At 64.2% G+C, this 115343-nt stretch carries 102 protein-coding genes and 4 tRNA genes (2 of these 106 cut by a window edge); 53 read left to right on the top strand and 53 right to left on the bottom strand.

Annotation, left to right across the window (positions count from 1 at the left end; all coding sequences use genetic code 11):
* Positions 1 to 380, top strand: the 3' portion of a protein-coding gene (locus FB466_RS03645; RefSeq protein WP_170206005.1) for a response regulator. 301 nt of this gene lie to the left of the window's left edge; 380 of the gene's 681 nt are visible here — the last part of the coding sequence; its start codon lies beyond the left edge, outside the window; the stop codon is at positions 378 to 380.
* A gap of 43 nt (positions 381 to 423) precedes the next feature.
* Here the strand turns inward: FB466_RS03645 and FB466_RS03640 are convergent, their stop codons facing one another.
* The 7 genes from FB466_RS03640 to FB466_RS03610 form a co-directional block, all read right to left on the bottom strand.
* Complete coding sequence (locus tag FB466_RS03640) at positions 424 to 1314, bottom strand: LysR family substrate-binding domain-containing protein (protein ID WP_170206004.1); 891 nt, start codon at positions 1312 to 1314, stop codon at positions 424 to 426.
* A gap of 426 nt (positions 1315 to 1740) precedes the next feature.
* Complete coding sequence (locus FB466_RS03635) at positions 1741 to 3945, bottom strand: FtsX-like permease family protein (RefSeq protein ID WP_141915920.1); 2205 nt, start codon at positions 3943 to 3945, stop codon at positions 1741 to 1743.
* Positions 3942 to 4694 carry an ABC transporter ATP-binding protein gene (locus FB466_RS03630; protein ID WP_141915918.1) on the bottom strand — a complete coding sequence of 251 codons (753 nt, stop codon included), beginning with the start codon at positions 4692 to 4694 and terminating at the stop codon, positions 3942 to 3944. The genes FB466_RS03635 and FB466_RS03630 overlap by 4 nt, the downstream gene beginning before the upstream one ends.
* Complete coding sequence (locus FB466_RS03625) at positions 4691 to 5218, bottom strand: PadR family transcriptional regulator (protein ID WP_141915917.1); 528 nt, start codon at positions 5216 to 5218, stop codon at positions 4691 to 4693. Before FB466_RS03625 ends, FB466_RS03630 begins: the two co-directional genes overlap by 4 nt.
* A gap of 173 nt (positions 5219 to 5391) precedes the next feature.
* Entirely contained in the window at positions 5392 to 7296 is a 1905-nt protein-coding gene (gene phoA / locus FB466_RS03620; RefSeq protein ID WP_246054512.1) for an alkaline phosphatase, read from the bottom strand.
* Positions 7297 to 7630: 334 nt separating this feature from the next.
* Positions 7631 to 8722, bottom strand: a complete 1092-nt coding sequence (locus tag FB466_RS03615; protein WP_141915914.1) for a CU044_5270 family protein — start codon at positions 8720 to 8722, stop codon at positions 7631 to 7633.
* Entirely contained in the window at positions 8688 to 9281 is a 594-nt protein-coding gene (locus FB466_RS03610) for an RNA polymerase sigma factor (protein ID WP_141915912.1), read from the bottom strand. The genes FB466_RS03615 and FB466_RS03610 overlap by 35 nt, the downstream gene beginning before the upstream one ends.
* A gap of 230 nt (positions 9282 to 9511) precedes the next feature.
* Between FB466_RS03610 and FB466_RS03605 the strand changes: the two genes are divergently transcribed.
* From FB466_RS03605 to FB466_RS03565, 9 genes are all read left to right on the top strand, one after another.
* Positions 9512 to 10387 (top strand): hypothetical protein, encoded by an 876-nt coding sequence (locus tag FB466_RS03605; RefSeq protein WP_141915910.1) that lies wholly within the window; start codon positions 9512 to 9514, stop codon positions 10385 to 10387.
* 38 nt (positions 10388 to 10425) lie between these two features.
* Positions 10426 to 12285: a bifunctional 3'-5' exonuclease/DNA polymerase gene (locus tag FB466_RS03600; protein ID WP_246054511.1), complete on the top strand. Its 1860-nt coding sequence runs from the start codon at positions 10426 to 10428 to the stop codon at positions 12283 to 12285.
* Positions 12286 to 12323: 38 nt separating this feature from the next.
* On the top strand, positions 12324 to 13244 hold the full coding sequence (locus FB466_RS03595; RefSeq protein WP_141915909.1) for a hypothetical protein: 921 nt from the start codon (positions 12324 to 12326) through the stop codon (positions 13242 to 13244).
* Between the two features lie 3 nt (positions 13245 to 13247).
* Complete coding sequence (locus FB466_RS03590) at positions 13248 to 14498, top strand: ABC transporter permease family protein (RefSeq protein ID WP_141915907.1); 1251 nt, start codon at positions 13248 to 13250, stop codon at positions 14496 to 14498.
* 31 nt (positions 14499 to 14529) lie between these two features.
* On the top strand, positions 14530 to 15186 hold the full coding sequence (locus tag FB466_RS03585) for an ABC transporter ATP-binding protein (protein ID WP_141915905.1): 657 nt from the start codon (positions 14530 to 14532) through the stop codon (positions 15184 to 15186).
* 99 nt (positions 15187 to 15285) lie between these two features.
* A complete protein-coding gene (locus tag FB466_RS03580) occupies positions 15286 to 15687 on the top strand; it encodes a hypothetical protein (RefSeq protein ID WP_141915904.1) in 402 nt (133 codons plus the stop codon).
* A gap of 91 nt (positions 15688 to 15778) precedes the next feature.
* A complete protein-coding gene (locus FB466_RS03575) occupies positions 15779 to 16135 on the top strand; it encodes a GntR family transcriptional regulator (RefSeq protein WP_141915902.1) in 357 nt (118 codons plus the stop codon).
* Positions 16132 to 17028, top strand: coding sequence for an ABC transporter ATP-binding protein (locus FB466_RS03570; RefSeq protein ID WP_141915901.1), 897 nt, complete (start codon positions 16132 to 16134; stop codon positions 17026 to 17028). Before FB466_RS03575 ends, FB466_RS03570 begins: the two co-directional genes overlap by 4 nt.
* A complete protein-coding gene (locus tag FB466_RS03565) occupies positions 17025 to 17804 on the top strand; it encodes an ABC transporter permease (RefSeq protein WP_141915899.1) in 780 nt (259 codons plus the stop codon). The genes FB466_RS03570 and FB466_RS03565 overlap by 4 nt, the downstream gene beginning before the upstream one ends.
* Before the next feature lie 55 nt (positions 17805 to 17859).
* Here FB466_RS03565 and FB466_RS03560 read toward each other — a convergent pair whose 3' ends face one another.
* From FB466_RS03560 to FB466_RS03550, 3 genes are all read right to left on the bottom strand, one after another.
* Positions 17860 to 18192, bottom strand: coding sequence for an SHOCT domain-containing protein (locus FB466_RS03560; protein WP_141915897.1), 333 nt, complete (start codon positions 18190 to 18192; stop codon positions 17860 to 17862).
* A 122-nt stretch (positions 18193 to 18314) separates the two neighbouring features.
* Positions 18315 to 18986: a response regulator transcription factor gene (locus tag FB466_RS03555; protein WP_141915896.1), complete on the bottom strand. Its 672-nt coding sequence runs from the start codon at positions 18984 to 18986 to the stop codon at positions 18315 to 18317.
* Positions 18983 to 20260, bottom strand: coding sequence for a sensor histidine kinase (locus FB466_RS03550; protein ID WP_141915894.1), 1278 nt, complete (start codon positions 20258 to 20260; stop codon positions 18983 to 18985). Before FB466_RS03550 ends, FB466_RS03555 begins: the two co-directional genes overlap by 4 nt.
* 124 nt (positions 20261 to 20384) lie before the next feature.
* Here FB466_RS03550 and FB466_RS03545 point away from each other — a divergent pair, with 124 nt between their 5' ends.
* Entirely contained in the window at positions 20385 to 21167 is a 783-nt protein-coding gene (locus tag FB466_RS03545; protein WP_141915892.1) for a class I SAM-dependent methyltransferase, read from the top strand.
* A gap of 358 nt (positions 21168 to 21525) precedes the next feature.
* Here FB466_RS03545 and FB466_RS03540 read toward each other — a convergent pair whose 3' ends face one another.
* Positions 21526 to 22125, bottom strand: a complete 600-nt coding sequence (locus FB466_RS03540) for a TetR/AcrR family transcriptional regulator (RefSeq protein ID WP_141915891.1) — start codon at positions 22123 to 22125, stop codon at positions 21526 to 21528.
* 87 nt (positions 22126 to 22212) lie between these two features.
* Entirely contained in the window at positions 22213 to 22917 is a 705-nt protein-coding gene (locus FB466_RS03535; RefSeq protein ID WP_141915889.1) for a TetR/AcrR family transcriptional regulator, read from the bottom strand.
* A 134-nt stretch (positions 22918 to 23051) separates the two neighbouring features.
* Between FB466_RS03535 and FB466_RS03530 the strand changes: the two genes are divergently transcribed.
* The 6 genes from FB466_RS03530 to FB466_RS03505 all read left to right on the top strand — a co-directional run bounded on the left by FB466_RS03530 (position 23052) and on the right by FB466_RS03505 (position 44466).
* Positions 23052 to 23975: an NAD-dependent epimerase/dehydratase family protein gene (locus FB466_RS03530; protein WP_141915887.1), complete on the top strand. Its 924-nt coding sequence runs from the start codon at positions 23052 to 23054 to the stop codon at positions 23973 to 23975.
* A gap of 261 nt (positions 23976 to 24236) precedes the next feature.
* A complete protein-coding gene (locus FB466_RS03525) occupies positions 24237 to 24698 on the top strand; it encodes a DUF1801 domain-containing protein (RefSeq protein WP_141915886.1) in 462 nt (153 codons plus the stop codon).
* Positions 24699 to 25231: 533 nt separating this feature from the next.
* A complete protein-coding gene (locus FB466_RS03520; protein WP_170206003.1) occupies positions 25232 to 34081 on the top strand; it encodes an Ig-like domain-containing protein in 8850 nt (2949 codons plus the stop codon).
* A 193-nt stretch (positions 34082 to 34274) separates the two neighbouring features.
* Complete coding sequence (locus tag FB466_RS03515) at positions 34275 to 36209, top strand: sigma-70 family RNA polymerase sigma factor (protein WP_141915883.1); 1935 nt, start codon at positions 34275 to 34277, stop codon at positions 36207 to 36209.
* A gap of 341 nt (positions 36210 to 36550) precedes the next feature.
* Positions 36551 to 42397, top strand: a complete 5847-nt coding sequence (locus tag FB466_RS03510; protein WP_141915881.1) for an Ig-like domain-containing protein — start codon at positions 36551 to 36553, stop codon at positions 42395 to 42397.
* A gap of 155 nt (positions 42398 to 42552) precedes the next feature.
* Positions 42553 to 44466, top strand: a complete 1914-nt coding sequence (locus tag FB466_RS03505; protein ID WP_141915880.1) for a sigma-70 family RNA polymerase sigma factor — start codon at positions 42553 to 42555, stop codon at positions 44464 to 44466.
* On the opposite strand, the gene FB466_RS03500 is transcribed toward FB466_RS03505, so the two are convergent.
* Genes FB466_RS03500 through FB466_RS03485 form a run of 4 tightly spaced genes read right to left on the bottom strand, consistent with a single transcriptional unit; the run spans position 44463 to position 48338 of the window.
* Positions 44463 to 45152 carry a response regulator gene (locus tag FB466_RS03500; protein ID WP_246054510.1) on the bottom strand — a complete coding sequence of 230 codons (690 nt, stop codon included), beginning with the start codon at positions 45150 to 45152 and terminating at the stop codon, positions 44463 to 44465. The two genes, FB466_RS03505 and FB466_RS03500, sit on opposite strands and share 4 nt — an antisense overlap.
* Positions 45149 to 46393, bottom strand: coding sequence for a sensor histidine kinase (locus tag FB466_RS03495; RefSeq protein WP_141915878.1), 1245 nt, complete (start codon positions 46391 to 46393; stop codon positions 45149 to 45151). The genes FB466_RS03500 and FB466_RS03495 overlap by 4 nt, the downstream gene beginning before the upstream one ends.
* A 53-nt stretch (positions 46394 to 46446) precedes the next feature.
* Complete coding sequence (locus tag FB466_RS03490; protein WP_141915876.1) at positions 46447 to 47322, bottom strand: ABC transporter permease; 876 nt, start codon at positions 47320 to 47322, stop codon at positions 46447 to 46449.
* Positions 47319 to 48338, bottom strand: a complete 1020-nt coding sequence (locus tag FB466_RS03485) for an ABC transporter ATP-binding protein (RefSeq protein WP_141915874.1) — start codon at positions 48336 to 48338, stop codon at positions 47319 to 47321. The genes FB466_RS03490 and FB466_RS03485 overlap by 4 nt, the downstream gene beginning before the upstream one ends.
* Before the next feature lie 281 nt (positions 48339 to 48619).
* Between FB466_RS03485 and FB466_RS03480 the strand changes: the two genes are divergently transcribed.
* Positions 48620 to 49021 (top strand): nuclear transport factor 2 family protein, encoded by a 402-nt coding sequence (locus FB466_RS03480; protein WP_141915872.1) that lies wholly within the window; start codon positions 48620 to 48622, stop codon positions 49019 to 49021.
* Between the two features lie 94 nt (positions 49022 to 49115).
* Here FB466_RS03480 and FB466_RS03475 read toward each other — a convergent pair whose 3' ends face one another.
* The 4 genes from FB466_RS03475 to FB466_RS03465 all read right to left on the bottom strand — a co-directional run bounded on the left by FB466_RS03475 (position 49116) and on the right by FB466_RS03465 (position 52425).
* Positions 49116 to 49727: a hypothetical protein gene (locus FB466_RS03475; RefSeq protein ID WP_141915870.1), complete on the bottom strand. Its 612-nt coding sequence runs from the start codon at positions 49725 to 49727 to the stop codon at positions 49116 to 49118.
* The gene (locus FB466_RS03470; protein ID WP_170206002.1) at positions 49717 to 51276 is read right to left on the bottom strand and encodes an alpha/beta hydrolase; all 1560 of its coding nucleotides are present in this window, start codon (positions 51274 to 51276) and stop codon (positions 49717 to 49719) included. Before FB466_RS03470 ends, FB466_RS03475 begins: the two co-directional genes overlap by 11 nt.
* 37 nt (positions 51277 to 51313) lie before the next feature.
* The gene (locus FB466_RS13395; protein ID WP_170206001.1) at positions 51314 to 51769 is read right to left on the bottom strand and encodes a hypothetical protein; all 456 of its coding nucleotides are present in this window, start codon (positions 51767 to 51769) and stop codon (positions 51314 to 51316) included.
* A 248-nt stretch (positions 51770 to 52017) separates the two neighbouring features.
* Positions 52018 to 52425 (bottom strand): hypothetical protein, encoded by a 408-nt coding sequence (locus FB466_RS03465; RefSeq protein WP_141915867.1) that lies wholly within the window; start codon positions 52423 to 52425, stop codon positions 52018 to 52020.
* A gap of 241 nt (positions 52426 to 52666) precedes the next feature.
* Here FB466_RS03465 and FB466_RS03460 point away from each other — a divergent pair, with 241 nt between their 5' ends.
* Entirely contained in the window at positions 52667 to 54244 is a 1578-nt protein-coding gene (locus FB466_RS03460; RefSeq protein WP_141915866.1) for an SIR2 family protein, read from the top strand.
* Here the strand turns inward: FB466_RS03460 and FB466_RS03455 are convergent.
* A complete protein-coding gene (locus FB466_RS03455; RefSeq protein WP_141915864.1) occupies positions 54241 to 54441 on the bottom strand; it encodes a hypothetical protein in 201 nt (66 codons plus the stop codon). The two genes, FB466_RS03460 and FB466_RS03455, sit on opposite strands and share 4 nt — an antisense overlap.
* Before the next feature lie 83 nt (positions 54442 to 54524).
* Positions 54525 to 54695 carry a hypothetical protein gene (locus tag FB466_RS13390; protein ID WP_170206000.1) on the bottom strand — a complete coding sequence of 57 codons (171 nt, stop codon included), beginning with the start codon at positions 54693 to 54695 and terminating at the stop codon, positions 54525 to 54527.
* 77 nt (positions 54696 to 54772) lie between these two features.
* Here FB466_RS13390 and FB466_RS03450 point away from each other — a divergent pair, with 77 nt between their 5' ends.
* A complete protein-coding gene (locus FB466_RS03450; RefSeq protein ID WP_141915863.1) occupies positions 54773 to 55480 on the top strand; it encodes a winged helix-turn-helix domain-containing protein in 708 nt (235 codons plus the stop codon).
* On the opposite strand, the gene FB466_RS03445 is transcribed toward FB466_RS03450, so the two are convergent.
* From FB466_RS03445 to FB466_RS03425, 5 genes are all read right to left on the bottom strand, one after another.
* On the bottom strand, positions 55477 to 56052 hold the full coding sequence (locus FB466_RS03445; protein WP_170205999.1) for a GNAT family N-acetyltransferase: 576 nt from the start codon (positions 56050 to 56052) through the stop codon (positions 55477 to 55479). The genes FB466_RS03450 and FB466_RS03445 overlap by 4 nt on opposite strands.
* A 98-nt stretch (positions 56053 to 56150) precedes the next feature.
* On the bottom strand, positions 56151 to 56633 hold the full coding sequence (locus FB466_RS03440; RefSeq protein WP_141915859.1) for an aromatic ring-opening dioxygenase LigA: 483 nt from the start codon (positions 56631 to 56633) through the stop codon (positions 56151 to 56153).
* A 392-nt stretch (positions 56634 to 57025) separates the two neighbouring features.
* Positions 57026 to 57098, bottom strand: a tRNA-Phe gene (locus FB466_RS03435).
* Positions 57099 to 57160: 62 nt separating this feature from the next.
* Positions 57161 to 57237: transfer RNA gene (locus FB466_RS03430), tRNA-Asp, on the bottom strand.
* Positions 57238 to 57265: 28 nt separating this feature from the next.
* Positions 57266 to 57341 (bottom strand) — tRNA-Glu (locus FB466_RS03425).
* A 311-nt stretch (positions 57342 to 57652) separates the two neighbouring features.
* On the opposite strand from FB466_RS03425, the gene FB466_RS03420 reads away from it, so the two are divergent.
* A complete protein-coding gene (locus FB466_RS03420; RefSeq protein WP_141915857.1) occupies positions 57653 to 59005 on the top strand; it encodes a M23 family metallopeptidase in 1353 nt (450 codons plus the stop codon).
* Positions 59006 to 59115: 110 nt separating this feature from the next.
* Here the strand turns inward: FB466_RS03420 and ppa are convergent, their stop codons facing one another.
* Positions 59116 to 59610, bottom strand: a complete 495-nt coding sequence (ppa, locus tag FB466_RS03415) for an inorganic diphosphatase (RefSeq protein WP_141915856.1) — start codon at positions 59608 to 59610, stop codon at positions 59116 to 59118.
* A gap of 136 nt (positions 59611 to 59746) precedes the next feature.
* Here ppa and tilS point away from each other — a divergent pair, with 136 nt between their 5' ends.
* From tilS to FB466_RS03305, 22 genes are all read left to right on the top strand, one after another.
* Entirely contained in the window at positions 59747 to 60835 is a 1089-nt protein-coding gene (tilS, locus tag FB466_RS03410; RefSeq protein WP_141915854.1) for a tRNA lysidine(34) synthetase TilS, read from the top strand.
* A 54-nt stretch (positions 60836 to 60889) separates the two neighbouring features.
* Positions 60890 to 61441: a hypoxanthine phosphoribosyltransferase gene (gene hpt / locus FB466_RS03405; protein ID WP_141915852.1), complete on the top strand. Its 552-nt coding sequence runs from the start codon at positions 60890 to 60892 to the stop codon at positions 61439 to 61441.
* A gap of 146 nt (positions 61442 to 61587) precedes the next feature.
* On the top strand, positions 61588 to 63618 hold the full coding sequence (gene ftsH / locus FB466_RS03400) for an ATP-dependent zinc metalloprotease FtsH (protein WP_246054509.1): 2031 nt from the start codon (positions 61588 to 61590) through the stop codon (positions 63616 to 63618).
* Between the two features lie 7 nt (positions 63619 to 63625).
* Positions 63626 to 64204: a GTP cyclohydrolase I gene (gene folE, locus FB466_RS03395; RefSeq protein ID WP_246054508.1), complete on the top strand. Its 579-nt coding sequence runs from the start codon at positions 63626 to 63628 to the stop codon at positions 64202 to 64204.
* Positions 64201 to 65013: a dihydropteroate synthase gene (folP, locus tag FB466_RS03390; protein WP_141915848.1), complete on the top strand. Its 813-nt coding sequence runs from the start codon at positions 64201 to 64203 to the stop codon at positions 65011 to 65013. Before folE ends, folP begins: the two co-directional genes overlap by 4 nt.
* Positions 64997 to 65374 carry a dihydroneopterin aldolase gene (folB, locus tag FB466_RS03385; protein WP_141915846.1) on the top strand — a complete coding sequence of 126 codons (378 nt, stop codon included), beginning with the start codon at positions 64997 to 64999 and terminating at the stop codon, positions 65372 to 65374. Before folP ends, folB begins: the two co-directional genes overlap by 17 nt.
* Positions 65371 to 65862: a 2-amino-4-hydroxy-6-hydroxymethyldihydropteridine diphosphokinase gene (gene folK, locus FB466_RS03380; RefSeq protein WP_141915845.1), complete on the top strand. Its 492-nt coding sequence runs from the start codon at positions 65371 to 65373 to the stop codon at positions 65860 to 65862. Before folB ends, folK begins: the two co-directional genes overlap by 4 nt.
* On the top strand, positions 65859 to 66338 hold the full coding sequence (locus FB466_RS03375; protein WP_170205998.1) for a DUF3180 domain-containing protein: 480 nt from the start codon (positions 65859 to 65861) through the stop codon (positions 66336 to 66338). The genes folK and FB466_RS03375 overlap by 4 nt, the downstream gene beginning before the upstream one ends.
* Positions 66339 to 66374: 36 nt before the next feature.
* Entirely contained in the window at positions 66375 to 66905 is a 531-nt protein-coding gene (locus FB466_RS03370) for a PH domain-containing protein (RefSeq protein WP_141915841.1), read from the top strand.
* Positions 66902 to 68635: a PH domain-containing protein gene (locus FB466_RS03365; protein ID WP_141915839.1), complete on the top strand. Its 1734-nt coding sequence runs from the start codon at positions 66902 to 66904 to the stop codon at positions 68633 to 68635. The genes FB466_RS03370 and FB466_RS03365 overlap by 4 nt, the downstream gene beginning before the upstream one ends.
* Positions 68616 to 69413 (top strand): DUF2520 domain-containing protein, encoded by a 798-nt coding sequence (locus FB466_RS03360; protein ID WP_141915838.1) that lies wholly within the window; start codon positions 68616 to 68618, stop codon positions 69411 to 69413. The genes FB466_RS03365 and FB466_RS03360 overlap by 20 nt, the downstream gene beginning before the upstream one ends.
* 220 nt (positions 69414 to 69633) lie before the next feature.
* The gene (locus FB466_RS03355) at positions 69634 to 71295 is read left to right on the top strand and encodes a TIGR04028 family ABC transporter substrate-binding protein (protein WP_246054506.1); all 1662 of its coding nucleotides are present in this window, start codon (positions 69634 to 69636) and stop codon (positions 71293 to 71295) included.
* 7 nt (positions 71296 to 71302) lie between these two features.
* Positions 71303 to 72244, top strand: coding sequence for an ABC transporter permease (locus FB466_RS03350; RefSeq protein WP_141915836.1), 942 nt, complete (start codon positions 71303 to 71305; stop codon positions 72242 to 72244).
* Entirely contained in the window at positions 72241 to 73089 is an 849-nt protein-coding gene (locus tag FB466_RS03345; protein WP_141915834.1) for an ABC transporter permease, read from the top strand. The genes FB466_RS03350 and FB466_RS03345 overlap by 4 nt, the downstream gene beginning before the upstream one ends.
* A gap of 5 nt (positions 73090 to 73094) precedes the next feature.
* Positions 73095 to 74849, top strand: a complete 1755-nt coding sequence (locus FB466_RS03340) for a dipeptide ABC transporter ATP-binding protein (protein WP_141915832.1) — start codon at positions 73095 to 73097, stop codon at positions 74847 to 74849.
* Between the two features lie 11 nt (positions 74850 to 74860).
* Complete coding sequence (locus tag FB466_RS03335; protein ID WP_141915831.1) at positions 74861 to 75886, top strand: putative FMN-dependent luciferase-like monooxygenase; 1026 nt, start codon at positions 74861 to 74863, stop codon at positions 75884 to 75886.
* A gap of 43 nt (positions 75887 to 75929) precedes the next feature.
* Complete coding sequence (locus tag FB466_RS13695; RefSeq protein ID WP_141915829.1) at positions 75930 to 76556, top strand: CMD domain protein; 627 nt, start codon at positions 75930 to 75932, stop codon at positions 76554 to 76556.
* Positions 76553 to 77161: an alkylhydroperoxidase domain protein gene (locus FB466_RS13690; protein ID WP_170205997.1), complete on the top strand. Its 609-nt coding sequence runs from the start codon at positions 76553 to 76555 to the stop codon at positions 77159 to 77161. Before FB466_RS13695 ends, FB466_RS13690 begins: the two co-directional genes overlap by 4 nt.
* A 128-nt stretch (positions 77162 to 77289) precedes the next feature.
* On the top strand, positions 77290 to 78819 hold the full coding sequence (gene lysS, locus FB466_RS03320) for a lysine--tRNA ligase (protein ID WP_141915828.1): 1530 nt from the start codon (positions 77290 to 77292) through the stop codon (positions 78817 to 78819).
* Between the two features lie 31 nt (positions 78820 to 78850).
* The gene (locus FB466_RS03315; RefSeq protein ID WP_141915826.1) at positions 78851 to 79087 is read left to right on the top strand and encodes a hypothetical protein; all 237 of its coding nucleotides are present in this window, start codon (positions 78851 to 78853) and stop codon (positions 79085 to 79087) included.
* 39 nt (positions 79088 to 79126) lie between these two features.
* A complete protein-coding gene (gene cls, locus FB466_RS03310) occupies positions 79127 to 80611 on the top strand; it encodes a cardiolipin synthase (RefSeq protein ID WP_425460888.1) in 1485 nt (494 codons plus the stop codon).
* A gap of 125 nt (positions 80612 to 80736) precedes the next feature.
* Positions 80737 to 81246, top strand: a complete 510-nt coding sequence (locus FB466_RS03305; RefSeq protein WP_141915824.1) for a hypothetical protein — start codon at positions 80737 to 80739, stop codon at positions 81244 to 81246.
* Positions 81247 to 81260: 14 nt separating this feature from the next.
* Here the strand turns inward: FB466_RS03305 and FB466_RS03300 are convergent, their stop codons facing one another.
* Positions 81261 to 82265 carry a pirin family protein gene (locus tag FB466_RS03300; protein ID WP_141915822.1) on the bottom strand — a complete coding sequence of 335 codons (1005 nt, stop codon included), beginning with the start codon at positions 82263 to 82265 and terminating at the stop codon, positions 81261 to 81263.
* A gap of 338 nt (positions 82266 to 82603) precedes the next feature.
* Here FB466_RS03300 and FB466_RS03295 point away from each other — a divergent pair, with 338 nt between their 5' ends.
* The 3 genes from FB466_RS03295 to FB466_RS03285 all read left to right on the top strand — a co-directional run bounded on the left by FB466_RS03295 (position 82604) and on the right by FB466_RS03285 (position 86415).
* The gene (locus FB466_RS03295; RefSeq protein WP_141915820.1) at positions 82604 to 85132 is read left to right on the top strand and encodes an ATP-dependent Clp protease ATP-binding subunit; all 2529 of its coding nucleotides are present in this window, start codon (positions 82604 to 82606) and stop codon (positions 85130 to 85132) included.
* A gap of 95 nt (positions 85133 to 85227) precedes the next feature.
* On the top strand, positions 85228 to 85752 hold the full coding sequence (locus tag FB466_RS03290; protein WP_141915819.1) for an amino-acid N-acetyltransferase: 525 nt from the start codon (positions 85228 to 85230) through the stop codon (positions 85750 to 85752).
* 60 nt (positions 85753 to 85812) lie between these two features.
* Positions 85813 to 86415, top strand: a complete 603-nt coding sequence (locus tag FB466_RS03285; protein WP_141915817.1) for a hypothetical protein — start codon at positions 85813 to 85815, stop codon at positions 86413 to 86415.
* Between the two features lie 148 nt (positions 86416 to 86563).
* On the opposite strand, the gene FB466_RS03280 is transcribed toward FB466_RS03285, so the two are convergent.
* Positions 86564 to 88168: a deoxyguanosinetriphosphate triphosphohydrolase family protein gene (locus tag FB466_RS03280; RefSeq protein ID WP_141915816.1), complete on the bottom strand. Its 1605-nt coding sequence runs from the start codon at positions 88166 to 88168 to the stop codon at positions 86564 to 86566.
* Positions 88169 to 88475: 307 nt separating this feature from the next.
* Between FB466_RS03280 and FB466_RS03275 the strand changes: the two genes are divergently transcribed.
* Together FB466_RS03275 and FB466_RS03270 are read left to right on the top strand one after the other, a co-directional pair.
* Positions 88476 to 89698, top strand: a protein-coding gene (locus tag FB466_RS03275; RefSeq protein WP_141915814.1) for an IS3 family transposase whose coding sequence is annotated in 2 segments (ribosomal slippage) — positions 88476 to 88761 and positions 88761 to 89698 — 1224 coding nt in all. Because the reading frame shifts where the segments join, the coding sequence is not laid out codon by codon here.
* Between the two features lie 665 nt (positions 89699 to 90363).
* Positions 90364 to 91860, top strand: coding sequence for a hypothetical protein (locus FB466_RS03270; protein ID WP_141915812.1), 1497 nt, complete (start codon positions 90364 to 90366; stop codon positions 91858 to 91860).
* A gap of 651 nt (positions 91861 to 92511) precedes the next feature.
* Here the strand turns inward: FB466_RS03270 and FB466_RS03265 are convergent.
* Positions 92512 to 92602: transfer RNA gene (locus FB466_RS03265), tRNA-Ser, on the bottom strand.
* Positions 92603 to 92754: 152 nt separating this feature from the next.
* Between FB466_RS03265 and FB466_RS03260 the strand changes: the two genes are divergently transcribed.
* From FB466_RS03260 to FB466_RS03245, 4 genes are all read left to right on the top strand, one after another.
* Positions 92755 to 93798: an LLM class flavin-dependent oxidoreductase gene (locus FB466_RS03260; protein WP_141915811.1), complete on the top strand. Its 1044-nt coding sequence runs from the start codon at positions 92755 to 92757 to the stop codon at positions 93796 to 93798.
* Positions 93799 to 93877: 79 nt separating this feature from the next.
* Entirely contained in the window at positions 93878 to 95266 is a 1389-nt protein-coding gene (gene radA / locus FB466_RS03255; protein WP_141915809.1) for a DNA repair protein RadA, read from the top strand.
* A gap of 171 nt (positions 95267 to 95437) precedes the next feature.
* Positions 95438 to 96868, top strand: a complete 1431-nt coding sequence (locus tag FB466_RS03250) for a malate:quinone oxidoreductase (RefSeq protein ID WP_246054545.1) — start codon at positions 95438 to 95440, stop codon at positions 96866 to 96868.
* 48 nt (positions 96869 to 96916) lie between these two features.
* Positions 96917 to 97564 (top strand): thymidine kinase, encoded by a 648-nt coding sequence (locus tag FB466_RS03245; protein WP_141915806.1) that lies wholly within the window; start codon positions 96917 to 96919, stop codon positions 97562 to 97564.
* A 682-nt stretch (positions 97565 to 98246) separates the two neighbouring features.
* Here the strand turns inward: FB466_RS03245 and FB466_RS03240 are convergent.
* Positions 98247 to 98447 (bottom strand): hypothetical protein, encoded by a 201-nt coding sequence (locus tag FB466_RS03240; protein ID WP_141915804.1) that lies wholly within the window; start codon positions 98445 to 98447, stop codon positions 98247 to 98249.
* Between the two features lie 447 nt (positions 98448 to 98894).
* Between FB466_RS03240 and FB466_RS03235 the strand changes: the two genes are divergently transcribed.
* Entirely contained in the window at positions 98895 to 100082 is a 1188-nt protein-coding gene (locus FB466_RS03235; RefSeq protein WP_141915803.1) for a Fic family protein, read from the top strand.
* A gap of 56 nt (positions 100083 to 100138) precedes the next feature.
* Here FB466_RS03235 and FB466_RS03230 read toward each other — a convergent pair whose 3' ends face one another.
* The 21 genes from FB466_RS03230 to FB466_RS03125 all read right to left on the bottom strand — a co-directional run.
* Positions 100139 to 100447 carry a hypothetical protein gene (locus tag FB466_RS03230; protein WP_141915801.1) on the bottom strand — a complete coding sequence of 103 codons (309 nt, stop codon included), beginning with the start codon at positions 100445 to 100447 and terminating at the stop codon, positions 100139 to 100141.
* An 8-nt stretch (positions 100448 to 100455) separates the two neighbouring features.
* Positions 100456 to 100770 (bottom strand): hypothetical protein, encoded by a 315-nt coding sequence (locus FB466_RS03225; RefSeq protein ID WP_141915799.1) that lies wholly within the window; start codon positions 100768 to 100770, stop codon positions 100456 to 100458.
* A 13-nt stretch (positions 100771 to 100783) separates the two neighbouring features.
* Entirely contained in the window at positions 100784 to 101578 is a 795-nt protein-coding gene (locus FB466_RS03220; RefSeq protein ID WP_141915798.1) for a peptidoglycan recognition protein family protein, read from the bottom strand.
* 19 nt (positions 101579 to 101597) lie between these two features.
* Positions 101598 to 102326 (bottom strand): hypothetical protein, encoded by a 729-nt coding sequence (locus FB466_RS13385; RefSeq protein WP_170205952.1) that lies wholly within the window; start codon positions 102324 to 102326, stop codon positions 101598 to 101600.
* 11 nt (positions 102327 to 102337) lie between these two features.
* A complete protein-coding gene (locus FB466_RS03205; RefSeq protein WP_141915793.1) occupies positions 102338 to 103393 on the bottom strand; it encodes a hypothetical protein in 1056 nt (351 codons plus the stop codon).
* A 9-nt stretch (positions 103394 to 103402) separates the two neighbouring features.
* Positions 103403 to 103954, bottom strand: a complete 552-nt coding sequence (locus FB466_RS03200) for a hypothetical protein (protein ID WP_141915791.1) — start codon at positions 103952 to 103954, stop codon at positions 103403 to 103405.
* Complete coding sequence (locus FB466_RS03195; protein WP_141915789.1) at positions 103947 to 105077, bottom strand: hypothetical protein; 1131 nt, start codon at positions 105075 to 105077, stop codon at positions 103947 to 103949. Before FB466_RS03195 ends, FB466_RS03200 begins: the two co-directional genes overlap by 8 nt.
* Complete coding sequence (locus tag FB466_RS03190; protein ID WP_141915787.1) at positions 105074 to 105925, bottom strand: hypothetical protein; 852 nt, start codon at positions 105923 to 105925, stop codon at positions 105074 to 105076. The genes FB466_RS03195 and FB466_RS03190 overlap by 4 nt, the downstream gene beginning before the upstream one ends.
* Entirely contained in the window at positions 105922 to 108837 is a 2916-nt protein-coding gene (locus tag FB466_RS03185) for a tape measure protein (protein ID WP_141915786.1), read from the bottom strand. Before FB466_RS03185 ends, FB466_RS03190 begins: the two co-directional genes overlap by 4 nt.
* A gap of 32 nt (positions 108838 to 108869) precedes the next feature.
* Positions 108870 to 109253 (bottom strand): hypothetical protein, encoded by a 384-nt coding sequence (locus FB466_RS03180; protein WP_141915784.1) that lies wholly within the window; start codon positions 109251 to 109253, stop codon positions 108870 to 108872.
* Between the two features lie 23 nt (positions 109254 to 109276).
* Entirely contained in the window at positions 109277 to 109624 is a 348-nt protein-coding gene (locus FB466_RS03175) for a hypothetical protein (protein WP_141915783.1), read from the bottom strand.
* A 90-nt stretch (positions 109625 to 109714) separates the two neighbouring features.
* A complete protein-coding gene (locus tag FB466_RS03170) occupies positions 109715 to 110518 on the bottom strand; it encodes a phage tail tube protein (RefSeq protein ID WP_141915781.1) in 804 nt (267 codons plus the stop codon).
* A gap of 69 nt (positions 110519 to 110587) precedes the next feature.
* Positions 110588 to 110974 (bottom strand): hypothetical protein, encoded by a 387-nt coding sequence (locus FB466_RS03165; protein WP_141915780.1) that lies wholly within the window; start codon positions 110972 to 110974, stop codon positions 110588 to 110590.
* Positions 110971 to 111246, bottom strand: a complete 276-nt coding sequence (locus FB466_RS03160; RefSeq protein WP_141915778.1) for a hypothetical protein — start codon at positions 111244 to 111246, stop codon at positions 110971 to 110973. The genes FB466_RS03165 and FB466_RS03160 overlap by 4 nt, the downstream gene beginning before the upstream one ends.
* 3 nt (positions 111247 to 111249) lie before the next feature.
* Positions 111250 to 111573 carry a phage head completion protein gene (locus FB466_RS03155; protein ID WP_141915776.1) on the bottom strand — a complete coding sequence of 108 codons (324 nt, stop codon included), beginning with the start codon at positions 111571 to 111573 and terminating at the stop codon, positions 111250 to 111252.
* Positions 111570 to 112139, bottom strand: coding sequence for a hypothetical protein (locus FB466_RS03150; RefSeq protein WP_141915775.1), 570 nt, complete (start codon positions 112137 to 112139; stop codon positions 111570 to 111572). The genes FB466_RS03155 and FB466_RS03150 overlap by 4 nt, the downstream gene beginning before the upstream one ends.
* A 17-nt stretch (positions 112140 to 112156) precedes the next feature.
* Complete coding sequence (locus FB466_RS13380) at positions 112157 to 112378, bottom strand: hypothetical protein (RefSeq protein ID WP_170205995.1); 222 nt, start codon at positions 112376 to 112378, stop codon at positions 112157 to 112159.
* Between the two features lie 2 nt (positions 112379 to 112380).
* Positions 112381 to 113202, bottom strand: coding sequence for a phage major capsid protein (locus tag FB466_RS03140; protein WP_141915773.1), 822 nt, complete (start codon positions 113200 to 113202; stop codon positions 112381 to 112383).
* A 15-nt stretch (positions 113203 to 113217) separates the two neighbouring features.
* Entirely contained in the window at positions 113218 to 113823 is a 606-nt protein-coding gene (locus tag FB466_RS03135) for a hypothetical protein (RefSeq protein ID WP_141915772.1), read from the bottom strand.
* 72 nt (positions 113824 to 113895) lie between these two features.
* Positions 113896 to 114708, bottom strand: a complete 813-nt coding sequence (locus tag FB466_RS03130) for a hypothetical protein (RefSeq protein ID WP_141915770.1) — start codon at positions 114706 to 114708, stop codon at positions 113896 to 113898.
* Positions 114709 to 114711: 3 nt separating this feature from the next.
* On the bottom strand, positions 114712 to 115343 hold the end of the coding sequence (locus FB466_RS03125) for a phage portal protein (RefSeq protein ID WP_141915769.1). It continues 901 nt past the right edge of the window; only the last 632 of its 1533 coding nucleotides appear in the window; its start codon lies beyond the right edge, outside the window; its stop codon occupies positions 114712 to 114714.

The following is a 115343-nucleotide window of genomic DNA, read 5'->3' as shown; positions in this document are numbered from 1 at the left end:
GTGCGGGGGCGAGCGGGTTTTTATTGAAGGATGCCAAACCTGTTGACCTGCTGAGTGCGATCCGTGCCGTGAAGGCGGGGGATGCGGCTGTGGCCCCGCGCGTGACGCGCCGCATGATCGAGCTTTTCGGCAGCCAGTTGCCCGGGCCGGAGGCTGCCGCCGATACCGGGGCCGCCGCGGCCCGCCTCGCGGTGCTCACCGAGCGTGAGCGTGAGGTGCTCGTGGCGATGGCCGAGGGTCTGAATAACACCGAGATCGCGGGCACTCTGTTCCTGTCGGAGTCCACCGTGAAGACGCATGTGGGCCGGGTGCTGCTCAAACTGGAGTTGCGCGACCGGGTGCACGCCGTGATTCTTGCGCACGAACTGGGGATCGTGTAGCCGGGTGCGGGGCTGGGGCGGTGCCGTTTCGACGGCGCGGTGACTAGCGCCGCCCGCGTTTCTGCGAGCGGCCGTTTGAGGTGCGCGGTTGGCGCGGGCTGACGTGGGTGCCTGGCTTCTTCTTCGGGGTTTGCTGCGCCCGCTTTTTCTGCGTGGCCGCCTGGGCCTCGGCGGCGGCCCGCTCCGCGGCGGCCCGCTCCGCGGCGGCGCGCGCCTCGGCCTCCGCATTGCCGCGTGAGCTGCGGGCTGAGCGGCCGCGCACCACGCCGATGAAGTCCTCGATCATCGGGTCGTCGTCCTCCTCTCGCCAGGCCAGGCCAACGCGGGTATCCGCCACCCCCACGAGCGGGCGGGCAATGACATCTTTACGCGAGTGCAGGCGTGCGATTGAGTGCGGCACGACGAGCAGGCCGAGGCCTGCGGCGACGAGCTCGATGGTGTCCTCGATGGTGCCGGGGCCGTACCCGCCGGTGTGCGGGGTGATGGTGGGTGCGGGCCAGTCGGCGAGGGCATCCGGGTTGGGCAGCAGGGGGAGGCCCACCAGGTCGGCGACCGTCACCTCGGCAAGCGCCTCGACCGGGTGCTCACGCGGGGCCAGCACCACGGCCTTCTCCTCGTACAGGGGGATGACGTGGAGATCGTGGGTGTCGGCGGGGAGGCGGATGATGCTCAGCCGGGCCCGGCCATCCCGCAGCACCTCCACCTGCTCGGCGCTGTCGGTGCGGAACGAGCCCAGCCGCAGCCGGGGGTAGCGCTCGTGCCACACGCGGAACCACTTGGTGGGTACCACGCCGCGCGCAAACGCGACGGTGAGCGCGGGCGGCTCGGCTGGTTCTGGGTCATTGACGTCGAGAGTGTCGGCTGCGGTCCGCTCGGGCGTATCGGTGCCGTCGTCGGATAGGCCGGGGGCTTCGGGATGTTCGGCGTCGGTCACGATGGTCCTTGATGGGTCGGCGGCGTGGTACCGGGGTGTCGGGCTCCGCGCCGCGGGGGCTGCGGAGTGCCCAGACTAACAGTCGCGGCGTATCCGCTGGTGTGCGGGCCGGTAGCTCAGCATCCTGTGATCCCGCGCACAGCCAAATACACGGGAGATCGCCTAGCCTCAGGGTACTGGCCCCGATCCGGCCCACCCCCCTGGGCTGGATCGGGGCCAGTCCATCGTGTGCGGGGTGTGCCGCCGCTCGACGGGCACGGCCACGGGCGCGATCCGTCGGGGCGCGTGATCCCGCAGCATCCTCTGATCTGGCGCATAGCATATGCCTAGCTAGTGCCCCTACAGTCTTAATCACTAGCCCTCCTCACCCCGGGCGCTGCCGGGGGAGGAGGGCAGTCCACTGTGTGGGGTGCCGCCTCCGCCCGACTACTCGAAGCGGGTCACCGAGACCGCCGTGTGCGCCCGCGCCGTGCGGAACGTGGCGAGTACCGCGGTGAGGGCGAGCAGCAGGCTCACCCCCAACACGATGTAGGCCGAGGGCTCGGGCCAGGAGAGCACCCGCTTGCCGTAGGTCAGCGTGGTGATGAGCGACCACGCAACCCCCACGCCGAGCAGAATGCTGCCGCCCACCACGGTGAGGAACGGGAGCGCCGCTTCGCCCAGGATGATCCGGCGCAGGGTGGGCACGGGCATCCCCATCAGGCGCAGCAGGCCGAGCGAGCGCCGCCGGTCGAGGATACTCGCCGTCGTCGATACCGCGAGCGACACGGTCGAGATGAGTGTCGCGATGAGCACGCCGAGGTGGGCCATAGTGGTAAACCCCCGCATCAGGGTCGCGACGCTGCCGCCCTGATTCTCCGCCACGGAGGCGGGCGCGCCCATCAGGGTGATCTGCCCGGTCTCCGCGGTGGTGCGGGCGCGTTCCTGGGCGGCGACGGTGCCGTCGGTCAGGATGAGCATCACCCAGGGTTCGAGGTCGTCCGGGTTCACCGTCGGTGCCTCGGTGACCCGGGGCGGTGCCTCCCCCGCGCTGCGGACATTGATGTAGGAGTTGTCGATGGACACGTACCCCGCTGCGCCGCTGGGGAGGAGACCGAGGGTGGCGGCATCCGAGCCACTCAGGATGACCCCCTCCCAGTTGGTCAGGGAGTAGGCCAGGGCCACACCCCGCACGCCCTCCGTTGCCGTGAGGAGTGCCCGGCTCTCGTCGAAGTCTGTCGCGGCCGTCGAGTCCAGGCCGGCGAGTAGGGTGCCCGCGGGGAGGGCGTTCTCTTCGCCCCCGCCGGGGGAGCCGGGGCCAACCGAGGCGTCAACCGAGGCGTCAACCGAGGTGACCGCCGCGGTGAAGACGGTGACCACAAACAGTGCGATGAGCAGGCCGCTGACCGCCCGAAACGTTGCCCGCGGCGTGGCGGTGATGCGCGCGAGCGCGATCACGCCGGCGGCACCGCGCGCGCGGCGCGCAGCCACCCGGCTCACCCGGTAGGTGAGGTACGGCCCCGCGAGAACCAGCCCCACGGCGGTAAGAATAAAACCGCCGATCAGGAGCGTGCTAAACAGGGGAACCTGGATATCTGCGAGGGTACAGACGGTGACCCCGAGCATCCCGAGGAACCCCACCGTCAGCGGCACGAGCGCGACGACCCGTGGCCGTCGCTCGCGCTGTTGCCGGGTCACTCCGAGTGGACCCACCCCCGCGCGGTAGGTGCGGTACCCGGCGGTCAGGCTCGTGGCGAGCACGGTGAGCGTGACGGCGGCGATCACGGCGACGGGCGGGACGGCGAGGTCGGCGACAAAAAATGTGCCCTCGTTGATGGGCAGCAGCGCGGCGAGGGGCCGCACCAGCCAGGCCAGGAGCACGCCGAGGAGCGCGCCCGTGAGGCTGGTGAGGGCGGTCTCGCCCATCGCGATCCGGGCCACCACCCCCGGCGTGGCCCCGAGGAGCCGCAGGGTGGCAAAGCGTTCCCTGCGCTCGGCGGCCCCCAGGTCGGTCACGATGCCCACGAGGAGGAGGACGGGGAGCAGGATGGCGATGCCGCCCACGACGGCGAGGGTCTGGTAGGTCGCTCTGCCACCAAACGACAGGGTGGGGAAATCGCTGATGGCGAAGGTCATCACCGCGCCGGTCATCCGTGCCGCGGGCTGCCCGGTGACAACCACGAGGGAGTCGGGGCTGGCGAGCGCCGTGTCCGAGATGAGGCCGATGCGGGTGCCGAAGCGCTCGCCCAGCTGGTTCGCTGGGACGGAGTCAATCAGTTCCGCCAGTGCCGGTGAGGCGTAGTAGGTGCCGGCCGCGGGCGGGCGAGAAATCCCGGGAACCGTGACGGTGGAGTCTGAGGTGGCCGCGATATCCAGGCGGGTGATGACGGTGCCGTCGAAGCGTTCGGTGGGGGAGGAGACGAGTACCGTGTCTCGGGTGGGCGCGGGTGTACTCCCCACGGCGACGGGGTCTCCGGCCACGGCGAGGGCGGTCCAGGATGATCGTTCTTCCCGGTCCTGTAACCCGTTGAAGGCGCCCCACAGCAGGAGGAATAGCGTGACCCCGATGCCGACCCCCGCCGCAATCCCGACGAGCCGCAGCCGGGCCCCGCGGGTGCCCGCCGCCACGAGACGGGTCAGTGCGAGACTCATGAGCCGGCCACGGAGGCGGAGAGCGCGAAACCGGCGGTGACCCGGCCATCCCGCACGATGATCTCACGGTCGGCGTAGGATGCCGTGCGCGCGTCATGGGTGATGATGAGGACGGTGGTACCCGTCTCCCGGGCCACATCGGTGAGAAGTACCATCACGTTTTCGGCGGCGAGCGAGTCGAGCGACCCGGTGGGTTCGTCGGCGAAGAGCACGCGCGGACCCGTGACGAGCGCCCGTGCGATGGCGACGCGCTGCGCCTGCCCGCCCGAGAGCTCGGTGGGCCGCTGGTTGGCCTGCTCGGCCAGCCCCAGACGGCCCAGCCAGGTGCGGGCCTGGCGGAGGGCATCCTTGCGTCGCATCCCGCCGAGGAGGAGGGGGATGCTCACATTGTCGATAGCCGAGAGGTCGGGTAGTAGCTGGCCAAACTGGAAAACGAAGCCAAAGTCGGTGAGTCGTAGGCGTGCTCGCGCGGTCTCGTCGAGGGCACAGATCTCCACGGTCTCGGCGGGGGTTGAGCCGTAGGAGACCGTGCCAGCGTCGGGCACGATGACACCGGCGAGGGCGTGCAGCAGGGTGGATTTGCCGGAACCGGAGGGGCCCATCACGGCGATGACCTCGCCCGTGTTGATGTCGAGGTCAACCCCGCGCAGAGCCTCGGTGTGGCCGAAGGTTACGCGGAGGCCGCGGGCGGAGAGGAGCACCGCGGTGTGCGGTGTGGGGACGGTGGTTGTGGCGATGGCGGTGCTCACGCCGCTCTCACCTGCTCGCGCAATTCGTTCAGACGGGCAGCGGTGAGGTCGATCCAGCGCAGGTCGGCCTCGATGTGGAACAGGGCGTGATCGCACATCAGCACGTTCATCAGGGTGGCGCCGCGTTTGGCGGCCGTGAGTTCGCGCATCCGGCTCATGTGTTCGGCGCGCTGCACGTCGAGCAGGCGCTCGGCGTCGTCGCCGAGCAGCAGGGCGATGACGGTTTTGGCAAAGAGGTTGCTTTGCAGGGTGGCTGCGGGGATATCCGGGGTGAACATCCACTCAACTAGCCGACTGCGACCGGCCTCTGTGACCTCGTAACGTTTGCGGTCGGGGCCTGCTCCGCTCTCCTCGCCCAGGGTGAGGATGAGCCCGTTTTTGATGAGGCGAGCCAGGGTGGCATACACCTGGCCGAAGGCGAGGGGCTTCTGCGCCCCGAAGTAGCGGTCGTAGCTGTGCTTGAGGTCGTAGCCGTGGCTGGGCCGGGTGCCCAGTAGGCCGAGGAGGGTGAGGGTGTTGTCCATAGAACCCACTATACACTGCGAGTATACGTAGTGTGTATAGGGAAAATTTCCCTAGATCTCAGGGAAATAGTGTGACGGGTGCGGTGATAAAAGTGTGGCGGATGCTCGCTGACGAGCATCCGCCACACCGGTCACAACCGCGAGCGCGCTAGTACACCCAGAACTGAACCGTCTCAAGCGCGCGGGATTGGCCTGTTGTGTCGGCGCCGGTACAGTGCAGTACCCCCGGCCAGCAGAGCGAGCGCGGCCGCCCCGAGGATCGGGAACACCGCTGCCCCGGTTGAGGCGAGAGCGCCATTCACCGCGGAGGCTAAGCCGCCCGCGTTGCCCGTCGCGCCGCCCGTGCCGGTGGCCCCGCCCGGCAGCGGCTGGCCATCGGCCGTGACCGTGAACCGGGCCGTAACGATTGTGCCGGTCTGCGAACCGGTGAGGGTCACGGTGTGCTCGCCGAGCTCGGTGGGGGCGGTCAGTGGGATGGTCGCTGAGCCAGCCAGGACATCCGTTTTAGGCACCGCAACCGGCTCGGAGGCGACCACGCCGGTGATCTGACGGTCGCCCGCGAGACCCGTGAGCGCCGCATCAAACGTCTCACCGGGGGCGAAGACGGTCTTGGGCAGGGTGGCCTTCGCCCCCGCGCTGAGGGCCGCGGTGTCACGGTTGAGGCGCAGGGCGTTGGCAATCGTGAAGAAGTTGTCGGTCTGGTCGATCAGGCCCACCACGTTGGCTGCTCCCGGGCCGTAGCCGGCCACGCGCAACTGCGCGCCGGTGTGCTGCTGGGAGCCGCCAGCCGCCCCGGTGCCGTAGGAGATCTTCATGACCGATCCCTCCAGCGTGGTGACGGCGGTGCTCAGGCTCGTGGGCGGGGTGCTGTCCACGATCTGACTGGTGTGGGCGTGGTCGGCCGTGACGATCACCAGGGTGTTGCCGTCTTTCTCGGCAAAGTCGAGGGCGGCGCGCACCGCCTCATCCAGGTCGATGGTTTCGCCGATCTGGCCGCAGGCATCCGCGCTGTGGTCGCGCTTGTCGATGCTCGCACCCTCCACCTGAAGGAAGAAGCCCTTCGAGCTCTCCGCCGGGGAGTTCAGCAGATCAATGGCCGAGTTCGTGAGGCTCGCGAGTGAGAGGTCGGTGCCGAGCCGGTCGGGGTTGGCCGCGCAACTGACGGGCGTGTTGGCCCCGCCGACGGTTGCCGTTGTTGCCGCGAAGCGGGTGGGGAAATTGCCGGGGGTGAAGAGCCCCAGCACGGGAGCCTCCTGGTTGGCCGCCGTGACACCCGCGAGGTCCGCGGCCGTCTTGACTACCTGGTAACCCCGCCCCTCCGCCTGCTCAAACAGGGTCTTGCCCGACCAGTCCCCGGCCTTCGCCGTCTGGGTGAAGGATGCCGAGCCGCCGCCCAGGGTGACGTCGGGTCGGGTATCCAGCAACTGTTCGCTGATGGAACCGAGCCCGCCCGCCGCGAGGGCGTCCGCACCGCAGGAGGCGCTGTCGGGGCCGTAGCAGCTGCGGGAGGCTACGTGGGCCACCTGGACAGCCGGGGTGGCATCCTGAATCTCGGCCGTGCTCACATTGCCCGTGCGCAGTCCATTCGCCTTGGCCAGCTCGAGCAGAGTCTGTTGGGGGGCACCGTTGATGTCCACCGAGACGGCGTTGTCGTAGGTCTTGGTACCCGTGGCCCAGGCCGAACCGGTTGCGGCCGAGTCTGGTACGTAGTCGGGCTTGCCCTTGCGTGCGCCGTCCTTGTACAGCGAGTAGGTGGTGTACTGCCCGGTGAGCGGCAGGGCGTCGATGCCGGGCAGCTGACCGGCCGCACCGTAGGCGTAGTTGCGAGCGATCGTGATCTCGCTGTCGCCCATCCCGTCACCGATCAGGAGGATCACGTTTGTGGCCGGTCCGTCCACGATGGCGGAGCGCAGCGGCACCGTGTTGTCACCATCGTTGCGCTGGGCCCCGCCGTTGTCGGCGGTCTCGGCAAACGCGGCGCTGGGAGAAAAAAGTACGGTGGTGGCGATGGCCGCGGCGGCGCATCCCGTTGCCACGCGGCGGACGCTCCGCACTCGGGGGGAGGTTGAACTCTTCACCTGTGTCACTCCTGAGGATCGTGGCCGACCGTGTGTCGGCACCGGTCCCCAGACCATCTGCCCGAAGCAAACGCCGAGTTACGGACACGAGTCTCGACGGTGTGTGCGGGGTGAACTGTGCGGCGATGGCCCGGCACGGTACTCGACACCAGCCCCCACCCCGGGTGACTTTTCCTCACACATCGACGTTTATTTCTCGGTCTTGTGAGGTTTTTTCACCCACAGTGTCGGATCGGTGGGGCGGGTCGATGGAAGGCGAGTCGGGCGGATCGGCAGGGGAGGGCCCGTCGGCGAGCGCGGGGGCACTCGCCGACGGGCCCGTGGGCTCAGCCGGTTACAGCGGGGGCAGACCGTCCACCACGGTGGTGGTCACCGAGGTCCATCCGGTCACCGTCCCGGCGGGGATCGGGCCCCACCCCTTCAGGCTGACCGTGCGCTCGCCGATGACCATCCCCGTGTCGGGGTCGATGATGACGTCGCTACGCTCGTCGCGGGTGGTGTCCACCCGGGCGATGGCCACCCCCGTGCGGCCGTTGACGGTGGCGGAGTCCTCGGTGATCTCCACGCCCGGGATGAGCGCAGCCGCCTCGAAGAGCGCCGCCCGCAGGTCCGCGGGTGCCATCCCCGTGCGCAGCACATCGTTTATGAGGACAAATGCCTCGGCATCGGGGCCGGTGCCCGCGTCGCCGGCCAGCAGGTAGAGGTGGTCGAGCAGCGCCTGCGGGTCGCGGGGAAGCTTGGCCATTCCGGCGAGGGAATCGTACCTTTCTGCGTCAGGTTCGAGTTGCTGCCCGGCGTAGTAGTCGCCGCCCAGGCCGCGCACGATCTCGGTCTCCGTGGACGGCGTCTGTGCGGCGTAGTCCTCTTCGGCGTGCTCCCCAAAGAACGTCACCGGCTGCATGGGTGGTCGCACCCACACCCACTCGCCGGAGGTGTCGGCTGGCACGTACTGATTATCTGTGCTGCTCTGCAGCACGGCGGTCATGAGATTGATGTCGGGAGCCTCATCGGTGGTGTTCTCCGGCCCCATCATCATCAGGTAGCTTTGTGCCATCTCGATCCGCAGGTACTGCCCGGGGGTCAGTACCGGGTCACTCATCTTCATGCTGGCGAGGGCGGCGTTGTGCAGCACCTCGGCGGCCGCGGCGGATGCCCCGGAGCTGATGGCGGTGCCATCCGGTGCCCGGGTGGGCCCGACCACATCCGCGGCGATCATCACAACGGTCGCCAGCGCGGCGACGCTCGTCGCGGCGATCCCGAGGGTGAGGCCGCGGCGCAGCCTGCGCCGACGGGAGGTGGCGGCGGCGGTGCGCTGGCCGCTGGTTGCAATCTCCAGCATGAGTCGGGCCTTTCCGGCGCGCAGCTGGTCGGCGGTGGGGTCATCCGCGGTGTCATGCATTTTGCGGAGCAGGGTGAGTTCGTCCATGATCTACCTCCTGGGCACTGTGTTCGGGGCTGAGGGACGCGCGCAGGGTGCGGCGTGCCCGGTTGAGTCGTGAGCGCACGGTTCCCACGGGAACCGAGAGCGCGAGGGCGATGTCCTCGTAGGTGAGGTCGCCCCAGGCGTACAGGAGCAGGGTGTCGCGATCAGCGGCGGCCATCCGGGTGAGTGTTTTCGTGAGTGCCCGGATGTTCCGCTCGGCGTCGATGCGATCTGATACCTCCCCGACGCGGTCGTCGTTGATCACAAACGCCGTTGCGGAGGCCACGGAACGGAAATTCTGCGCCTCCATTCGCCGGTGCTTGCGGATGAGAGTTGTCGTGATCCCAAAAAGCCAGGGTCGCGCGTTTTCCCACTCGTGATCAAAGGTGGCTCGGCGTTCAAACGCGGTGAGGAAGGTGTCGCCCACCACGTCCTCGGCCGCCGAGCTGCCCACCCGTCCCGCCGCGTAGCGGAACAGGTGAGAGGCGTGCCTATCGTAGAGTTCACCAAAAGCCGTCGGAAGGTGCTCCGACTGTCTGATGATGTCGCTGTCTGTGTTCACAGTAGGTATTGCTCTCTGCTGGCGAAATGGTTCATAACGTGTTGCCGGGATATCCCTGCCCGACACCGAAACCCCGGTGGCGAGCGGGTTTCGGTGTGTTACCGTGTTATCCGGTGCCAGCGTTTGTGTTCACACCCGGAGGTCATCCGGTCACCCCTGGCGGCTGTCTCGTGCCGCCTCTATCTCGCTGAGTCGGTCGTTCCCGCTCAGCGTAAGCGTTAGGACACACTATGCCCAAGAAAAATATGAATCGCGCCGTTCCTCTCGGCATCCTTCTCGGCGGGATTCTCGCCCTGGGTGGATGCGCGGCGGCTCCCTCCGCCCCCGGCACCGCGGCGGCCCCCTCCGGTACCCTGAGCGGCTTTGAGGGGGTGACGGCCACGCTCAACGCGGACTACAGCATCACGCTGCCCCTCGACGAGTACACCCTCACCGATGCCGAGCAGATTCGGGCGGACCAGGCCTACTCCATTCAGCTGGACTCCTGCCTCTCCCTGAGCGGCTACTCCTACGCTGCCGCGCGGGCCGACTGGTCCTCGGTGCGGCCGATGGATGACCGACAATTCGGCTTCTGGGCCACGGAGCTCGCGGCCGAGCAGGGCTACGCCGTGCCGCCCGACCCGCGCGAAGAAGCGATGGGGATTGACGTGCCCACCTTCGGCGATCCCCGCTACGACACGGCTGTTGACGCGTGTAACCAGACGATGATGGAGTGGATCGCCGCCCAGGACGCCCTGACCCGGGACAGCTCGGGGGTGGTGGGGAGCATCCACCAGATCGCCACGGGGGGCGCGGCCGCCGATCCCCGCACGAGCGAGGCCCTGCACGACCAGGAACTGTGTCTGCGGGATGCTGGTCTCACGATCACGGTGGAGGACGGCCGTCCCCAGATTGAGGACAGCACCGAGGAGGCCGCGGAGGGTAAGCGCATCGCCGGTATCCAGGCGGGCTGTGCCGCCTCCACCGGCTCGGTGCAGCGCCAGGCGGATGTGGTGGCCCAGTACCAGGCCCAGCAGATCGAACAGCACTCGGCAGAACTCGTCGAGGCCCGGGCCGCGAAGGACGTGTTCCTGGCCGAGGTGGCGACGATTATCGCCGGAGGGTAGCCGACCGGGCCGGTGTCGGTACCGTGCGCGACAATGGGATGGTGTACATTCTCGTTTCCGCACCCCCGACCGCGCGCGGTCGTGTGGTGCTCTGGCAGGTGGATGCCACGGGCCGGGTGTTCGACAGCCACACGGTACCCGCCGCCGAGTTTCCGGATGCGGTGGATGCCCTCACCGACGACACCGTGCGCTGGGTGTGGGACGATACGGCGCACTGGTATCCGCCCCTCTTGGAGCGGGGTATCCGGGTGCAGCGCTGCCACGACCTGCGGCTCAGCCACGCCATCCTGCGCCACTCCGCCTGGACGGCGGGCAGCCCGCTCGCGCACGCCCCGCATTCGGCGTGGGATGACCCGGTGCCCGAGCGGGCACCGACCGCCAACACGCTCTTTGACGACCTCGACGACACGGACGGGTGGGGCGGTGGTGCCGGGGCCGAGAGAGGGTCCGGGGTCGGTGGGCCGGATGCCGGGCCGGGGGATTCCGGGCTGCCCTCGAACGCTCAGAGTGCTGCTCAGAGTGCCGCTCAGGGTGCCGCCGGGCGGCAGATTGGTGCGTATGTCACCCGGGTGGCGAACAAGCGCCAGCCCGCCCGAGACCCGCACGGCGAGGACGAGTCACTCCGGGAGTTCCGTCGGCAGCGTGCGGCGCTCGCGGCCAGCGAGGAGCCGGGGCGGCTCGGGCTGCTGGTTGCGGTGGAGTCGGCTGGGGCACTGATTGCCGCCGAGATGCGGTTCCACGGCATCCCGTGGCGGGCGGATCTGCACGACCATATCCTCACCGAGGCGCTGGGTGAGCGGCCCCGTTTCGGCGGCAGGCCGGTAAAAATGGAGGCGCTGGTGCAGGAGATCCGGCGTGCGGTGGGTAACCCCACGTTCAACCCGGACTCGCAGCCGGACCTCCTCAGGGCGCTGCGCCGGGCCGGGCTGTCGGTGACGAGCACCAGTAAGTGGGAGCTGCGCGGGGTGGATCATCCGGTGGTGGCACCCCTGCTGGCGTACAAGAAGATGTCGCGGCTGTACACCGCCAACGGGTGGGCCTGGCTCGATACCTGGGTGCGGGATGGTCGGTTCCACCCCGAGTACGTGGTGGGTGGCGTGGTGACGGGCCGGTGGGCGGCGAAGGGCGGCGGGGCGCTGCAACTACCGGGCACCGTGCGCGGTGCGGTTGTGGCAGACCCGGGGTGGACGCTGGTGGTGGCAGATGCGGCCCAGCTGGAGCCGCGCATCCTCTCGGCCCTCTCCGGCGATCTGCGCATGGCGGAGGCCGGGCGCGGGCAGGACCTCTACCAGGCGCTTGTCGATCAGGGGGTGGTGGATACCCGCGATCATGCCAAGGTGGGGATTCTCGGTGCACTGTACGGATCTACCACGGGGCAGAGCGCCGCGCTGATGCCGCGGCTCACACGCGCCTACCCGGCCGCGATTCAGTTCGTGGCCGAGGCCGCGCGGGTGGGGGAGAAGGGTGGAGTGGTGACCACCTGGCTGGGCCGCAGCTCGCCCCGGCCCGACGACCAGTGGTGGGTGGATGCCGTGCTCGACACCGACGGCGGGGTCACCGGCCCGCAGCGTGAGAGGGCGATGCAGCAGGCGCGCAGCTGGGGGCGTTTCACGAGAAACTTTGTCTGCCAGGGCTCGGCCGCCGAGTGGGCGATGTGTTGGATGGCGGGTCTGCGCACTCGCCTGGCCGAGATGGGCTCGCCGGAGGCCCGCCCCCACCTGGTCTACTTCCTGCACGATGAGGTGATGGTGCACACGCCCGTGGGGTGCGCCGAGGAGGTGGTCGCGGCGGTGCACGCGGCCGCGGCGGATGCGGGGCGGCTGCTTTTTGGGGGGTTCCCGGTGGAGTTTCCGGTGCAGGCGATGGTGGCGGGGGACTACGCGGCGGCGAAGGGGTAGGGTGTGGGGCACACTAATCGGCACGGTCAAGGACTTAAATGACGCTACGACAATCGGGTGCAATCGTTTTCCTGCTGCTGCTCTTTTCGTTTCTCCTGTCGGCGCTACACGTCTACGGCGTTCGGCAGGAGGCTATCACTCGTGAGGGAAACAAGCTGTACACGGCAGAGAGTATTGAAGTGCGGGGGAGTTTTACAGATATATCGGCACGTCTTGACAACGTTCAGGACCTGAAAATTTACACGAATCTCTCGGAGGACGGGGATATTCGCAATATATTCATGCGAGATTCTTCTCGGGTGAACTTTCCCCTGCACAGCGGTCGAAGCTTTATCGAGGGTGAATCTCAGAAAGCGCTCGTGGGGGCCGAGGTTGTCACGACCTATGACGGCGGAATAGAATACTATATTTTTCAGGAAAAACGTTATGAGGTTATTGGCCACCTGGGTCGTGAAACGAAGAGTCTGCTTGAAAAAAATGTCATACTGAATGACCCAGCTCTCTTCGGTTCGGGTGCAGATGAGCCATATATTCTCGATGGGTCTGGCGTGCATAACGCTTTCGTGTCGGTGTACGGTTCAGAAAACGTTGCCCTACGCGACGGCGGAACTAATAAAAGAACGAATGTTGACCTCGTCTCGCCCCTGTTGAAAGGGTTCGGTCTGCTTCTTGTTGTTCTGGGGTGCATTTCGACAGGACTGCTGGTGGGTCGCTATTCCGCGGGGCAGAATGGCGTTCAACACCTGCAGGGAGCCACTCATCGTGCGGTATTTCTTCGGCGTGCAGGAGAGGTTACTCTCCTTGTCGCGGCTGTGGCGTTTGTGATCGTGAGTGCCTGGAGCGTCTTGTTCCAGGTCACCTTTCCGGTGGGGGTTGTGTTGAGCGGGTTCTGTGTGCAGCTGTGCACTGTGCTCACCGCATTTGGTTTTTCTTTCGTGAAGAACGTTACGGGAGCATAGACCGTGGGAATTATCTTCGATATGCGGAAGAATTTTCCCCTCATTGTCGCAAAGTCACTCGTTTTTAGTCTGTTCTTTCTCGCTTTTTACAACTTTCTGAGTTTTTCGCAGGAAACTGATGCGGCAATAAACCAGAGCTTCTCGAGTGATAGTGAGGTTAACCTCTACACTCTGACGGACACCCTGGTGGAGGCCGATGAATTCTCGGAATTCAGAGAATCGAAAAACGAACTCGATAAGCTGGGATCCTTCTATAACGCGCTCAACGACGGAGGTCAATTTACTTTTCTCTCGATATTTGACCAACCGCTCCCGGTGAAAGATTTTCGTGGGGATGAAACCTATGACTACGGGTATGGAACAGAGATGTCCGTGCAGGGAAAATATTTTGATGAGGATTTCGGGGCGCAGGCTCAGAATGTTAAATCTATTCAAATGAATAAGAACGCGTTCGAGTTTTATAAGATTCGGACAGAGGGGGGCCAAGAGATACCGTGGAAAGAAATAGATTACTCGGGGTCTGAGGTTCCTATCCTGTTGGGTAGCAACTACGCAAACCTGTACCGGGTGGGCGATGTGATCCAGGGAAATTTTTACTTCAAAACCCTCAACCTCAGGGTCGCCGGTTTCCTTGAGCCCGGTTCTTCGATTTTCTACAAGAATGAAATAAATCACTACTTGGATAGCTACATCCTTATTCCCTATCCGGATACGCTGCGGGGCATCACCGACGAGGAGCAGTTCTTCCAGGGAATCCTCTCGTTTGCCATGATTAATGGCGATCTGGTTGCACGGAAAGACCTGAGTTCGGCGCAACTGATCGAAGACCTTCAGGCTATTTCTCGCGACACCGGGTTCTACGACTACACGTTGATCGACGTGCCGACATACCTGGTTCAGATGTCGCTCACGAAGAGCATTATTGAAGATAACTATACGCTTCTCCTGTCGATTATTTTGGCCATGGGAATAGGTGTTATCTGCGTCACATTCTTTATTAATCGAGGGATTCTTGTTCGGCGATGGGAGGGCGGCCTGGTGTACTGGCTTCTGGGACGTAGCCGCGAAGAAATTATGCGGGAGTTTTTGTGGTATTCCACCATCGAGTACGCGCTTGCATTTCTTATTTTCTGGCTGGCATTTGTGGCCTTGCCGAATAAAAACGAATTTATTTTAATGAACTCTTTGTTTTTCATGCTCATGTTTTTGGGTGCGATTTATTGCACCAAAGATATGTGCTGGGTAAATATCTGAATGATGATGCGGGAAAGGCTTTCTAGGACCCATGATTCGGCTAGAAGATGTTGATAAGGTTGTTGTTGAGCCGAACGGTCTGAGAAGAGATCTTTTCCGATCGCTGAATTTCAGTCTGTCGCCCGCGCATAGCTCTGTTGCGATTCTGGGGAGAAGCGGATCGGGTAAGTCAACGCTCCTCAAGATTCTTGCCGGTCTCGATACGCGATATCAGGGAAAATATTTCTTCGAAGGTGAACCATTGTTGAAGAACGGCGCAACGATGGCGCGATATCGTCGTGAGAATATTGGGATCGTTACTCAGAGTTATCACCTATTGAGTGATCGAAATGTTGTGCAGAACGTCTTACTCGGTTTCTCTGGGAAAAAGAGCATTGCTCGCGCGAAGGAGTGTCTCGCTCTCGTGCAGCTCGAAAAGTTTGAGAAGAAGAGCATCACCCAGCTATCCGGTGGGGAGGCTCAGCGAGTTGCTATCGCCCGAGCTCTGGTGAAAAATCCCCGGGTTATCTTGGCGGATGAACCGACGGGGGCGCTGGATGAAGAGACGGAGAACCACATACTGAGTGTGTTTTCCCGGCTAGAAAGCGAGGGCCACACACTCATCGTCACCACACACAACGAGCGGGTTGCCGGGTGGTGCCAGAGCAGGTTGATGCTCAGCGACAAAAAACTCGTTCCGCAGGAATGAGGGTGCAACGGTGGGTGGGTGCGGTGGTTTCGGATACGGGGTGGAACGGGCGCGTTAGCCGCACCGGGGCTGTGGCCCCGACCGCGCTACGCTGAGCGCATGAACGTCCCCGCCGCTGACCCCTCTGGCCCCTCCACCCCGCCCCCCTCCGTCGGGGCACAGCCGAACCCGGATCGGCTCCCCACCGGGAAGGTCGTCGCCCGCGTGATCCTCGCGCTCGTGCTGAGTGCCATCGGTTTCGTGTTGTTTGTGCCCACCATGCTGGCGCTCGCGTTGTCCTCGGACTCCTGTTACAGCGGCGATACCGATCTGATCTGCTCTTCTGCCGTGCAGACGACCGTGGTCTTTATGGGGGTGTCGGCCCTTATTCTGCTGTGGGGTGGCGGCCTCGTGATGGCGCTTCTCTCGGGCATCCGCCGGAGGTGGGGGGCGAGCATGGGGCTTCTGGTGTGCGTCTACCTGCTGCTGGAGGTGGCGGCTTTTGCGCTGGCGGGGTCATGAGCGTGCGGGCTTGACAGTATCTCTTTAACCTGGTTAGTTAGTTACATGACTAACTAACTCATGAACATGGGTTGGTTGAGAGGAGGAACCCGTGGACGAGTCGAGACCGATCTTCGTGCAGATTGCCGAGCAGATCAAAAACGACATCCTGGCCGGTCGAATGGCCGAGGAATCCCAGGTTCCCTCCACCAACGAGTTTGCGGCGTTTTACCGCATCAACCCGGCCACGGCGCTCAAGGGCGTCGGCCGACTCGTCGAGGAGGGCATCCTCTACAAGAAGAGAGGAATCGGGATGTTTGTGGCCCCGGGGGCGCGTCAGCGCCTCATCACCCAGCGCAGGGAGCAGTTTCAGGCAGAGTACCTCCGCCCGCTGCTCGCCGAGGCGTCCAAGCTCGGCATCAGCTCACAGCAGCTGGCCGAGATGATAGCGAAGGAGGGCGTGCGATGACCGGCACACCCGTTATTCAGGTAGACGGCCTCACCAAACGTTTTGGCCAGGTGACCGCCGTCAACAACGTCACGTTGAGCGTGACCGAGAACAAGATCTACGGATTGCTGGGCCGCAACGGTGCTGGCAAGACCACGCTCATGCAATTGCTCACCGGCCAGGAGTTTGCCACGAGTGGCAGCATCCGGGTGTGGGGGGAACACCCGGTCGAGAACGCACACGTACTCAGTCGGGTCTCGTTTATCAAGGAGAGCCAGAAGTACCCGGACGACTTTAAAGTCAAACACGTGTTTCGGAGCGCGCCCTGGTTCTTCGCCGGGTGGGATGCCGACTTTGCCGCCCGCCTCATCGAAGACTTCCGTGTGCCACTGGACCGCCGGGTGAAGAAACTGTCCCGCGGGCAGCTGTCCGCCATCGGCGTGATCGCGGGGCTCGCCTCGCGCGCGCCGATCACGTTCTTTGACGAGCCCTACCTGGGCCTGGATGCCGTGGCCCGGCAGACCTTCTACGACCGCCTCCTGGCGGACTACGCCGAGTATCCGCGCACCGTCATTCTCTCCACCCACCTGATCGACGAGGTCAGCGCCCTTCTGGAGCACGTACTCGTGATCGACGAGGGTCGCATCCTGATTGACGAGGATGCCGAGACCCTGCGCGGCAGCGCCACCACCATTGTGGGCGCGCGCGCCGCCGTGGACGGATTCGTGGCCGACCGCGACGTGCTGCACCGCTCAGGGCTGGGCGGACTCTCCACCGTGACGGTCACGGGCCTGAGTGAGAGTGACCGGGCGGCTGCGGCTGCGGCGGGCCTGGAACTCGCACCCGTCTCCCTGCAACAGCTGGTGGTTGATCGGACCAGCGGCATTCCCACAGAATTGGAGCAGAGCGCATGAGTACCCCCAGCATCACCCACCGGGCGGAAACGACCGGGGCCTTCGCCCGCATCCTGTCGGTTGTGCGGCTGCAACTCGTCAACCCCTGGACCATCGTCATCTGGCCTTGGATCATCATGGGCATTATCTTCATCGCCAACCTGGTGATCTGGTGGATCTTGTCGCTGTCCCTGGGGCCGGAGGTCATCGCCTCCGAGGCGAGCGGGGGCGGGGGCGTGGAGATCAACGGCGGGTCGCTGTACATCTTCATCTACATGATGGTTGTTGCCATCATGGCCATGAACCTCACCTTCTCGTTTGCCCTCGGCTTCGGGGCGACCCGCCGCGACTTCTACCTGGGCAGTGCGCTCACCTTCGTGCTGCTCTCGGCGATGTACGCGGTGGCCCTCGCCATTCTCGCGGCGGCGGAGAAGGCCACAGACGGCTGGGGTCTGAACGGTCACATCTTCAGGGCGGTCTACTTTGGCGACGGCGGTTTCCTCGCTAACCTGTGGATTTTCTTCGTGCTTTTCCTGTTCTTCTTCTTCGTGGGCGCGGTGATTGCCACGGTGTTTGTGCGCTGGAAGGCCACGGGGGTGACCATCCTCGCCTGCGTCGTCGCGCTGCTCCTCGTGGGGGTGGCTGCCCTCATCGGCCTCACCAACAACTGGGGCACCTTTGCCGGGTTCTTCGTGCACTGGGGATTCCTCGGCTCGTACACCTGGAGCCTCGTGATTACCGCGATTGCGGCCCTCGCCGGGTTCTTCATCCTGCGCCGGGCGACGCCGAGGGGCTAACGGATACGGGTGCGGCCGGGGAGCCCACGATCGTGGGCTCCCCGGCCGCTACCCCCTAGCGGTTGGCCCGCAGCACCTCCAGCCGGGCGCGGTACTCCACCTCGTCAATGTCCCCCTGGGCGAAGCGCTCCGCGAGGGTCGCCTCAGCGGAGCGGGTTCCGTTCCAGCCGGGGCCGAAGCCGTGCGGGCCGATGCCGCGGCCGCCCGGGCCTGCCGGGAAGCCGGCCTCGCGCCAGGCAGCGTGGCGGTGGCGCGTGGCCAGGCCGATGATCAGCGCAACGAGCCCGATCCAGAAGAGCGGGATCAGGAAGAAGAGCCAGCCGAACCCGGCTCCCCAGCCGGGTCCAGCGTGTGCGGCAACCGTGGCCGCGGTCAGTGTGGTGAGCATGGGTGAATCCTTTCGTCTCGGCCGGTGTGGGCCGATATATCCAGGATGCTCGACCCGCCAGCCCCGCGCATCCGCGCCGGGGAGACACCTCGGCTACACCCGGGGGAGTAGGGCCGACGGTGCTACGCCTCCCGCGTCCACCCGGGGGTGACTAGCCCCGACTCGTAGGCGATGACCACGAGTCGCACCCGGTCGCGGGCACCCAGCTTGTTCATGATGCGCGACACGTGCGTCTTGGCCGTCAGCGGACTGAGCACCAGCCGCGCCGCAATCTCGTCGTTGGTGAGGCCCTCGCCGACGAGCACCAGCACCTCGCGCTCCCGCTCGGTGAGGGCGGCGAGCTCGGCCGCATCCGGGGTGTCGCTGAGGCCCACCGACACCCGCTCCAGGAGGCGGCGGGTCACCCCGGGGGAGAGGAGGGCGTCGCCGTCGGCGACCACGCGCACGGCCCGGATCAGCTCGACCGGTTCGGTGTCCTTCACGAGAAACCCGCTCGCCCCACCGCGGATCGCGCGGGCGACGTACTCGTCCAGCTCAAACGTGGTCACGATGATGATGCGCGTGCCCGCGAGGTGTGGGTCGCCCACGATCTGTTCGGTGGCCCAGAGACCGTCGCCGCCGGGCATCCGAATATCCATCAGGATCACGTCGGGGCGTTCGGCCCGCGTGAGGGCCACGGCCGCCTCGCCCGTGGCGGCCTCGCCCACCACGGTGAAGTCGGGTTCGGCATCGAGGAGGGCGCGAAAACCCGCCCGGATCAGGTGTTGATCGTCGGCCAGGGCAACGCGAATCACGGCTTGCCTCGCAGCGGAAGGCGCGCGGAGACGACGAAGCCGCTGGCGCGGGGGTCGGTCGTGTCGGAGTCCGGATCAGCTCCCGCCGAGAAGGTGCCGCCCACGAGTTCGGCGCGCTCGCGCATCCCCGTGAGGCCGCCGCCGGGCTCCCCGCCCTCGCCGGGGCCCTTCCCGTTGTCGGTGACCGTCAGCTCGATCAGGTCGCCCACCTCGTGCAGCGTAATACTCACACGGGTCGCGGCCGAGTGCCGCACCACATTGGTGAGCGACTCCTGCACGATGCGGTAGATCGCAAACTGTACCGGGGCGGAGGCCGTTGTTGCCGTATCGTCGTGGAGCGTCACGCTCACCCCGGCCTGCTCCATCCCCGCTACGAGCTCGGCCACGTCGGCGATCCCCTCCTGGGGGCGCAGCGGGGCGTGGCCGGGGTCGTCGCCGGTGCGCAGCATCCCGAGAACCTCGCGGACGTCATCGAGTGCGGTTTTGCTCGTGGTCTTGATGTTGTGGAGAGCCTCGGCCGCCTTATCGGGTTGCCGGTCCATGAGGTGCAGGCCCACGCTGGCCTGCACGTTGATCTGGGAGAGGGAGTGCGCGAGCACATCGTGTAATTCGCGTGCGATGCGCACCCGCTCGGTCTGTTCGGCGGTCTGGCGGCGCTGCTCGGCCGCGGCCCGCAACTCACGGAACCGCTCGCCCCGGGTGCGGACAAAGTTTCCGGCGACGGCGCAGAACGCGAGTACCAGGGTGGTGGTGGCGATGCGCCACGGATCCCAGTCGCGTTCCAGGGTCATGCCGAGGGCGAGTGTGCCCACCCACAGCAGGCCCATGGCCCCCACAACCCACAGCTGAGCCCCGCGGGCGCTGCCCAGCACAATCGCAAACGCCACCGATACGAGCGGCGGCCCGGCCTGGTCCACCAGCAGGACACTCGCCGACGCGATCAGGAGCACCACGAGGGCGGTCGGTCCGGGCCAGCGACGGATGCCCAGCAGGGCCAACGGGCCGACCGCGGCCAGCAGAATGGCCACGAGCCCCGCGGGTGCGAGCCCGTGGTGCAGCGTCACAAAGAGGGTAGCGGGTACCTGCACGAGCAGCGACACGATGACCGGCAGCCACAGCGTGATAGCCGAGGGCGGGCGGAAGGGGGGTCCCTCTCCGCGGTAGCCGTGCCCCCAGCCCGGTCCGGGCGGGCCCCAGGGATGCTCGGCGGCCTCGCCGGAGCCCCAGTGGGCAGCGCCGCGGAGGCCGCGGGGGGTCTCGTTTCGCGCTGTCATAGATGAATACTACAGAGGGTGATGAGCCTCGGCGCGCCGCCCGGGGTGTCGGGCCGGCCCGGGCAACCCGCGCCGGCCCGGGGAGTCAGCCCGGTCTTACTGAGCGCCGGGGTACGCTGCCCCTATGAGCGGCGTGCGGGTGGACGGCAGTGCAGGGGACGTAGACTACGGCGAGATTGGTGGCGGATACCGGGCCTACCGCCAGCCCGAACCGGCGATCCAGCGGGCGATATCCGAGGCCCTTTCCGGGTCGCGAACCGTGCTCAACGTGGGGGCCGGTGCGGGCTCCTACGAGCCGGTTGAGCGCGAGGTGACACCCGTCGAGCCTTCCGAAACCATGCGTGCCCAGCGGCCGCCGCACCTCATGGCCGCGATTAACGCGTATGTGGAGGACCTGCCGTTTGCGGATAACGAGTTTGACGCCGCCATGACCACCTTCTCTGTGCACCAGTGGGGCGACCTGGAGGCGGGCCTCGCCGAACTGCGCCGGGTAACCCGCGGCCCCGTCGTGATCCTCACCTGCGACCCCGATCTGCTCGGTCGCTTCTGGCTGAACGACTACGCTCCCGAGGTGATCGAGGCGGAGGCCAGTCGGTACCCGAGTCCGCGACGTGTCGCCGAGCTGCTGGGTGGCGACACGAGCATCCGGCCGGTGCCCATCCCGTTGCACTGCGTTGACCGCTTTGGCGAGGCGTACTACGGTCGGCCCGAGTTGCTGCTTGACCCGGGTGCCCGCCGGGCCAACTCGGCGTGGAGCTTTGTGGGGCCGCAGGTGCACGAGCGGTTTGAGCGTACCCTGCGGGTTGATCTGGATAGCGGTACCTGGGATGAGCGGTACGGCTGGTTGCGCAGGCAGGCGTTCTTTGACGGTTCGCTTGTGCTCATTACGGCGCTGCCGGGGGAGTAGTGGAGGTCAAACTGCCTCAATGGAGTTTCCCTGAGCGGCATCCTGTCGTGGCTGCCTGCACACGAGCCGTACCCGTTAGAAGCGCGTACCGTCCGTGAAAGGATTACTCCCCAGCGTTTGGGGCAGCCGTACCGGTGGTATCCGCTGCCACGTTCTCTTGTGGGGGGATTTTGTGCAGAATACGAGGAAACTATCGTCGATGTGTGAGGAAAAGTCACCCGGGGCGATTGTTCTGGCGGCGGTGGAGGGAGAGGGCGATGCAATCGATCTTCGGGGCCAGTTTATGATCCTCACGAGCGCCTGATGGATATGCGAGGAGTCGAAGATTAACGGGTTCCAACCTGTCCGCTCGGTGCCCTCAGGCTCCTGATTGCCCCAGTTGCCGCAGCAGGGCGGTCACGTGTTGTCGCTGTAGCTCGGGCGAGTACAGGCTGGGGGCCACGAGACTCATCACGGTGGCCCCGATGGCCGTGACCATAATCTCGTCGATCAGCTCGGCATCCGGCCGGTCGGTGCGGATATCGCCGTCCTCGCGTCCCTCCTGAAGGTAGCGTGCGAGGCTGCCGCGCCAGGTGGCCAGATGTTCCAGGTATACATCGTGCAGCGGCGGGCTGGAGACGGCGCGCTCCCAGAAGGAGAGCAGCACGCGGCTGGCGGAGGCTCCCTCCGCGTCGAGGGGGAGGACGGTGAGGCACATGGTCTCGAGCGCCGCGATACCGCGCCGGTCGCCGACCGTGCTGAGCACGTGGTCGTTCATGAAGTCGAGCGCCATCTGGTAGGTGCCCAGGATGATGTCATCTTTGCCGGGAAAGTAGTGTTTGAGCGCCCCGTTGGCGAAGCCGGCCCGGCGTGCGATTTCGCGCATGGTGGCCACCTCAAGCCCGCCCTCCGTAATGAGGCTCCAGGTGACCTGAAGGATGTCCCGTCGTCGTTGGTCATGGTCGATCACTTTGGGCATACGGTCTCCTAAGTTTGTCTGGGGGTCCAAACTAATAAGGCCCTCAGTTTAGGCCATCCGCGGGGGTCTCCTCGGGGTCGTGCCGGGTTATCGCGGCAGGTTGAGGCGACTCAGAACCTCGTCAATCACCAGTGCGTAGAAGGATTCCGTGTCCAGGACCATCCTGTTGTACTGGCCAAAAACCTCGAAGGAGATAACCCCGTGCAGGCGAGTCCAGGATTCGACGCCGAGGGCGAGAAGGTGCGGCGGCAATCCGGCGGCCAGGATAGAGCTGAGCTCCGCGACGGCGGGGGATGCGGTCTCTAGCGCCGGTGTCAGCGTGGCCGCGTGTCCGGCCCGGAGAGCGTCACTCAGTACCCCCACGAGGACCAGGCCCACCCGGGCGGCGGCCGCTACCGTATCCGTGGGGGCCGCGTAGCCGGGTACCGGCGACCCGTAGATGAGGGCGTAGCGGTGGCGGTTATCGAGCGCCCACTCGCGCATGGCCAGAGCGGATGCCGTGAATCTTCCCCGGTAATTTACCCGGTCAACGCATATTTCGGCCGACTCAACGTGAGAACCGAGCTCGTTGTAGGCCTCCAGAATGAGGGTGGTGAGGAGCGCGTCTCGGCTGGGGAAGTAGCGGTAGACCGCCGAGGAGACGAGCCCCATCTCGCGGGCGATGGCGCGCAGCGAGAGCCCGGCGGCACCGACCTCGCCCAGGTGGCGGCGGGCGATGGTGAGGAGTTCGGCCTCCGTTCGTTCCCGGTGGAGCTGTCGGGTGGTCTTGCCCGCGTCGCCTGCCGATGTCATAGCCCCATTATGGGCGGGGGCCCGCGCAAATCAAAACGAGAGAGCGGTGCTCTTGAAGTTGCTCCAGGAGGGGGCTACTATTCTTGTGAGAGCGCCGCTCTCTAAAATATGATCTTCACTTTTAGGAGCACCCTATGGCACCGCACCTCGTTCTGGGCGCCGGATTAATCGGTACCGAACTCACCCGACAGCTTGTCGCCCGCGGCGACACCATCACCCTGGTGACCCGCCGCGGAACCGAGCTGCCCGGCACCGCGGCGCTCGCCCGGGATGCCTCCGATGCGGACGGGCTGATCGATGCGGCCGCGGGAGCGCAGACGATCTTCCTATGCACCAACCCGCCCTACGCCGACTGGGCCGCACAGTGGCCGCCCATCTTCGCCGCCGCCATTGCGGCCGCACGGGCCACGGGTGCTCGGCTCGTGGTGATGGGTAACCTCTACGGTTACGGCCGTGCCGAACAGCCCATGACCGAGCACACGCCGTTTCAGCCGGCCGAGGGGAAGGGCGAGATTCGGGCGGAGGGGTGGCGGCGCATCCGGGCGGCCCAGGATCGCGGCGAAGTGCGCGCCGTGGAGGTGCGCGCAAGTGACTATGTGGGGCCGTACGCAGGGGCGACAGCCCACCTGGGCCGCGACTTCTTTGCGGCGCTGCTCGCCTCGAAGACCGCGCGGGTGGTGGGTTCGCCCACCGAGCCGCACGCGTGGAGCTACCTGCCCGACATCGCCGCAACCCTGATCGCGGCGGCCGACGCCACGGCCGACTCGCACTGGGGCCGCGCCTGGGTCGTGCCGAGTACCACGCGGACCCGCGTCGAGATCGCCCGGGAGATCAACGAGGCCTACGGATGCGCGGGCCGGGTTGCCCGCCTCCCGCGCGGGCTGCTGCGCGCGGCGGGCCTGGTCAGTGGCAACTTGCGTGAGGTGGCGCGCAGCAGTTACCAGTTTGAGGCTCCGTTTCTATTGGACTCAACCGAGACAGAGCGTGAGCTGGGGGTCTCGGCGACGCCGTGGTCCGAGGTGCTTGCGGCAACCGTTGCGTCGTATCGCACCGAGTAGTGGGGGTGGCTTGCGGTGAACCGTGGCAGCCGCTCGCGGGTGGAAAGAAATATGGCGTGGGGTTACGGGGACGTACGCACACAATTCACACCAGATTCTCGGTTTAAATGCCGTCCCCATCGGGGATAAAGCGATTAACGCTGCCTCGGAGCGCTGGGTGGGAGGCGGGAGGGCTGCCCCGTGAGCCGCTCGAAACATCCGAGAAAGGTCTCGCCACGCGGCCTCTGTCGGGGTATTCTGTGGCTCGGGAGGGAGTAATAATTGCAATCATCGTTGTCAACTATTGACGACTATCTGGATGCGCTGCCCACTGAACGACAGCAACCCGTCGAGCGTTTATTGACGGTTATCCGCGCCCAGATAGACCCGCGCTTCGAGGAGCGCATGATTTACGGGATGCCGGGCTGGGTGGTGCCCTTCAGCGCCTACCCGCACGGGTATCACGCTGACCCCGCGCTACCGGTTCCGTTTCTCAATCTGGCCAGCCAGAAGAACCACATTGCGGTGTATGACATGGGTCTGTACGCAGACCCGGACGAGTTGAGCTGGTTTGAGCGGGCCTACGCAGAGACCGGTTTTAAGCTCAATATGGGTAAGAGCTGCATCCGATTCACCAATATGAGCCGAATCCCCTTCGACCTCATCGGTGAACTGGCGGGGCGCATCGGAATGGATGACTACCTGGCGCGCTACGACGCCACCCGGCCCGTCCGCACGGCCTAGCTCGCTCTTCCCTGTCGTGTGGTGATGGTGCCCGCGAGAGCCCGTTGAACCCGCGCGATCAGCCGCCGTCTTTCCCCGGAGGGGGGAGGCGGCGTGCCGCGTGGGAGCGGGCTCCTCTCCTGTGCCCGCACGGGCACCGACCCGCTGCCCGTGCCGTTGGGCGTGCCGGTGAACCGGCGGGATATTAGGGTATTTGGGGCGACGAGTTTCGTAAAGCGCAATAAGTTTGTATGATCTACATCTGTAGGGGGAAGGTTCTGGCGTAAAAACTCGTTTTGTGCGCCTGAATATTTCGATACGAACCGACTCGATAGGGGATTTGAGAGTCGTCGTTCATACGTGTGATGTGTTTTGCGAATTTTTTTAGGGGTTCGCGGGACCGATCGCAGTAATCGTTCTCCTTTAACACTGGAAACCAGATTTGGGCTGTGCCCGAGGGGATCTGGCTTTGCATCATCAGCACATTAGGGAGTGTCATGCGTCAGTTTTTTGTGGGTAGGGATAGGTATAGGAAAAAGAGTGGTCAGCGTCGTGTGAACACGTCGCGGGCGCTCTCCTCGCTTCGGCGAGTGCTCTCCTCTGCGGGTGTTGGTGTCGTGGCGGGCGCGGTCATCCTGGGGGGGATGAGCCTCGCCCCTGCTCCGGCGCAGGCTGCGGTAGCAAATACGGTGATTACCTCGACAAAGGGGCCGCTGAACCGTATTGCAATGACCGACTTCTTTAACACGCAGGTGACCAGTAACGCGGTAAGTAACGCGGGGGCGTTCTGGGTGAACCCCAGCATGTCAACGTTTGTCAGCGGAAACTCGGGTATCGTTCTCGCTATTGATGGAACTGAGTACAACCTGGCGAACGGTAGTACTTCCACGACCAGTCGTGTCGTCACAAGCGGTGGTGCCGGGACCGCGATGGATCCCTTTTGGATTCAAACCCAGGGAACCATCTCGAGTAAAGGCGTGGTCACCGTCAAGCTGAGCTACGTGGAGGGCGATACCTTCTATCGCACCGACGCCTCCTTTAAAAACACGCGGGGTAACTCCAGCACCGCTCGAATCGGTTTCTACTACGACTGTTTTGTGGGTGGCGATGACGCCGGACACAGTCTCGTCCAGGACGGTACCGTTCCGGTGTGTCGCAGCGCGGATGGAAAAGTTAATATGGCGATTATGCCCACGGGCAAGGCCTACGTCGCAGCGGGGGAGGCGAACAACGGGGGCGTTTTTTCCCAGAAGCTCACTAACCTGCCCAACGCGTGTATTGGCGCTTCCTGTGGCACGGCGACCGCCGATAACGCTATGGCCGTAAACTTTGGCCTGCAAACCGTGCCCAATAACACCACGATCTCGAATACCCACTACATTAACTTTGATAGTCGGCTGAACTTCTCCGAGACGGAGATCGGTCACACGGCCAGCGCGACGGATGTGGCGTATGGCGACGAGTTCACCTACACCGTTACGGCAAAAAACATCGGACCGGCGAACACCACCCGGAACTCCGTGCAGTTCACCCTGCCCTCGCAGGTCACTTATGTATCGGATAACGCGGGCGGGGCGTACGACCCGACCGCCGGAACCTGGACCCTGAGCAGCGGTCTCGCCAACGGCGCAACCGCCTCACTGACGATTCGGGTGCGCGCCGCAGAGGTGGGAACGGCCACCTCCCAGGTCACCAGCGCGTCAAGCGATAATATCGCCGTGAGCATGTGTGCGCCGACCAACCTGGCCTACTGCGGCCCGGCCCAGAACGTCACCGTCACCCAGGTGGTTGCCCCCACGGCGGCAACTCTTGTGGCCGCACCCACCCAGGTGATTGCTGCCCCCTCGGCCCAGTCGAACATCACCCTGACCACTCGCGCCACCAACGGAATCCAGATGCTCACGGGGGCCGCAACGGTGGCCCTGAGCAGCACCCTGGGCACGCTCTCGAACGTGACAAACAACAACGATGGCACCTACAGCGCCACGCTCACCTCGAATGTCGTGGGCACCGCGACCGTGACCGGTACGGTGAACGGTGTGAGCATCCCGGCCACGGCGACGGTGGACTTTATCGCCGGTCCACCCGCCGCGGGCACCGGCCTCAGTACGCTCAACGTCTCCCCCGGGTCCCGGATGGCCGATGGCAGTCAGTCGCACACGGTAACCGTGACGATGACGGACGCCCAGGGCAACCTGATTTCTGGTAAAGCCAGCCTGCTCACGCTGGTGGCCGCCCCCGCAAGCGGCGTCACCGTCGGCAGCTTCAGCCAGGCCTCGCCCGGCGTGTACACGGCTGCCGTCACCTCCACCTCAGCCGGGGTGAAAAGCCTCACTGCCACCTACGACAAGACCGGTGTGAACCTCACGATCGGATCGGGCACCGCCACGTTTGTGGCCGGTGCACCCGCCGGAACCGGCCAGAGCATCATCTCGGCCACCACCGGTAACAAGATCGCCAATAACTCCGATGCCCACGTTCTCACGGCAACCGTGAAGGACGCCAACGGCAACCCGGTCTCGGGTGTCGCCGCACAGCTGAGCGTGCCCACCCGGCCCGCTGGTGTGAGCGTTGGCAGCTTTACGGAGGGGGCAGCGGGTGTGTACACCGCGCGGGTCACCTCGACGGTTGCCGCGCCCTCGAACCTTGCCGTGGTCTTCGACGCGGCCGGCGTAAACCGGGCCCTCGGCTCGGCCTCGGTCACCTTCGTGGCTGGACCCGTCTCGGCGGCCACCTCCACACTGACCGTGTCCACCGGACCCAAAACGGCCGGTGAGCAGAGCCACACCGCGCAGGTGACGGTAACGGATGCCCAGGGCAACCCGGTCAGCGGCCAGGCGGTCGTCTTCACCTCAACGGCAACCCTCTCCGGTTCGGGCACGGCCACCTCCAATGCGAGCGGTAGCGCGATCATTCAGGTGAGCTCTCTCGTCGCTGGCGAGTTCAGCGTTTCGGCCACAATCGGTGGCGCTGCGACGCTCAACAGCCCGCAGAAGGTCACCTTCGTGGCCGGTGCGGTGTCGCTCACCGCGGGTAAGACCCGCGTCTCGGCGACAACCGCCCAGGTGGAGGCCAACGGCACCGCAACGCACACGGTGACCGCGACGGTTCAGGATGCCAACGGCAACCCGGTTCCGGGCGCCACCGTGACCTTTACCCCCGCCGAGGCGGGCCTGTCGAGTGCCGATAACTTTACCCAGGTGACCGGTGCCAACGGCATCGTAACCCTCCGGCTCAGCTCAACGACCGCGGGCGACTTCCACGTTGCCACCGCGGTCAATGGGACGGACATCCCGGCGGCGAATGGCAACCCGGTGACGCTCACGTACCGCACCGGTGCGCCCAGCAGCGCTCAGTCATCCTGGACGGTCACACCCGATACTGCGGTGGTGGCCGACGGGAAGAACGCCTTTACCGCGACCGTGACGGTCATGGATGCGAACAAGAATAAGGTGGCCAATGCCCCCGTGGACTTCGCGGTTCCGGCCGAGGTGCGGATCACCGAGGCCGCGCCGTTTACCACGGATGACTCAGGCCAGGTTACGGTCCACTTCACCGCAACCGCCGCGGGCACCTACCCGGTGTCGGCAGCGCTCGGGGCCACTCGAATCGGTGCGGAGAAGCAGATCACCTTTACCGCTGGCAGCGTATTTTTTGGCGCGGGCGGTACCACGCTCAGCGCAACGACGGGTGGCCAGACGGCCAACGGGTCGGCGACGCACACGGCATCCGTTCTGGTTGTTGATCAGTGGGGTAACCCCGTGAAGAACGCCGATGTTGTCTTCCGGGTGGAGGCTCCGGCCACCGCCGCAACCGCGACCGCGGTGAAGACCGGTGCGAACGGCCGTGCCACGGTAGACGTCACGAGCGAGAAGGCCGGTGAATTCGACGTGACCGCCACGGTGAACGGCACCGCCGTGACCGAGGCCAGCCCGGCGACGGTGCGCTTTGTTGCGGGTGCGGCCACGGCCAGCGCCTCAACCTTCAGCGTGACCCCGAACGGCACCGTCACAGCCGATGGCACCGACGCGTTTACCGCGAAGGTGGTGGTGAAGGACGCGACGGGTAACCCCGTCTCGGGCAGCACCGTATCGTTTGGTCTGGGTGCGCCCCTCTCGGGTGCCGTGACCGCGGTGACCAACGCCAGCGGCGAGGCCACCACCCGGGTCACCTCCACCACAGCCGGTACCTTCCCCGTCTCCGCTTCGCTCGGGGGTGCCCAGGTGGGCGCGGATGCCAGCCTCACCTTTATCGCTGGCGGGGTTTTCGTCGGCACGGGTGGAACCACTCTGGGCGTCACCACGCAGAGCACCACCGCCGACGGTGTGGCCGACCACACCGCCACGGTGCGTGTTGTGGATCGCCACGGTAACCCGGTGACCGGTGCGGATGTTGTGTTCGCGGTCGAGCGGCCGGCGACGGCATCCACCCCGGCCACCGTTCGGACCGGTGCCGACGGTATCGCCACCGTTGGTGTGGTCTCCGAGACGGCGGGCAGCTTCGACGTGACCGCCACGGTGAACGGCACCGCCGTGACCGAGGGCAGCCCCGCCGCAGCGGTGTTTATTGCCGGTGCGGCTACGGCAGGCTCCTCCGAGTTTGTCGTGAGCCCGAACGATACCGTGACCGCCAACGGCACCGACGCGTTTACCGCGAAGGTGACGGTGAAGGACGCGAAGGGTAACCCGGTCTCGGGTCAGGTCGTTGCGTTCACGTTCGGTTCGCAGCTCACGGGGACGACCACGGTCGTCTCCAACTCTGACGGTGTCGCGATCAGTCGCCTCACCTCGCAGACCTCGGGATCCTTCCCGGTATCCGCCCTCCTCGGTGAGAACCCGGTGGGTGCGGTGAAGAACATCGTCTTTGCGGCCGATGCCCCCGTGGCTGGCGGCAGCGACTTCGCGGTGACCCCCGGTGGGGTGGAGGCTGACGGCCTCGCCACCCACACGGCCACCGTGACGGTGCGCGATGTCAATGGAAATCCGGTTCCCGACGTGGACGTTGAGTTCACGGTCGAGTCGCCCGCCGAGGGTAGCCAGACCGTGCGAAGCGACGCGGACGGTCTCGCTGAGGTCTCGGTGACCTCTACCATGGCCGGAAGCTTTGCGGTTTCCGCGAGCATTGGCGGTGACCCCGTTGGCTCCGAGACGGTGCTCTTCGAGGCGGGCGCGGCACACGCCGACCACTCCTCCTGGGTCATCACCCCGAACGGCCCGGTGACGGCCGATGGCTCGGCCGCCTACACGGCAGTGGTCACGGTGCTGGATGCCCACAACAACCCGGTACCGGGTGCCACCCTCACCTTCAGTCACCCCGCCGAGATTACGGCCACGGCCGGTCCCTACGTGACCGGTACCAACGGCACGGTGACCGTTCGGTTGACCTCGGCCACCGCCGGAACCTATCCGGTCACGGCCCTGCTGGGCGGCGACACTATTGGTGAGAACGCCAAGCTACGATTTGTGGCGGGTGCCGCCTCGGCCACCGCTTCCACTGTGGGGGCTACCCCGTCGATTGTGCAGGCCAACGGGACGGCACAGAGCGCCGTTACCGTGACCCTGAGTGACGCGGACGGCAACCGGGTCACCGGCGGCGGCGATACCGTGGTGATCAGCTCCGACCGGGGCGTGGTCTCCGAGACGACGGACAACGGTAACGGCACCTACTCGGCCACCGTCACCTCGCTGACGGGTGGCGCGGCCACCGTGAGCTACGTGGTCAACGGTGCCCCGGGCATCCGCACCGCACCGATCACGTTTGTGGCCACGCCGGCCTCGCCCATCCTGCTGCCCAGCAACGGTGGCAGCGTGAGCGGAACGGCTGCCCCCGGCACCACCGTCACGGTGTACGACGCGACCGGCCGGCCGCTGGGTCACGCGGATGTTCGGCCCGACGGCACCTTCACGGTGGCAACGGATACGGCGGTCGCCGACGGTGTTACCCTCACGGTAATCGTGGCGGATGTGCACGGCTTCGAGTCGGCGGCCATCCCGCTGACCGTGGATGCCGCAGCGCCCGCCGCCGCCAGCGTGGCTCCGTCCAACGGAAGCGTGATTTACGGTACCGCCGAGAAGTTCGCCACCGTCACGGTCTACGGCGCCGACGGCCTGCCCGTTGGCACCACACAGGCCGGTGCGGACGGAAAGTTCTTGCTGAGTTTCGACCCCGTGCTGGTGCACGAGGCGCAGCTGACGATCACGGTGACCGATAGCGCCCAGAATGTGTCGGCCCCGGCCGCACTGCGGATCAACGGTAGTGCCGTGGTGGCCCCCGGCACGGATCCGTCCAATGGAACCCGGTTCACGGGGTCTGGTGCTCCCGGTAACACCATTACGGTGATCCTGCCCGACGGCTCCGAGCTCACCACGGTTGTGGGTGAGGACGGGCGCTGGAGCAGTGAGGTACCGGCCGGAACCAAGCTGGCGGACGGCGACGCTATTCGGGTCATCCAGGAGAACGAGGCGGGTACGCTATCGCCGCCCACCACCCTCAGCATTGACACGGTTGCTCCGGATTCTCCGGTGGTGAACCCGTCTGGTGGGCGCACGATTACGGGTGGTCCGGTGGTGTCTGGTGACATCGTGACGGTGGTGGATGAGGACGGTGTTCTTATTCCTGGCACGGTGGTTGTTGATGGGGAGGGTGTGTTTACGTTTACGCCTGTTACGCCGTTTACGGAGAGCGAGACTCCTCGGGTGATTGTTACCGATCCGGCGGGGAACCCCTCCGTCCCGGTGGAGGTGCTGGTGGATACAACCGCTCCGGATTCTCCGGTGGTGAACCCGTCTGGTGGGCGCACGATTACGGGTGGTCCGGTGGTGTCTGGTGACATCGTGACGGTGGTGGATGAGGACGGTGTTCTTATTCCTGGCACGGTGGTTGTTGATGGGGAGGGTGTGTTTACGTTTACGCCTGTTACGCCGTTTACGGAGAGCGAGACTCCTCGGGTGATTGTTACCGATCCGGCGGGGAACCCCTCCGTCCCGGTGGAGGTGCTGGTGGATACAACCGCTCCGGATTCTCCGGTGGTGAACCCGTCTGGTGGGCGCACGATTACGGGTGGTCCGGTGGTGTCTGGTGACATCGTGACGGTGGTGGATGAGGACGGTGTTCTTATTCCTGGCACGGTGGTTGTTGATGGGGAGGGTGTGTTTACGTTTACGCCTGTTACGCCGTTCACAGAGAGCGACACCCCGCAGGTCATCATCACGGACCCGTCGGGCAACAGCTCGGTTCCCGTTGAGGTAGCGGTCGATACAACCGCCCCGGTGGCCCCCACGGTCAAGCCCTCCGATGGCTACAGCATTACCGGTGGTCCGTTGGTGTCTGGTGACACCGTGACGGTGGTGGATACGGACGGTACTCCCGTTTCCGGTACCTGTGTGATCACGGAAGATGGCACGTTCAGGTTCACGCCTACCACGCCATTTACGGAGGCGGATCAGCCGCAGGTCATCATCACGGACCCGTCGGGTAACTCCTCGGAGCCGGTTGCCGTTCTGGTCGATATGACCGTCCCGGAGAACCCGGTGGTGCGCCCGTCGAACGGCGGCACGATCACGGGTGGCCCCGTCGCTTCCGGCGACACGGTCTCGATCGTTGATGAGTGGGGTCGCCCGATTCCGGGCGAGCTGGTGATCGACGAAGACGGCACGTTCACCTTCACGCCGGAGACCGCCCTCACAGAGGACGACAGCCCCCAGGCGTTCATCACGGACCCGGCGGGCAACTCGTCCGAGCCGGTTGCCGTTGTGGTGGACACGACTCCGCCCGCGGCCACGGTCGTGGACCCGTCGAACGGCGGCACGATCACGGGTGGCCCGCTGGACCCGGGTGAGACGATTACGGTCGTGGATGAGAAGGGCGCCCCCGTTCCCGGAGATCTGGAGATTGACCAGGATGGCCGGTTCACCTTCATCCCGAAAACCCCGTTCACGGAGGACGATGCTCCGAAGGTGATCGTGATCGACCCGTCCGGCAACCCGTCGGCACCTGTTGATGTCCTGATCGACACGACCGCGCCGAGTGCACCGACGATTGACCCCTCCGCGGGCTCTACCGTTACCGGTAGTGGTGAGCCCGGTGGCACCGTCACCGTCACCAACCCGGAGAGCGGCGAGGTTATCTGCACGGTGCCGGTTGGCGACGACGGCCGCTTCGAGTGCGTGCTCAACCCCGTTCTTCCCGGCGACACCGAGGTGACGGTCACGGTGACCGACCCCTCGGGTAACCGCTCGGCATCGGTGAGCATCACCACCGATGACGAGGCCCCCGGGGAGGCAACCGTGGAACCATCCAACGGCCAGACGATCACCGTCCGTGACGTGGAGGGGCGGGCATCCGTCACCCTCATCGACGCGCAGGGCCGTGAGATTCCCACCGTGGTGACGCGGGCCGAGGACGGTTCGTTCACGGTTGTCCCGAGCACCCCGCTCACAGAAACCGATGTGGTGTTCATCGTGGTGACCGACCCGGCCGGTAACGCAAGCGCCGGCACCCGGGTTGCCACGGACACCACTCCGCCCACCGCCCCGGCGGTGAGCCCGAGCAACGGCCAGGTGGTGACCGGAGGGATTCTTGCGGTCGGCGACACCGTGACCGTTGTGGACGCCGAGGGCAACCCGGTTCCGGGTGTGCTGGCGGTAGACACGGACGGCCGGTTCAGTTTCGCGCCCGAGGTGCCGCTGGACACCGACGCACGGGTGACCGTTGTGGTCACCGATGCCGTGGGTAACTCGGTGCGGGTCGCCGTGGTGATCGACACCGAGGTGCCGACTGCGCCGAAGGTCAAGCCGACCGGCGGCGGCACGGTTACCGGATCCGCCGAACCCGGCTCCACCGTGACCGTCACGGACGCCGAGGGCAGCGTTATCGGTGAGGCAACCGCGGGCGCGGACGGTCTCTTCACGGTTACGCTCCACCCGAAGCAGCAGGAGGGGAGCACGGTGAATATTTCCGTAACCGATCCGTCCGGTAACGTCTCCGGTTCCGTCAGTGTTCAGGTGGGCCTGGCCCGCGTGGAGCTTCAATCGGACCGGCTGAACCCCGGTTCCACCCAGGTGGCGTATGGCTCTGGTTTCCAGCCGGGTGAGGTTATCAGTGGGGTGTTGCACTCCACGCCGATTGATCTGGGTACGCAGACGGCGGATGCCGAGGGTAACGTCGTCTTCACCGTGCTGGTTCCGGCCGATATCGAGTTGGGGAAGCACTCCGTTGTGCTGAGTGGTTCGTTCAGTGGCACGAGCTCGGCCACCTTCGAGGTGGCGGCGGTCAGCATCCCGGAGCTGGTGGTGACGGGAGGTACTCCCGTTGTTGCCGGGGCGGCTGCCCTGCTACTGCTCAGCGCGGGTGGTTTACTGCTCCTGGCTCGCCGTCGCCGCCTCATAGCGGTCGTCGCCGAGTAGATCCGGGGTGGCGGGCCACTACCCGTCGCCTCGTCACCATCCGGCCCCGAAGGGGGCCACCTCTCGCCCGGGGTCTTCCCGGGCGAGAGGTGGGTCACCGACACGAGAGTGTCTTGTGGTCCACCCACCATTGCAGAGTCCCCCCGGCGCATGTGGCTCAGAAGGTTTGCACGAATAAAGAAGGTTTGCACGAATGAATTGGGATGATTCTTCCTCAACCCCCGGCACAATTGCCCCCAGCGACGAGTCGCTGATTAACCGCGTTCGTGACGGTGATACCGCCGCCTACGCCGAACTGTGGGACCGATACGTGGAGGCGGCCCTCTTCGCGGCTCGACGTGTGGTGCGGTCCGAGGATGCGGAGGATCTCGTCGCGGAGGCCTTCGCCTCCATCCTGCAGACCATTAATGCGGGTAAGGGCCCCCGCTTTGCCTTCCGGTCTTACCTGATCACCGCGGTGAATAACACCGCTATTCGGTGGAATATGAAGGCGACTCGGATGCCGACCCAGCAGATCGAGAACCTGGAGGATACCCTGAGCGAGCCCGCCACGCTGAGCCTGGCCACCAACGAATTGCTGCTGACCGTGTTCCGCGAGCTGCCCGAGCGCTGGCAGCAGGTGTTGTGGTTCTCCGAGGTGGAGAAGATGCCGGTGACCGAGATTGGTCGCCGGATGGGTCTCAGCGCGCACAGCGTATCGACGCTGGCCTACCGTGCCCGGGAGGGCCTGCGGGATGGCTGGTATCAGGCGCACGTATCCGCCGCTCCGGCGGCGGAGGAGTGCCGCGAGACGATCAGTTTCCTCGGTGCCTTCTTCGCCCAGCGACTGAGCAGCCTGCGTCGTGTTCGGGTGATGGAGCATCTGGCCGGTTGCGCCTCCTGTTCGGCTATTGAGAGCGACATGACTCACGCCTCCACCGAGCTCTATACCGTGCTGCTTCCCGCGGTGGGCGTTGCGGGGGTTGGCGGGGGAGTCGCGGCCATTGCCGGTTCCTCGGCAGCTTCGGGGTCGGCGGCGGTCCTTGTGGGCACGCCGGGCGTAGCGGGTGGTGCGACGGCGACCGCCTCGGCGACGGTGCTGGGGTCGGGTAAAATTCTGGCCATCGTGGGTGGGTTTGTGGCCGCCGCTCTGACCGCGGGCGGTATCACTATCGCCGCCGCTCAGTCGGCCCCTCCCGTTGCCCCGGTGACAACCGCATCGGCGGGGCAGACGCCCATGCCCGACGCCGCCGGGGAAGACGCGGCGCTCGGTGCGGCCGCCGCCCCCAGCGCCGCGGCCGCTGTCGTGGGTCGTGACGCGGACCTCCCGCCGTGGCAGCAGCCCGAAGGTGTGGATACCCCCGCGGCCACGGGTCAGGCCTGGGCCGACCTCACCATTGACTGTGACGGCTGCGTGTTCGGTAGCGGTAGCGTCGTCCTCAGCGGTATGGCCTCGCCTGATGCCGATGTGACCCTGGTGTTGTCTTCGGACACAATGGCCCCACGAATCGTGCAGACCGTGGCTCACCCCGACGGGGTGTGGTCGGTGCGTCCGGGGCCGATAACCGACGATACCTACCAGGTTGTGGCCTACCAGTACGCGGCGGTGGCGGACCGGAACGGGTGGACCTCGCACAGTTTTTCTGTGGACACCTCGGTGGCTGTTGCGACCCCCGTCATTACCGACGTTGACACGGCGGATGGCCGGTATTTTCCCGTCGTTTCGGGTACCGGAACGGCCGGGTATCAGGTTATCGTCCGGGTCAACGGCGCCGTGGCCACGGCACCGGTTGCGGCGGATGGCCGCTGGACTCTGATCGCCGACAGCGGTGCCCGCGCGGGCACCAACGAGCTGGTAGCCCAGCTGAGCGACCCCGTGAGTCGAGCATCCGGTGCATTCACCGAACCGCAGAGCTTTGAGCTGCGCACCCCCGTGGTATCTATTGAGGGTTGGAATGTATCGGTGGAGTTCGACCCCGGGGCCTCGGTCACGCTGTGGGATCCCCAGGGTACCCTCGTGCATCGGATCACCAACGCGCGGGGTGAGGGTGGGGTGAGCCTGAGCGGCCGCACCACGGGGCTGATGCTGGACGCTTGTTATGCGAGCGAGGACGGCACCCGGTTTGGACCGACGGTAACGGCGGGCTGATCGGGTGCCGGTGAAACTGGGGGAGAGCAGGGTAAGTGCCGGATAAACGCCGTGCTGTCTCGCTGGACGGTTTATTTACGCAAAATATTTTTGTACTATTTCTGTAACCGGGAGAATTCCGGACGAAAAACCTCGTGTTGGGCGTCTGGATGTTGCGAAACGGATTGATCCACTGTGGGGCAGTGGTTGTCTCCGTTCTTACTCAACCTGGTTCCGTAAGTTAATTTGGGGATTTTCGGGACTTTTGACGATGATCGCTCTCCTTTAATACTGGAGGCCTTAAATCCAGACCCGCTGTCTGGGGGGATGTGGCCTGTCAACATCAGCACAGAGGGAGTGTTATGAGTCAGAAGTTTTTTGCGTGGAATCGCCACCGAGAGGGGGGCGGTGCACGGCGTGGGCAAACGTTTGCACGGTTCCGCCACGCGCTATCATCCGTGGGGATTGTGGCCCTGGTGGGTTCGGTCATCCTGGGAGGAATGACGTTTGCCTCAGCTCCGGCGCAGGCTGCGGTAGCAAATACGGTGATTACCTCGACAAAGGGGCCGCTGAACCGTATTGCAATGACCGACTTCTTTAACACGCAGGTGACCAGTAACGCGGTAAGTAACGCGGGGGCGTTCTGGGTGAACCCCAGCATGTCAACGTTTGTCAGCGGAAACTCGGGTATCGTTCTCGCTATTGATGGAACTGAGTACAACCTGGCGAACGGTAGTACTTCCACGACCAGTCGTGTCGTCACAAGCGGTGGTGCCGGGACCGCGATGGATCCCTTTTGGATTCAAACCCAGGGAACCATCTCGAGTAAAGGCGTGGTCACCGTCAAGCTGAGCTACGTGGAGGGCGATACCTTCTATCGCACCGACGCCTCCTTTAAAAACACGCGGGGTAACTCCAGCACCGCTCGAATCGGTTTCTACTACGACTGTTTTGTGGGTGGCGATGACGCCGGACACAGTCTCGTCCAGGACGGTACCGTTCCGGTGTGTCGCAGCGCGGATGGAAAAGTTAATATGGCGATTATGCCCACGGGCAAGGCCTACGTCGCAGCGGGGGAGGCGAACAACGGGGGCGTTTTTTCCCAGAAGCTCACTGACCTGCCCAACGCGTGTATTGGCGCTTCCTGTGGCACGGCGACCGCCGATAACGCTATGGCCGTAAACTTTGGCCTGCAAACCGTGCCCAATAACACCACGATCTCGAATACCCACTACATTAACTTTGATAGTCGGCTGAACTTCTCCGAGACGGAGATCGGTCACACGGCCAGCGCGACGGATGTGGCGTATGGCGACGAGTTCACCTACACCGTTACGGCAAAAAACATCGGACCGGCGAACACCACCCGGAACTCCGTGCAGTTCACCCTGCCCTCGCAGGTCACTTATGTATCGGATAACGCGGGCGGGGCGTACGACCCGACCGCCGGAACCTGGACCCTGAGCAGCGGTCTCGCCAACGGCGCAACCGCCTCACTGACGATTCGGGTGCGCGCCGCAGAGGTGGGAACGGCCACCTCCCAGGTCACCAGCGCGTCAAGCGATAATATCGCCGTGAGCATGTGTGCGCCGACCAACCTGGCCTACTGCGGCCCGGCCCAAACCGTGACGATCAGCCACGTGCTTGACCCCGCGTCGTCAACCCTGGTGGCCTCGCCTAACCAGGTGTTGGCCGCGCCGTCGGCCCAGTCGAACATCACCCTGACCACTCGCGCTGCCAACGGAGTGCAGCTGTTTACGAGTGTCGCTCCGGTGACGATGAGTACGAACTTTGGCACGCTCTCGAACGTGACAAACAACAACGATGGCACCTACAGCGCCACGCTCACCTCGGATGTTGCGGGCACCGCGACGGTGACGGCAACGGTTGATGGCGTTACTATTCCGGCCACGGCGAAGGTTGATTTCTTGGCCGGCCCGCCTGCGGTGGGAAGCGGTCTGACCGGTCTGGTTGTCACCGGTGGGTCGAAGACCGCCGATGGTGTGCAGTCGCACACGGCAACCGTGACGTTGAAGGATGCTCAGGGGAACCCGCTGTCGGGTAAGGACGGGCTGCTCTCGCTCGCTGCGACTCCCGCAACTGGGGTCACCGCTGGTAGCTTCACTCAGGTATCCCCTGGCGTGTATGAGGCCGCGGTGACTTCGACCGTAGCCGGTGCTAAGAGCGTGGCGGCCACCTTTGACGCGGCCGGTGCGAATCTCGCTATCGGTTCGGGTACGGCAACATTTGTGCCCGGCGCACCTACCGGTGCGGGCCAGAGTACCGTGTCGGCGACGACGACCCCCAAGCGGGCGAACAGCTTGGACGCTCAGACGTTGACTGTTCGGGTGAAGGACTCCACAGGCAACCCGGTTCCGGGAATTGCTGCTCAGTTGAGCGTGCCGGTGCTGCCGTCTGGCGTGAGCGTGGGGAACTTTACCGAGACCACAGCCGGCGTCTATACCGCGCAGGTCACCTCGAGTGTTGCCGCAACCTCGAGCCTTGCGGTGGTGTTTGATGCGACCGGGAGTAACGTTACTCTCGGCTCTGCTTCCGTTACCTTTGCGCTGACGCCGGTTGCACCGGTGGTGCTGCCGAGTAATGGAACCAGTCTGAGTGGAACGGCGACGCCGGGTACGACGGTCACCGTTTTCGACAGCAACGGTGATCCGCTGGGTCAGGCTACCGTTCAGCCCGATGGTACGTTTAACGTTGCTATCGCCGGGCCTGCTACCGAGGGGGCCACCCTCACGGCAGTGGTGTCGGACGCGGCTGGGCTTCAGTCGCCAGCTATCCCGTTTGTGGTGGATACGACTGCTCCGTCGGTTCCGGTTGTGGATTCGTCGAATGGTGTTGTTGTGACTGGTGGCCCGGTGGGTGCTGGTGACACGGTGACGGTTGTTGATGAGGACGGTAACCCGGTTCCGGGTGAGGTTGTTGTTGATGGCGATGGTATGTTCACGTTTACGCCGACGACTCCGTTTGTGGAGGGTGATAAGCCGCAGGTGATTGTGACTGATTCGGCGGGTAATGCGTCGGTTCCGGTTGATGTTGTGGTGGATACGACTGCTCCGTCGGTTCCGGTTGTGGATTCGTCGAATGGTGTTGTTGTGACTGGTGGCCCGGTGGGTGCTGGTGACACGGTGACGGTTGTTGATGAGGACGGTAACCCGGTTCCGGGTGAGGTTGTTGTTGATGGCGATGGTATGTTCACGTTTACGCCGACGACTCCGTTTGTGGAGGGTGATAAGCCGCAGGTGATTGTGACTGATTCGGCGGGTAATGCGTCGGTTCCGGTTGATGTTGTGGTGGATACGACTGCTCCGTCGGTTCCGGTTGTGGATTCGTCGAATGGTGTTGTTGTGACTGGTGGCCCGGTGGGTGCTGGTGACACGGTGACGGTTGTTGATGAGGACGGTAACCCGGTTCCGGGTGAGGTTGTTGTTGATGGCGATGGTATGTTCACGTTTACGCCGACGACTCCGTTTGTGGAGGGTGATAAGCCGCAGGTGATTGTGACTGATTCGGCGGGTAATGCGTCGGTTCCGGTTGATGTTGTGGTGGATACGACTGCTCCGTCGGTTCCGGTTGTGGATTCGTCGAATGGTGTTGTTGTGACTGGTGGCCCGGTGGGTGCTGGTGACACGGTGACGGTTGTTGATGAGGACGGTAACCCGGTTCCGGGTGAGGTTGTTGTTGATGGCGATGGTATGTTCACGTTTACGCCGACGACTCCGTTTGTGGAGGGTGATAAGCCGCAGGTGATTGTGACTGATTCGGCGGGTAATGCGTCGGTTCCGGTTGATGTTGTGGTGGATACGACTGCTCCGTCGGTTCCGGTTGTGGATTCGTCGAATGGTGTTGTTGTGACTGGTGGCCCGGTGGGTGCTGGTGACACGGTGACGGTTGTTGATGAGGACGGTAACCCGGTTCCGGGTGAGGTTGTTGTTGATGGCGATGGTATGTTCACGTTTACGCCGACGACTCCGTTTGTGGAGGGTGATAAGCCGCAGGTGATTGTGACTGATTCGGCGGGTAATGCGTCGGTTCCGGTTGATGTTGTGGTGGATACGACTGCTCCGTCGGTTCCGGTTGTGGATTCGTCGAATGGTGTTGTTGTGACTGGTGGCCCGGTGGGTGCTGGTGACACGGTGACGGTTGTTGATGAGGACGGTAACCCGGTTCCGGGTGAGGTTGTTGTTGATGGCGATGGTATGTTCACGTTTACGCCGACGACTCCGTTTGTGGAGGGTGATAAGCCGCAGGTGATTGTGACTGATTCGGCGGGTAATGCGTCGGTTCCGGTTGATGTTGTGGTGGATACGACTGCTCCGTCGGTTCCGGTTGTGGATTCGTCGAATGGTGTTGTTGTGACTGGTGGCCCGGTGGGTGCTGGTGACACGGTGACGGTTGTTGATGAGGACGGTAACCCGGTTCCGGGTGAGGTTGTTGTTGATGGCGATGGTATGTTCACGTTTACGCCGACGACTCCGTTTGTGGAGGGTGATAAGCCGCAGGTGATTGTGACTGATTCGGCGGGTAATGCGTCGGTTCCGGTTGATGTTGTGGTGGATACGACTGCTCCGTCGGTTCCGGTTGTGGATTCGTCGAATGGTGTTGTTGTGACTGGTGGCCCGGTGGGTGCTGGTGACACGGTGACGGTTGTTGATGAGGACGGTAACCCGGTTCCGGGTGAGGTTGTTGTTGATGGCGATGGTATGTTCACGTTTACGCCGACGACTCCGTTTGTGGAGGGTGATAAGCCGCAGGTGATTGTGACTGATTCGGCGGGTAATGCGTCGGTTCCGGTTGATGTTGTGGTGGATACGACTGCTCCGTCGGTTCCGGTTGTGGATTCGTCGAATGGTGTTGTTGTGACTGGTGGCCCGGTGGGTGCTGGTGACACGGTGACGGTTGTTGATGAGGACGGTAACCCGGTTCCGGGTGAGGTTGTTGTTGATGGCGATGGTATGTTCACGTTTACGCCGACGACTCCGTTTGTGGAGGGTGATAAGCCGCAGGTGATTGTGACTGATTCGGCGGGTAATGCGTCGGTTCCGGTTGATGTTGTGGTGGATACGACTGCTCCGTCGGTTCCGGTTGTGGATTCGTCGAATGGTGTTGTTGTGACTGGTGGCCCGGTGGGTGCTGGTGACACGGTGACGGTTGTTGATGAGGACGGTAACCCGGTTCCGGGTGAGGTTGTTGTTGATGGCGATGGTATGTTCACGTTTACGCCGACGACTCCGTTTGTGGAGGGTGATAAGCCGCAGGTGATTGTGACTGATTCGGCGGGTAATGCGTCGGTTCCGGTTGATGTTGTGGTGGATACGACTGCTCCGTCGGTTCCGGTTGTGGATTCGTCGAATGGTGTTGTTGTGACTGGTGGCCCGGTGGGTGCTGGTGACACGGTGACGGTTGTTGATGAGGACGGTAACCCGGTTCCGGGTACGCTGGTTGTCGATTCGGATGGTATGTTCACGTTTACGCCCGACGCTCCGCTCGATCCTCAGGCCCAGGTGACCGTTGTGGTGACCGACCCCGCGGGTAACTCGGTTCGGGTTCCTGTTGTGGTTGACACGACTGCTCCGGCAGCTCCGGTTGTGGACCCGACGGATGGCGGCGTGATCACCGGTTGTGCCGAGGTCGGTTCCACGGTCACGGTGCGAGACGCCGAGGGAATCGTTATCGGTGAGGCAGTCGCGGGTGCGGATTGCCGCTTCGCGGTGGTTCTCAACCCCAAGCCGACAACCGGTGCGATGTTGACCGTGACGACGACCGATCCGGCCGGGAACGTTTCCGGTACCGTGAAGTTTCGCGTGAGCCTGCCCCAGGTTGAGTTGGAATCGGCTCGGGTAACCTCCGGCAGTACCCAGGTTGCCTACGGTTCTGGTTTCCAGCCCGGTGAGGTTGTCAGCGGTGTGCTGCACTCCACACCGATTGAGTTGGGCAACCAGACGGCGGATGCCGACGGTAACGTGGTCTTCAGGATCACGGTTCCGGGTGATCTCGAGTTGGGTGAACACTCCGTGATTCTGAGCGGTTCCTTCAGCGGCGAGGCCTCGGCAACATTCGACGTGGTTGCCGGGTCGGGGCTGGCCCTCACCGGAAGCGCTCCCGGGATTACCGGGGCACTGGTGCTGCTGCTGCTCGGTGCTGGCGGGCTGCTGTTGGCTGCCCGTCGTCGCCGGGCGGAGGCTACGGCCTAACCCCGTACCGCCCTGTATCGCCATCCCCTGTGATGGTCGGTGTCTCGCCCGGAACTGTGTGTCCGGGCGAGACACCGGGCCGACGGCACGACTCCCGTTTGCCCATCCCCCCTCACGATCAAAGCCCCCACAGATAGTTCAGAAGGTGTGCAGGAATGAAGCGGGATGATATCTCCCCCACCGTGGAGGAGACCGGCCACGGTGACGAGGCCTTGATTGACCGCGTCCGTGAGGGCGATAACAACGCGTATGCCGAGCTGTGGGATCACTACGTCGCCGCGGCCCGCCACAGCGCGCGGAAGCTGGTGCGTCCTCAGGACGTTGATGACGTTGTTGCGGAGGCGTTTGCGACCACCCTGCACACCATCCGTGCGGGGAAGGGCCCGCGCGTTATGTTCCGCCCTTACCTGGTGACGACGGTGAAGAACACCGCTATTCGATGGAATACCAGGGAGAGTCGGTTCCCGACCCAGGACATTGATGACCTGGATGACGTTCTGGCGATGCCGGCAACGCTGAGCCTGGCAACCAATGAGCTTTTATTGAACGTGTTTCGTGAGCTACCCGAGCGGTGGCAGCAGGTGCTGTGGTTCTTCGAGGTTGAGAAAATGTCAACGGCCGAGATCGGTCGCCGGATGGGCCTCACCCCGCACAGCGTTTCGACGCTGGCTTTTCGGGCACGCGAGGGGCTGCGTGATGGCTGGTACCAGGCCCATGTCTCCACCGCACCTGTTGCCGAGGAATGCCGCGAAACGATGCGCTTTCTGGGTGCGTACTTCACCCAGCGGCTGAGCGGGATGCGCCACAAGCGGGTCGCCGAGCACCTGGCCGGGTGCGCATCCTGCTCGGCGAGGGGGAACGAGATGACGCGTGCCTCCACCGAGTTGTACTCGACTGTGCTTCCCGCTGTGGTAGCTGGCGGAGGTGTTTCTGCCCTCGTGGGCTCCTCCTCGGTGCCGGGAACGGCCGCAGCCCTGGTGGGTGTGGCCGCTCCGGTGGGTGCCAGCCTGACGGCAACCGCCTCCGCCCTGGGAGTGGGAAAGGTTCTGGCCCTGGCCGCGGGGGTCATGGTTGCCGTGATGGCCGTGGGCGGCGGCGTGCTCGCCTCGCTCCCGCAGACGCCCACGTCCACCCCGCCGGTACCCGCTGCGACCGATCAGGTGCAGCCGGACGCAGACGCCGAGGCGTCCCTCAGCGATTCGGGTTCGCCCACGGCCGCGGACTCCACCACTCTGGTGGGATTCTCCTCGAATCCTCCGCCCTGGCAGGCGGCGGCTGAGGCCGAGCCTGCGGATGGTGAGCTCACCTTTGACTGTGACCTGTGCGTGTTTAGTGAGCGCAGCTTTGCGCTGAGTGGCACCGCCTCACCCCATGCCGAGGTGACTCTGGTGTTGTCCTCGGCCACGATGGCCCCCCGAACGGTGCAGACGACGGTCGGGCCGGATGGGCTGTGGTCGCTCAATCCGGGGCCGATGGCCGATGGCAGCTATCAGGTGGTGGCCTATCAGTCGATAGCGGGGGAGCGCAGCGGGGAGGTCTCGCAGCAGTTCTCGGTGAACTCGGCGGTTACCGTTGCGGCCCCCGTGGTGACCACGGTTGACACCGGGGACGGTCGGTACTCTCCCCTGGTATCCGGCAGGGGAACTGCGGGCCAACAGGTTTTTGTGTGGCTAAATAATGTCCTGACCACGGGGGTTGTTGCCGCGGACGGTACCTGGAGTGTGAGTGCGGCTCACGGTGCTCGGGCGGGCAGTAACACCCTGGTGGCTCAGCTGGTTGACCCGGTCTCCCGGGTGTCCGGCGCGCTAACGACACCGTGGGATTTTGAACTGCGCACCCCCCACCTGGCCCTCAACGGCTGGACCGCTTCGGTTGCCTTTGACCCCGGCGCCTCGGTGATGGTCTGGGGCCCGCAGGGGGCGCTGGTGCATCGGGTGGGGAACGCACAGGGGAGTGCCACGATGAGTCTGAGCGGTTCGATCAGAAACCAGCCGACGGGGCTGGTGCTGGAGGCCTGCTACGCGAGCGAGGACGGCACCCGGTTCGGTCCGACGGTCACGGCGCGCTAATCGTCGGCGCGGATGCTCCGCTCCCCGGGTAGCAGCCCCAGCTCAATCGCGAGGGTCACGGCGCGGGTGCGGTCGCCCACGCCGAGCTTCTCGAATGCGCGCACCAGGTGCGTCTTGACGGTTGCCTCGCTGATGTGGAGCGCGGTGGCGATCTGGCCGTTGGTTTTTCCTGCCGCCACGACCCGTAGCACCTCGAGTTCCCGGGCGCTCAGGGTGGGGTGGGGCATCCGGGGCGGAGTGGGGGTGCGCATCCGGGAGACGAGCGCCGCGGCGATGGTGGGGGCCAGCACCGTTCCACCCCGGGCCACCGAGCGGATGCCCGACACGATCTCCGACTCCGGCGACGCCTTGAGGAGGTACCCGCTCGCACCCGCCTCGATTGCTGCGAGAATGCTGTCGTCGCTCTCATAGGTGGTGAGGATCAGCACCCGGGTATCCGGGTGGGTTGCGGTGATCTCGGCGGTCGCGGCGACGCCGTCCCCGCCGGGCATCCGCAGATCCATCAGCACCACGTCAACGTGGTGGGCCTCCACCAGGCGCACGGCCTCGGGCCCGCTTGACGCCTCGCCCACCACCAGGAGGTCGGGGATATCGCTGAGTGCACCGATAATCCCGGCCCGCACGATGGGGTGGTCATCGACGACGAGGATGTGGATGGTGTCGGTCTGCTCGCTGGTGTCTGTCACGCCGAGGCTCCTTCGGTGCGGGGTGCCGCCCCCGGGAGTGTCACCGTGAGGCGGGCGCCGCCGCCCGCGGGGAAGTCGAGTGTGACGGTGCCGCCCACGAGCGCGAGCCGGTCGCGCATCCCATCGATTCCGAATTGGCCACCAGCGGCCCTACCCGGGGTGGTGGCGGATGACGCACCCCGTCCGTTATCGGTGACCGTGAGCACGGGCCCGTCCGGTGTCTCCCCGAGGTGCACCGTGACCCGGCTGGCCGCGGCGTGTTTGCGCACATTGGCGAGTGCTTCCTGCACACAGCGCAGCAGCACGACCTCGTGGGGTCTGGGCAGTTCGGTGACGGTGTGTGCGGTGAGGGTGAGCCGGACATCCACACCCGTTTCGTGGCCAAAGCGGTCGCAGAGGCGGTGCAGGGCATCGCTGAGTGACCCGCCGGCGGGGGAGGAGGACATGGTCGCGACCATCACGCGGGTGTCGGCGAGGGCCGCGACGGCGCTCGACTCGATCAGGTTGAGGGTGTCCAGCAGGGCCACCGTATCGGTGCGGGGGTCGCTGCTCGTCTCGGGCCGGTTCACCCCCGCCGCGAGGGTGCGTGCCCGCCGCGAGAGCATGACCACACCCGTGAGCGTCTGGGCGATGGTGTCGTGCAGGTCGCGGGAGAGCCGGGCGCGCTCCTCGACCGCACCGGTCTCACGGTTGAGGGCCGCGATGGTGTCCTGCTGCCGGGTGAGGTCGGCGAGCAGCCGGGCGTTTTCTTCGCCGTAGCGGTGGATGCTGGTGATCCACAGCCCCATCCCCAGGCTGAAGATGAGGGAGGCCCCCGCGATGCCCCACACGCTCGGGGACCAGAACGGTTCGTTCATCCCGATGGCGGCGGTACTGCCGAGTGCGGTGGCGGCCACCACATTCAGGGTGATGGCCTGGCGCGTGGTGCGGGAGGTGGACCACAGCAGCGGGTACATGATCACCTGCACGGTAAACATATTGGGGTTGAGGAAGGTGAGCAGCGCGCCGATGGCGATCAGGATCAGCTGGGGCGGCCAGGTGCCGTTGTGGCTGGTAATGGCCCGCCACCCCGAGACCACCACGTAGACCGGAATGGCGAGGATACCGGCGATGCTCAGCCCGAGCGTCGCCCCCTCGCTGAGCCGGTCGGTTCCCCCGCTGGCCGTGGTGGCCAGGGCGAGCCCGAGGAGCACCAGGCAGGATACGAGGAGCGCCAGCGTCCACCCTCGTTTGCTCTCCATGGTCTCCACTTTCTCATACACGGTCGGTGTGTGCCGGTGCCGACGGGCGGGCCTTAGCGGATGGTCCGGCCGATCCGCCACGATCCGAGGAGCACAAACACCACCCCGACCGTGGCGAGGGAGGCGACGATGATCCCGGTGGTGAGGTCCACGCCGCCCAGGGAGCCGGTGATGCCGTAGAAGGTTTGCACGGTATCTATTGCGGGTGCGTTGCCGCCGGCGAGGGTGTCCAGCGAGTCGGCGGTGAAGGGTCGGCGGAAGAGCATCGCGGCCTGGCCAAACGGTAGGGCGTTCATCACGGTACCGACGGCTTCCGGCAGCACGCCGATGGGGATGTAGGCACCGGCGAGGAACCCGATGCCCGTGCCCACGATCGTGCTGAGCGCGGAGAACGCCCCGTTGCTGGCCACAAACGTGACAACGCAGCTGGAGATTGCGGCGCAGACCGCGCTGGAGAGCAGCACGGAGAGGAGCACCTGCCCGAGGTGGGCGGCCGAGAGCCCGCCCCCGCCCACGCTCAGGTAGAGCTGGCCGACCGCGAGCACCACCAGGGTCATCACGACGGCGATCACAAACGTGGAGAGCAGGTAGCCCAGGATGAGGTGCACCCGCCGCAGGGGGGACACCAGGAAATCCTGGAACCGGCCGGATGCCCGGTCCTCCACGAACACGGACAGGGCGGCGAGTCCCGTGGTGAGCGAGGTAATCATGGTGATACCGGCGAAAACCCAGCTGTTGATAAACATCTCAACCTGGGCCGCGGTGGCCTGGGGAAACTGTTCGTGCAGGCTGTCGATCAGCTGTTGGCCGAGGAAAAACGCGTAGAGCAGGAAGAGGATGAGCGCCGAGAGGAGCGAGAAAAACACGCCCATTCGGTCGCGAAAGAAGAGGCTTAGGTTGCGACGGGAAAGGGTCCAGATGGCGTTCATACGGCGGTATCCTCGGTGCGGGTGGGTGTGCTGGGTGTGTGGGCGGTGGCGCTCGGGGCGTCACCCGTGACGGCGAGAAAAACGTCGTCCATGGTGCCGTGCCGGAACTCAAAGTTGGTGATGATCGACTCGTGTGCGGTGAGTACCTCAATCGCCTGGGAGCTCGTCTCAACCGTCACGGCAACGATTGTGTGTACGATCTCGCGCCCCGCCTCGGGTGTGGCGCGCCGGGTCGTCGTCGCGGGCAGGCCGCGCTCGGCGCACCAGCTGCTGAGGGCGTCCGGGGCTGTGGTGGTCAGGCTGAGCACGCTGTGGCTGTAGGTACTGCGCAGTTCGGTGGCCGTGCCGCGCACCGCGATGCGCCCCGCCGTGACGATGCACACCTCGTCGGCTCGCTCGGTCTCCTCCATGTAGTGCGTGGTGAGAAAGACGGTGATGCCCTGCGTCTCGCGCAGGGTGCGGATGGTGTCCCACACTTTTTCCCGGCTCTGCGGGTCGAGGCCGGCGGTTGGCTCATCGAGAAACAGGATGGCTGGCCGGTGGATGAGCGCACGGGCAATATCCGCCCGCCGCTTCTGCCCGCCGGAGAGGGTGCCGTAGCGTCGGCCCAGCACCTCGGTGAGGCCGATCAGCTCGGCAAGTTCGCGGATGCGCCCCCGGGCATCCGCCCGGCTGAGCCCGTAGAACGCGGCCCGAATAACAAGATTCTCGGTCACCGTGAGCAGCGGGTCGAGCACGGAGGCCTGAAACACGACCCCGATCTGGTGGCGGATGCCGTCGTTATCGTTGCCCCGGGTGTTGCGGCTCACCTCGTGCCCCAGCACCGTGATCGACCCCGAGTCGAAGCCCTGCACGGTTGTGATGCAGCCGATGGTGGTGCTCTTGCCGGCCCCGTTGGTGCCGAGGAAGGCGAACACGCTGCCCGCCTCAACGTCGAACGAGATATCGGTGACGGCGTGCACGTCCCGGTAGGTTTTGGTGAGGTTCCGCACGGAGATGGCGGTTGGTGTTGTCATATTTCTATGCTGACACTCTCGGCCTGGGCGCACGAGAGTCCGTGTGATTGAACCGGTGTCAACCGGTTGATGGACACCCGCCGCCCAGGTCTTATTGTGGGCCCCAGGTTTGTCCGACTTCTTGTCGTTCAGAAGCTTCTCCACCCACCGGGGGCGAGGCTCCGGTGTGGGGCACTCTCGGTACCGATCTTCGTGCTGGTTCCGTTCCCATTCTGTGAGTAACGCTCAACGAGCTATGTTTTACTCGAACGTGCGTTCGAATAAATGCTAGAGTGGCGAGCATGAACAGTAGCAGTCACGTGCAGAATGCCCTCCAGCGATACTTTGCGGCATTGGGGAGTTCTGACCCTGTGGATCTGAAGAACGCGTTCAGCGAGGATGCTGTCTGGTCTGCTCCAGGACGCCTCCCTAATTCGGGAATCTGGCGAGGGAGCGACGCGATCGTCAATGAATTTTTCCCCATCGCACACTTGCGTATGACACCCAACTCGTTCGCCACAAAGATGCTCAGCATGACTATCGGCGAAGACAACGCAGTCGTTGAATGGGAGGCCACGGCCGAGACAATAACAGGTAACTCCTACCAAAACCGATACATGGCCAATTTCATTGTCCGCGATGGCAAGATCGTCGAGGTACGGGAATACTTTGACACACAACGCGGCGAGATGCTTTTCGCCTAAAGAAACCCCGCCAATGACAGAAACGGTCCACTGTACCGAGTTTTGGTAGAGCGGGACGTTTCTGTCACGGTCAGCGTACTGCCATGGGGTGGGGTTATTGTGGGCATTCTGGTGGGGTGGGGGTTTCTGTTGTCCACTGGTCTCGGGGGTCTGGGGTGATGATGATTCCTTCGTCTCCAGGGAGTACGGTGCCGCAGGCTCGTTCGGCTTCGTCTTGGGTGTTGAGTTCCCACGCGTCTTCCCCGGGAGAACAGCGCGCGGTCGCGCCAATTGCATATGATCCCTCTGCTGCGTCGGTGTCGAAGCTTGCACGGAGGACGGGACCACCTTCGGCGAACAGCGTGGGGTGTGTCGTTGGGTTTACCGTTCGTACGGTCATGCCGAGTGATTCCCAGTACTCGGCGACGCGTTTCGCGTCTCCAATATGGTCGGTTCCTTGGGGTGCCCATTGGTCGTATCCGTAGCTGGCACCGGATTCACCGCAGTCTTGTGCCCAGGCGACCCCGTTGCGGGGCCACCAGCCGGTGATATCGAGTTGTGTGGTGGTGTTGATGACGAGTTCCACGACCCGGTCTCGTCCGTCGCGCGCGGTCATTGTGTGTTCCGGGTCCTTTCCTGAACATCCTGCGAGGGCCACACCGGCCAGGAGTACGGCCGCGACCGCGGCGATGATCCGGGTGTGGGGTGGCGCGGGTTTAGTAGCCATTGGACAGTCCTTCGATCAGGGCCTCTTGAAGATTGGTTGGCCCCAACGGCGCATACGGGGTGATCTTCTCGGTCTCCCCCTTGATCGCCCAGACCATGTTTTGTAGTGATTCGGTCCGCTGGTCGAAGTATCCGGCTTCGTCCCCGTTGCCCATGAGCGGGTTGTGGTCGGTGACCACTCGTCCGGCATCGCCCCCCGTCTCGACGCCGAACCCCTGGGCACCAAAACCGGGGCTGAGCGGATTGACGCGGTGGTCTCGGCTGGTGTCTCGTCCGATCCAGGCCCACTGATCACCGCTTTCTCTCTCGCCGGGGTATTTGTCCCGCGCGTGTCCGGAGTACACCCTGTCCGCGTTCAGATCTGCCGCGGAGTGGACACTATCCGGCAGGCCCGCGGAACCGAGGGTGATGAAATTATTCACCCGGATACCCGGCTGGGAGAGGGCCACCGCCGCGGCCGTCGTGCCGTAGGAGTGCGCCACAATGGTGAGCTGTGGTACCGCCCCGCCCCGCACCGCGGCCAGGCCGCCGAGGGCGGTGGCGAGGGTATTTCCGCCCGCAACCGCACGGTTCACGTCCAAGACACCAAAATCGGGGTCGCCCACCCCCGGTGTGGGCGGGGTCTCGTAGCCGATCCAGGCCACGACGGCGCTCCCGGGCGGTAGCATCCCGTGGAGGTTCTGGGCTGCCTTCGCCCACCCGGTCATACCGTGTGTGGTGGTGCCCATCCCCGGCACCGCGTAGGTGATATTCGTCGCGGTGTCCAGGTCGCCGATGGAGACCGCGGCCAGCGGGGGATGATCCTCGGTCAGGGAGATCAGGTAGCGCCTGGACCCACCCGCCGGGCTAGAAAGTGCCTTGTTGATATTCGTGAGCGCGCCCAGCTGGCGTTCCATATCGAGCAGCGACTGTTTCATGTCAAGCAGCGCCGAGGGCACCGGCCCGTTGGCCACGGAGGTGTCACCCACGAGGGCTTTCGCCTCGGCGATCCGGGCCTCCAGATCCGCGATAGCCGCTGTGAGGGCGATCTGGTTGGCGTAGTCCCGCGCACCGTAGGGCACGCCCTCAAGGTTGCCGAACAGCAGAGGGAATGTGGTGAGCAGCAGGTCTTGTTGTTCCGAGAACCGGTCGGTGCCTGTCGGTGACGGGTTCAGTCCCGCCCACCAGGCGTTGATCGCCGACGGATCCATCAGTTTCAGTTGTGCCTGGAGCCCCGGTGAGGCTGTGAGCAGGGCGGAGAGCTCAGCCGCGGACAGGGAGGAGAGCGCCTCCAGGAGGTCCCGGTCACTCATCGGTGAGACGGCGGACGCGGCCAGGTCCAGCGCGTGATGCGACAGTGAGCCCCCGCCCGCCGCGGTGAACGCTGCCGCTACCTGCTCGATCCAGGTCGCGTCGCCCTGATTCTCCGTGAGGAGCTGTTCCCAGCCGCCCAGGAACGTGATTGACCCGAGCGGTACCCAGGAACAGGAGGAGGTGAACGCAGACCACGCGTTCTTGACCCGCGTCACATGGTCCTCCATGCCGGTGTTGCTCGCCCGTGTTTGGGTCACAAAGGTGCGCAGATGGTCGGGGTCCGCAGAACTCTTCTCACTCGAGGAGCCGCCCGAGGTCCGTGTGCGTTGCCGCGCGGAGAACGTTGCCGAGATGGTGGGTGGGGCAGCGGGCGTTTCTGAGGGTTTGGGGTCGAAGAAGCTGTCGATCTCCGCACCGATCGTGTCGGTGAGGGCGGCGCTGCTCGCGCTCCTCGTCTCGCACACGCCAGTCGGCGAGTTTCTTGTGCCGGTCCGTCTCCTCCGCGGCTTTACGCTGTGCCTCCTCAACCTGGTTGGCGAGGTCATCGAGGATTCCGGCGAGTTTCCCGCGGTCCTCCGACTCGAAAGAACTCGCCGTCGTGAAGAGCCTGGCGTAGCCGCCGGAGAAGTCCTGTACAGCGGTCTCGACCGCCCCGCGGCGCAGCACGCCCTCGTTACGGAGCTCCGTATCCGCAGCCCGGGCCGTGGTGATGAGCGAGTCTGCCGCTTCCTCGTTGAAGACTATCGTCACTGCTTATTCCTCGGCCTGATGTGCGCATGAGTGCTGGCCGTATTCAGAGCCCGCCACGGTGAGCGACATCAGCGGAATCTCCCGTGAGGCGGCGCACAATCCGGAACCTGGCAAAACGCTACGCTACATCGCCGCAGATACCAAATGGACGTTCACCTAATGACGGTGCGGAGTGCGTGCCGCGCGAGAGCACCCCGACAACCCCGTTGTGCGGGCGCTGTACCGACGTGCAGCCGACGCGGACAGCCCTACCCGGACTCGCCGCGGCGCCACAGCGGCAGCGCGAGGAGTGTTCCGCCACCCACCAGCAGCATCCCCGTGCCGATGGGCAGGCCGACGCTCACGGGGTCACCCGTCTCGATCAGGCCGGGGGTGGGCTGGGCCGCGCCTGCCCGGTTGGATACTGTCGTTGCGTCGGTGGGCGAGGTCAGATCATCGCTGGCCACCACCTCATCCGCTACGGTGGGTGAGGACTCGGTGGTCGGCTGGTCCGCAGGCGCGTAGGCCGTCGAAACCACCCCCGCCGCCGGGGCCAGCGCCAGACCGGCGATGACGAGTGCCGAGACTTTGAGCGCGGTGCGACCCGGTGTTACTCGCCCGCCGCGATCGCGAGAAGAGGCGTTGCGCACGCCCGAGCGTGCAGTGATGCGGTGCACGATAAACCCCAAATAAAGTGATGCTGTGGATGCGGCCGCTCTGAACGGCAGTCGCACGCCTCCGTGGCCCACCCCTATGCGGCCCGCGAATGCGAGTAGATTATAGGCACATTCACACCTTGTTCGCAAACTAATCTCAGATATTCTCCGAGTCGTCACGACGGTGCCGAGGACTCGGCCGGGTCACCGCACCCCTCCCACACTCGTTACGATGGTGAAGACCGCGACGAGGAGTGGAATTATGGCCTACCGACACCACACGCCATTCTTTGAGCAGTCGCGCACGCACGCCGACATTTCGCGCATCGGCGAGGAAGAGCGTGACCTCCTGATCTACTGCGGGGCCGGTGTCACAATTGACCACACCGGGTATTCCTGGGGCGGGCTCGTCACCTCGCTTTTTCCCGTGCGCCGGGGCTCCCAGAACGGCACCATGCCGCTGCGGCGGGAGGCTCAACAACTGGGGTCTTTCATGGGCCCGGCAGAGTTGGCGTCGGTGTACATCCACCATCTGCGGAAGAACAACCCGCCGGGGCTGGTCCGCGCCCGTCTCGTCCGTGAGCTGAGGACCCGCCTGTACACCCAGCAGCCGTGGGCGCGGGGAAACCTGGTCAAAAACATTATCTGGCTGGTGATTGCCCGTGCGCTGCGCGGCCGCACGACGGTTGTGCTCACGACAAACTACGACGTTCACGTGGAAACCGAGTTTCTTGCGCTGTACCGGCTGTTCGTGAACCAGGGGATGTCTCGGGTGCCCGGTCTGAGCGTTCGCACCCTCGGCGCTCGGCCGGGAACTCGCGTGATTGTGGAGTCCATCGGCGACACGCCCCCGCTCACCATCGTGTACCTGCACGGCCGGATGCCGGAGCGGGGCCAGGCAGCCTGGCCCATCGTGCTCAACGAGAGAAGCTATGCCGAGAGCGCCGTGACGGTGTCCGGCACGCTCGGTGACTACCTGAGCAGCCACCCGATGACGCTCATCCTGGGCAGCAGCCTCACGGATATCCCCCTCGTGCGGGCCCTGTCCGACTCGCGGGTGTGCGCGGAGCGGGAGCGTTTTCTCCGGTACGCGGTCCTGCCTTTTCAGAGCATCTCCATTGCGGGAGATACCAACTGTGCCGCGATGGCCGCCGATGAGATCCGCTGCCGGGGCTCAGAAATGGGGTTGGAGGTCATTTTCCCCGATTTTCACGGCCAGGTGGCTCAACTCACTCACGAGATCACCGCTGCGTCTGCGACGGTTCCGGGCGTCCCCTACGGCACCCGGCTCTCGGAGTGGTGGGAGCGGTGGTTACGTCAGCGGGACGGCTACCCCACGATGCCGGACAATCTGCGGGTCGCCTTGGGGCGGGTCTACCTCGCGATGGGCGATGTTCCCCCCACCGATCCGCTCGTGCGGTCCACGGAGCGCTACCGGATTGAGGCCTGGTTGCGCACGGCACCGTCCCGGCGCAATCGGGTCCTCACCCGCTGGGCGACCTCGGATGATGTCCGTTCTGTCGGCCTCAACGGCAAGACGGCCGAGATCAACTCTTCCAGCTACCTCGCCGCGGTGCAGGCTTTCGTGGCCGGGCGACCGCAGTCCTACGGGGTCCAGGACCTGGAACCGGGCCGGGCCGCCGACCACGGGGATAGCCGCTACACGTGGCGCTCGTTCCTCGCCGTGCCGGTGGAGTGTGACGGCGTTATCGTGGCCGTGATTACGCTGGCATCGAGCCAGTTCTTGAGTTCCTCACAAATTACCGAGTGGAAACGAAATGTGCTCACGCTACTGCTTCGAGCGTGCGGTACGGATGTGACCCGGGTGGCGGGGCCTTAGCGCGTTTTCGCGGTGCGGAGGGTGGTGTCTGTTGTGGTGAGCATCCGAAGAAAGGTGATGTCGCGCTCAAGTTCAACCGTTGTGTTGAATCGCGCCGCATTGGCGGCGAGTTCGCCAGCCTCCGGGCTGGGAGCCCCTTTGCGGGCCCGGGCAGCGGCCTCATCGGCAGCATTTTCAATAAACTCTAGGACGGTCATGGTGCCTACTATTTCTGTTCCCACGGAATAAACACTGAACTGGGCCACATTCTAACACGCCCCCATGAGTAGCCCTCGGGTCGCTAGAGCTGTCGCAGCAGCAACCGTTTATGGTTCACGTAGGCCACAAACGGTATCTGCCCCGCCGCGTACTCCGCCTCCACCTCCGCGATGTCGCGAAGGATCCGGTCGCGGGGACTGAGGGGGCCGGCGTGGTCATCTCGCCGCAGCTCGCTGGTGTCTCGGATGCGCATCCTCCCATCGTAGGGCGGGGTGGCCGTACCATCATATTTCGCCCCCGGACGACAGGTCCCGGGCCTACAGTGGAACCATGCAGGGAGACACCCAGATCGGCATTCCCGCGCGTCTCATGGCCGAACCGGCCCGCGCGGCCATGCTCACGGCGCTTGTGGGCGGCCGTTCCCTGCCCGCCGGTGAACTCGCCACCATCGCCCGCGTCTCGCCGTCCACGGCCAGCAACCATCTGTCTCAGCTCGTGGCGGGTGGGATGCTCACGGTGCGCACCCTCGGCAGGCACCGCTACTTTGAGCTGGCCACCGCCGAGATTGCGGCGGCTATCGAGGCGTTGCAGGCCATCGCCCCGCGCGAGCCGGTGAGCGGCTACACGCAGTCGCGCACGGCCCTGCGGCTCGGCCACGCGCGCACCTGCTACGACCACATCGCCGGGGCCGTCGCCCTTCAACTGGCGGATGCGCTCGTCGCCACGGGCACTATCGCCCCGCTCGTCGCGGCGAGTGAGGGAACACTCCTCGACCTGTCCACGCCGGTCGCCGAGCTCCTGGGTCTCGGCACCTTCGAGCCCCGTGGCCGCCGCCCGGCGGTGCGCGGCTGCCTCGACTGGACCGAGCGTCGTCCGCACCTCGCCGGTCGGCTGGGTAGGCATCTGCTGGCCGCCTTTCTTGACCGCGGCTGGGCCACCCAGACCGTGGGGGACCGTGCGCTGCGTATCACCGACGCGGGTCGGAGCATCCTCGACACCCTCGGTTCCTCCGGGGTGTCACCCTCCTCGCCAGATTAGGTCTCAATCGCTCGGGTGTGTGGCGGCCACGTTGCTGTCCCGTCCGCCGCCCGGTACACCCCGTGCCAGGCGTTCGGATGCCCGCCCGCACGGTCTGGGATGATGCTCGGCCCGGTTCCGACATAGTGAAATCCGGCGGCTCGGGCCACGGCGGCCGAGGCCACATTTCCCACCGTGCACGACCAGTGAGCCTCCGCCACCCCGCCAAATGTCGTGTCGAGCGCCCACCCCACCACCCGGTGCAGGGCCTCAACGGTGTATCCGTGTCCGCGGTGCGGTGCGCCCAGCCAATAGCCCACCTCGCCGGAGTCCGCGCGGATGCTCACGAGCCCCAGGAGGGTGTCGGGGCCGCTGCGTGCCCGCATCGCCCAGGTCGCCTCGGTCTCGGTTGACCAGCCAATCGGTGCCACCGTGTGTACAAAAAACTCGGCGTCGCTTCGTCGGTATGGCCAGGGGGTTGCCATGAATCGCTCGAAGAGTGGCTCGGTGCAGTAGTCTGCGATGCGATCAACGTCGCGTGTGGTGGGCTGATTCAGTAGGAGTCGGCTGGTGGTGAGGGGAACCGGATGCACAACCCCATTATCCCGCCGCCGACCCCGCGGCCACCGCCCGATAAAAACGCCCCCGCCGGATGCCCGAGGGCGTGCGGCGGGGGCGTGCGGGGCTGTGGTTAGACAGATGCGCGGCGCGGCGCGGCCTTCGGTGAGAGCGCGGTCAGTGCCCAGCCGACGAGTCCGAGGATGAGCCCGCTGCCGATGGCGAACGCGGAGACTCCGTAGGACACGACCGAGGTGAAGAGGGAGGTACGCAGGAAGGAGGCGTTCATGACGACGGCGCGCAGCGGGTCGTCTTTGCCGAGCTCGGCGTAGGTTTGGTTGTCGGTGATCTTGAGGGCGTGCACATTGATGATGTCGGCTTGGGCGAGTGCCGAGAACGGTCCGGCCACCTCAGCCCCGGCCAGGAACGCGGCATCCTCCGCCACCGTGATCTTTTCGGCACGCAGCTGGGTCGTCACCACGCCCCAGACAACGGCACCCGTGATCACCATCAGGATGCCTGCGGTGATCGCGAGGATACCCACCCAGCGCAGACCGGCGGCCTTACCCGGCGTGAGGGTCAGGGGGAGGGGGGCGGATGCTGTTGTGTCGGTCATGATTACTCCGTGCGGTCGGAGCCCGGTGGGTTCGATGTGCCGGGGGGAGTGACGCTATTTGATTGTGCTCTGCCGGGGTGGGGCCGCGCCGCCTGGCGGGTGACACCTCCCTGAAACCTTGATAGCACAGCCGATGCTTCAGGTCGAGTAAATTTTGTGCCGCACCGTAGGCGGCATCACCCCACCTACGGTGCGCTGGCTGCCGCCCCGGGATGGTTGCGCTCCCGTGCAGCCCCCACCGGCCGCGGGCGGTTTTTATGCAATACGGGTGAGTTTTGTGCACAAAGCGGCGAAATAAACGTCGATCTGTGAGGAAAAGTCACCCGGGGCGGGGCGGGGCGGGGCGTTAATGCAAAGAAACCCCGTGATGTAGAAGCTACACGGGGTTTCAGTGGCTCCGACCGGCATCGATCCGGTGACCTTTCGATTTTCAGTCGAACGCTCTACCAACTGAGCTACAGAGCCTAGGACAAATACATCGCCCTACAAGGGTGGAAGCCCTCCCCGAAGGAAGGACTTCCACTACTTGGCGACCCTGACGGGACTTGAACCCGCGACCTCCGCCGTGACAGGGCGGCGCGCTAACCAACTGCGCTACAGGGCCATACTGTGGAATTATACTGTGGTAGTTCTGGTGACCCCAACGGGATTCGAACCCGTGCTGCCGCCGTGAAAGGGCGGTGTCCTAGGCCACTAAACGATGGGGCCTTAGCGCTTTTCAACACCATGACTACCGAGGCACAAGCTTACGATGAAATCTCCTCAATAATCAAATCGAGTCGCCAGCGGATCGCAAAAATCGCCCGACAGGCCCGGAATTATCGGCAAAAAATGGTTTTCGGGGGTAGGGTCGTGAGCGTGTTCTGCGCCGTCATGACGGCTTCTCGCGCACGCATCACAGCGATCCTTGAAGGGTTTTTCGGGGGATTGTGGGGGCTGTTGCTAGTGTGGACACTGTTAACGATGTGACAAACAAGACGAAATCCGGGGTTGCGGCGTCGGTCGCAAAGCGAGGGAACATGGCACACACGGTACACACCACATCCACACGTCGGCGCGCTCTGCGCCGCGGGCTCACTGTTGCACTTGTCGGCAGCCTGTTTGCGGCCGGGCTGAATGCCACAGCCGCCCAGCCGGCCTACGCGCTCGACCTGCCCACCTGGTCAGACGTTCAGGCCGCAAAGAAGAACGAAGCCGCCACGGCCGCCAAGGTCACCGAAATTGAGGGCCTTATTGTGCGGCTCCAAGACGAGGTGGAGGCCACCAAGGTGGAGGCCGAGCGCACCTTTAATATTTACGTGGAGGCGCAGCAGAAGTTCCAGGAGGCCGATGTCCGCTTCACCACCCTCACCGATGAGGCCGCTGCCAGTAAAAAGAAGGCGGAGGACGCCGCCGATCAGGCCGCATCCGTCGCCTCCCAGATGTATCGCACGAGCGGTACTGACCAGACTCTCGAACTGTTCCTCGACCAGGACGCCGCTGCGGCGGACGGCCTGCTCTCACGACTGAGCATGATGACCCGCGCGACCGAGCGCAACACCGCCCTGTACGAAGACGCTCAGGTAGCCACCAACAACGCAGCCTCGCTCGGCGAGCAGGCTCAGGTGGCCAAGGACGAGCGTGAGCGCCTCAGCCAGGAGGCTGAGACGGCTATGCAGGCCGCCGCCGCCGCAGCCCAGGCCTCACAGGAGAAGCTGGCCGCTCAGGAGGCTCAGCAGGTCACCCTCAACGCGCAGCTGGACGCGCTCAAAGATAAGACTACTGAGACGGTGAAGGGCTACGAGGAACGAGTGCGGATCGAGGCAGAACAGCGTCGCAAGGCCGAGGCTGCGGCCGCGGCTAAGCGGGCGGCCGAGGAGGCTGCCTGGCGGGCATCCCAGGGCTCCTCGGCTGGGAGCGGTGCGGCCGCGAGCCCCGGCGGCGGCGGTGGGGCACCTGTTGTGGGTACCGGTGTCTGGTACCGCCCCAGCAACGGTCGCTATACCTCCGGCTACGGGTACCGCAACTCGCTCTGCGCCAACTACGGCTGTTCTGGTTCGTTCCACACCGGCAGCGACATCGCCAACTCGTGTGGATCCTCCATCTTTGCGGCGGCGGCCGGTGTTGTCACCTACGCGGGCTGGGCCAACGGCGGCTACGGCAATATGGTCGAGATTAGCCACGGCGGCGGTATCAAGACCCGCTACGGCCACATCATGAACGGCGGTGTTTACGTCTCCCTCGGCCAGTCGGTTGCGGCGGGTCAGGTGGTTGCCGGCACGGGAACCACGGGGATGTCCACCGGATGCCACGTGCACTTTGAGACCTACGTGAACGGCAGCCACACCAACCCGGTGCCGTTTATGGCGGCACGCGGGGTGAATCTCTACTAAAATCTCCGCCCGCTCGCAGTCTCGGCGGGCCCCTGTGCGCCGACCATACGCTACGGGCGGGTGACTCGCCGTGAGTCACCCGCCCGTAGCGTATCCGCAGGAAGCGTCGCCTAGTGGCCGCCCTCCTCCGTGAGACGAACAAAGCCGTCTTCCACAATCTGCGTGGCCTCGGCGGCGTCGCCCCAGCCCTCGATCTTCACAAACTTGCCGGGCTCCAGGTCTTTGTAGCGCGTGAAGAAGTGCTCGATCTCCGTGCGGGTCTGCTCGGGCACGTCGGCGATGTCCTGGATGTGGCTCCAGCGGGGGTCCTTGTGCGGAACCGCGATCACCTTGGCGTCGTTTCCGGCCTCGTCGCTCATGTTGAGCACGCCCACCGGGCGAACCTTCACGCCGACCCCGGGGAACAGCGGGTACTCCAGCAGCACAAGCACATCAACGGGGTCGCCATCCAGGCCGAGCGTGTTCTCGAAGTACCCGTAGTCCGTGGGGTACACAAACGAGGTGAAGAGCACGCGGTCGAGGAAGACCCGGCCGGTTTCGTGATCGATCTCGTACTTGTTACGGCTGCCCTTGGGGATTTCAATGACGGCGTCAAATGCGGCCATGTAGCTGGCTCCTTATGGTGAGAGTGAAACGGTGGTGAGACACAGTGGTCGTGGCCGCGACGGCGACCGTTGCCTCCCAGAGTAGTAGATTGGCCAAAATCGTGTCGAAATTCCCGCCCGGCTGTAGCGTTGTGACATGCCCCAGACGATTCCTCCCGGCGGTGACGTTCTCGTGATCTGCGAGCACCCCGCCGGTCCGCCGCCCCGCCCTGAGCGGTTGACGCCCGTGATCGGTGCGGTGCGTGCCGCCGTGCGCGGCTGCCTGGCTGGGCTGCTCGCCGACCGGGCGACCGGTGGGGCCGACGGGCGCAACGTGCCCGACGCGCTCGTGGCCCTCAGCGGTGGGGCCGACTCTCTTGCGCTCGCCGCCGCCGCCTCCTTCGAGGCACACAACGCCGGTCTGCGCGTGGGTGCGGTTGTGGTTGACCACGGATTGCAAGACGGTTCTGCCGCCGTGGCCGAGCGGGCCGCGCACCGGGCACGCGACCTGGGGTTGGCCCCGGTGCTTATCATCCGTGTTGTTGTCGGCTCAAACCGCGGGCCCGAGGCGGATGCCCGGGATGCCCGCTACGCTGCCCTCGACCGTGCCCGCGAGGTGACGGGTGCCCGCGTGATCCTGCTGGGCCACACGCTCGATGACCAGGCCGAGACGATGCTGCTGGGGCTGGCCCGCGGCTCGGGCTCCGCCAGCCTGGCCGGGATGTCCCCGGCCTCCGGCCCCTACCGCCGCCCGCTGCTGGGTGTGCGCCGCGCCGATACCGCACAGTTCTGCGCCGATAGCGGCTGGGAGCCGTGGCAGGACCCGCACAACGACGACCTTCGATACACCCGGGTGCGGGTGCGCCAGACCGTGCTGCCGGTGCTGGAGGCCGAACTCGGCCCCGGTATCGCGGTGGCTCTCGCCCGCACGGCCGACCAACTGCGCGAGGATGCGGAAGCCTTCGACGAGATGATCGAGGAGTTCATTGAGGAGATCGTGGCCCCGGCCGAGGCGGGTATCCGGGTCTCGGTTGCCGCCCTCGAACACAACCCGGCGGCGCTCCGGCAGCGCATCATCCGCTTCGTGGTGCTCGCAGAGTTTGGCGTCTCACTCAGCCGCACACACACCCTCGCTGTTGCCGCTCTCGTCACCCATTGGCGTGGCCAGAAGGCGGTTGACCTTCCCGGTATTAGAGTTGTCAGGGATGCTGGGTGGCTGGTTTTCTCAGCGACCCCCCCCACATGAGCCCAGCTGAACGTTTGCCAGCGCGGCGGAACCCGCACAAACCGAAAGAGAGCAATGGACTCCACCCACATCAGTGACGACCTTTCCGAGATTCTGGTCACAGAGGCCCAGCTGGTTGCCAAGACCGCCGAGCTGGCTCGCCAGATCGAGGCCGATTACGAGGGTCGTACCCCGCTCCTGGTCGGCGTGCTCAAGGGGGCGGTTATGGTGATGGCGGATCTCGCGCGTGAACTGCGCGTGCACGTTGAGATGGATTGGATGGCTGTGAGCTCCTATGGGGCTGGTACCAAGTCGAGCGGTGTGGTGCGCATCCTCAAAGACCTCGATAGCGACCTGCACGGCCGGGACGTGCTGATCGTGGAGGACATCATTGATTCGGGGCTCACCCTCTCCTGGCTACGGGAGAATCTGGAGTCGCGTGGTGCCGCCTCGGTGGAAATCTGCGCCATGCTGCGCAAGCCGGACGCCGCCAAGGTGGAGGTTGATGTGCGCTACGTGGGCTTCGAGATTCCCAACGATTTTGTGGTCGGCTACGGTCTCGACTTTGCCGAGCGCTACCGCAATCTGCGCGATGTCGCCGTTCTCGCCACGCACATTTACGAGTAGGGGATCTCCGCCACGGGGCGGGCTCCCCTCCATTCCATTACGCCCTCGGCAGAAACCCGAGCGGTGTCGAGAAAATAGCCGGTACTCTGGGGCGATATAACGCCCGACGTGTTGGCATGTTGAGCGCATCCAGAAAGGTGCCCCGATTGGCTGAGAAGACTCCTCGTAAGAAAAGCTTTTTTCGCGGTCCACTCCTCTACATTGCGGTGGCCGCCCTCGTGGTGTTTTTGGGCTGGAGCCTGATCTCCGGTGGCGGTGCCAAGGAGATCGACACCCAGAAGGGCATGGAACTGCTGAAGGGCGGTACCGTCGAGTCTGCCGAGATCGTGGATGGCGAGCAGCGGGTCAACCTCACGCTCACCAAAGCCGATAAAGAGAACGGTAAAGAGGTCTACTTCTACTACGTGACCCAGCGCGGGGCCGATGTGGTCGCGGCCGTCACGGATGCCGATCCCGACAAGGGCTACAACGACCAGGTTCCCCAGCCCAGCGGGTGGCTCTCCCTCCTGGGCATCATGCTGCCCCTGCTGTTGATCGGTGCCTTTTTCTGGTGGATGCTGTCCAATATGCAGGGCGGCGGCAACAAGGTCATGCAGTTTGGCAAGTCCAAGGCCAAGCTGGTCTCCAAGGAGACCCCGCAGGTCACGTTTGCGGATGTTGCCGGGGCCGACGAGGCCATTGAGGAACTGCACGAGATCAAGGAATTCTTGCAGGAGCCGGCCCGGTTCCTTGCGGTGGGGGCCCGCATCCCCAAGGGCGTCCTTCTTTACGGCCCGCCCGGAACCGGTAAGACGCTGCTCGCCCGCGCCGTGGCCGGTGAGGCCGGGGTGCCCTTCTACTCCATCTCGGGTTCCGACTTTGTCGAGATGTTTGTCGGCGTCGGCGCGAGCCGGGTGCGTGACCTCTTCGACCAGGCCAAGCAGAACTCGCCCGCCATTATCTTCGTTGACGAGATCGACGCCGTCGGTCAGCGCCGTGGTCAGGGTATGGGCGGTGGCCACGACGAGCGTGAGCAGACCCTCAACCAGCTGCTTGTCGAGATGGATGGCTTCGATGTGAAGACCAACGTCATCCTGATTGCCGCCACCAACCGCCCCGAATTGCTGGACCCGGCCCTGCTGCGTCCGGGCCGTTTTGACCGCCAGATTGGTGTAGACGCCCCCGATATGAAGGGTCGCCGCGAGATTCTGGATGTGCACGCCAAGGGCAAACCTCTCTCTGACACGGTTGATTTGGATGTCGTGGCCCGCAAAACCCCCGGCTTCACGGGGGCCGACCTGGCCAATGTGCTCAACGAGGCCGCTCTCCTCACGGCCCGTTCCAACGCGCAGCTGATCGACAACCGCGCCCTCGATGAGGCCATCGACCGCGTGGTCGCTGGGCCGCAGCGCCGCACGCGCATGATGAAGGACAAGGAAAAGCTCATCACCGCCTACCACGAGGGTGGTCACGCCCTGGTTGCGGCCTCAATGAACAACACCGACCCGGTCACCAAGGTGACGATCCTGCCGCGCGGCCGTGCCCTCGGCTACACGATGGTTATCCCGCTCGAAGACAAATACTCGGTCTCGCGTAACGAGCTGCTCGACCAGCTCGCCTACGCGATGGGTGGCCGGGTGGCTGAGGAGATCGTGTTCCACGATCCGACGACCGGCGCCTCCAACGACATCGAGAAGGCCACGAGTACGGCCCGCAAGATGGTGACCGAGTACGGTATGACCTCCGAACTGGGCCCGGTGAAGCTCGGCGCGACGGCCGGCCCCGGCTACCTCGGCGATGCCGGTCAGGCCCGCGACTACTCCGAGGGGATGGCCGTTAAGGTAGACCACGAGATCCGCAAACTCCTCGAAAACGCGCATAACGAGGCGTGGCGGGTACTGAACGATAACCGGCACGTCCTCGACCGCCTGGCGAGTGAGCTTCTTGAGAAGGAGACGCTCGACCACAACCAGCTGGCCGAAATCTTCACGGAGGTCAAGAAGCTGCCCGAGCGCCCGCAGTGGCTGTCGAGTGAGGGTCGGCCCGTGTCGGATCTGCCGCCCGTCGCCATCCCGGCAATCGCGCAGACCGATGCCACGCTCGCCGAGGGCGACGTGTACCGGCCCGACTTTGGGGTGAAGGCCCCCGTATCCGATACCCCGGCCGCCGATGAGCAGGCCCCGGAGTCAAACGGTTAGGACGAGTGTGAACGAGTCGCGTATTGACAAGGCTCGCATTGAGGCCGCAGTGGCCGAGATTCTGGCCGCGATTGGCGAGGACCTGGACCGCCCCGGTCTCCAGACGACACCCGCCCGGGTGGCTGAGGCGTGCACCGACTTCTTCTCGGGGGTGGGCGAGGATGCCGAGGCGCATCTGGCCGACAGCATCCCCGTCGGCGAGGACACCGGCGACCTGGTGATGCTGCGCGATATTCAGTTTCGATCCATGTGTGAGCACCACCTCCTGCCGTTTCAGGGTGTGGCGCATATCGCGTATCAGCCCGACAAGCGTGTTGTGGGTCTGGGGGCCCTGCCTCGGCTGCTGGCCAGCCTTGCGGCGCGGCCGCAGGTGCAGGAGCGACTCACGGAGCAGGTGGCCAACAGCCTGGAGTCGGCCCTGCATCCGCACGGCGTTTTTGTGCTGATTGAGGCTTCGCACGGCTGTGTCACGGCCCGCGGTCCGCGCCAACTGGGAAGCACCACCGTCACGATGGCGGGCCGCGGACGCCTGGGCGAGCCGGCACAGCGCGCCGAGCTTATCGCGCTGATTGGGGGGTCCGAATGACCCTCATCATGGGGGTGCTCAACGTCACCCCCGACTCGTTCAGCGACGGCGGCCGGTACCTGGCGGCCAATCGCGCCGTTGAGCACGCGTTGCGGATGCGCGACGAGGGCGCCGATATCGTGGACGTTGGGGGTGAATCTACCCGCCCCGGTGCCGTGCGGATCACCGCCGAGGAGGAGCAGGACCGCATCCTCCCGGTCGTCTCGGCGCTCGTGCGCGAGGGCATCACCGTGAGCGTTGACACCGTCAATGCCGCGACCGCTCTCTCAGTTGCCGCCGCGGGTGCGCGGATCATTAATGACGTCTCGGGCGGCCTGGCCGACCCCGGGATGTTTGCCGCCGTCGCCGGAACCGACCTCCGCTACCTGCTGGGTCACTGGCGCGATGGCTCGCAGAATATGGACGACCGCGCCCACTACGCCGATGTTCCGCAGGACGTGCGCAGCGAGTTGCAGGCCCGTGTGCGCGCGGCCAAAGAGGCCGGTGTTGGTGAGGAGCAGCTGGTGCTCGACCCCGGCCTCGGCTTCTCCAAGGTGGGTGTGCAGAACTGGCAGCTATTGGCACGTTTTGACGAGCTCAGGAGCCTTGGGCATCCCGTGATGGTGGGAGCCTCGCGTAAGCGTTTCCTGGCCGAGCTGCTACCCGCCGATGCCCCCGTGGATCGGCGCGATCTGCCCACGGCTATTGTGAGTGTTTTGGCCGCCCAGGCCCACGCGTGGGCCGTTCGAGTGCACAATGTGAGTGCGACGCGGGTGGCACTGGACACCCTGCGAGCCTGGCAGGAGGGTGCAGATGGCCGCACCGTTTGAGGGCGACACCATCACCCTGACCGGGCTGGAATGCTTTGCGTACCACGGCGTTTTTGACCACGAGCGCGAGCGGGGACAACGCTTCGTGATCGACGTGACGGTGGATGTTGATCTGCGGGCCGCCTCCCGTAGCGATGACCTCGGCCAGACCATCCACTACGGCGAGCTCGCGGAGGCCGTCGTCGCCTCGGTTGAGCGCGACCCCGTTGACCTGCTGGAGACGCTGGCCGAGCGGGTCGCGGCCACGGTGCTGCTCAGCGCCGCCGCGCGCGCCACCCGGGTCACGGTGCACAAGCCGGACGCGCCCATCACGGTGCCCTTTGCCGACGTGTCCGTCACGATTGTCCGGGGTCGATCATGAGGCAGCTGGTGACGTGCATCCTGGCCTTCGGCAGCAACCTGGGAGATCGTGAGAACACCATCGGTGCGGCCTGTGCCGAGTTGATGGCCGCCGAGGGTATTCACTCGGTGCGCCCGTCACCGTTGCACGAGTCGGTTGCGGTCACGCTGAGGGGACCCGACCCGGATATCCCCCCCTACATGAACGCCGTCGCCGAGGTGACTACCGATCGTGGCCCCGAGGAATTGCTCGACCTTATCAACCGCATCGAGGTGCAGTACGGCCGCGTGCGTACCGAGCGCTGGGGGAGCCGCACGCTCGACATCGACATCATCACCTACGGTGGTCGGATGGTGCAGACGGAGCGGTTAACGGTGCCGCACCCGCACGCCTTCGAGCGCGATTTTGTGCTGCGCCCGTGGCTCGACCTCGACCCGCACGCGGTTCTGATGGGTCACGGCCGGGTGGCCGAGTTGCTCGAGATTATTGAGCGGGGCTGGGCCTCGTGAGCGCCAGGCGCACCTCGGCCGGGGCGATCACCCTGTGCGTGCTGATTGGCGGCGGGGCCGCCTTCCTGGTGGAGGTGGGGCTCTCCGCGAATAACCAGCCGATGATCATCCCACCGCTCTCGTTACCCCTCACACTCGTGCTGATCGCGGCCGTGATCGTGGGGTTGGCGATCCCGGTGCGCCGCTCGATCACCGGTGCGTCATCCACACCCGTCAACCCGTTTGCGGCCGTGCGCTTGGTGGCAGCGGCCCAGGCTTCCACGCTGGCTGGCGCGTTGTTTACCGGGGTGGGTCTCGGCATCCTGGGCTACATGATGACCCGTACGCTCGCCCCGCCGGTAGAATCGTGGGTGTTGGTGAGCGCCGCCGCACTGGGGGGCATTCTGCTCGTGATTGCCGGATTGGTGGTGGAGCATTTCTGTACCCTGCCTCCGCCGGAGGACGGGAGCGCGGATGCTGCGGACCAGCCCGCCTAGCCTCCTCGTCCACGAGACCTCAGCAGAAAGATGATGATGTCTGATTACCCAGCCCGAACCGAACCCCGTGCGATCCAGAAGGGTCTACACCTGCCGGATACCGAGTGGCGGCGCGTATCGCCGCGCTACATCACGGTGGAGCTGGTCAATTCGATCGTGACCGGCATCGTATGTGCGGTGGTTGCGCTCCTCCCGGTTCTCCTGGAGATGGGGTGGGGCCCGGTCTGGCAGTGGGTTCCGGTGGTGAGTGTGGCCGTCATCAGCGTGGTTACGATTGTGCTCGTGCCGCGCCGCGCCCGCGCGATTGGCTACCAGCTGCGCGAGGACGATCTGCTCTTTCGTCGCGGTATTTTTTACCAGCGCATTGTGGCGGTCCCGTACGGCCGGATGCAGTTGGTTGACACCAAGCGCGGGCCGCTTGCCCGGGCCCTCGGCCTGGCCGAACTCAAATTTGTGACCGCGGCGGCGGCCACCGGGCTCACCTTACCGGGCCTTGCCTATGCCGACGCCACCGAGCTGCGGGATCACCTGGTTGCGGTCGCCGAGACGCGGCGGTCCGGGCTGTGACCGACGCCACCCCGCCGGTGCCCGAGCACGAGTCGGCACCTCCCCGCTTCCCGTCGGTGCCCGGCCACTATCCCACACAGACGCCCGTGCCCGTTGCCCCCGAGGCGGTATCGCTCACCGATGGGCAGTGGCGCCGGATGCATCCGGCCACCCCGTTCCTCCGCGGCGGTCTCGCGCTGGTGGCGATCGTGGGTGTTCTCATCGCTAATCTGCGTGATCGAGCCGTGAACCTTTTTGTCCCCGACCCGGGCTCCTCGGGCCGCGGTGGGGGAGAAGACGAGGGGTTCTACCGCTCTCTTGACGAGTTTGGGGGTGTCTGGCTGGTTGGTGGCCTCGGCATCCTGCTTGTGATTGCGCTCGTCGTGGCCTTCTCCTATTTTTCGTGGCGACGCAACACGTATCGGGTGACCGATGACGCGGTTGAGGTGCGTAGCGGCATCCTCAACCGGCAACACCGACAGGCTCCACTTGATCGCATCCAGGGCGTCAACATTAACAAGCCGCTCTTTGCTCGGCTGCTGGGCGCGGCCAAACTCACGGTTGCCACGGCCGGGCAGGGCTCCAACGTCGAACTCAGCTACCTGAGGGCCGTGGATGCCGACGAGTTGCGTCGGGCTATTCTCGGCCTGGTAGCCCAGCACCGCCGGGTGGCGGCGGGTGCGGTACGTCCCGGGGGCACCCTCGCGGACACGGTGCACCCTCCCGCGGCCCCGGTGGCCCCGCGCCCGCTGGTGCTCGGCCCGGATGGTCAGCCCCTGCCCGGCCAGATCGGCCCGGGTAGCTCGCCGCTCGGGGGTCTCGACGATCCCCTCACCCGCCGCGTGAACGAGTTCTTTGCGCCGGAACCGGAGCTGCTGGAGGTTGAGCCCGACTCGATTGTGCGCATCCCGCCGGCCCGTCTGGTGGCCTCGCTCATCTACAATTGGGGTCTCGTCTGGGTGCTGGTTGTTGTCGCGGGCGCAATTGTTGTTCCGCTCGTGGTGCCGGAGGTCCACGGCTGGATCTGGTTTATCCTGGTGCCGTTTGTGATCGCGATGACGGGAGCCATCGTCTCGCAGACGCTTAAGCTCCTGCGATTCAGTATCGCGCAGACTCGGGATGGTGTGCGCATCGGCTACGGATTGCTCTCCATCACCAACGAGACGATTCCACCGGGGCGCATTCATGCGGTTGAGGTGAAGCAGCCGGCTCTCTGGCGTGGCCTCGATTGGTGGACCATCCGAATTACCCGAGCGGGTTCGGCCACGGTGGATTCGAACGGTACCGTGGCGATGAATACCCTGCTGCCGGTCGGCTCGCGTGCCGACGTAGAACGGGTACTCGCGGTGCTTTTGCCCGAACACACGATCCCCGCCGAGGTGGTCGAGGCGGGGCTCACCGGCACCGGTGACTCGGGCGGATATACCGGCTCGCCCCGGCGCTCCTGGGTGTATCTGCTCTGGGGCCGCCGTCGCAACGGCGTACAGATCACGGCGCATACGGCGCTCATTCGCCGCGGTGTGCTGTCGCGCAGGCTCGTCGCCGTCCCGCTCGCCCGGGTGCAGAGCGTCTCGCTGACGCAGGGCTGGCTGGCCCGGCAGCTGCGGGTCGCCAGCCTGCAACCGCAGGTGGTGCTCGGGAGCATCGTCACGCTCGTCACTGCCCTTGATCGCGATGTTGCGCTGCGTCTGATTAACGAGATGTCGTCCGCGATCACCGCGGCGAGTGCCCATGACGACCGGGCCGGGTAGGAACACCGTGACGGTTCGTAGCGGACGTCTGGGCGTGGGAATTGTGGGCGCGGGCCGGGTGGGTCCCGTGATCGGGGCGGCCTTGGCCAACGCTGGCCACGCCGTCGTGGGGATCTCGGCCGTGTCGGCGGAGAGCAGGGAGCGGGCCGAGGGGATCTTGCCTGGCGTGCCGATCTTGGCGGTGGAGGAGATCCTAGAACGCAGCGAATTGGTGGTGCTTGCGGTACCCACGGCCGAGTTGGCGGGTTTGGTGGCGGGGCTTGCCGCTCTGGGCGTGTGGCAGTCGGGGCAGCTCGTGCTGCACACCGCAGCCGAGTACGGCACGGGAGTGTTGGCCCCCGCGGCTGCTGCGGGCGCGATTCCACTGGCCGTGCATCCGGCGATTGTGTTTACCGGAACCACTCTCGACCTTGCGCGGCTGATGGATAGCTACTGCGCCGTGACGGCCCCGGCACCCGTGCTACCGATTGGGCAGGCGCTCGTGGTGGAGATGGGGGCTGAGCCCGTGGTGATTGCCGAGGCGGGCCGGGCCGAGTATGCTCGGGCGCTCGCCTCGGTGGGGGAGTTGGCCGGACGTGTGGTGGCGGATGCCGCCGCCACGCTGACTCGCCTCGGTGTTGAGTCGCCCGCTGGTCTGCTGGCCTCGGTGCTGAGCGCCACCGTTGATACGGTTCTGCGTTCGCACGCGAATCCGCCGGAGGTGGGCGTGGCCGGGCAGGATTCGTTCGATCCGGGGTGGCCGGATATCCCCTCCACAGGTTCTGATTTCTCGGAGTAATCCACAGTGTGTGGGGTGCCGCCGCGGCCGGGGTGGGCGCGGCGGTATTTTTGTGTCCTCGGGTGAATCGTTCTTACCGCATTCCCGTGTGACGTTGGATGACGGAGTGTGACGCGGTGTGTGTGGGTGTGACGTGCCGACCTTGAGTGGTGTGGTGCGTGGCCCCTAGCCTGGGTAGCACCTGCCATCCCCCGATTGATCCGAATGGAAAGGATCCCCCGTGGCCCTCCGGATACCATCCCCCCGATTCGCGGCGATACTCGCTCTCAGCACTGCGGCCATCCTGTTGGCGGGTTGCGCCGACACTCGCACGGCTGGGTCCGATCCGGCGGCGGTGGGCGCGCCCATCACGGGCGGCACCGCGGTGTATCTGGAGCAGCAGACCTACACCAACCTGTATCCGCCGGCCGCGGGTTTCTACCCCAACGGCGGCATCATGAACCAGATTGCGGACCGGCTCGTCTATCAGGACCCAGAGACCCTGGAGTTGGAGCCCTGGATCGCGACCGAGTGGAAGACAAACGAGACGGCGACCGAGTACACGTTCACACTTCGCAGCGATGTGACTTTCTCGGATGGCACCCCGCTGGATGCCGCCGCTGTGGCCAAAAACTTTGATCTTTATGGCCGGGGGGATGCGGATCGTGCCCTGACCGTTTCCGAGGCCATCAACAACTATGACCACAGTGAGGTTGTTGACGCCTCGACCGTGAAATTCTTCTTCAGCAAGCCGTCGCCCGGATTCGTGCAGGCCACCTCGACCATCACCTCGGGTCTGCTCTCACCGAAAACCCTCGATCTCACCCTGGAAGGGTTTGGCGCGGGCAATGGCGAAGACATCATCGGCTCGGGTCCGTTCACGATTACGGGGGAGAAGATCGGCACCGAGTTGACGCTCGCCGCGCGGGAGGATTACGCCTGGGGCCCGCCCTCGGTGGAGCACCAGGGTCGCGCCTATCTCGACGGTATCCAGATCATTGTGACCCCCGAAGATAGCGTGCGCGTCGGTTCGCTGCTCTCGGGCCAGGCCGACCTCATCCGCGCCGTCGAGGCGCAGGACGAGAAGCAGGTCGAGGCCGCCGGGTTTGAGGTGTACGCCCCCCAGACCAACGGGGTGAATAACTCCCTTAACCTGCGCTTCCGTCACGGCATCCTGTCGGATATTCGGGTGCGCCAGGCCCTCCTGGCCGGGATCAACCGCCAGGAGGTGATTGACACGATCTACACGGCCAACTACCCGCTCGCCACCTCAACCCTGAGTAAGACGGCGCTGGGCTATGTGGACGAGTCGGCGACTCTCGTCTACGACACCGCGAAGGCCGAGAAGCTGCTCGACGAGGCGGGCTGGACGCGCACGGGCGACGGCATCCGCACCAAGAACGGCCAGAAGCTCACGCTCGTGGTCAACGAAGCTGCCCCACAACCGCGCTCATTCGAGGCGCTCACCCTGATCAGCCAGCAACTTGCGAAGATCGGTGTTGACCTCCAGATTTTGAAGGCGGATGCCGGTACCTATGCCGAGGCTATCCAGGATGCCGACCGGGTGCAGATTTACCACTCCATCGTGGGCCGGGCCGACTATGACGTGATCAAGAGCCAGTACTACTCGACCAACCGCAACGTGCTGCTCAACCGCAATCCTCAGGACAACAGCATCGGCGACCCGAAGCTGGAGACCCTGCTGGAGGCCGTCGCGAGCAAGGTGACACCGGCGGAGCGCGCCGCCGCCGATAAGGAGGTCCAGGACTACCTGGCCGCACAGGCCTACGTGATTCCACTGTTTGAGGAGCCGCAGGTGTACAGCGCCGCTGGCTATGTGCAGGGCTTCGGGTTCGAGTCGGTTGCCCGCCCCTCGTTCTACAACGTGTGGCTGAATAAATAGGCTGATCGTGAGCTACATTCTCCGCCGACTGGGCCAGGCAGTGATCGTGCTGCTTGCGGCCTTCACGGGATCGTTCCTGCTGTTGCAGGCGTTACCGGGGGATGCGCTGTTGATCAAGTTTGAGAATCCGGAGCTGGGCCTGTCACCCGACCAGATTGCGGCCATCCGCGAGAGCTACGGGGCGGATATCCCGCTCCCGGTGCAGTTCTGGCACGCCCTCACCGGGTTCCTCAGCGGCGACTTCGGCTACTCGGTGCAGAGCGGGACGGCCGTGCGCGACCTCGTCGCCGAGGTGCTCCCCGATACGCTGCGACTCGCGGCCTTCGGGTTTCTCGCGGCCGTTTTCCTGGCCGTGAGCATCGCGTTCCTTTCGACGTTTCCCCGGTTGGCGTGGGTGCGTGGCGTGCTGCGTTCGCTGCCGTCTCTTTTTGTGTCGGTGCCGGTGTTCTGGCTGGGAATTGTGCTTATTCAGGTGTTCTCTTTTCAGCTGGGGCTGATCCCGGTGATTAACCCGTCGCCCGCCCAGGAGCTGATCCTGCCCGTGCTCACACTTGCGATTCCGATCTCGGCTCCGCTCGCGCAGATTCTCACCCGCAGTGTTGACGACACCCTGCTGCAACCGTTTGTGGCGGTGGTGCGGGCCAAGGGGGCCTCGCGCACCTGGGTACTCACCCGCAACGTGGCGACCAACGCGCTGCTGCCCACGCTCACGATCGCGGGCATCCTCTGTGGCGAACTTATCGCCGGGGCGGTTGTGACCGAGACCGTGTTCGGTCGGGCCGGTCTCGGCCGACTCACCGAGCAGGCGGTTGCCCACCAGGACACCCCCGTGCTTCAGACCGTGGTTCTTGTCTCTGCGGTGGTTTTTGTGGTGGTCAATCTCGTGGTTGACCTGTTGTACCCCGTGCTCGACCCTCGGCTCACGCGAAAGGCCGGTGCCCCCGCATGACCTCCCCCCTGATCGAACGGACGGATGCCGCGGCCACCGCGGGTGCTCGGCTGCGGCGGGTGCAGCCCACACTCGTGCTCGCCATTCTGGTGCTGGTGGTGGTGCTCGCCTGGGCGGTGGCCCCCGGATTCTTCACCCCGGTTGACCCGGTGCAGGGCGATGCGGCGGCGGCGTTGCAGGCCCCCAGCTTCCGCCACCTCTTCGGCACGGATGCGACCGGCCGCGATATGTTTTCGCGCACCGTCTACGGCGCTATCCACTCGCTATCCGGGGCTATTATTGCCGTCACGGTGGGTCTCGTGTTGGGTACCCTGATCGGCGTGCTGGCCGGGTCGATTGGTGGTGTTGCTGACGACATCCTGATGCGGCTCGTTGACGTTTTGCTTGCCATCCCGGCTCTGCTACTGGCTCTCAGTATCATCATCCTGCTGGGGTTTGGGACGACCAATGCGGCGTTTGCCGTGGGAATCACGAGCGTCGCGGCGTTCGCACGGCTCGTGCGCTCGGAGGTGGTGCGGGTGCGGCACAGCGACTACGTTGAGGCGGCGTTCGGCAGCGGGGGCCGCTACCTGGCCGTGCTTGTGCGGCATGTGCTGCCCAACTCGCTCACCCCGGTGATCGCCTACGCGGCCCTGCACTTTGGCACGGCTATCCTGGCCATCTCGACCCTGGGATTTCTGGGCTACGGGGCACCCCCGCCCACGCCGGAGTGGGGTCTGATGATCGCCGAGGGTCGCAACTATGTGGCCACCTCCTGGTGGCTCACCACCCTGCCCGGTCTGGTCGTTGTGCTGGTGGTTGTCTCAGCGAACCGGCTCAGCGCCGCGCTGGCGAGCCGGAGGTAACCGCCATGACTACTCTGCCCCAGAAAATACTGCCCCAGGATCTCGCCGCCGCGGCGTCCTCGGCGGGTGCCGCTCCGCTCCTCGACATCAGCAATCTCTCCGTCTCGTACTCCTCGCGCGGGGAGCGGGTGCGTATGGTGCACGAGGTCTCGCTCAGCATTCGGCCCGGTGAGGTACTTGCCGTTGTGGGCGAGTCGGGCTCCGGTAAGACCACAACGGCCCAGGCGGTGATCGGTCTGCTCGCCGAGAACGGCCAGATCGACGGCGGCTCGATCCGTCTTGACGGCACGGATATCGCCGGTTGGTCCCCGAAACAGTTCGAGTCGGTGCGCGGTCAGCGCATCGGCCTCATCCCGCAGGACCCGAACAACTCTCTCAACCCCGTGAAAACCATCGGGGCGAGCCTCTCCGAGGTGCTGCGCATCCATCGTTGGGGCGATAAGCGGGCCACGCGGGCGCGCGTGATCGAGTTGCTCACCCGGGTGGGCATCCCCGAGCCGGAGGTGCGGGCCCGACAGTATCCGCACGAGCTATCCGGTGGGATGAAGCAGCGCGTGCTCATTGCGAGCGCGATTGCGTTGCAGCCCGACCTCATCATCGCCGACGAGGCCACAAGCGCCCTCGATGTGACGGTGCAGAAGCGCATTTTGGATCTGCTCGACGATCTACGGGCTGAGAGCGGCACGGCCCTCCTCCTCGTCACCCATGATCTTGCGGTGGCCGCCGACCGGGCCACCCGCGTCGTGGTGATGAAGGATGGCCGGGTGCAGGAGTCGGGTCGCACCGAGCGCGTCCTCGGCAGCCCCCGGGCGGACTACACCCGCACCCTCCTGCGTGACGCTCCCTCGTTTGCGGCCGGGTACCGTACACCGCGCTCGTTGCCCGGCACCCTTTCGCGCGACCTGCCCGGAGCGGGTGAGACGGAGAGCGTACCCGAGGAGGTGCCCGGTATTCGGGTGACCCATCTGGTCCAGGAGTTTGCTCGGGGGCGACGGGCGGAGCCCTTCCGGGCCGTTGACGAGGTGAGCTTCACCGTGCCCCGCGGCACCACCCACGCGCTTGTGGGAGAGTCTGGCTCGGGCAAAACCACGACGGCTCGCGCGGTCGTCGGGCTCGTGCGCCCCACCACGGGCATGATCGAGGTGGCTGGCCAGGATCTTGCCGCGCTAACGGGGGAGGCAGCACGCCGCTTCCGCAAGACGGTCCAGCTGGTTTATCAGAACCCCTTCAGCTCTCTGGATCCGCGCCAGAGCATTGCCCAGATCATTGGCGAGCCGCTGCGTAACTATGGCCGTACAACCGCGGCCGAGCGGGCCGCGGCCGTCGCGGATTCCCTCGACCACGTGGCGCTGCCGCGGGTGCTTGCCGGTCGTCGGCCACGCGAACTCTCGGGCGGTCAGCGTCAGCGGGTGGCGATTGCCCGCGCGCTCATCCTCCGGCCCGAGGTGGTGGTGCTTGACGAGGCCGTGTCGGCGCTCGATGTGACGGTGCAGGCACAGATCCTCGACCTACTCGAACGACTCCAAGACGAGTTGGGTCTCACCTACCTCTTTATTTCGCACGATCTCGCGGTGGTGCGGCACCTCTCGCACACCGTCTCGGTCATGAACAGGGGGCGGGTGATTGAGAGCGGCCGTACCGCCGATGTTTTTGGTTCCCCGCGTGAGGAGTACACCCGCACCCTGCTCGACGCGATTCCCGGCCGCACCCCCGTGACGGCACCCGTGACCGCCACTCCCACATCCCCGCACACCCCATGAGAAAGTGAATAATGACCTCTCCCCGCCTCGGATACTTTAGCCGCCTCCTCGATAACGTCCCCGCCGGTGAGCGGTACCGCCTCGCCACCGAGCAGATTCGCCAGGCGGAGCGCGTCGGCTTCGATACCGCCTGGGTCGCCCAGCACCACTTTCACGAGGCGGAGGGCGGGCTGCCCTCGCCCTTTGTCTTTCTCTCGCATGTGGCTGCGCATACCTCCACGATCCGTCTGGGCACGGGTGTGATTACGCTCCCGCTCGAAAACGCCATCCGGGTCGCCGAGGATGCCGCCGTGCTCGATCTCCTCTCGGGCGGCCGTCTCGAACTGGGGGTGGGTACGGGCGGCACCCCGTCATCCTTCACGGCGTTCGGTCACGATTCGGCCGAGCGCAGTTCGATCTTTGGCGAGTGCTTTCAGACCCTCCTGGATGCCTGGTCCGGCACCGGCATCAACGGCACCGATAACCGCCTCTATCCGGCGGCTCCGCAGCTACGTGACCGCATCTGGCACTCCACCTTCAGCACGGCAGGCGGTACCCGCGCGGGGAGTCGCGGTGATGGTCTACTGCTCTCGCGCACGCAGCCGCGCACGGCCGAGAATCCGGACGCTTCGCTCAGCGACCTGCAAAACCCCATCATCGACGGCTACCTTGATGCCCTCCCGGCCGGAGCTACCCCCCGCATTATGGGCTCGCGCACCCTCTTCGTGGCGGACTCCCGTGAGGAGGCCCGTGCGTGCGCCGAGGCGGGGTTGCGTGCAGCCCGGAAGAACTTCACCACGTTCGGCCTGCGCCTCGAGAGCGATGACGTGGACGATCTGATTGCCGCGTTTGATGCCTACGTGGGCACCCCGGAGGAGGTGCTTGAGCAGATCAGTCGGGACACCGCGCTCGCCCGGGTAACCGATCTCGCCTTCCAGGTGCACTCCATTGACCCGCCGCATGAGCTTATTCTGCGCTCGATTGAGCTCACGGCTAGCGAGGTGGCCCCGGCGCTGGGCTGGCGCTCGCCCGCGTTGACCGCCGCCGCGACCGTGTAGCGCGGCCACAGACCACCATCGCCCCGACCCCCAGGAGAACAGTGTGACCATACGTATCCCACCCGATGTGATTGACGTGCTACTCGGCACCCGTCCGGATGACACGCTCGACACGCTCCGCTCGCTCCGCCCCGCCACCCGTGAACATACTCAGCGCAGTTTCGAGGCGCTTTTCCAGCCCGTTGATGAGAGCCATATCGGTCTCGCCGAGCGCTACGCCATCGCGGTGTTTGTCGCGGCGCTGCACAAAGACGTACGGCTAACGGAGTTCTATGCGGCTGGCCTGGGTGATCACCCCGCGCTCCTCAGCGCCGTCCGGTCTGCGGCAGACGCGGGCCAGGCCGAGGGGCCCTACGGCAGCTACCGAGAGGCTGGCCTCCAGGCCGAGAACCAAGAGGGGCTCACCTTCCAGGTGGGCACCGCCGGTCGGGATGCGCTGGGAACCCGCCTCGCCGCCGCTCTCGACCACGCCCACCGCCTGGTCTTCCACCCCCGAGACTCACGGCCCGAGGCGCTTGAGGCGCTCATCGCCGCCGGGTGGGATACCGACGGTATCGTCACGCTGTCCCAGTTGATCGCGTTCCTCACCTTCCAGATCCGCGTTGTATCCGGTCTGCTGACCCTGGCGGAGACGCTCCCCCTCACCCACCCCACGGAGGCCTCATCGTGACCGACACCGTCACCACCTATCCCCACCTTGACCGTCCCGAGCGCTTCACCGCGGCCCAGATCGGCTGGGTGCCGTGGCTCACGCCGCTGCCCGTCGAGGAGTTTACCGACCGCCACTGGGCGGGCGTCGTGGACAGGTCGCGGGCCGCCTCCCCGTACTTCGCTCTGCTGGCCCGCGACCCCGAGATTCTGGCCGCCCGCACCACGACGGATAAAGACATCTTCTACAACACCACGGGTGGCCTGCCCCGCGCCGAGCGCGAGCTGGCCGCCACGGCCACCTCGCGCGAGAACGGCTGTGTGTTCTGCGCCTCGGTGCACGCCCGGTTCGCGGGTCACTATGCCAAACGAACGGATGATGTGCAGCTCCTCCTCGACGAGGGAGTCACCGCCCCGCTCGACGAGCGCTGGAGCGCCATCGTTGCCGCCTCGGTCGCGCTCGCCGCGACCCCCGTGCGCTTCTCGGCCGAGCACATCCACCGGCTGCGCGCGGCCGGTCTGGAGGACAGCGAAATCATTGACGTGATTAACGGCTCCTCATTCTTCAACTGGGCCAACCGTCTGATGCTCTCCCTCGGCGAGCCGGAGAACCCGGCCGAGGGGTAGCGACCCGGCGCTCGACCGCCACCCACTGCGGGGCGGGCAGCGGGCGGCACCCCCACCGCACCCGTCCGTTCCCGCGGATACCTCGGTAGACTGTCCCCCGTACATCAACCCAGGAGCACGCACCCCGTATGAGCGACACGACCACTTCAGCCGCAGATTCCGCCGCCGCAGAACCCACCGCCGACGACATTTCCGAGCAGAAAGCGGTCCGCCTCGCCAAGCGAGAGCGCCTTATCAACGAAGCGGCGGATGCCGGCGGTGGTGCCTACCCGGTCAGCGTTCCGATCACCCACACCATCCCCGAGGTGCGTGCGGCCTACGCCACCCTCGAAACGGATACCGCAACGGGAGACACCGTCGCACTCGCCGGACGCGTGGTCTTTGCCCGCAACACCGGCAAGCTGTGTTTTGCGAGCCTGCAATCGGGTGATGGCTCACGTATTCAGGCGATGGTGAGCCTCGCCGAGGTGGGGGCGGAGAGCCTGCAGCGCTGGAAAGAATTGGTTGATCTGGGTGACCACGTTTTTGTGTCCGGTGAGGTGATTTCGAGCCGCCGCGGCGAGCTCTCGGTGATGGTGACCGACTGGGCCATCGCGGCCAAGGCTCTGCTCCCCCTACCCACCCTGCACAACGAGTTGAACGAGGAGACGCGCGTACGCCAGCGTTACCTCGATCTGATCGTGCGGGAGCAGGCCCGCCAGACGGTGCTCGCCCGCTCGACCACCATGACGAGTCTGCGCACCACGTTTGCGCAGCACAGCTTTGTCGAGGTGGAGACCCCCATGCTCCAGACGCTGCACGGCGGGGCCTCCGCCCGCCCGTTTAGCACCCACTCCAACGCGTTCGACACCGAGCTTTATCTGCGCATTGCGCCCGAGCTCTTCCTCAAACGTGCCGTGGTCGGCGGCATTGACCGCGTGTTTGAGATCAACCGTAACTTCCGCAACGAGGGTGCCGACTCCACGCACAGCCCCGAGTTTGCGATGCTGGAGGCCTACGAGGCCTACGGCGACTACACCAGCATCGCCGACCTCACCCAGGAATTGATTCAGAACGCCGCGCTCGCCGTCTCCGGCTCCCACGTTGTGACCTGGGCCGATGGCACCGAATACGATCTGGGCGGCACGTGGGACCGGATCAGCATGTACGAGAGCCTGTCCGAGGCCGCCGGGGTTGTCATCACCCCGCAGACCTCGGTGGGTGAGCTGCTGGCTCTCGCCGACAGGCTGGGTGTGGAGGTAGCTCTGCCCAACCACGGCAAGCTGGTGGAGGAGTTGTGGGAGCACTGCGTGAAGGGCGACCTCACCGCCCCCACCTTTGTGCTCGATTTTCCGGTAGAGACGAGCCCGCTCACCCGCGCCCACCGCAGTATTGAGGGCGTCGTCGAGAAGTGGGATCTCTACATCCGCGGTTTCGAGCTGGCCACGGGATACTCCGAGCTGGTCGATCCCGTCGTGCAGCGTGAGCGGTTCATTGCCCAGGCCCGCCAGGCTGCGGCGGGTGATCTGGAGGCGATGAGTCTCGATGAGGAGTTCCTCCGCGCCCTCGAACACGGGATGCCACCAAGCGGCGGTATGGGGATGGGGGTGGACCGTCTGTTGATGGCACTCACCGGCCTCGGCATCCGCGAGACGATTCTTTTCCCGCTCGTGAAGTAATCTCGAGCTTCTCAGGTACTCTTGGAGGATTATGTCAGAGACACTTACGGCAGCGCTCTGGGCGATCACGCCCACGGTCCTGCTGGGCGCAATCTTTTGGTTCATCGTCCGCGCTATTATCCGGGTGGACCGTACCGAGCGCGCGGCGTTCAGTAAGGTTGAGGCCGAGGAGCGCCAGCGCCGTGGCCTGCCGCCCCGCCCTGCCGCCCCGGTAGTGGCGGATGCCGCCGTTGAGCAGACGAGTACCCCCGCCTCTCCCGCGCAGTAGACGGCCGAGCACGCGCACCAATCCTGGGGGAGGGAGACCGTGGTAGACCCGTTGACGTGGTTTGATGAGGCCACCTTTTCGGTGTGGGTGGCCACGGCCCTTCTGGTGGTCGATTTTGCCATCCGCGTTGTGGCGATCATCGTGGTACCCCGTAATCGCCGCCCCACCTCGGGGATGGCCTGGCTACTCGCCATCTTTTTTATCCCCTATGTGGGCATTATCCTGTTCCTCGTCATCGGCAGTCGCCGCCTGCCGCGCGCGCGCCGTCGCAAGCAGGACGAGATTAACCGCCTGATCACGGAGGCCACAACCGGTAGCGACCGGGTCAGTGATATGAAGGATGCGCCGCCCTGGCTCCCCGCGATGGCCGCCATGGGTCAGAATCTGGGTGCCCTCCCGCTCACCGGTGGCAATAGGGCCACCCTGCTCACGGAGTACGAGTTGACCATCCGCAGCATGGCCGAGGCCGTGCGTAACTCCCGGCACTATGTGCACGTACAGTTTTACATCCTCGCCTACGACCCCACCACCCGGGTGTTCTTTGAGGCGCTTCGGGATGCCGTCGAGCGCGGCGTCGCGGTGCGCGTGCTGCTCGACCACATCGCTTCCGTCCGTTCGCCGGGCTACCTGCGCACCCGGCGCAAACTGGACGAGATCGGCGTGGAGTGGGATCTGATGCTCCCGGTGCGCCCGTGGCGGGGCCAGTACCAGCGGCCCGATCTACGCAACCACCGCAAGATCCTGATCGTGGATGGTGAGGTGGGCTTTATGGGCTCGCAGAACCTGATTGACTCCAGCTACAACAAGCGCAGCAATCGGCGTCGCGGTCTGTCCTGGAAGGATCTCATGGTGCGGGTGGAGGGTCCGATTGTGTCGGGCCTCAACGCGATCTTCTTGGGTGACTGGTACACCGAGACTAACGACTCCCTGGCCAACTGGGTTCACGAGGATCCCCCTGTGGTCGCTGGCCCCACCCTCGACTGTCAGGCGGTGCCGAGCGGTCCGGGGTTTGCGGGCGAGAATAATCTTCAGATGTTTCTGGCCCTGCTCTACAACGCTACCGAGCGGATCAGCATCACAAGCCCCTACTTTGTGCCCGACGAATCCATTCTGTACGCGCTGAAGGCAGCAACCTCCCGGGGCGTCTCGGTGGAAATTTTTGTCTCCGAGGTGGGCGACCAGGCCCTCGTTTACCACGCCCAGCGCTCATACTACGAGGATCTGTTGGAGACGGGTGTGCGCATCTTTATGTATCGCCCGCCGTATATTCTGCACTCTAAGCACTTCACGATTGATAACGCGGTGGCCGTTGTCGGGTCGAGCAATATGGATATGCGTTCGTTCAGCCTCAATATGGAGGTCTCGATGATGGTGCACGGTGAGTCTTTTGTGCGCGCCCTCGATGAGATCGTGGAGGGGTATCGCAGCAACTCTCGGGAGCTCACGCGGGAGGAGTGGCGCAGACACTCCATCTGGTCCACCATGCTCGATAACCTGGCCCGGCTCACCTCGGCCCTTCAATAGTCTGGCTTTCGGTGAGCGGGTTGCTGCCGAGCCGTCGCATCCCGGTGTCCCACGAGGATAACAATCCGGGATCATCCGCCCGCGGCGGGGGGAGGAGCCCCGCGCGGCGCGTTACAGTTTTTGGCATGGAATGTGTAGCACGACGACGACCTATTCGGGTGTTTCCGGTGGTTCTCGCCGCCTTCGTCCTTGCCCTGACGGGATGCGCGCAGGGCGGCTCTGCCGCCCCCACGCCGCCGGTGACGGCCTCGCCCGGCGGTCCGGATGTTCTGGTGACGGCCACCCCCGACCCCAGGGACGACTCCGTCCCGGGGGACTCCGACGCTGAGGATCCCAACGTGTTGGGCGCTCCCTTCGCGGTGTGGCAGTCGGGCGGTGCCCAGTACAGTGTGACCACATTTGGGAGTTCCTCCTGCCTGCCGGAGGTCACGGGCGTGAGGGTGGGCGCGGGTAACACCGTGACGCTCACCACTCGAGAGTCCGCCCAGGAGGTCTGCACGGCCGATTTTGGGCCGCGCACCTGGACCCTGGACACCCCTGCCGACATTGACCCGCAGTCGGCGGTGAGCATCGTGATCCTGGCCTCCACGGAGGACGGCCAGGATGCCCGCATCACGCTCGACCCGATCGCCTAGTCCCGTGTGCCGGGTTACTGCCGTCGCGGTTTGAGCCGAGACATGGGCGTGGCGGGTGCGGGGAGGGGCTTCCCCGGGTATCCGGCGACGACGCCGTAGCGGCCGCGCGGGTCGGGGCGTCCGTTGGAGCCCACTACCTCCACCTGCCACTGGGCGCGCATCTCGACGATTTCCTCGTGGCTGCGCGCGATGAAGTTCCACCACATCACGATGCTCTCGTTGAGCGGTTCGCCACCTAGCAGGATGATGCGCGCGGGTGCGTCGCCGCTGCGCAGTTGCAGGGTGCGGAAACCGGGGGCTACGATGCCGAGCGCACGGCGCGGGATCTCGGTGGCGTTGAGGCGAACTTCTCCCTCGTCCACGAGCACCCCGTGTTCGAACCCGGCCTGCACGGGGATGACCACATCGGCGTTGGCTGGCAGGCGAATCTCGGCCCCGACGAGCGGGCTGTAGGTGGTGGCTGGGCTGCTGAACCCGGCCAGCTGTCCCATAAACACCAGCAGGGTGGCCTGCCCGTAGTGCACGGCGGGGATGGTGTGGTGCTCAAAGTGGGCGGCGACCCGTCGGGAGGCATCCGGTAGGACGGTCCACAACTGCACGCCGTGGAGGTAACGTTCGGCGTCGGTGGAGACCTCGGAGTGGCTGATACCGCGGCCCGCGGTCATCAGGTTGAGCTCGCCGGGTCGCACCATCTCGTGGCTGCCGGTGCTGTCGCGGTGCTCGATTTCGCCGCTGAAGAGCCAACTCACGGTCTGTAGGCCGGTGTGGGGATGCGGCGGGACGACCATCCCCGGCCCGGCGGTGAGGTCGTCGGGCCCGTAGTGGTCGGCGAAGCACCAGGCACCGATGGTGCTGCGCTCGCGGTGGGGGAGGGTGCGCCGCACGGTCATGGCGCGCACGCCGCCGAGCGGGACGTTGCGGGCCTCAATGATGGTGACTGCGCCGGAGGCGCGGATAGTTGATGATCGCTGCCCCACCCGGTCGGCGACCTCCTGAGGCTTCGCCTCCGTGTTACCCATGACACACCTCTCGTTGCGCGCCGTTTCCTGCCCACCCTAACCCGAAAGACCTGCAGTTTCCTGTTCCGTGCCCGAACGGCGGAACTGTTGTGGCGTACTTTCAGCTGCGACCGGATCCCCTTCGGATACGGCCCCCGATGGTGGCGAGTGCACCATCAATTCTTCCACTCTATTAACGCACACCTTGTCCGTCATTATGCTCCGGGGTGTGCCAGCCCTCATCGTGCGGGTAGTCACCGTCTCCCGTAACGCCGACGGCGAACATCTGTATATTTTCGAGCATCCGTGGTTACTCTCTATAGCAAGGCCCCAACTGCCCGACCTGTGAGGAGCGACCAATGTTTGAAAGATTTACCGACCGTGCGCGTCGAGTGGTCGTTTTGGCTCAAGAAGAAGCCAAAATGCTCAACCACAACTACATTGGCACCGAGCACATTCTGCTCGGGTTGATCCACGAGGGTGAGGGCGTTGCTGCGAAGGCGCTGGAGTCTCTCGGCATTTCGCTGGATGCGGTGCGCGAGCAGGTGACCGACATCATCGGCACCGGCCAGCAGCAGCCCACCGGGCACATCCCTTTTACTCCTCGCGCCAAGAAGGTGCTGGAGCTCAGCCTGCGTGAGGCGCTTCAGCTGGGCCACAACTACATTGGCACCGAGCACATTCTGCTGGGCCTGATCCGCGAGGGTGAGGGTGTTGCCGCCCAGGTTCTCGTCAAGTTGGGCGCGGACCTCAACCGCGTGCGCCAGACGGTTATTCAGCTACTGAGCGGATACCAGAGCGGCAAGGAGTCCGTCGCCGTCGGCGGACAGGAACCCACGGGCAGCGACAAGAACTCGCAGGTGCTTGACCAGTTTGGCCGCAACCTGACGAGTGCCGCACGCGAGGGCAAGCTTGATCCTGTGATCGGCCGCGAAAAAGAGGTGGAGCGGGTCATGCAGATTCTGTCGCGCCGTTCCAAGAACAACCCCGTCCTGATCGGTGAGCCCGGTGTGGGTAAGACCGCCGTTGTGGAGGGCCTTGCCCAGGCCATCGTCAAGGGCGATGTGCCCGAGACGCTCAAGGATAAGCAGCTCTACTCGCTCGACCTGGGGTCATTGATTGCCGGTAGTCGTTACCGCGGCGACTTCGAGGAGCGCCTCAAGAAGGTCACCAAGGAGATTAAGACGCGGGGCGACATCATTGTCTTCATTGACGAGATCCACACGCTCGTGGGTGCCGGTGCCGCCGAGGGTGCAATTGATGCGGCGAGTATCCTCAAGCCTCTGCTGGCCCGTGGCGAGCTGCAAACGATTGGGGCGACCACCCTCGACGAGTACCGCAAGCATTTTGAGAAGGATGCCGCCCTGGAGCGCCGCTTCCAGTCCATCCAGGTGGCCGAGCCGAGCCTGCCGCACACGATCAACATCCTGAAGGGCCTGCGCGACAAGTACGAGGCCTTCCACAAGGTGTCGATCACCGATGGTGCCATTGTGGCCGCGGCCAATCTGGCCGACCGCTACGTGAGCGACCGCTTCCTGCCGGACAAGGCTATCGACCTGATTGATGAGGCCGGTGCGCGTCTGCGCCTGTCGATCCTGTCCTCGCCGCCCGAGCTGCGCGAGTTTGACGAGAAGATTGCCGCGGTGCGCCAGCAGAAGGAGGCCGCCATCGAGGGCCAGGACTTCGAGAAGGCCGCCTCCCTGCGCGACGAGGAGAAGAAGCTTCTGGGCGAGCGGTTGCGGCTGGAGAAGCAGTGGCGTGCCGGGGATGTCCAGACGACGGCCGAGGTGGATGAGGGACTCATCGCCGAGGTGCTGGCCCAGGCCACGGGTATCCCGGTCTTTAAGCTCACCGAGGAGGAGTCCTCGCGACTCGTCTTCATGGAGAAGGCCCTGCACCAGCGCGTGATCGGCCAGGACGAGGCGATTTCGGCCCTCGCCCGCACCATCCGCCGCCAGCGCGCGGGCCTGAAAGACCCGAAGCGCCCCAGCGGTTCGTTCATCTTCGCCGGTCCCACGGGCGTGGGTAAGACCGAGCTGGCGAAGGCCCTCGCGGAGTTCCTGTTCGACGACGAGGACGCCATGATCTCGCTCGACATGTCGGAGTACGGCGAGAAGCACACCGTCTCCCGCCTCTTTGGGGCCCCTCCCGGGTTTGTCGGCTTTGAGGAGGGCGGCCAGCTCACCGAGAAGGTGCGCCGCAAGCCGTTTAGCGTGGTCCTCTTTGACGAGATTGAGAAGGCCCACCCGGACATCTTCAACTCGCTCCTGCAAATTCTGGAGGAGGGGCGACTCACGGACGGCCAGGGTCGCGTTGTTGACTTCAAGAACACCGTCATCATCATGACCACCAACCTGGGTGCTCGCGACATTGCCGGTGGCCCGGTTGGCTTCCAGTTGGAGGGTGACAGCGCCACCGACTACAGCCAGATGAAGGGCAAGGTTAACGAGGAGCTCAAGAAGCACTTCAAGCCCGAGTTCCTCAACCGGGTGGACGATGTCATCGTCTTCCCGCAGCTGAACCCGGCCGAGCTGTTGCAGATTGTGGACCTCTTTGTGGCCCGTCTGCGCGACCGGATGCTCGACCGCGATATGTCCATCGAGATTGCGGTTCCGGCTAAGCAGCGCCTCATTGAGGTGGGCTTCGATCCCGCGCTGGGTGCCCGGCCGCTGCGCCGCGCCGTTCAGCACGAGGTGGAGGACAAGCTCAGTGAGAAGATCCTCAACGGTGAACTCGTCGCGGGCGATCATGTGAAGGTCGATTTTGTGGCGGGCCAGTTCACCTTTGAGACCGTGTCGCGTGAGAGCGCGGGCGGCACCGGATCAACCGTGGCCTCCTCGGCCGCGGCTGCGGCATCCACCGCGGCCACGCTGGGTGAAGTCTCCTAGGCGATACCGAGCCGAACACCATCGGGCACTATCCACCGGCTTCCGCCGGGGCGGGTGGTGCCCGATGTGGGTTAATCGCCCTGTACAGTGGCAGGATGACGGATAAGACGCTGGTTTCGGTTCGCCGCGCCCGCACCTCCGACATCCCCCACATCCAGCGGCTGATCGCCCCGCTCATTGAGCAGCGCATCCTGCTGGGGAAAGAAACCGTTGTGCTCTACGAGTCGGTGCAGGAGTTCTGCATTGCCGAGGCGGCGGATGGCGAGGTTGTTGGTTGCGGGGCGCTCCACGTGATGTGGGCAGACCTGGGTGAGGTGCGCACCCTCGCGGTGGCCCCCGGTGCCCTCGGTCGCGGTGTGGGCCGACAACTGCTCGCCGCGCTGGAGGAGAACGCCCGGGCGCTGGGCCTGAGCCGACTATTCTGTCTCACCTTTGAGGTTAATTTCTTTAGCCGCAATGGGTTTGGTGTGGTGCCGGGGGTTGCCGAGGATGTGCTCCTTGACCCCGCGCTCTACTCCGAACTGGTGCGCTCGCCCGATGAGGGTATCGCCGAGTTTCTGGAGCTCGCCCGGGTGAAACCGAATACGCTCGGCAATACGCGCATGATCAAGCACCTGTGAGACCGGGCAGATTCGTCGTGTCTTGAGGCGATTTCGCCGGACTCTCGCTAGATTATGGTCATGTCTTCCTCCGCGAACCCGGGTGGGCCGCCAGCCACCAATGTGTACCTGCGTCGCAGGCTGCTGGTTTTGGCCGGTCTGGTTGCGGTGATTGTTGCGATCGTGCTGATTGTGGTGCGCCCCGGTGCCAGCGCTGAGGTTCAGCCGTCATCAGTCCCGACAACGACGACCCCGGCGGCGGACGCAGAGGCGGAGGGGACCGCCGAGTGCTCCGGCACCCAGGTCGCCGTGACCCCCATCACCGACGCGACCACGTACGCGCCGGATGCCAAGCCGATGCTCTCCCTGAGCGTCACCAACACCGGGACGACGGCGTGCAGCATTAACGCGGGTACCCGGGCTATGGTCTTCACGATCACGAGCGGTACGGAGATCTACTGGGTGTCCACGGACTGCCAGCAGGATGCCACCGACAACATCATCCTGCTCGAACCCGGTAAGCCGATCACGAGTACGCCCTTTGCCTGGGATCGTACCCGTAGCGGCCCCGATACGTGTGGCACCGACCGCGAGGTGGTGCCCGCAGCGGGGGTCTCGTACCACCTGACCGCCTCGCTCGCCGGGATTGAGTCGGCGGATACGCGGCAGTTTATCCTGAGCTAGGGTGCTCCTCCACGCAGAAATTGCGTTGACGTTTGGGTACGCGCGCGTATCCGCACACCCGCTGCCGTCCGTCAGATTTTCTCTGTGTTTTCTCTGTGGCGCTCAGCGACGCCCTGCTTCTGGGTGGACATCCCACCCGGGGGAAAAGCTATCCCACCCCCCGAATCAGGCCCGCCATTGAGATGGCCTGGGCGTCGGTGAGCGACGCCACGTAGTCGATCACGGCCCGGCCCCGGCCTCGGCGCTGGATGCTCTCGTCATCCGTGGGGCCACTCAATAGTTCGGGGGAATCCGCGCGGAGGTGCCGGTAGCTTTCCGTTGTCGCCTCGGCGGACTCGATGAGGCGGCGCGGGGCGCGACCAACATCGTTGCGGTCGGTGAGCCACTCCTCCAGCCCGAGGACAAGCACCTCCATCAGGTGCGCCTGCCCGCGCTGGGCGGTGGCGAGGTCGGGGTTGTCGAGCACGAAGCGGGTGTGCACAAATTTGAGCACAATCACGTCGTGCCAGGCCTGCCGCTCCAGGCGTACGTGACCACTGCGCACCTGCGGCGCAGGATCGACCACGATGGAACGTTGGAACCGGTCGAGCCAGCTGCGAATGAAGGCGGAGAGTGAACGCTCGGTGGCGATGCCGCCGTCGAAGGGGACCGCGAGGAGGTCATCCACCAGTTCCTCGTTGACCCGCTCCACCGCGGCGCGGAAGGCATCGTCGTTGGCGATCCAGGCATCCCGGGAGACGATCCGGCGGCGCAGCAACTCCAGTGAGTTGCCCGGGTCCCGGGGGCGCGCGGTGAGGTCGGCGAGGGGGGTGCGGGCCAGGAGCGTTTGGTCGCGCAGCCAGGTGCGCAGTTCGGCCGAGACGGAGGCCTGCTGCAACACCCCCGCGCGATAAAAGTCGTCGAGGTCGTGAATTGAGTACGCGATATCGTCGGCGATATCCATCACCTGGCACTCCACCGTCTGTTGCCACGGCCCGATGGCGGGGTAGGCGGCGCGCACCGTCGCGACCTCGCGGGCGTGCAGACCGTAGACGGAGAACTTGTGGGCCCCCGTCGGGGTCACCTCGCCCACTCCGTGGGGCCGTTCGTGTGGGGGAAGCTCGGTGAAGTTGTCGCGCCATTCGAGCCGCGTCCACGGATACTTGAGCACGGCGGCCCGCACGGCTGAGGTGAGGTTGAGGCCTGGCTGCGCGGCCCCGTGGGTGTCAAGCTCGGTGAGGATGCGGAAGGTCTGCGCGTTTCCCTCGAAGCCCTCCGGTAGCCCCAACCGCTCGCGGGCCACCCGGTCGAGCACCCGCTCGCCGAGGTGACCGAACGGGGGATGCCCGAGGTCGTGGGCGCTCGCCGCCGCCTGCACCACGATGGGGTCGCAGCCGCCGAGGGCCCGGAGGATATCGCCGGCCTGCCCCGTGTCGGCCTGCAGCCCCACCGCGATCGTGCGCGCCACCGAGGCGACCTTGATCGTGTGCGTGAGCCGGTTGTGGATGACCGGCCCCACATTTGCCTGTGGTATCACCTGCGTTACGGCCGACAGTCGTGAGAAGTAGGGGGAGAATCGGAGCCGCTCCAGGTCGGTGCGAAAGTCGGTGGTGGGGTGCGCGTGCGGGTCTGCCGCCTCGGGAACAGCGCGGGCGTGCCGCGGGTCGAGGCCTGCGGGGGCGTGGGCTAGGGGTTGGCTGCCCGGGTCGAGGTCGATAGTGACCGGGGATGTGGGGGTGTGGTCGGGCTGAGCGGGGCCGGGGTGAGTCGTCATCGGTGTCTCCTTGCCAAGCCGAGAAGCTGCGTGGGTCGTTTCTGGTCCCAGCCTAGGTCACGGTGATTCGGGCGTGTAGCGTCGATGCGGGTTTTGTCCAGTTCCCGGCTGACGACGCGAGAATTGAGATGGTGGTGGCCACCGTGACCAGAAGTGCACCATATCTGCGTCACCGGCCACCCTTTTCCGCGGGTTGGGCAGCCTCGGTAGGCATCCTCGTGGGGATAAGCTGACGAGATGAGTGAACCCGTCGTCGAGTGGTTTGGCCTGGGTTTAGTTCCGTACTTTCAACAAGGATAGGAACACCATGGCAAACAAATATGAACCAGAATTCCGTGAACGCGCGCTGCGTATGCTCACCGAAGCGCTCCCCGAGCATACGAGCCTCAACGCAGCCAGCAACCAGGTCGGCAAGCTCCTCGGTGTCTCACCAGACACGCTGCGTATCTGGCATCGTCAAACGCTGATCGATACTGGCCAAAAACCCGGCGTGACCACTGATATGAACGAGGAGAACCGGCGACTGCGCCGCGAAGTCGCTGAACTCAAGAAAGCAAACGAAGTCTTGCGAGCTGCGAGCATATTTTTCGCCAAGGAACTCGACCCGCCACGAACGAAATGATCCAATTCATCGATACCTATCGTGATCGTTTCGGGGTTGAGTTCCTGTGCCGTGTGCTGGGCTCGGCAATTCGTGGGTTTCTGACGTCCCGAGGATATCGGGCAGCGAAACACAGACTCCCGTCGGTCAGGAAACTACGCGACGAGATTCTCGTCACCGAGATCCGTCAACTCCACAAACAGCACTACAGCGTCTACGGGCGCCGCAAGATGCACGCCCTCCTCACCAGAGCAGGGTGGGTCATCGGACGCGACCAAACCGAGCGTCTGATGAAAATCGCCGGAGTGCGTGGAGTACGTCGTTCGAAGAGAGCCTTCACAACAACGAGTGACGTCAGGGATCAGCTGCCGGGTGATCTCGTCGAACGCCAGTTCGTGGCCGACGGGCCAATGAAGTTGTTGGTGTGTGACATCACTTACGTTGCTACGTGGGCTGGGTTCGCATACACCGCGTTCATTATTGATGTCTTTGATCGTAAGATCGTTGGCTGGAACGTTGCCTCAACACTGAAAGCTGAGATACTGCCGCTGCAGGCGCTTGAGATGGCGGCCTGGCAATCAGGTGGAACGCTCGACGGGGCCGTGCATCACAGCGACCACGGATCGAACTACATGTCGATGGTCTACTCCAACCGCGTCAGAGAACTGGGGGCGATTCCTTCAACGGGGACCGTAGGTGACAGCTACGATAATGCCCTGGCCGAGTCAGTGAACGCGCTCTACAAAGCAGAACTCATCCGCAGGCGTGGCCCCTGGAAAACAGTTGAGGAAGTCGAACTCGCCACCCTGGAGTATGTGTGGTGGTGGAACAATGAGCGCCTCCACGGCGAGCTAGGCAGGCGAACCCCGGTCGAGGTTGAGACGGCGTACTATGCTGAGGCGCAGTCACTCGTGACAACCGTCGAGTGATGAACAAAATAGTCGGAACTAAACCCAGGCCAAACCACTTAAATTCAAAGGAGAATTATGGAAACCGCGAATGATCGAAACAAGCTGAAACCACGCCTTATTGCGATACTCGCAACGCTCGGTCTTTGCATATCAGGACTAATATTGGGGCCAGCGTCACCAGCCCTTGCTTATCCTCCGAATAAATGTGAAAAATCATGGATCAATATAAACGACGAATTCTTTCATGGAGGCTTCAGATGCTACGCTGGCGCTGGCTATTATCGAGCAAGGGTGGTTTGTCAGGACAGCATAAGGTCAGTACATTACGGATACTGGGTCAAAGTTGGTCAGATGTCGAGTGGAAGTTGCGGGAGCAATAAAGTTTCTACAATTTTTCTCGAGCTTAAATAGAATCCCACTAGCTGTTTCTTCGCATAGACAACTTCCCAAGTGGCTGGACGTAAGGGTCTGCTGCACGTTTAGGAAGTTTATTAAAATATAGGTTCGGTAGAAGTGTAGTCCGATGGTTGTGGTGATTGTTTCGGGGAAGGTGTTGATTGGGCGGCGGTTGACCTGCCCTACGGTTTGGTTATTCTTCCCGATGGGTGGGTCACGCGCTCAAAGTAAGTGAGGCATGTCGGCTTATTTTCAATAAGCTTCTGTTGTTGTATAATCGGACAAAAATGAAGAGGTCTGAAGTGTTCATTGAGACGAACTGTGTTGCGGTCGATTGGAAAGCCGGCATTTCTGAGACGTGTTGGCTGCTCGAATTTCGGTTTCCACAGCACCAAAAAGCGCTCCAGGGTTCGTCGGTTGCCGCGCTCATAAAAAAGCACCAAGATGAAATAGCCGAAGATTATCTTCCGGCGCTAGCCTCCAGTCTCCAACGGTTTGACCTACTTTTGTGCGAGGTCGAAGAAGACAGCGACCAATACCAGTTGCACCTTTGCGCGAAAGATGATTCGCTCGCATTCGAAAGGAACGCTGCCGAACAAGGAACGGTTATCAAGCGCTTTAAGAAACCGTCGCGTAAAAGAATTTCTTCTCAGCAGGCGCCATTACTTGAGTTCACATTTCACCCGATAGAAGATGAGAATCTTCAGAATGACTATGCCTACCCGATCTCGTATGGCCTGTGGGATATTGTCGAAATCGAAGGCCAACGTTCCACTCGGCAGACACTTGTCGACTTTCGACCGTGGCCTCCGCGCGTCGTACAATCACACTTTACGCACCCGCGCCGCATCATTCGCAACTACGATTACTCGTCGGAGTATGGGCTGTACTGTGCAACCTTCCTAGATGACTCGGTAGATACTTCGACGTTCGATCCCATAAGCGGCGCACCCATGGGGGGAACCTCAGTAATGATTTCGGCTGACCCGATGGATGACAGTGCATGGGAATTCATAGAGCTCGAAGCCACTGCGTCGGCTTCATTGGGCTGCAAGGTTGCATGGTTCGGAGCGCACCTTCTGATTACGAATGACGATCTGGTGTGGATTGTCGAAGACGCAGCGCACGGAAACAGAGCATCTCGTGAGCTTTTAGACACGCAATCGCGAGATCGGGATCTCGCCGGGATGCCGAGCGCCGGCGGGGAGCGCATCCTTTCTTGGGATGGGAACCATGATCTGCTGAACGTGAGCGGGGTTCTTCTGGATCTTGGCTCTTCTAGCGACAAATATGGAGCCTCGTGCCCGCGCGTTCCTGGCGTCTCATTCAACCAGTTCTCGTACCTGAGCGAGCGAGGCCGCTTCGTCGTTATGACCCGCCCCCCTCTCAAGCTTTTCGAGTACGAAATGAGCAAAGCAGAAGAGACGACGAGCACTTGGCAACTGCTTCGTAGCTGTGCCATTACTGGCAGCGACGGTCTCGAGAAAAGTTGGCATGTAACGAGAACGGTGCTAGCAGATGGATGGTTAATGATGTCATCTGTCGCGTTCAACAACTCCAAGAATAAGCATGAACTCGCGCTGCTCTGGCACGAGCCAACTGATCGCTGGCTTCGTATACGCTACGGAGCAGTCGGCGAACACGAGTTCCTTGGTGTCTTACAGCACCCCGATGGATATATTCTCGTGAGAACATGGGGAGGTGTCTTGCGAATCGATAATCTTATTGAGCAGCTTGAAGCGGACGCAGAAAATGAATGCACCCAAGCTTGGGTCATCTCCTGAGGTGAGTGAATGCTCATGGGCAGCCCGGCAGATCAAGTTTTTCAACCGCAGCACTCTCTGGCGGCACTGAGATCACTTGTTGATGTAATTTTGGCGAAAGTAAAGTGAGGCAGTGTACGCACATAGTGCAGTTCAATGGCGACAGTCGGGGGCCGCAAATAGATTCGAGATGAATCGTGTCGTGTTTGATAGAGACAGATAATCCATAAAAGGGAATCTGATCCGCCAGGAAATCCTCTTAGATGTGTCCTGGGTTTCATGGAATCGTGTAGTTAGGTTCCTGATCGCAGCATTTGAGATTGTCGTACAGTTTCTCGTACTCGACGGGTGAGCGCATCCCGAGCCGGGAGTGACGCCGTTTCCGGTTGTGGAACACCTCGATATTCGAGTACATCGAGGTGTTCCACAATCGCAAACGAAGGCATTCATCTTTGGGTTATCAAACTCCCACGGACTTCGATCTCGCTCTCTCAAAACAGTTGACATTCGCCTGAAGCTAGCCACCGAGACTGGAAACCAAACCATAGGGCAGGTCAAGCCCCACCCAGTCTGCTTTGGAGGCTGGGCGGCAGCAATCCGCCACCACTGTGGGAGAAGAAAAAGAAACCCCCGGAAAGATTTCTCTTACCGGGGGTTCTAATGTTGTTTAACTGGCGGTGACGGTGGGATTTGAACCCACGGTAGGCTTTGAACCTACACAACATTTCGAGTGTTGCACCTTCGGCCGCTCGGACACGTCACCGCGAATGAGTTTATGCGAAACGTTCCCCGAGCGCCAATCGAGTTGTCCCGCTCCACCCCGCCGTGCATCTCGCCACGGTCCCAACACCGGAAATAACCGAAATATTGCGTCGCACGGGAGACCATCACCCCTCCCCGCGTTACGTTGTTCACATGACCTCACGCACCCTTCAGCTCGGCTTCCTCACGTTTGTGCCTAATGACGGTGGTCCGGAGGGCGCGGGCCAGTCCCTGCATGACGGTATCCGCCTGTTCGAGCTCGCCGAGGAGCTCGGCTACCACTCGGGTTGGGTGCGCGTGCGCCACTTTGAGCCGTTTCTCGCGAGCCCGATGACTTTCCTTGCGGCGGTGAGTCAGCGCACCGAGCGTATCCGTCTCGGCACGGGGGTGATCCCGGCCCGCTACGAAGACCCGATTCGTCTGGCGGAGGACGCCTCCACGGTTGATCTGCTGAGCGGTGGCCGGGTGGAGTTGGGTCTGAGCGCCGGGATTGGTCAGTTGGCCCCCATCCTCGACCCCGTTTTTGGCGTGAGCGAGCGGCCCTTCTCGGCTGAAGCTCAGCACCGTATCGAGCGTCTGCGCGCGGCCCTCGCCGGGGAGACTATCGCGCACAGCGGCACGGGCTTCATGAGTGTGCCCGCCGACACCAATTTGACGCTCAGCCCGCGCAGCCCGGGCCTGGCCGACCGTGTCTGGTACGGCCCGGGAAGCGTCGCGAGCGCCCGTCGCACGGGGGAGCAGGGCCTCGATCTGCACGTCTCCACCCTCAACACCGAGGAGACGGGTGACCCCTTCGATGTGCGTCAGGCCGAGCAGATTCGCGCCTACCGGGAGGCGTTCGCGCATTCTCCGTTCGGCGAACGGCGTTCCGGGCGGGTGGCCGTTGGTCGCATCGTCATCCCGGTTCTGAACGAGGCGGATGCCGAGGCCCACAACGGCTTTATAACCGCCTATAACGCCCGGATGCACCCCGACGGTCGCCCACACGACCGCACCCTCCCGATGCGATTCAGCCCCCTACACACGGGCACCCCCGAGCAGATTATCGAGTCGCTGCGAGCGGATGCCGCCCTCCCGGAGATCGACAGCCTCATTATCACCCTCCCGGCACCGGGCGGGGCCGAAGCCCATCAGCGTATCTTGCGAGTGATCGCCGAGGATATCGCGCCGCATCTGGGCTGGACTCCCCATCGCTAACAGGCCGCCAGCACCCCGAGTTGTGCACAACCCGAGGCCGCGCCCGGCGAATGTCGGTGGCTGCGGTTAGGCTCGCAGCATGGCAAAAGTAACCACCGTTTTCCGTTGCACTGAGTGCGGCTGGCAGGCCGCAAAGTGGGTCGGTCGCTGCGGCGAGTGTCAGGCGTGGGGCACGGTGGTAGATGCCGCGGAGCGCACCGGTCTCCGGCGCACGGCGACGGCCGTCGCGCCCTCGGAAGGCAACGCCGCCCGACCCATCACGCATGTGTCCACGGTGGCGGCGGTGCCCACCACGAGTGGCGTGGCCGAGTTCGATCGGGTTTTGGGTGGTGGAATTGTGCCGGGGGCGGCCATCCTGCTTTCCGGTGAGCCAGGTGTGGGTAAATCCACCCTCCTCCTCGAAGTGGCCTCGCAGATCGCCACGTCGGGCCAGCGCGTGCTCTACGTGAGTGCCGAAGAGTCGGTGGGCCAGGTGCGCATCCGCGCCGAGCGCACCGACGCTATGAGCGACAACCTCTTCCTCGCGGCCGAGACCGACCTGGCCAGCATTCTGGGTCAGGTGGATGCTGTGGCCCCGGCCCTGCTCATCGCCGACTCCGTGCAGACCATCGCAAGCGATACGGTTGACGGTATCGCGGGTGGCCCCAGCCAGGTGCGTGAGGTCGCGAGCACCCTCATCCGCTTGGCAAAAACCCGAGGACTGCCGGTGATTCTGGTGGGCCACGTCACCAAAGACGGCACGATTGCCGGTCCGCGCCTGCTCGAACACCTCGTGGATGTGGTTTGCCACTTCGAGGGCGACCGCCGCAGTGCCCTCCGCTTTATCCGTGCGCTCAAGAATCGTTTCGGTCCCACCGATGAGGTGGGTTGCTTTGAGATGACGGGTGACGGCATTGCCCAGGTCACCGACCCCAGCGGACTCTTTCTCAGCCGCTCCGACGCTCCCGTGAGCGGCACCTGTGTCACCGTCGCGATGGAGGGCCGACGCGCGCTCCCCGTGGAGGTGCAGGCGCTCATCGTGGACTCCTCTGCGCCCAACCCGCGCCGGGTCACGAGCGGGGTTGACTCGGCCCGCGTCGCCATGATCCTGGCCGTACTCGAACGCCGTGCGGGTGTGGCTGTGGGCGGTAAAGATGTTTATGTCTCGACCGTTGGCGGGGTGCGCCTCACCGAACCTGCCGCCGACCTCGCTATCGCGCTGGCGATTGCCTCGGCTGCCGCAGATCGGGCCTACGGGCACGGGCTCGTGGCCTACGGCGAGATCAGTCTTGCGGGGGAGGTCCGTGCGGTTACCGCCGACCGACAGCGGGAGAGCGAGGCGCGTCGGCTGGGGTTCGGTACCGTCGTGGATGCCTCGGCCGCCACCCTCGCGGAGGCGCTCCGCCTCGCCCAGCGAACCGCGGGTCCCGCCGCGACGGCCCGCGCCGCCACCCGCACCCCCACCGCGGCGGCCGTCAGTATCACATAGGTCACCATCACAGAGGTCACCGTCTATGGGTCACCGTCTATGGGTCACCGGTTGTCGGCCTCATTCGCCCTCGTCATCCGCCCGCGGCCCTCGGTCACCACATATCGTGGCTAAACTGTTCAGGTGAGTAGAGCAAAGACGGTTGACGTCGTCCTCATCGGCGGCGGTATCATGAGCGCGACCCTAGGCACCCTTCTTCAGCGGTTGCAGCCAGACTGGACGATCCGGGTCTTCGAGAAGCTAAGCGATGTCGCCCAGGAGAGCTCCAACGCGTGGAACAACGCGGGAACGGGCCACGCCGCCCTGTGCGAGCTCAACTACATGCCCGAGGGCACGGACGGCAGCGTTGACCCGGCCAAGGCCGTGAGCATCAACGAGCAGTTCCAGATCAGTCGGCAGCTGTGGAGCTTCCTCGTGGAGGCTGGGGTGCTCAACGAGCCCAACACGTTCATCAACTCGGCCCCGCATATGACCTTTGTGCAGGGCGAGGCGAACGTGGCCTACCTCAAGCGTCGATACGAGGCCCTCAAAGATTTGCCACTGTTCGCCGGTATGGAATACAGCGAAGACCCGTACACGATTGGCGAGTGGACCCCGCTGCTCATTGAACGGCGCAAGAAGGGCGAGCCCATCGCGGCCACCCGCATCCCGGCCGGTACGGATGTCGATTTTGGTTCACTCACCCACCAGCTTTTCGACGCTATGCGTGAGGCGGGGGCCACCGTCACCACCGAGCACACCGTGAAGAACATTCGCCGTGCACCCGATAACACCTGGAATATCCGTGTGCGCAACGATGTCGGCCACGCCGCCCAGACCGTCAACGCCCGCTTCGTTTTTGTGGGTGCCGGCGGTGGCGCACTCTCGCTGCTCCAATCTTCGGGTATCCCCGAGATTAAGGGCTTCGGTGGATTCCCGATCAGCGGGCAGTTCCTGCGCTGTGATAACCCCGAGATTGTCGCCCAGCACCGGGCGAAGGTTTACGGTAAGGCCGCCGTGGGCGCGCCGCCCATGTCGGTGCCACACCTGGATACCCGGGTGGTGGACGGCAACACGAGCCTCCTCTTTGGTCCCTACGCCGGGTTCACCCCCAAGTTTCTGAAGAAGGGCTCGTGGTGGGACCTGCCCGGCTCCATCCGGAGCCACAACCTTGGCCCCATGCTGGCCGTTGCCCGGGACAACTTCGACCTGGTCAAGTACCTGATCGGTGAGGTTTTGGCGAGCCGCGCGAAAAAGATGGCGGCCCTCCGTGAGTTCATGCCCACCGCCAGAAACGAAGACTGGTACCTCATCACGGCGGGCCAGCGCGTGCAGGTGATGAAGAAGGATGCTGAGCGCGGCGGCGTGCTCCAGTTCGGTACCGAGGTGGTCGCCTCGGCCGATGGCTCAATCGCTGGTCTGCTCGGTGCCTCTCCCGGTGCCTCCACCGCGGCCCCCATCATGTTTCAGATCCTGGAGCGCTGCTTCCCCGACAAGTTTGCCGGTTGGCTCCCCGAGATCCAGAAGATGGTTCCCAGCTTTGGCACCGAACTCTCTGCGGATTCGGCGACCGCAGCTCGCTCGCTCGCCACCACGGCAGCCACGCTCCGCGTCAACGAGTAAGGTTGCGGATGCGGGGGCGCACGAGACGATCAGAGGCGCGGTTCGCCCGTGGCTAAGCTCTACTTTCGCTACGGGGCGATGAACTCGGGTAAGAGCACCGCGCTGCTCCAGGCGGCCTTTAACTATGAGGAGCGCGGCCACCACGTGCTCCTCGCCAAGCCCGCGGTAGACACCAAGGCTGAGTCGAGCATCCTTTCTCGTCTCGGCGTGGAGCGGCCCGTTGACTTCCTGATCGGGGGGGACCAGGATGCGCGGGCCCTCTTTCAGGAGCGCCGTGAGGCGGTGCGGGAGCGTGGTGGCGGTGATGTGAGCTGTCTGCTCATCGACGAGGCTCAGTTTCTGAGTAACCAGAACGTGGACGATCTGCTGCGCATCGCCATTCTTGACGGTATCCCGGTGATGGCCTACGGCATCCGCACCGATTTCCAGACCAAGGCCTTTCCCGGCAGCCGACGCCTCCTCGAAATTGCCCACTCGCTCGAAGAGCTGAAGACGATTTGCCGCTGTGGGCGCAAGGCCGTGTTCAACGGACGCCGGGTGGGGGATCGTTTTGTGTTCGACGGCGATCAGGTGGCGATTGATGGCGTTCAGGTGAGCTACGAGTCGCTGTGCGGTGCCTGTTATTTGCAGGAGAGCAACGGTGCCCTGTCGTCGCCGGAATCCGGGGGCACGAGCGGGCGCTCAACCGCTCGTTGATGCTCGGCGCCGGCGGCTACCGGGCTCGTGAGTCGGGAGCGTGTAGCCGGTATGGCCATCGAGAGGTTAAAAAACGGCTGCTTCTCACCCTAAATACTCAGCCCGAGGTGAGTTAGGTAGTTAAATATTTATCTGCCCCTGACGGCTGAGGAATGATGAGTGTTCTTCAAATTAGATATAAACAGCAGATCAGAAGCTAAAAATTCATCATTCTTGCGTGGAGCCTCTGGAGAGCGAAGCGGTGAGTCACCAAACTTCATCTGTAATGATTCACATGCGTCAGCAGCTTCCCCCCAGCTGCGGACGTAACCTTCACTCCTCCTCAGGGAGCAGGTGAACACAAAGCAAGACCGGTCGACATCTATTCCCCCCCCGGGTGTCGACCGGTTTTTTGTGTGCCCGGCCTTGGCGTTCCGCGGCTACCCCGGGCTCAACGGTTAAACGAAAAACTCCCCGCTGATCCCTTTGCAGGAACCAGGGGGAGTAATTTGTCGGGGTAGCGGGATTTGAACCCACGACCTCTTCTTGTTTCGAGCCGAAATCTGTTGAGATCGCTGGAGGCCGCCCTCCCTCGTCTCGCCATGCGTTGTATGGCATCGCGGCCACACGGAGACATGGGCGAGATTGGTGGGATTTGGGGGAGTTCGGATAGTCATCGTGTCTGAAACGTGTCTGTCGATGGCTAGGAAATCTTCAATAGGTGGTCACGGAGAGCGCGCAGGGATTCGAGGTGACCACGTGCGTCTCCCTCGCCTTCGAGGATGCTATCTAGCTCGGCGGCGAAAGTTGTTGCAGCGGCTGCGTCGAATGTGACATGCCCTGCCGGGAGATGCCCTACATTGAGCTCAAACTTGTCTACCATGTCATCGTTGTTCTCTACCATCACCTGAGTTACTGGTGCGTCTCGATCTACGTTTGATGCTCGCGCTGCGTCAGCAAAATCGATCAAGCTGCCGTACGTCAGGCCATAGAGGTCCATGCTTAGCTTTAGAGTCATGCGTTAAGCATGCCAGATTGATGGCACGTGGGAATTTTTGGGGTCCCGTCCAGAGGTGACGCGGCACTCACTGGCGCGGGGTGCGCAGGCGGGCGTGGCTGTGTCCGTAGACCTCACCGCCCGCCCCGTGGCCCCTCTAAACGGCGACGGCCCCGAGCTGATCGCCGCAGCGTAGCGTCAGATGTCGTGCGCGAGGCCGCGGAGGCTATCGACGTGGCCGCGATCCTGGAACGGCACGAGAAGTCGGTGCCATAGCCGGGCGATAGAGACGGTCGATTGCGGGGTCAGTAATCGGGACAGTTGATTGGACAGAAACCTGTGCCATAATCAAGTATGCCTGACCAGAAGACATACCAATCGAGTCACCCATGGATCATCTTCAAGCTTGATCTCAGTAACCTTCATCACAAGACATGGTTGCTGCTTGGCGAAGCCAAGTCTAAATGCCAGCACTTAGCTGGGGCACCGCTGACGCCTGCGACTGCCCGTGAGTTGCATCAAGTTATGCTTACAAAGAGCATCCATGGCACAGCAAGTATCGAAGGTAACACTCTCTCCGAAGACGAGGTTAGGCAGCGCATCGATGGAGATTTGGAGCTTCCGCAGTCCCGTGAATATCTGGGCACTGAGATCGACAATATCCTCAGCCTCTGTAACGAGGTCATGGACGATGTGATTGAGGGGCGCGACCAGAGTCTCTCCGTCTCGAGAATCAAGCATTTCAATAAGACGATTCTCAAGGGTCTCCCGCTGAAGCCGGAGGTGGAACCTGGCAAGGTGCGAACCCACGGTGTAACTGTTGGCATCGGCCACTACAGGGGTGCGCCAGCAGAAGACTGTGAATATCTTCTCGAGGAAATGGTTGCATGGCTAAACAAGATGCGTGCCCCCGACGAAAACCCCGAACTTATCTTTCCCCTGGCGGTTTTAAAGTCCATTATTGCGCATGTGTACCTTGCCTGGATCCACCCCTTCGGGGACGGGAACGGTCGAACTGCCAGAATGATTGAATTTCAGCTAATGACTGAAGCGGGAGTCCCCTCAACCGCTGCACACCTCCTGTCGAATCACTACAACAGAACGAGGGATGCGTATCTTGTTGTTCTCGACAGAACCAGTCGTGACCCTAGCTACCCGGTGGAGGATTTTATTCAGTATGCCCTGCAAGGCTTGGTTGATGAGCTGCAAGATCAGATCAAGATGATACGAGCCCAGCAGTATGAGGTCACCTGGATCAATTTCGTCCATGATATGTACAAGGATGAAGACACTCCGGCTAAAAGAAGGCAAATGCATCTTGCGTTGGATATGCCCATGGGCGTTTCGGTTCCTCGAGGGAAGATTCGTGAGGTTAGCCCCCGCATTACGGCTGAATATGCCGGGCGTGAATCAAAAACAGTATCTAGGGACTTGAATGAGCTTCTTGGGCGGGAGCTAATTGTCCAAACGAAGGATGGATTCCGCGCAAACCGTGGAATTATCGAGGCTTTCTTGCCCATCCAAAAGAAAGCGGTGGAGTAGCTTGACGATGAAAACCGCCCCCGCCCGGGCGTGAGCCTAGACGGGGGCGGTTCGGATTACTCCTTGGTAACGCTGCGCGGCACGGTACCAAACGGTGTGTGCCGCGCCAGCCAGTCATTGACGCCAGGTAACGCCATGACCTTGGTAATGACACCAGCCGTGGCCGTGATGCCACCGGCGACCGCGAGCAGCCAGAGGCGGACACTCACGGGCAGGGTCTCGCCGTACTCTTCGAGGATGATCTGTATCACCTGCGGGGCGACTACCCCGAGACCGATGACAGTCGGGATACCGACTTGCAGTAGGGTGCGCCAGACACGCTGCCATGCGTACCAGGGGGCCTCTAGTTGGGCGTGCTTTGCCACGGTTTCTCCTAGCTGGGCACGATGGCCCGAATAAATGTGATTGCGGCGACGAGGCCAGACACGATCAGGGCACCGTAGGGCACCCACGAGGCAGAGCGGCGTTCGATCCGCGATATGTCCTTGTCGTGCTTCTCTCTGGACCGCTGTAGCTCGGTTGCGACGTGCTCGCGAAAAAGCTCCCACTCGGCCCGGGTCACGTAATTGGCTTCGAGTCGCTGGATGTCGCTCTTGATCTCGTTGAGATTCTTTTCCATGCGAGCCATGAGCCGGACGACCTCGGCCAGTGAGTAGGTTTCTGGGTCGTCGGCGTGTAGCGCGTTCATCCCCCGATACGGCCTACTTGGCCGCGACTCCGAGGGCTTTACGCTCGGCCTTGGTCAGAGGGTCGAAGAGGTCCGGGTGCGCATCGCGCAGGAGGTTCACGCTCTGGCGCACTTTTTCGATCTCGGTCAGGCTCTTGCCTGTGATTTCGATAGTGGGCAGCTTGAGGCGAAGCGCCGCTTGGCCTTGCTCGTTAGAGGTCATCGCGGCATACGCTGCGGTACGGAGATTGATAAGCCACCGTGTCTTTTCGGCGGGGTTGGTGTTCACGATTCGTGCGTACATGGTGCCGCTTTCTACTAGGGCCTTCACCTGCTCGGCCACGCTGGGGGCCGAGGTGCCGGTGAGGATTTGGTTTGCTCGGGCGATGAGCCACCCGAGATCTGTGCCGCCAGGGCAGGCGGTGGGTTTGTCTGCGACTTCGTTGTGTCCCTTGACGTTCGCCCGTGTGAGCGGGACCGTGTATCCCCAGCGTCGGGCAGCGGCCGCCATGACCTGCGCTGCCGATTCGAGCGTGCCGCGCGACGGCGGAGCCATGCCCGGCGAGTTCGCCAACTCGAACGTGATCGACCTCGTGTTGCTGGCCCAGTTGTTATTAGTCCACGGGGTGTCCCCCTCAGGGACGGACGCCACCACGTCACCCTCGGAGATGATGTAGCTCGCCGACGGTGCACCTTGGCCTGTCGTGAGTACCCGGATCGAGTTCTCCTGATACCCGGCTTGGTGATGGATGACAAACAGGTTGGGTTTTCCGTTGGGGCGACCGGGCGTGTACTTGCGCGGGTCGGGGCGGACGGTGCGGATTTTCATAAGACTCCTTTGACGTGGGCTATGCGCCCGAGGTGATGACGACCCACGCGGAGCCGTCGGAGTACCACAGGCCAGGGCTGTCGGTGCGGATGTAGAGTGCCCCTGCTGCCGTAGAGGCGGCGGGGCGGGCAGCGAGCGTGCCCGACATATGTTTCGGTGCGCGCTCGTCAATTGCGGCCTGTTGTGGGGTGCTGACCGGCTTGTTTTTGTCGAGGGTGTTGTCCACGTTTCCGAGGCCTACTGCGGCGCGGTTGAGTGTCTGCATGGTGTGGTCGCCGCGGAGGTACTGCGATGCCGTGCCGGCCGGGATGATGGTGCCGTCAGTACCCGGTGGCCCGATAGGCCCGGGCTCGCCCTGCGGCCCCACCGGTCCCGCTTCGCCTTGCTCGCCGGGTGGCCCGACTGGGCCGGTGGGACCGACGGGCACACCGGGCGTGCCGGGTGCCGCGACATCCACGAGGTCCGCGTACCGCACCGACTCCACATCAGGGATGACCACATGACGCGACACCGACCGTGCACCCAGCATCTCCACGAGATGGACAGCCGTTCCGGGCGGGCTGGACGGCATCGAGAATGAAGGTTCGCCTTGGTCGTTCAGGATGAGACCTTTTGTAACGACTGCCACCCCGGGTGCTTGGGTGATCGCGCCGTCATCTGTGGCGAAGCGTGTGGTCTGTCGCCATTCGAGCGTGCCGGTGGCGGGGTAGCCAGCCGAGTCCAGTACTGGGCCGAGAACAGTAGGCATGATGCTCCTCGCTACGAGAGTCCACCTAGCCGGTGGATCTGAAGATTTGTGGTGGCACTGTTAAGATTTCCGCCCGTGTCCTGATAACCAAACACGGCGACCGTAGATGTCACCGCGGCCGCTGCTAGCCCGGTCTGTAGGTACACGTCAGAGGTCCGTCCCCCAGGGCCCAAAAGATTTGTCGCGGATGCTACACCGTCGATAGAGAGCCGAATGCCACGGGCCGTGCCGGCCGCTGAACCGCCAAACTGCATCGCGCACGAGATGCCATAAATTCCGGGCGATGGCACACGGATCTGTGCCGCCTCGGCAACAAAGCCGCCAAGATTTCGTATGACTCCGGAGTTGAGGTTTGCCTTAGCGATCCACTGTGACGGGAGTAAGTTTGTGACTCCGGTCGTCGTCTCAAAGCTCACCAGTGGTGTAGATGGGTCTACCCACACCCCGCCACGGCGGGTGTACGTGACTCCGGTCTCTATGGACCATGCCATAGCACCATCGAGTGGAGACCATGCGGCAAGCTCGGTAGCCGAGCGCACCGGGACGACCCCGCCAGCGGTGGCAGTGTATGGCACTGTCTGGGTGATGATGACGGACGAGGATGTGGTCGCCGTGGCTCCGGCCCGCACCTGCGCCGTTGCCAGCTCCACGGCCCCAGCCGGGATTGCGGGTTTCACGAGCGATGCGATGGCAGCGGTAGCACCCTGCACCACGTCAATAATGGTGGTATCGACGCCATCTGCGGATAGCGTGAACCGAGCCTTCGCGTAGATGACATCGATCCTGGCGTTGGTAGCTGGTGCCGCCGTCGTCGTAACGGTGAGCGCGCCGTCATTGCGCCACATCTCGACGCCGCGGCCGTCACGGGACGTGACGAGGCTGAGATCTGCGACGGTGTATGCCATCGTGGCGCGCCCAGTGACAATTGGGTCATAGGTGGCGGGCAGGATGCCTACACGTGGTGCCCCTGTGGTGTCGCGGGCGATGAGAGATGCGAGCGCGAGGCGGGTGTCGAGGATGGGCAGGCCAGTAGCCAGGCCGGTAGGGAATGATACACGAGCGACCATCGAGGCCTCCTAAGCCGAGAACGATACGAAAAGGGTGATTTGCGCCACGTTCCCCGGACGAGCGGGGAACGCCGTGGCATTTAGCGGAGACATCTGCACCGAAGCGGTGACCGACCCGGATACGCCCGAGATGGTGCGCGAGTGGGATGCCGTGATGACGTTGTTGACCTGGCTCGCCCCGGCGTCTTTGGTGCCCGGAACGGCCACGCCAGCCTCACCATGGATGACTACGCGCCCGCTGAGTGAAGTCACGCCACCAGTTGTGGCATCGAGCGCGGCACCAACGCCGAGGGCGAAGCACGTGGCGACGGTTTTTCCTGCTGGTACCGGTACCGAGACGCTGGCGAGAGTGGGCCAGCCTGATGCCAGCGCGAAACCGCTGGCACTGGCCGTGCCGGTCCCCATAATGGGTATCGCTGCGACTGCCTCGGCGAGTCGGCGGACGGCTTGCGCCTGCTGGGATCCGTCCGCTTGCTGAAGGTCTCGCAGTTCGGCCCTGAATCGGCCCACCTCTGCGGAGAAATACCGGTAGCCGTCTTCTGGTGGCATTGGGTCAGCCATCGTAAACCTCTCCGAGAGTGATCTTTACCCAGTCGCTGGTATCGTCTCCTGAGAGTGCGACAATGCGGCGGGTGTACTCGCCTGCGGGGATGTAGGGGCTGTCGTGGACGGCGAGTGTACACAGGTCGCCCACCTGGTACTCCGACAGAAACGGGGTGCTTCGGAGCGAGGCCGAAAATTTCCAGAACTCCCAAGGCCTGCGGCCGGTTCGGAGCGGTGCTTGTGCGTGGCCAGCGAGGGTGGCCATGACGGATACGCTCGTGCGTGATGTATCGACGGCTTCCAGTAGAGGATGGTCATCCTGGATGAGAAGGGGGTCGTACGCCTGAGCCACCAACACGCTGTTATCGCCACGGCCGCCGACGGCCCACGAGAGGGATGCCATCGATGACGGGTTGGTAGACACGGTAAGGTCCGACCCTGCTGAGTCTGGCGCTGATAGGTCCCACGTGTGGGTGTCAGGCGAGATGAGCCGTGGCTCGTCCTGCGTGCCGGCCAGGAACTCCCACTCGAAATAGGAAGGGTTTCGGAGGCGTAACCGAAAGTCGAAGTCGGGGCCACCGATCACCCCGCTCAGTGCGCTGAGAGTGTCTTCGACGGTCGGGAAAGTCACAGCTTGGTAGGTGCGCTCGTGGGTACCCGAGCGAGCGGGCGGGAAAACTATCGGGTAGTTGCTGCCCGGCCAGGTGCACGCCTGCTGGATGACCCGCATTCCGATGGATCCCAGGTCCAGGTTTTTGAGCGTGGTGTCGAGCAGGGTGTTTGGTGCGCCTGTAGCGTCCACGAGATCCGTAGTCAGCGCTTCAACTGGGAGCACGGAGCGCAGAGCGAAAATCGACCGAATACCGCGCGCCGTGATCTTCAAGATTGCGGAATCTTCATCCCAGTCGTGAGGCTGGATCGGGCCGCCGTAGAACCGGCCCGATTCCTCCACGGCAATCGAGTACTTCCATGGGGTACCCAGACTGCGCCACTCCCGGGATTGCTCGTCAGGGTCACCCAGGTCGATGGACACATCGAGCGTTTCCGCTTCATTAAGGCGTGCCGTCCACGATCCCGAGAGCGGCGTGAACTCCGTGATGATGTGTCCGGAAAGCGTCTCGAATATATACCAGCTCGTCACCAGGCACTCCTAACCATCCCTGCTAAGTAGGGATCTACTGATGCGCCCGTGAGCGTGATTTGGACAGTGGATGATGTAGCTGCGGGGATGTCCCACCACTCACGAGAGGTGATGTAGCGGGACACATCCGATTGGCCATCAAGCAGGGCCCTGCGCCGACCAGTGTCGATCTCGACATATGACCCGGCGGGCACGCTGAGTTCTACCGAGATCTGACGCTGCGACGCCAGCTCCGTGATCGCGAATCCGCTATACCCGCCATACACTCGGTATAGAGGGGACGAGCTTTTTGTGCCGCGGTTTGCGAGAGTGATGCGGCCAGTTGAGCCGCCCGTGCTCGGCCATTTCAGGGGGGAGATGGCCGGCCACACGAGGCCGGTTCCCGCCGTTGCCGGGCGGGTTGTGGACCATGCGTCGCCGATGCTGTACCGGCGCGGGTCGCGGGCGAGAACATCGACGGTGGCAGTGCCGTATGTGCGTCCATGCCAGTCCGCAACGGTAATGCCACTGACTGTCACCATTCGCTCCGTGGTTCCCGTCGGGTCCGTGACCCGGAGGGGTACGGGGCCGTCCGCGCCGATCCCCGCGAGGGCATCGTGAGCCGTCAGAAGGTCGGCTTCCGTGGTGGCGATATACGCCACGTCGAAACTGATTGCTGCTGCCTTGCGGAACGAAGCGGCAGCGCCGTGGGCACCGTGCTGGCGGGCGCGTTCATTGATGGGTGACTTGTCGTCGGTCAGGTCGCGCCACCCAGTCAACTCCCGAAAGAACCAACCGGAGGCACCATCGGCACCGCCGGTCGGGGTGCCTGGGATGGTTAGCCCCTCGAACTCGATTAGCGGAATCATACGGACGCCATTCCTCTCGCTGCCTCACGGGACCACTGGCGGGCCTGTAATGTCGGGTCGTCCTGCACCGTCGTAATGTGCTGGATGACTGTCGCACCGCTTGTGGGCGTTTCGCTGCGGCCGCTGAGTGCCACATCGAGAAGTGCGTTCATCTTCCCGGTGTCCACCACGGACTCTGCCCGCCCGGCCTCCGCGAGGATCGCGAGGGTTCCGCCAGCACGAGGGAGGATGGTGCCGCCCTCAGCCATTCGCGGAATCTTCGGGATCGACAGGCCGAAAGTTTTGCCGCCCCACTCAGGAACCCAGTCGGGGATCTCGATAGAGATGCCGTTGAGTCCGCCAATCATCGTGTTGATGAAATCGATCACCGCGTTCACGGGGCCGCGTATGATCCCCATGAGCGCACCAAACACCGTTTCTACGGTGTCTCGGACACCGTTGAAGATATCCTTGGCTGTGTTGCCAATGTTGCGGAACGCGTCACCGATGAAATTGGCGACAGGTTTGATGATGGAGTTCCATACCCAGTTCATCGCACCGCCGATAGCGTTTATCGCTGGGCTAATCGCATTAGCCCACAGCCAGGAGGCGACGGCACCGATGCCCTGAAAGACGCCGATGATGAACCCGGCGACGGGCATGATGACGCTGTTCCACACCCAGTCGATGATTGCGCCGATGGCGGTAAACGTCGGGCTAAATACGTTTTCCCAGAGCCACGTCGCAACGATGCCAATTCCTGTGATCGCGGCGACGATGAACTCACCAACTGGGAGGAACACCGTTTCCCAGAGCCACGTAATGAGCGCGCCGATCCCGTCGATGGCGGGCTGAATGGCGTTCTCCCAGAGCCACGTGAAAATTGCGCCGATCAGGACGAATGTGGGAGAGATGATGCTTCCCCATACCCACGTGATGAGCGCGGCCCACAGCCCGATGTAGAGCAGGATGAGTGAGATATAAGGGTGAATTATTGCATCCCAGAGCCACGTGAATACGGCCCCGATGCCCTCGAAGATGGGCTTCAGAACGCCTTCCCAGAGGTCCGTGAGACCGGCTGAAATCCACTCCCACGCATCCGCAAACCACTGGCCGATATTGCCCAGCGCATCACCAAGGAAGCCCATGAACCCTGACCAAATTTCCTGGCCGAGTTCGGTCTGTGTGAAGAACCAGACCAGTCCAGCAACGAGAGCCGCAATGGCCATAATGATGATGCCGATGGGGTTGGCCGACAGTGCCGCGTTCCACAGCCATTGGGCTGCGGTCGCGAGCTTCTGCATGGCGAGCATCGCCTTACCCGCAAGCGCGCCCTTCGCAAGGGCCATGGTCTGCAACGCGCTTGATTTAGCGACCTTGATTGACGCCAGGTTGCCACCAGCCATCGCCGCGGTGTATGCCTGCTGTGCAATCTTCGCCGCCAGGGTGGCGTTTTTCACGGTCGCCATGATCGTGCCAATCGACTTGTACGCAAGGTACCCGGCATACCCGGCTGCTAGCGCGATGGCGAGGGCTTGAACCGCCACCTCATTCTCAGTCAACCAGCCAGCGACGGACGCCAGCACGGTGACCAGCGGCGGCAACGCCGATGCCGCGAGCTGTACTACAGATGCCACGAGTTCCACGAGCGATGGCAGGAGTGGTACGAGCGCCACCGCGAGATCCACGAAGCTCTTCACAAGCGAGGGCAGGGCGTCTTTCAGCGCGCCGCCGAGAGCGTCGGTGAGGTCGAAGAAAGCGGCCTGTAGTAGCCCCATTGAGGGCTCCATGACCTTCATAGCTACGCCCAGCGGGGTGAAGTATTCAACCAGGGTTTTCAGGCCCGGGCCGATGTCCGTCACGCCGTCACGTATGCCCAACAGGAAATCTACGATCCGGTCGTCAGGCTCCCACCCGAACGCGCGGGTCAGGTCTTCTGTGAACGTCCCGGTCTTCACGAGCTCGAATAGCCCGGCTACGCCCTGGTGAATGCGGAGCATCGCGGAGACAATTGGGGAATCTTCTTGCCAGCCGAAATTCTCGCGCATCGCCGCCGTGAAATCACCGGTGCGCAGTAGCTCGACGAGACCACCGAAACGTTCGGCAGCGGGCCGTACAGCATCAGTCAGGCTGTCTACGGCGGTAGTGATTGCACCGAACGCGTGCTTCATCTGCGGCATGACGCCCGACACCGCAGCCTCACCCAGCCGTGAGAACGCCGCCATCATGTTTGCGAGCGCGCCACGGGTCGTTTCACCCGAGGCCAGCGCGGCACCGCCGATGTTTTCTTCGATGACCTTGCGGAACGTGGCGGAGTCAACCTTGCCCTGCGAGACCATTTTTTCCAGCTCGCCCGCGGTGACGCCGTACTCGTCGGCGAGCCACTGCACGATGGGAATACCGCGCTCGGTGAGTTGATTGAGGTTTTCCATACCGGCCCGGCCCTTGGCCGTGACCTTGTTAATAATGGAACCCATATCCTCCATCGAGGTGCCGGCGATAGTGGCGGCGTCCGCGGTGAGGCGCAGGTAGCCTTCCAGTTCCTTGCCGGGCTTAATGCCGGCAGCAACGGCTGAGGCCGCGACAGTTGCCGCTGAGTCGAGACCGTAGGCGGTGCCTTTGACTGCGCCGAGAGCGTTTTTCATGATCGCTTCGACAGTCTTAGTGTCGTGACCAAGACCCTTGAGCTTCGCCTGGGCATCCTCGATGTTGAGCGCGCGGGAGATGCCGCCCTTGATGGACAGTGCGCCGACGACCGCGACAGCCCCGCCGAACACCTTTGCGGTGGTCTTGGCGAGGCCGCCCATGCGCGACCAGAACCCGGTTCCGGCCTTCTCGGATGCGCCGAATTGCCCGGTGATGTCCTTCTCCACCGCGCGGCCGATGCCCTTGGTTGAGGGCATGACCTCTACGTAAAGTACGCCGTCTGACACTGGTAGCCTGCTCCCTGGGGTGGAGCCCGCGGCTACTCGGGCGTTTTGCGTTCGGTTCGTGCCCGGATGCGCTCGCGTCGTGCGGCGCTCTCGGGGTCAATCTCTTGGGGCTCGTCGGCCTTGGTGGTTTCGGGCTGGAATGGCTTGCCTGCCCACGGGCGAGGAATCCGCTTCGGCTGTTGGTTCTTGCCCCGTTTTGCGTTCATCGTGCCCTCGTAGATGTCCCACGCGGCACGCTCCGGTGCGGTGGTGGGGTAGAGGTCCCCGCGAAGCGTGGCGTTCGTGTGAGAGTCCCGGTCCCGGAGAATACCCAGGGCCAAATCCCACGCCTCGTTCCAGCTCATGCCAGCCGCAATGTCGGTCTCAAATCCCGTGCCGAACCTTGCGCGCCAGTCGTAGTAAAACTCCTGGCGCACGTAGGTCCACAGCCCGGGGAAGCTTAAGCTTTTGGGTCGTAGTTGTGCTCCTTGGACGCTTCGCCCCAGTGAGTGATCGCGGCCTTAAGGCCCTCATCGTCCAGGGTCGAGAGGTACCGTGTGGCGTCCGGGTAGTTGTCGGCAAGTACGGAGATGAAGTAGGACCAGGCGGCAGAGAACGCGTCGTCCGATGCCTTCTTTCCGTTCCGGCCGTGGACTACCGAGTTGAACTGAGCGAACGCGCTTGTGATGCCCATCGGAACGCCCTTAGCGCCGAGAACGGGAAGCTGAAACAGAACCTTCCCATCGCGGCCAAAATCGATCATGGGGATGTCGGTTGGTGTGGCTGGGAGTTCAAAGGGTTGAGACATGGGTGACTACTTTCGTGAAGGGCTACGGAGAGGGAAGACCGTGTGGTGTGGCGGTAGCCGCGCCACACCACACGGGGTTGAGGGCGGGGGTTACCCGCGGGTGTACGGGTAGGGTGCGCTGACGCCGCCTGGGGTCGTGACCTTGATAGCGGCTGACCCGGCCGTGCCGGCGGGCATGACCGCTGTGATCGACGTATCAGAGACCACAGTTACGGCGGTGCCGTTCGTAGATCCAAAGGTCACCTTGTTCGCGCCTGTGAGGCCGGTACCCGTGATCGTGACCGTGGTCCCAGTGGCCGCCGCGGAGGGCGTTGCGCCGGTAACCGTCGGGGCAGGCTTCTCGATGAGACCGCTATTCCAGCCGTACGCCTGGTAGCCGAGAGTTGCGTCCTTGTAGGTGGTGAATGTCACGCCGCGCGCCGATAGCGTTGTAGCGTTGAACGTCAAGGCTTCGCGCTCGGACACCTTCACGCGAGGGGCGTGGTGGACGATGACATCTCCGTTGCTTCCCTCGCCGATCAGGACGAGTGCGCGGTATGTCTTGACTGCGGCCGAGGTCAGCTTGTACCCACCCGTGAGCGGGTCCACCTCGGTATCAAAGTAGGCTTCCGTGAGCGTAACACCATCTTGGATGCCAGAGAACGCGATGGTCCAGTTGCCGTCGGCCTGCTCAGAGAGCACGACATCCCCGTTATGGGCCTTGAACTCGGTGGTGTCGCCGGGAGCGGGAGTAAGGGTGAAGCCATCCTCGGAGTAGTAGCCCAGGTTGACGTACTCGGGGCCGGGTGCCCAGTCATGCCCGTCGGGGGTGGGTGCGCCATGGGGGCCGATGAAAATTGCGCCATCCTTGATGAGCTTTACGAAGTCGGCGTTATTGGCGGTCTGATCCGTCATGAGGTTTTCCTTCCAGGGAAGAGTTGTTGATACGCACCGGCTCGCGCGTGTGGCAGCGCCGGGTGACGTCTACCGGTTTCGGTGGATACCGAGCACCACGGAGCCCTCGGCGTATTCGACTTCGGTGGTGTCTTTGACCGCTGTGGGGCCGGAGCCCTCGGTGGCGGTGACGACCTCGGGAAGCCGGGTCATGAGTTGCAGTCGGTACATGACATCGCCCATCAGCTCGCGGGCCTCGTGAAGGTTCCCGTGCCCGTCAGGGTCGATGACCCACGCGGAGAGAAGAATCGTGCAGGAGCGGGTGATGGCGGTGGTGCGTCCGCCGTACACGTCGCCCACAACGACCTGGCGGGCATCGGTGGCATTTCGTGTGCGGGTGATAGTGATGTGAGGGAAGTGGGGGCGGAGGTAGTCGAGGACCAGGGCCGTAGCGTCAGGCCAGCGCGAAGGGATCATGCCGACACCCGCGCGAGAGCCTGGTGAAGCGCTTTGCGGCGTGCCTCTCGGTCACCGGTACCCCGATCCACAATGAGGACAGAGAACCGGCCCTGCTGACTGAACCCGCGAGTCACGAAGATCTCCTGATCGGGGGTCTTCGCGCGCTCTGCCGCGGCGACAATCGCACGCTCAAACCCGTTGTCGTAGGTGTCTAGCAGGACGGCCTCACGGATGGCCTTGTGGTTGCGGGTGCCGCGGCCTACGGGGAATCTAACCTTGATCTGAACCATGGCTTACCCTTCTGTTCTGATTACGGCGATGACGATGCCGACGAACGTTCCGTTCTTGGTCCACGCCCTCGGGCGACCGTTGATGTCGTAGGTGACGCCGTTCACAGTTACTCGGTCGGCTTCGGTGATGTCGGGTATGTCGTCTCGGCGTTGGAAGATCTCGCCCTTTTCGATGACTTGTGCGCGGCCGAGGGCGATAGGTTCGGTGGGGTTGCTGGGTGCATATTTGGCGGCGACGAGGTCCAGATGATGCGCCCAACGCCCCGGTCGAGGATCCGCGTACTCGTCGTGAACCGTCGTCGAGCGCTCGACGGTGATCGTGCTCATCGCGAGTCCTGCACTATCGCATAACGTCGGTACACGCGATAGCTTCTCGCCGTGGCAGCATCGTCCGGCGATAGCATCGTCTGCCCGCCCTGCGCCCACGTGGCGTAGGTTTCCGACTCGGTGAATGGGCCCGTGGTGTCCGAGTATTGCGTTACGCCCGCAAGTGCCTTCTTGCTGATGCCCAGCACCTTGCGGGCAATCTCGGTGACGGTCAGGCGAACGAGGTCGGGCACCACTTCGTTGCCGTGTGAGTAGGTAACGCGCACGAGTGGCCCGGCCCGCTCAGGTACCCGGACCAGCTCGGCATCCTGTGTGAACGGCACCTGCCGGCCGTGAGAGTCGGTTACCTTTGTAACCACGCCGGCGGGCCGCTGCGGAAGCGTGACAAGCCCACCCACCACCCGCAGACGAGGGCTCGACACGCCAGGAGTGAAGTGTTGGCGCGCCTCGCGGCGGAACAGCTCGGACGCCTTGTCGAGCGGAAACTGCGCGCGGGCTGCTTCGTCGTCAGTGAGGTCACGGCCAATCGCCGAGACTACATCTTCTATGGTTGCCAGGGTTTCCACCGTGACCTCACTTTCGATTACTTGCTGCGCTTGCCCTTGGCCGGGGTGGGCTCGGGGCTCGGGGGCGAATCGGCGTCCAGATCGTCCAGGTCGTCAAGATCGCCCGGATCACCCGGATCACCCGGATCGACGGGATCACCCGGATCGACGGCGACCACGTCGCCGCGTGCGATCATCCCGGAGGCAATGGCAGGAGGCAGATCCATCTCTACGCCGGAGGCACCTACTACGACAACCATGATTAGGCCCCCGTGTAAGTTACGACGGCGGTGGGTCGGATGACCTTGCCGCCGTAGACGTGCAGGCCACGGAGACGGTCGGCGTGCTTCTTCTCGGCCCGCATGGCCTCCGTTGCGGAGATCTGCGAAACGAAAGCGATGGATGAGCGGTGGAAGCCAATCATCTGCGGCTTGTTCGTGGTGGGCACGTTTTCACTGTTGTAGGTTGTGAATCCGAGGAGCTTACCGATAGTGGCCTCGCGCAAACCGGACGAGTCACCAGAGGTATCCACCGCCATAATCTTCGACTCGTATTCCTCCAAGTACGATGCGAACTCGGCGTTGACGATTAGGAGGCGGTCGGCCTGGGGAACCTTGGCCTTATTTAGAGCCTTGCGGAGATCGCGGATGGCGTTCCATGCGGTTTCGGCACTGGTGACCGGTGCGCCCGGCGTGACTGCTGTTCCGTTGGCAATCGCCAGGGCAGCCAGGAACTTGTCACTATCCTCGACGAGTCCGTCGGCGGCGGACTGGGTGTAGGCCGACATCAGAGGCGCGGATGCCTGGGCAGCGTCAATGTCATCGACAATGAAGTCGAAGGACTTTTCCTGGTCGATCAGAAGATCGAGGCCCGTGTCGCTGACTTCATCCGGCTCAGTGGTGCGCCCGGCGGCCTTGTAATCATGGATCTCGATGGGCTCGATGCCGGGGATGCGGATGGAGTTACCGGACTTCAACTCCCCTTCATACTCGCGATTTGCGAGGCCGGCGAAAATTGCGTTTTCACGAAAGTCGGTCAGGATTTTCGCGGACCAAATCTTTGGAATTGCGTGTGTGATGGACATGGGCTATTGCCCCTTTCAGGAGGTAGTAATCCCCATGAGCGCGTCAAGCTTGCCCGCCTTGCGGGCGGCCTCGATCTGCTGTGGGGTCATGTTGTCAAGGTCAGCGGCGGACGTGATTTGGGCCTCGCCGCCAATGGGGTCACCCACCGGACCTTGGCCCTGGGCTGGGGGTGCCGCCGGTGTCACCGGGATGAGCGCTTTGAGCTCTAAGGCGTGCGCCTCTAGCTCTTCTAACGTTGTCCCGCGTAGAGCGGATACCGGCACGCCATGGGTTTGCGCGACTTCGGCTGCGAGGCGTTTCGCCTCGTCGGCCTGCTCACGTGCGGTCAGCTTGCCTTGCATCTCAGCGAGCTGGGCGGCAAGTGCTTCTTCCTTTGTGAGCTGGGCGGCAACCGATTCGTCAAACTTCACGGCCTTCGCGTGGTTCTCTTTGGATCGGGTTTCCCACGTGCGCGCGAACCCCTTCTGGCGCTCGATCTCTGCGAGTGCCTGGGCCAGGGTGAGCGTTTCGCTCGGACTCAACTGGGTGGATTCTGGCAGTGTCTCGCCGGTCGGCGTTCCCGTTTCGGGTGCGGCCGGGGGGGGGGCGGATGCCGGAGGGTTTGCAGGGGTTGTGGACATGGTTGTTATCTCTCCCGTTTCGGGTTGTGTCAGCCGCCGTGCGGTGGCTCTACCGGCTGGTGCCGGAAGTCTTTAGGTGAGGTCGGGAATGTCGGCCGGGGTGGTGAACTGGTGTGACCGCCAGGTGAGCACCGGCCCAATCTCACCGTGGATCTGCGTGGTAATGAGGTCGGTGTAATCGCTCAGGGGGTTACCGGCGCTGCTCTCTTTGCCGAGACCGAGGTCGCGGGCTCCGCGGTCGGAGAGTCCAAGCTGCTGGTCAATCGCCTTGTGAGTCAGATTAAGTAGGTCGGGGTTAATGACCTGCCGGAGTGGGTTGTTGCCGGTGAGCTTCTGGGGAGAGCAATCGCACCCCGGGTGTATCGGCATGAGGTTGGCGACCCAGTACCGCTGAGTGCTGGCAATGACGCATAGGGCGCAGTTTTCCCGGCCCGTGAGAACGCGGTGATACTGATCGATACCCCGGTCAACCATCGAGCGTTGCGCCTGGCGCACGCGCGACATTTGCATGTCCGTCGAGGCTAGGCCCATTAGTCGAGCCGCGCCGCGGCGTAATGCCTCGTCGAGAGGAACCCCTTCGGAGAGTGCCGTGTAGGCGGTCACGAATGGGCGCCGGTACACCTCACTGGTGGCTGTGCCGCGACCGTCGAGGATGGCGTCACGGTCAATGGGCGTCGCTGTGGCCGCACCGGCGATATGGGCCGCGGTGAGAGTCGCAACATGGAGTTGGCCGGCCTGTACGAGCGGCACGACCTGGGCCACGAAACGGCGGGCATCGAAGTCACGGTAACTCCCGAGCCCGGTCCAGGTGGCCGCGGCCTGTGCAAGCACTCGCTCGCGGGTCGCGGCCACCATGGCCTGGTAGGCCAGTTCTTTCGAGGTCATGGCCTACTTCTCTTCTAGGAGATCCGCTTCCGCCTGTGGCAGTCGGAGGGATACCGGAGTGGCCCCGGTGAATTTGATACCCGGGAGCCCAGCGGCCGTGGCCGCGGCATCGGGATCCACGCCGGCACGTACACCAACGCCGAGAGCATCGAACTGGGCTTTGACCTCAGTCGGGTCAACCGCGGCGGGCGCTGCGGGTGTTCCATCCTGGGGTATCGGCTGGAAGATCTCGGCCGCGGCGAGCTGCTGGGCGGCGAGGTGCGTTTCTTCCAGGGCGATTTCTTCGGGTGTCATGCCCATGACGTGCGTGGCGATATAGTGCTGGCTGAATCCGGCTGCTTTCGCGTCCTTGGCTGCAATAACCTTCTCCGGGGTGCTTACCCGGTCGGGCGGTTGCCAGCCCACCACAACCGTATCCTCGCCGATCTCGACACCTTCGATGCGGAGGGCGTAGACGACAGCGAGGGAGAGGCCGACGGTGATGCGGTCGATCTCGTTTCGGGCCTGGCTGACCTGGCCTTCCTTCGCGTTCGCCGCCCCTGCCGTGGTTTGGTTCTCACCGTCTGGAAGGAATATCGTGATCGGGGTAAACGATACCGCCGCAAAGTCGCGGGCGTCTGACTTCTCGCCTTCCA

The sequence above is a fragment of the Klugiella xanthotipulae genome, assembly GCF_006716695.1.
Taxonomy (GTDB): domain Bacteria; phylum Actinomycetota; class Actinomycetes; order Actinomycetales; family Microbacteriaceae; genus Klugiella; species Klugiella xanthotipulae.
This window is presented reverse-complemented; position numbering and strand designations above follow the sequence as displayed.

Excerpts from the sequence above, each read along its gene's own strand:
- FB466_RS03340 (WP_141915832.1), top strand. The coding sequence starts at position 73,095 with ATGACTACTCTGCCCCAGAAAATACTGCCCCAGGATCTCGCCGCCGCG.
- FB466_RS03570 (WP_141915901.1), top strand. The coding sequence starts at position 16,132 with ATGACCGGCACACCCGTTATTCAGGTAGACGGCCTCACCAAACGTTTT.
- ppa (WP_141915856.1), bottom strand. The coding sequence starts at position 59,610 with ATGGCCGCATTTGACGCCGTCATTGAAATCCCCAAGGGCAGCCGTAAC.
- FB466_RS03270 (WP_141915812.1), top strand. The coding sequence starts at position 90,364 with ATGAAGAGGTCTGAAGTGTTCATTGAGACGAACTGTGTTGCGGTCGAT.
- FB466_RS13385 (WP_170205952.1), bottom strand. The coding sequence starts at position 102,326 with ATGCCTACTGTTCTCGGCCCAGTACTGGACTCGGCTGGCTACCCCGCC.
- FB466_RS03250 (WP_246054545.1), top strand. The coding sequence starts at position 95,438 with ATGAGCGCGACCCTAGGCACCCTTCTTCAGCGGTTGCAGCCAGACTGG.
- FB466_RS03580 (WP_141915904.1), top strand. The coding sequence starts at position 15,286 with ATGAACGTCCCCGCCGCTGACCCCTCTGGCCCCTCCACCCCGCCCCCC.
- FB466_RS03175 (WP_141915783.1), bottom strand. The coding sequence starts at position 109,624 with ATGTCTCAACCCTTTGAACTCCCAGCCACACCAACCGACATCCCCATG.
- FB466_RS03475 (WP_141915870.1), bottom strand. The coding sequence starts at position 49,727 with ATGGCTACTAAACCCGCGCCACCCCACACCCGGATCATCGCCGCGGTC.
- hpt (WP_141915852.1), top strand. The coding sequence starts at position 60,890 with ATGGACTCCACCCACATCAGTGACGACCTTTCCGAGATTCTGGTCACA.
- FB466_RS13390 (WP_170206000.1), bottom strand. The coding sequence starts at position 54,695 with ATGCGCATCCGAGACACCAGCGAGCTGCGGCGAGATGACCACGCCGGC.
- FB466_RS13380 (WP_170205995.1), bottom strand. The coding sequence starts at position 112,378 with ATGGTTGTCGTAGTAGGTGCCTCCGGCGTAGAGATGGATCTGCCTCCT.
- FB466_RS03530 (WP_141915887.1), top strand. The coding sequence starts at position 23,052 with ATGGCACCGCACCTCGTTCTGGGCGCCGGATTAATCGGTACCGAACTC.
- FB466_RS03240 (WP_141915804.1), bottom strand. The coding sequence starts at position 98,447 with ATGGTAGAGAACAACGATGACATGGTAGACAAGTTTGAGCTCAATGTA.
- FB466_RS03485 (WP_141915874.1), bottom strand. The coding sequence starts at position 48,338 with ATGACAACACCAACCGCCATCTCCGTGCGGAACCTCACCAAAACCTAC.
- folK (WP_141915845.1), top strand. The coding sequence starts at position 65,371 with ATGAGGCAGCTGGTGACGTGCATCCTGGCCTTCGGCAGCAACCTGGGA.
- FB466_RS03615 (WP_141915914.1), bottom strand. The coding sequence starts at position 8,722 with ATGGACGAACTCACCCTGCTCCGCAAAATGCATGACACCGCGGATGAC.
- FB466_RS03335 (WP_141915831.1), top strand. The coding sequence starts at position 74,861 with ATGACCTCTCCCCGCCTCGGATACTTTAGCCGCCTCCTCGATAACGTC.
- FB466_RS03490 (WP_141915876.1), bottom strand. The coding sequence starts at position 47,322 with ATGAACGCCATCTGGACCCTTTCCCGTCGCAACCTAAGCCTCTTCTTT.
- tilS (WP_141915854.1), top strand. The coding sequence starts at position 59,747 with ATGCCCCAGACGATTCCTCCCGGCGGTGACGTTCTCGTGATCTGCGAG.
- FB466_RS03285 (WP_141915817.1), top strand. The coding sequence starts at position 85,813 with ATGTCTTCCTCCGCGAACCCGGGTGGGCCGCCAGCCACCAATGTGTAC.
- FB466_RS03600 (WP_246054511.1), top strand. The coding sequence starts at position 10,426 with ATGGTGTACATTCTCGTTTCCGCACCCCCGACCGCGCGCGGTCGTGTG.
- FB466_RS03595 (WP_141915909.1), top strand. The coding sequence starts at position 12,324 with ATGACGCTACGACAATCGGGTGCAATCGTTTTCCTGCTGCTGCTCTTT.
- FB466_RS03280 (WP_141915816.1), bottom strand. The coding sequence starts at position 88,168 with ATGACGACTCACCCCGGCCCCGCTCAGCCCGACCACACCCCCACATCC.
- FB466_RS03450 (WP_141915863.1), top strand. The coding sequence starts at position 54,773 with ATGCAGGGAGACACCCAGATCGGCATTCCCGCGCGTCTCATGGCCGAA.
- FB466_RS03170 (WP_141915781.1), bottom strand. The coding sequence starts at position 110,518 with ATGACGGATCAGACCGCCAATAACGCCGACTTCGTAAAGCTCATCAAG.
- FB466_RS03510 (WP_141915881.1), top strand. The coding sequence starts at position 36,551 with ATGAGTCAGAAGTTTTTTGCGTGGAATCGCCACCGAGAGGGGGGCGGT.
- FB466_RS03550 (WP_141915894.1), bottom strand. The coding sequence starts at position 20,260 with ATGACAGCGCGAAACGAGACCCCCCGCGGCCTCCGCGGCGCTGCCCAC.
- FB466_RS03535 (WP_141915889.1), bottom strand. The coding sequence starts at position 22,917 with ATGACATCGGCAGGCGACGCGGGCAAGACCACCCGACAGCTCCACCGG.
- FB466_RS03190 (WP_141915787.1), bottom strand. The coding sequence starts at position 105,925 with ATGATTCCGCTAATCGAGTTCGAGGGGCTAACCATCCCAGGCACCCCG.
- FB466_RS03635 (WP_141915920.1), bottom strand. The coding sequence starts at position 3,945 with ATGAGTCTCGCACTGACCCGTCTCGTGGCGGCGGGCACCCGCGGGGCC.
- FB466_RS03455 (WP_141915864.1), bottom strand. The coding sequence starts at position 54,441 with ATGACCGTCCTAGAGTTTATTGAAAATGCTGCCGATGAGGCCGCTGCC.
- FB466_RS03235 (WP_141915803.1), top strand. The coding sequence starts at position 98,895 with ATGCCTGACCAGAAGACATACCAATCGAGTCACCCATGGATCATCTTC.
- radA (WP_141915809.1), top strand. The coding sequence starts at position 93,878 with ATGGCAAAAGTAACCACCGTTTTCCGTTGCACTGAGTGCGGCTGGCAG.
- FB466_RS03300 (WP_141915822.1), bottom strand. The coding sequence starts at position 82,265 with ATGGGTAACACGGAGGCGAAGCCTCAGGAGGTCGCCGACCGGGTGGGG.
- FB466_RS03370 (WP_141915841.1), top strand. The coding sequence starts at position 66,375 with ATGTCTGATTACCCAGCCCGAACCGAACCCCGTGCGATCCAGAAGGGT.
- folB (WP_141915846.1), top strand. The coding sequence starts at position 64,997 with ATGGCCGCACCGTTTGAGGGCGACACCATCACCCTGACCGGGCTGGAA.
- FB466_RS03345 (WP_141915834.1), top strand. The coding sequence starts at position 72,241 with ATGACCTCCCCCCTGATCGAACGGACGGATGCCGCGGCCACCGCGGGT.
- FB466_RS03495 (WP_141915878.1), bottom strand. The coding sequence starts at position 46,393 with ATGGAGAGCAAACGAGGGTGGACGCTGGCGCTCCTCGTATCCTGCCTG.
- FB466_RS03205 (WP_141915793.1), bottom strand. The coding sequence starts at position 103,393 with ATGGTCGCTCGTGTATCATTCCCTACCGGCCTGGCTACTGGCCTGCCC.
- lysS (WP_141915828.1), top strand. The coding sequence starts at position 77,290 with ATGAGCGACACGACCACTTCAGCCGCAGATTCCGCCGCCGCAGAACCC.
- FB466_RS03565 (WP_141915899.1), top strand. The coding sequence starts at position 17,025 with ATGAGTACCCCCAGCATCACCCACCGGGCGGAAACGACCGGGGCCTTC.
- FB466_RS03560 (WP_141915897.1), bottom strand. The coding sequence starts at position 18,192 with ATGCTCACCACACTGACCGCGGCCACGGTTGCCGCACACGCTGGACCC.
- FB466_RS03130 (WP_141915770.1), bottom strand. The coding sequence starts at position 114,708 with ATGACCTCGAAAGAACTGGCCTACCAGGCCATGGTGGCCGCGACCCGC.
- FB466_RS03135 (WP_141915772.1), bottom strand. The coding sequence starts at position 113,823 with ATGTCCACAACCCCTGCAAACCCTCCGGCATCCGCCCCCCCCCCGGCC.
- FB466_RS03460 (WP_141915866.1), top strand. The coding sequence starts at position 52,667 with ATGGCCTACCGACACCACACGCCATTCTTTGAGCAGTCGCGCACGCAC.
- FB466_RS03140 (WP_141915773.1), bottom strand. The coding sequence starts at position 113,202 with ATGTCCATCACACACGCAATTCCAAAGATTTGGTCCGCGAAAATCCTG.
- FB466_RS03480 (WP_141915872.1), top strand. The coding sequence starts at position 48,620 with ATGAACAGTAGCAGTCACGTGCAGAATGCCCTCCAGCGATACTTTGCG.
- FB466_RS03290 (WP_141915819.1), top strand. The coding sequence starts at position 85,228 with ATGACGGATAAGACGCTGGTTTCGGTTCGCCGCGCCCGCACCTCCGAC.
- FB466_RS03585 (WP_141915905.1), top strand. The coding sequence starts at position 14,530 with ATGATTCGGCTAGAAGATGTTGATAAGGTTGTTGTTGAGCCGAACGGT.
- FB466_RS03505 (WP_141915880.1), top strand. The coding sequence starts at position 42,553 with ATGAAGCGGGATGATATCTCCCCCACCGTGGAGGAGACCGGCCACGGT.
- FB466_RS03260 (WP_141915811.1), top strand. The coding sequence starts at position 92,755 with ATGACCTCACGCACCCTTCAGCTCGGCTTCCTCACGTTTGTGCCTAAT.
- FB466_RS03220 (WP_141915798.1), bottom strand. The coding sequence starts at position 101,578 with ATGAAAATCCGCACCGTCCGCCCCGACCCGCGCAAGTACACGCCCGGT.
- FB466_RS03165 (WP_141915780.1), bottom strand. The coding sequence starts at position 110,974 with ATGATCCCTTCGCGCTGGCCTGACGCTACGGCCCTGGTCCTCGACTAC.
- FB466_RS03605 (WP_141915910.1), top strand. The coding sequence starts at position 9,512 with ATGCCCAAGAAAAATATGAATCGCGCCGTTCCTCTCGGCATCCTTCTC.
- FB466_RS03625 (WP_141915917.1), bottom strand. The coding sequence starts at position 5,218 with ATGGACAACACCCTCACCCTCCTCGGCCTACTGGGCACCCGGCCCAGC.
- FB466_RS03545 (WP_141915892.1), top strand. The coding sequence starts at position 20,385 with ATGAGCGGCGTGCGGGTGGACGGCAGTGCAGGGGACGTAGACTACGGC.
- FB466_RS03225 (WP_141915799.1), bottom strand. The coding sequence starts at position 100,770 with ATGAACGCGCTACACGCCGACGACCCAGAAACCTACTCACTGGCCGAG.
- FB466_RS03515 (WP_141915883.1), top strand. The coding sequence starts at position 34,275 with ATGAATTGGGATGATTCTTCCTCAACCCCCGGCACAATTGCCCCCAGC.
- FB466_RS03295 (WP_141915820.1), top strand. The coding sequence starts at position 82,604 with ATGTTTGAAAGATTTACCGACCGTGCGCGTCGAGTGGTCGTTTTGGCT.
- folP (WP_141915848.1), top strand. The coding sequence starts at position 64,201 with ATGACCCTCATCATGGGGGTGCTCAACGTCACCCCCGACTCGTTCAGC.
- FB466_RS03360 (WP_141915838.1), top strand. The coding sequence starts at position 68,616 with ATGACGACCGGGCCGGGTAGGAACACCGTGACGGTTCGTAGCGGACGT.
- FB466_RS03440 (WP_141915859.1), bottom strand. The coding sequence starts at position 56,633 with ATGACCGACACAACAGCATCCGCCCCCCTCCCCCTGACCCTCACGCCG.
- FB466_RS03540 (WP_141915891.1), bottom strand. The coding sequence starts at position 22,125 with ATGCCCAAAGTGATCGACCATGACCAACGACGACGGGACATCCTTCAG.
- FB466_RS03160 (WP_141915778.1), bottom strand. The coding sequence starts at position 111,246 with ATGGTTCAGATCAAGGTTAGATTCCCCGTAGGCCGCGGCACCCGCAAC.
- FB466_RS03155 (WP_141915776.1), bottom strand. The coding sequence starts at position 111,573 with ATGAGCACGATCACCGTCGAGCGCTCGACGACGGTTCACGACGAGTAC.
- FB466_RS03315 (WP_141915826.1), top strand. The coding sequence starts at position 78,851 with ATGTCAGAGACACTTACGGCAGCGCTCTGGGCGATCACGCCCACGGTC.
- FB466_RS03200 (WP_141915791.1), bottom strand. The coding sequence starts at position 103,954 with ATGGCTGACCCAATGCCACCAGAAGACGGCTACCGGTATTTCTCCGCA.
- FB466_RS03305 (WP_141915824.1), top strand. The coding sequence starts at position 80,737 with ATGGAATGTGTAGCACGACGACGACCTATTCGGGTGTTTCCGGTGGTT.
- FB466_RS03420 (WP_141915857.1), top strand. The coding sequence starts at position 57,653 with ATGGCACACACGGTACACACCACATCCACACGTCGGCGCGCTCTGCGC.